Annotated in this window: 89 protein-coding genes, 1 other RNA gene and 1 riboswitch; of the genes, 12 read left to right on the forward strand and 78 right to left on the reverse strand. The window is 30.9% G+C overall.

Features of this window, described 5'->3' with window-relative positions; translation table 11 throughout:
• Nucleotides 1-177: 177 nt before the first annotated feature.
• On the forward strand, nt 178-687 hold the full coding sequence (locus tag ACO6OL_RS04610; protein WP_485502289.1) for a GNAT family N-acetyltransferase: 510 nt from the start codon (nt 178-180) through the stop codon (nt 685-687).
• 176 nt (nt 688-863) lie between these two features.
• Here the strand turns inward: ACO6OL_RS04610 and ACO6OL_RS04615 are convergent, their stop codons facing one another.
• From ACO6OL_RS04615 to mnmG, 8 genes are all read right to left on the reverse strand, one after another.
• Nucleotides 864-3,203, reverse strand: coding sequence for an endonuclease MutS2 (locus ACO6OL_RS04615; RefSeq protein ID WP_485502290.1), 2,340 nt, complete (start codon nt 3,201-3,203; stop codon nt 864-866).
• A 157-nt stretch (nt 3,204-3,360) separates the two neighbouring features.
• A complete protein-coding gene (locus ACO6OL_RS04620; protein WP_485502291.1) occupies nt 3,361-3,894 on the reverse strand; it encodes a CvpA family protein in 534 nt (177 codons plus the stop codon).
• 136 nt (nt 3,895-4,030) lie between these two features.
• Entirely contained in the window at nt 4,031-5,680 is a 1,650-nt protein-coding gene (locus tag ACO6OL_RS04625; RefSeq protein ID WP_485502292.1) for a DAK2 domain-containing protein, read from the reverse strand.
• 11 nt (nt 5,681-5,691) lie between these two features.
• Nucleotides 5,692-6,051, reverse strand: a complete 360-nt coding sequence (locus ACO6OL_RS04630) for an Asp23/Gls24 family envelope stress response protein (protein WP_003144659.1) — start codon at nt 6,049-6,051, stop codon at nt 5,692-5,694.
• 130 nt (nt 6,052-6,181) lie between these two features.
• Nucleotides 6,182-7,114, reverse strand: a complete 933-nt coding sequence (locus ACO6OL_RS04635) for a ketopantoate reductase family protein (protein WP_485502293.1) — start codon at nt 7,112-7,114, stop codon at nt 6,182-6,184.
• Nucleotides 7,115-7,390: 276 nt separating this feature from the next.
• Nucleotides 7,391-8,437, reverse strand: coding sequence for a PTS sugar transporter subunit IIC (locus ACO6OL_RS04640; RefSeq protein ID WP_485502294.1), 1,047 nt, complete (start codon nt 8,435-8,437; stop codon nt 7,391-7,393).
• 313 nt (nt 8,438-8,750) lie between these two features.
• Nucleotides 8,751-9,464, reverse strand: coding sequence for a 16S rRNA (guanine(527)-N(7))-methyltransferase RsmG (rsmG, locus tag ACO6OL_RS04645; RefSeq protein WP_314160796.1), 714 nt, complete (start codon nt 9,462-9,464; stop codon nt 8,751-8,753).
• Nucleotides 9,457-11,340, reverse strand: coding sequence for a tRNA uridine-5-carboxymethylaminomethyl(34) synthesis enzyme MnmG (mnmG, locus tag ACO6OL_RS04650; protein WP_485502295.1), 1,884 nt, complete (start codon nt 11,338-11,340; stop codon nt 9,457-9,459). The genes rsmG and mnmG overlap by 8 nt, the downstream gene beginning before the upstream one ends.
• A gap of 580 nt (nt 11,341-11,920) precedes the next feature.
• On the opposite strand from mnmG, the gene ACO6OL_RS04655 reads away from it, so the two are divergent.
• Nucleotides 11,921-12,367, forward strand: coding sequence for a flavodoxin (locus tag ACO6OL_RS04655; protein WP_485502296.1), 447 nt, complete (start codon nt 11,921-11,923; stop codon nt 12,365-12,367).
• 38 nt (nt 12,368-12,405) lie between these two features.
• Here ACO6OL_RS04655 and ACO6OL_RS04660 read toward each other — a convergent pair whose 3' ends face one another.
• The 20 genes from ACO6OL_RS04660 to ACO6OL_RS04755 form a co-directional block, all read right to left on the reverse strand.
• Nucleotides 12,406-12,909, reverse strand: a complete 504-nt coding sequence (locus ACO6OL_RS04660; protein ID WP_485502297.1) for an RrF2 family transcriptional regulator — start codon at nt 12,907-12,909, stop codon at nt 12,406-12,408.
• 78 nt (nt 12,910-12,987) lie between these two features.
• Nucleotides 12,988-14,115, reverse strand: a complete 1,128-nt coding sequence (locus ACO6OL_RS04665) for a THUMP domain-containing class I SAM-dependent RNA methyltransferase (protein WP_485502298.1) — start codon at nt 14,113-14,115, stop codon at nt 12,988-12,990.
• Nucleotides 14,116-14,170: 55 nt separating this feature from the next.
• Nucleotides 14,171-14,548: RNase P RNA component class B (rnpB, locus tag ACO6OL_RS04670), an RNA gene on the reverse strand.
• A gap of 54 nt (nt 14,549-14,602) precedes the next feature.
• Nucleotides 14,603-14,800 (reverse strand): DNA-directed RNA polymerase subunit omega, encoded by a 198-nt coding sequence (rpoZ, locus tag ACO6OL_RS04675; RefSeq protein ID WP_314160783.1) that lies wholly within the window; start codon nt 14,798-14,800, stop codon nt 14,603-14,605.
• Nucleotides 14,801-14,809: 9 nt separating this feature from the next.
• Complete coding sequence (gene gmk / locus ACO6OL_RS04680; RefSeq protein WP_060913708.1) at nt 14,810-15,430, reverse strand: guanylate kinase; 621 nt, start codon at nt 15,428-15,430, stop codon at nt 14,810-14,812.
• 134 nt (nt 15,431-15,564) lie between these two features.
• A complete protein-coding gene (locus ACO6OL_RS04685; RefSeq protein ID WP_485502299.1) occupies nt 15,565-15,891 on the reverse strand; it encodes an AzlD domain-containing protein in 327 nt (108 codons plus the stop codon).
• Nucleotides 15,878-16,585, reverse strand: coding sequence for an AzlC family ABC transporter permease (locus ACO6OL_RS04690; RefSeq protein WP_314160781.1), 708 nt, complete (start codon nt 16,583-16,585; stop codon nt 15,878-15,880). Before ACO6OL_RS04690 ends, ACO6OL_RS04685 begins: the two co-directional genes overlap by 14 nt.
• Nucleotides 16,586-16,615: 30 nt before the next feature.
• Nucleotides 16,616-18,274, reverse strand: coding sequence for an Rqc2 family fibronectin-binding protein (locus tag ACO6OL_RS04695; RefSeq protein ID WP_485502300.1), 1,659 nt, complete (start codon nt 18,272-18,274; stop codon nt 16,616-16,618).
• A 278-nt stretch (nt 18,275-18,552) separates the two neighbouring features.
• Nucleotides 18,553-19,317: a TerC family protein gene (locus ACO6OL_RS04700; RefSeq protein ID WP_314160779.1), complete on the reverse strand. Its 765-nt coding sequence runs from the start codon at nt 19,315-19,317 to the stop codon at nt 18,553-18,555.
• 12 nt (nt 19,318-19,329) lie between these two features.
• Complete coding sequence (locus ACO6OL_RS04705; RefSeq protein ID WP_314160778.1) at nt 19,330-20,091, reverse strand: iron ABC transporter permease; 762 nt, start codon at nt 20,089-20,091, stop codon at nt 19,330-19,332.
• Nucleotides 20,091-20,933: a P-loop NTPase family protein gene (locus ACO6OL_RS04710; RefSeq protein ID WP_314160777.1), complete on the reverse strand. Its 843-nt coding sequence runs from the start codon at nt 20,931-20,933 to the stop codon at nt 20,091-20,093. The genes ACO6OL_RS04705 and ACO6OL_RS04710 overlap by 1 nt, the downstream gene beginning before the upstream one ends.
• 177 nt (nt 20,934-21,110) lie before the next feature.
• Nucleotides 21,111-22,445, reverse strand: coding sequence for a branched-chain amino acid transport system II carrier protein (gene brnQ / locus ACO6OL_RS04715; protein ID WP_485502301.1), 1,335 nt, complete (start codon nt 22,443-22,445; stop codon nt 21,111-21,113).
• A gap of 292 nt (nt 22,446-22,737) precedes the next feature.
• Entirely contained in the window at nt 22,738-24,789 is a 2,052-nt protein-coding gene (topA, locus tag ACO6OL_RS04720) for a type I DNA topoisomerase (RefSeq protein WP_485502302.1), read from the reverse strand.
• Between the two features lie 77 nt (nt 24,790-24,866).
• On the reverse strand, nt 24,867-25,628 hold the full coding sequence (gene map / locus ACO6OL_RS04725) for a type I methionyl aminopeptidase (protein ID WP_485502303.1): 762 nt from the start codon (nt 25,626-25,628) through the stop codon (nt 24,867-24,869).
• An 11-nt stretch (nt 25,629-25,639) separates the two neighbouring features.
• Entirely contained in the window at nt 25,640-26,407 is a 768-nt protein-coding gene (locus ACO6OL_RS04730; protein ID WP_314160794.1) for a TIGR01457 family HAD-type hydrolase, read from the reverse strand.
• Between the two features lie 144 nt (nt 26,408-26,551).
• Nucleotides 26,552-27,328, reverse strand: coding sequence for a phosphotransferase family protein (locus ACO6OL_RS04735; RefSeq protein WP_314160793.1), 777 nt, complete (start codon nt 27,326-27,328; stop codon nt 26,552-26,554).
• A gap of 226 nt (nt 27,329-27,554) precedes the next feature.
• Entirely contained in the window at nt 27,555-28,955 is a 1,401-nt protein-coding gene (gene pepV / locus ACO6OL_RS04740) for a dipeptidase PepV (protein ID WP_485502304.1), read from the reverse strand.
• Nucleotides 28,956-28,969: 14 nt separating this feature from the next.
• On the reverse strand, nt 28,970-29,677 hold the full coding sequence (locus ACO6OL_RS04745; RefSeq protein ID WP_314160791.1) for a pseudouridine synthase: 708 nt from the start codon (nt 29,675-29,677) through the stop codon (nt 28,970-28,972).
• Nucleotides 29,677-31,308, reverse strand: a complete 1,632-nt coding sequence (locus ACO6OL_RS04750) for a putative polysaccharide biosynthesis protein (protein ID WP_314160790.1) — start codon at nt 31,306-31,308, stop codon at nt 29,677-29,679. Before ACO6OL_RS04750 ends, ACO6OL_RS04745 begins: the two co-directional genes overlap by 1 nt.
• A 31-nt stretch (nt 31,309-31,339) precedes the next feature.
• On the reverse strand, nt 31,340-31,522 hold the full coding sequence (locus ACO6OL_RS04755) for a hypothetical protein (RefSeq protein ID WP_314160789.1): 183 nt from the start codon (nt 31,520-31,522) through the stop codon (nt 31,340-31,342).
• A gap of 236 nt (nt 31,523-31,758) precedes the next feature.
• Between ACO6OL_RS04755 and ACO6OL_RS04760 the strand changes: the two genes are divergently transcribed.
• On the forward strand, nt 31,759-32,142 hold the full coding sequence (locus tag ACO6OL_RS04760; protein ID WP_314160788.1) for a MerR family transcriptional regulator: 384 nt from the start codon (nt 31,759-31,761) through the stop codon (nt 32,140-32,142).
• Between the two features lie 32 nt (nt 32,143-32,174).
• Entirely contained in the window at nt 32,175-33,512 is a 1,338-nt protein-coding gene (glnA, locus tag ACO6OL_RS04765; RefSeq protein ID WP_485502305.1) for a type I glutamate--ammonia ligase, read from the forward strand.
• A gap of 247 nt (nt 33,513-33,759) precedes the next feature.
• Here the strand turns inward: glnA and trxA are convergent, their stop codons facing one another.
• The 3 genes from trxA to ACO6OL_RS04780 all read right to left on the reverse strand — a co-directional run bounded on the left by trxA (nt 33,760) and on the right by ACO6OL_RS04780 (nt 36,064).
• A complete protein-coding gene (gene trxA / locus ACO6OL_RS04770) occupies nt 33,760-34,065 on the reverse strand; it encodes a thioredoxin (protein ID WP_485502306.1) in 306 nt (101 codons plus the stop codon).
• Between the two features lie 70 nt (nt 34,066-34,135).
• Complete coding sequence (gene groL / locus ACO6OL_RS04775; RefSeq protein WP_314160786.1) at nt 34,136-35,740, reverse strand: chaperonin GroEL; 1,605 nt, start codon at nt 35,738-35,740, stop codon at nt 34,136-34,138.
• A gap of 48 nt (nt 35,741-35,788) precedes the next feature.
• Nucleotides 35,789-36,064 (reverse strand): co-chaperone GroES, encoded by a 276-nt coding sequence (locus ACO6OL_RS04780; protein WP_485502307.1) that lies wholly within the window; start codon nt 36,062-36,064, stop codon nt 35,789-35,791.
• Nucleotides 36,065-36,398: 334 nt separating this feature from the next.
• Between ACO6OL_RS04780 and ACO6OL_RS04785 the strand changes: the two genes are divergently transcribed.
• Nucleotides 36,399-37,760 (forward strand): FAD-dependent oxidoreductase, encoded by a 1,362-nt coding sequence (locus tag ACO6OL_RS04785; RefSeq protein WP_485502308.1) that lies wholly within the window; start codon nt 36,399-36,401, stop codon nt 37,758-37,760.
• 55 nt (nt 37,761-37,815) lie between these two features.
• Here ACO6OL_RS04785 and fic read toward each other — a convergent pair whose 3' ends face one another.
• The 5 genes from fic to ACO6OL_RS04810 form a co-directional block, all read right to left on the reverse strand.
• Complete coding sequence (gene fic, locus ACO6OL_RS04790) at nt 37,816-38,424, reverse strand: protein adenylyltransferase Fic (protein ID WP_485502309.1); 609 nt, start codon at nt 38,422-38,424, stop codon at nt 37,816-37,818.
• A gap of 135 nt (nt 38,425-38,559) precedes the next feature.
• Entirely contained in the window at nt 38,560-38,763 is a 204-nt protein-coding gene (mtrB, locus tag ACO6OL_RS04795) for a trp RNA-binding attenuation protein MtrB (protein WP_003146887.1), read from the reverse strand.
• An 18-nt stretch (nt 38,764-38,781) separates the two neighbouring features.
• Nucleotides 38,782-39,342 carry a GTP cyclohydrolase I FolE gene (gene folE, locus ACO6OL_RS04800; RefSeq protein ID WP_060914163.1) on the reverse strand — a complete coding sequence of 187 codons (561 nt, stop codon included), beginning with the start codon at nt 39,340-39,342 and terminating at the stop codon, nt 38,782-38,784.
• A 70-nt stretch (nt 39,343-39,412) separates the two neighbouring features.
• Nucleotides 39,413-39,685, reverse strand: coding sequence for an HU family DNA-binding protein (locus ACO6OL_RS04805; protein ID WP_003144688.1), 273 nt, complete (start codon nt 39,683-39,685; stop codon nt 39,413-39,415).
• 179 nt (nt 39,686-39,864) lie between these two features.
• Complete coding sequence (locus ACO6OL_RS04810; RefSeq protein WP_485502310.1) at nt 39,865-40,878, reverse strand: NAD(P)H-dependent glycerol-3-phosphate dehydrogenase; 1,014 nt, start codon at nt 40,876-40,878, stop codon at nt 39,865-39,867.
• A gap of 190 nt (nt 40,879-41,068) precedes the next feature.
• Between ACO6OL_RS04810 and ACO6OL_RS04815 the strand changes: the two genes are divergently transcribed.
• The 3 genes from ACO6OL_RS04815 to ACO6OL_RS04825 are packed head-to-tail and all read left to right on the forward strand — an operon-like array spanning nt 41,069 to nt 42,117.
• Entirely contained in the window at nt 41,069-41,272 is a 204-nt protein-coding gene (locus ACO6OL_RS04815) for a hypothetical protein (protein ID WP_314083913.1), read from the forward strand.
• Nucleotide 41,273: 1 nt separating this feature from the next.
• On the forward strand, nt 41,274-41,480 hold the full coding sequence (locus tag ACO6OL_RS04820) for a hypothetical protein (RefSeq protein WP_485502311.1): 207 nt from the start codon (nt 41,274-41,276) through the stop codon (nt 41,478-41,480).
• Nucleotides 41,481-41,499: 19 nt separating this feature from the next.
• A complete protein-coding gene (locus ACO6OL_RS04825) occupies nt 41,500-42,117 on the forward strand; it encodes a hypothetical protein (RefSeq protein WP_485502312.1) in 618 nt (205 codons plus the stop codon).
• Between the two features lie 229 nt (nt 42,118-42,346).
• Here the strand turns inward: ACO6OL_RS04825 and typA are convergent, their stop codons facing one another.
• From typA to rpsL, 19 genes are all read right to left on the reverse strand, one after another.
• Nucleotides 42,347-44,191, reverse strand: a complete 1,845-nt coding sequence (gene typA / locus ACO6OL_RS04830; protein WP_485502313.1) for a translational GTPase TypA — start codon at nt 44,189-44,191, stop codon at nt 42,347-42,349.
• 284 nt (nt 44,192-44,475) lie between these two features.
• Nucleotides 44,476-46,131, reverse strand: coding sequence for an L-lactate permease (locus ACO6OL_RS04835; protein ID WP_314160891.1), 1,656 nt, complete (start codon nt 46,129-46,131; stop codon nt 44,476-44,478).
• Between the two features lie 526 nt (nt 46,132-46,657).
• Nucleotides 46,658-47,122 carry an SsrA-binding protein SmpB gene (smpB, locus tag ACO6OL_RS04840; protein WP_485502314.1) on the reverse strand — a complete coding sequence of 155 codons (465 nt, stop codon included), beginning with the start codon at nt 47,120-47,122 and terminating at the stop codon, nt 46,658-46,660.
• A gap of 11 nt (nt 47,123-47,133) precedes the next feature.
• A complete protein-coding gene (gene rnr / locus ACO6OL_RS04845; RefSeq protein WP_485502315.1) occupies nt 47,134-49,260 on the reverse strand; it encodes a ribonuclease R in 2,127 nt (708 codons plus the stop codon).
• Between the two features lie 92 nt (nt 49,261-49,352).
• Nucleotides 49,353-49,583, reverse strand: a complete 231-nt coding sequence (gene secG / locus ACO6OL_RS04850) for a preprotein translocase subunit SecG (protein ID WP_003144724.1) — start codon at nt 49,581-49,583, stop codon at nt 49,353-49,355.
• A gap of 76 nt (nt 49,584-49,659) precedes the next feature.
• Entirely contained in the window at nt 49,660-50,739 is a 1,080-nt protein-coding gene (locus ACO6OL_RS04855; RefSeq protein WP_314160888.1) for a PIN/TRAM domain-containing protein, read from the reverse strand.
• A 243-nt stretch (nt 50,740-50,982) separates the two neighbouring features.
• Complete coding sequence (radA, locus tag ACO6OL_RS04860) at nt 50,983-52,365, reverse strand: DNA repair protein RadA (protein ID WP_485502316.1); 1,383 nt, start codon at nt 52,363-52,365, stop codon at nt 50,983-50,985.
• Nucleotides 52,366-52,367: 2 nt separating this feature from the next.
• Nucleotides 52,368-54,842: an ATP-dependent Clp protease ATP-binding subunit gene (locus ACO6OL_RS04865; protein WP_314160751.1), complete on the reverse strand. Its 2,475-nt coding sequence runs from the start codon at nt 54,840-54,842 to the stop codon at nt 52,368-52,370.
• Between the two features lie 4 nt (nt 54,843-54,846).
• Nucleotides 54,847-55,365 carry a CtsR family transcriptional regulator gene (locus ACO6OL_RS04870; protein ID WP_485502317.1) on the reverse strand — a complete coding sequence of 173 codons (519 nt, stop codon included), beginning with the start codon at nt 55,363-55,365 and terminating at the stop codon, nt 54,847-54,849.
• Between the two features lie 369 nt (nt 55,366-55,734).
• The gene (locus ACO6OL_RS04875; RefSeq protein ID WP_485502318.1) at nt 55,735-57,012 is read right to left on the reverse strand and encodes a nucleobase:cation symporter-2 family protein; all 1,278 of its coding nucleotides are present in this window, start codon (nt 57,010-57,012) and stop codon (nt 55,735-55,737) included.
• Nucleotides 57,013-57,301: 289 nt separating this feature from the next.
• Nucleotides 57,302-57,403: riboswitch (purine riboswitch) on the reverse strand.
• A 99-nt stretch (nt 57,404-57,502) separates the two neighbouring features.
• Complete coding sequence (locus ACO6OL_RS04880) at nt 57,503-58,435, reverse strand: dihydroorotate oxidase (protein ID WP_485502319.1); 933 nt, start codon at nt 58,433-58,435, stop codon at nt 57,503-57,505.
• Between the two features lie 159 nt (nt 58,436-58,594).
• Entirely contained in the window at nt 58,595-58,972 is a 378-nt protein-coding gene (locus ACO6OL_RS04885) for a DUF302 domain-containing protein (RefSeq protein ID WP_485502320.1), read from the reverse strand.
• A 136-nt stretch (nt 58,973-59,108) separates the two neighbouring features.
• Nucleotides 59,109-60,155 (reverse strand): LLM class flavin-dependent oxidoreductase, encoded by a 1,047-nt coding sequence (locus tag ACO6OL_RS04890; RefSeq protein ID WP_485502321.1) that lies wholly within the window; start codon nt 60,153-60,155, stop codon nt 59,109-59,111.
• Between the two features lie 138 nt (nt 60,156-60,293).
• Nucleotides 60,294-60,455 (reverse strand): hypothetical protein, encoded by a 162-nt coding sequence (locus ACO6OL_RS04895; protein ID WP_314161233.1) that lies wholly within the window; start codon nt 60,453-60,455, stop codon nt 60,294-60,296.
• A 191-nt stretch (nt 60,456-60,646) separates the two neighbouring features.
• A complete protein-coding gene (locus ACO6OL_RS04900) occupies nt 60,647-61,387 on the reverse strand; it encodes a TraX family protein (RefSeq protein WP_485502322.1) in 741 nt (246 codons plus the stop codon).
• Nucleotides 61,388-61,942: 555 nt separating this feature from the next.
• On the reverse strand, nt 61,943-63,130 hold the full coding sequence (gene tuf, locus ACO6OL_RS04905) for an elongation factor Tu (protein ID WP_003144664.1): 1,188 nt from the start codon (nt 63,128-63,130) through the stop codon (nt 61,943-61,945).
• Between the two features lie 123 nt (nt 63,131-63,253).
• Entirely contained in the window at nt 63,254-65,329 is a 2,076-nt protein-coding gene (gene fusA / locus ACO6OL_RS04910) for an elongation factor G (RefSeq protein WP_448913569.1), read from the reverse strand.
• A 101-nt stretch (nt 65,330-65,430) separates the two neighbouring features.
• Entirely contained in the window at nt 65,431-65,901 is a 471-nt protein-coding gene (gene rpsG / locus ACO6OL_RS04915; RefSeq protein WP_003144697.1) for a 30S ribosomal protein S7, read from the reverse strand.
• Nucleotides 65,902-65,950: 49 nt separating this feature from the next.
• Nucleotides 65,951-66,370 carry a 30S ribosomal protein S12 gene (gene rpsL, locus ACO6OL_RS04920; RefSeq protein ID WP_003146927.1) on the reverse strand — a complete coding sequence of 140 codons (420 nt, stop codon included), beginning with the start codon at nt 66,368-66,370 and terminating at the stop codon, nt 65,951-65,953.
• A 428-nt stretch (nt 66,371-66,798) separates the two neighbouring features.
• Between rpsL and ACO6OL_RS04925 the strand changes: the two genes are divergently transcribed.
• Together ACO6OL_RS04925 and ACO6OL_RS04930 are read left to right on the forward strand one after the other, a co-directional pair.
• On the forward strand, nt 66,799-67,542 hold the full coding sequence (locus ACO6OL_RS04925) for an ABC transporter ATP-binding protein (RefSeq protein WP_485481977.1): 744 nt from the start codon (nt 66,799-66,801) through the stop codon (nt 67,540-67,542).
• 2 nt (nt 67,543-67,544) lie between these two features.
• Entirely contained in the window at nt 67,545-69,146 is a 1,602-nt protein-coding gene (locus tag ACO6OL_RS04930) for a hypothetical protein (protein WP_485502323.1), read from the forward strand.
• 124 nt (nt 69,147-69,270) lie between these two features.
• On the opposite strand, the gene ACO6OL_RS04935 is transcribed toward ACO6OL_RS04930, so the two are convergent.
• The 23 genes from ACO6OL_RS04935 to ACO6OL_RS05045 form a co-directional block, all read right to left on the reverse strand.
• Nucleotides 69,271-69,480: a PD-(D/E)XK nuclease family protein gene (locus ACO6OL_RS04935; RefSeq protein WP_485502324.1), complete on the reverse strand. Its 210-nt coding sequence runs from the start codon at nt 69,478-69,480 to the stop codon at nt 69,271-69,273.
• Nucleotides 69,458-69,727 (reverse strand): UvrD-helicase domain-containing protein, encoded by a 270-nt coding sequence (locus tag ACO6OL_RS04940; protein ID WP_485502325.1) that lies wholly within the window; start codon nt 69,725-69,727, stop codon nt 69,458-69,460. The genes ACO6OL_RS04935 and ACO6OL_RS04940 overlap by 23 nt, the downstream gene beginning before the upstream one ends.
• A 129-nt stretch (nt 69,728-69,856) precedes the next feature.
• Nucleotides 69,857-70,387, reverse strand: a complete 531-nt coding sequence (locus tag ACO6OL_RS04945; protein ID WP_485502326.1) for a hypothetical protein — start codon at nt 70,385-70,387, stop codon at nt 69,857-69,859.
• Nucleotides 70,388-70,399: 12 nt separating this feature from the next.
• A complete protein-coding gene (locus tag ACO6OL_RS04950) occupies nt 70,400-73,012 on the reverse strand; it encodes an AAA family ATPase (RefSeq protein WP_485502327.1) in 2,613 nt (870 codons plus the stop codon).
• Between the two features lie 11 nt (nt 73,013-73,023).
• Entirely contained in the window at nt 73,024-73,257 is a 234-nt protein-coding gene (locus ACO6OL_RS04955; protein ID WP_004264414.1) for a hypothetical protein, read from the reverse strand.
• 71 nt (nt 73,258-73,328) lie between these two features.
• Nucleotides 73,329-74,279, reverse strand: coding sequence for a helix-turn-helix transcriptional regulator (locus tag ACO6OL_RS04960; RefSeq protein ID WP_004264278.1), 951 nt, complete (start codon nt 74,277-74,279; stop codon nt 73,329-73,331).
• A 2-nt stretch (nt 74,280-74,281) separates the two neighbouring features.
• Nucleotides 74,282-75,688: a hypothetical protein gene (locus tag ACO6OL_RS04965; RefSeq protein ID WP_485502328.1), complete on the reverse strand. Its 1,407-nt coding sequence runs from the start codon at nt 75,686-75,688 to the stop codon at nt 74,282-74,284.
• Between the two features lie 546 nt (nt 75,689-76,234).
• Nucleotides 76,235-77,572 (reverse strand): DUF438 domain-containing protein, encoded by a 1,338-nt coding sequence (locus ACO6OL_RS04970; protein ID WP_485502329.1) that lies wholly within the window; start codon nt 77,570-77,572, stop codon nt 76,235-76,237.
• The gene (locus ACO6OL_RS04975) at nt 77,572-77,805 is read right to left on the reverse strand and encodes a DUF1858 domain-containing protein (protein ID WP_003144696.1); all 234 of its coding nucleotides are present in this window, start codon (nt 77,803-77,805) and stop codon (nt 77,572-77,574) included. The genes ACO6OL_RS04970 and ACO6OL_RS04975 overlap by 1 nt, the downstream gene beginning before the upstream one ends.
• Before the next feature lie 304 nt (nt 77,806-78,109).
• Entirely contained in the window at nt 78,110-78,724 is a 615-nt protein-coding gene (gene pyrE / locus ACO6OL_RS04980; RefSeq protein ID WP_271986697.1) for an orotate phosphoribosyltransferase, read from the reverse strand.
• 34 nt (nt 78,725-78,758) lie between these two features.
• Nucleotides 78,759-79,457 (reverse strand): orotidine-5'-phosphate decarboxylase, encoded by a 699-nt coding sequence (gene pyrF / locus ACO6OL_RS04985; RefSeq protein ID WP_485502330.1) that lies wholly within the window; start codon nt 79,455-79,457, stop codon nt 78,759-78,761.
• Nucleotides 79,458-79,471: 14 nt separating this feature from the next.
• Entirely contained in the window at nt 79,472-80,386 is a 915-nt protein-coding gene (locus ACO6OL_RS04990) for a dihydroorotate dehydrogenase (RefSeq protein ID WP_485502331.1), read from the reverse strand.
• Nucleotides 80,387-80,395: 9 nt separating this feature from the next.
• The gene (locus ACO6OL_RS04995) at nt 80,396-81,160 is read right to left on the reverse strand and encodes a dihydroorotate dehydrogenase electron transfer subunit (RefSeq protein ID WP_060914134.1); all 765 of its coding nucleotides are present in this window, start codon (nt 81,158-81,160) and stop codon (nt 80,396-80,398) included.
• Nucleotides 81,161-81,221: 61 nt separating this feature from the next.
• The gene (gene carB / locus ACO6OL_RS05000; protein ID WP_485502332.1) at nt 81,222-84,398 is read right to left on the reverse strand and encodes a carbamoyl-phosphate synthase large subunit; all 3,177 of its coding nucleotides are present in this window, start codon (nt 84,396-84,398) and stop codon (nt 81,222-81,224) included.
• Between the two features lie 52 nt (nt 84,399-84,450).
• Nucleotides 84,451-85,539, reverse strand: a complete 1,089-nt coding sequence (gene carA, locus ACO6OL_RS05005) for a glutamine-hydrolyzing carbamoyl-phosphate synthase small subunit (protein ID WP_485502333.1) — start codon at nt 85,537-85,539, stop codon at nt 84,451-84,453.
• Nucleotides 85,540-85,570: 31 nt separating this feature from the next.
• Entirely contained in the window at nt 85,571-86,851 is a 1,281-nt protein-coding gene (locus tag ACO6OL_RS05010) for a dihydroorotase (protein ID WP_485502334.1), read from the reverse strand.
• Nucleotides 86,852-86,864: 13 nt separating this feature from the next.
• Complete coding sequence (locus ACO6OL_RS05015; protein ID WP_485502335.1) at nt 86,865-87,746, reverse strand: aspartate carbamoyltransferase catalytic subunit; 882 nt, start codon at nt 87,744-87,746, stop codon at nt 86,865-86,867.
• Nucleotides 87,747-87,940: 194 nt separating this feature from the next.
• Nucleotides 87,941-88,465 carry a bifunctional pyr operon transcriptional regulator/uracil phosphoribosyltransferase PyrR gene (gene pyrR, locus ACO6OL_RS05020; protein ID WP_204641508.1) on the reverse strand — a complete coding sequence of 175 codons (525 nt, stop codon included), beginning with the start codon at nt 88,463-88,465 and terminating at the stop codon, nt 87,941-87,943.
• Nucleotides 88,466-89,790: 1,325 nt separating this feature from the next.
• Nucleotides 89,791-90,012, reverse strand: coding sequence for a DUF1648 domain-containing protein (locus ACO6OL_RS05025; protein WP_485502336.1), 222 nt, complete (start codon nt 90,010-90,012; stop codon nt 89,791-89,793).
• A 19-nt stretch (nt 90,013-90,031) separates the two neighbouring features.
• On the reverse strand, nt 90,032-91,591 hold the full coding sequence (locus ACO6OL_RS05030; protein WP_485502337.1) for a putative ABC transporter permease subunit: 1,560 nt from the start codon (nt 91,589-91,591) through the stop codon (nt 90,032-90,034).
• Entirely contained in the window at nt 91,566-92,294 is a 729-nt protein-coding gene (locus tag ACO6OL_RS05035) for an ABC transporter ATP-binding protein (RefSeq protein ID WP_485502338.1), read from the reverse strand. Before ACO6OL_RS05035 ends, ACO6OL_RS05030 begins: the two co-directional genes overlap by 26 nt.
• Before the next feature lie 121 nt (nt 92,295-92,415).
• A complete protein-coding gene (locus ACO6OL_RS05040; protein ID WP_485502339.1) occupies nt 92,416-93,033 on the reverse strand; it encodes a TetR/AcrR family transcriptional regulator in 618 nt (205 codons plus the stop codon).
• A gap of 547 nt (nt 93,034-93,580) precedes the next feature.
• Nucleotides 93,581-94,936 carry an ATP-binding cassette domain-containing protein gene (locus ACO6OL_RS05045; RefSeq protein WP_485502340.1) on the reverse strand — a complete coding sequence of 452 codons (1,356 nt, stop codon included), beginning with the start codon at nt 94,934-94,936 and terminating at the stop codon, nt 93,581-93,583.
• Between the two features lie 207 nt (nt 94,937-95,143).
• On the opposite strand from ACO6OL_RS05045, the gene ACO6OL_RS05050 reads away from it, so the two are divergent.
• Nucleotides 95,144-96,301, forward strand: coding sequence for a M20 metallopeptidase family protein (locus tag ACO6OL_RS05050; RefSeq protein ID WP_485502341.1), 1,158 nt, complete (start codon nt 95,144-95,146; stop codon nt 96,299-96,301).
• A gap of 2 nt (nt 96,302-96,303) precedes the next feature.
• Complete coding sequence (locus tag ACO6OL_RS05055) at nt 96,304-96,585, forward strand: peptidase dimerization domain-containing protein (RefSeq protein WP_485502342.1); 282 nt, start codon at nt 96,304-96,306, stop codon at nt 96,583-96,585.
• The last annotated feature ends 96 nt before the right edge of the window (nt 96,586-96,681 follow it).

Genomic DNA, 96,681 nt, shown 5'->3' on the forward strand with positions numbered 1-96,681 from the left:
GTTTGATTGTTCGTCTTCTTCTTGAGAAGACTTTTACTATTCTATCATCAACTTTATTTCTTGTCAATAATATTTTCATACTTTTTCATTTTTATTTCAATTTTTCTTTCTTTTTACTATTTACAATCAAATTCTATTGAGATATTATATAAGTATACAGTACAAGGAGGATTTATTATGATTACTTTTAAAGAACCTATCGATGTTTCATTTCAACAAATTGAAGACTATAAGAATGAGTTTATTTTAAACAACGAAACTATCCACGGTGCAGCAAATATGACTGCTTTATCTATCCCTGAATGGGTACAATTTACAGAAAATACTAAGTATAAAGAAACAGTCACTCCAAGATTTGTTACTGCACATACTTTCTTTGCACTAGATAATGACAAAATTGTAGGTATTATTAACGGTAGACATGAACTTAATGATTATCTTTTAAACTTTGGTGGTCATATAGGTTACAGTGTTAGAAAATCAGAACGTAGAAAAGGATATGCAAAGAAAATGTTAACCTACACTTCTGAATTTTTGTTTTCACTTGGTCTTGATAAAATTTTAGTTACCTGTGATAAAAATAATATTGCTTCAAAACGCACTATTGAATCATGTGGTGGTATTTTAGAAAACGAGGTAATAGAAGAATCTAGAATTACACTAAGATATTGGATATATAAAAAATAAGGGAGTGACTCAAAAATCGTGATTTCGGAGAAATCGATTTTGTCGAGTCACCCCCGCAAAGTTTATTAGATATCTAAAAAGCTTTTATAAAGCGAATTTAGATATCAATAAACCACTGCGTCTATGAGTTATCATATACACTTTGTTAAAATTTAGGACTTTTAGATCATCCCCTTTTATTTCATCTCAACCACAGTAGCTCCCATTCCACCTTCGTTTTGCCCTCCGGTTCTATAGCTAGCTACATATCTGTTATTTTTAAGGTATTCTCCGATATTTTTTCGTAGTATACCAGATCCCAAACCATGAATAATAGTAAACGTGTCATAACCTTGCAGTATTACTTTATCCATATAGTTTTCAATTTCTCTTATGGCTTCTTCTGTATTTAATCCTATTACATTAATATCAATACCCACTTTTTTACTACTTACACTACTTGTGCTTACATAACGTTTAGCAACTTCTGGTTCACTATCAATTTTTCTAACTTCTTTTTTCTTAATATTTAGTTTCATAGCCCCCATTTTAATTTGTAGGGTATTTCCTGAGATTTCTAATACAGTTGCTCTTTGATTATAACTTAAAACAAGAACATCATCACCAACCTGTATTTCACTATTATTAAACTTAGGTTGACTTTCTAATTTTCTTTGTAATTTTACTTTATTCTTACTCTTATCCATAGAATGAAGTAAGTCATTAAGCTCATGTTGTTTTAAAGAAGTATTGTCTTTAAATTCTCTATAAATTTCAAGGATCTCTTCTTTTTTCTCTTCTATTTCTTTATTTAATTCTATACTTAAATCATTATACAGACTTTCTTTATATTCTTCATATTTCTGTAGATTAGATTCAAGAGTTTCTTTAACATCATCAATTTCATCTAAACTTTTATTTATATATTCTAATTTATAATCATATTCTCTAATGCTTTCCGATAGTTTATCTATAAAAAGATTATTCTCTTTTATATTAACTTCTAATAACGAACTTGCTTCTTCTATAATAGATTGCTCCAAACCTAATTTTGCTGAAATGTTAATTGCATTAGATTTCCCTGGTAACCCTATAATAAATCTATAGGTTGGTTTTAATTTCTCAAAATCAAATTCCATAGATGAGTTTTTATAATACTCTGATTCGAAGCAATAGTTTTTAATTTCTGGGTAGTGCGTTGTACATAACATCGTTGCATTTAGATTTTTGAATTTTTCTAATAATGCAATTGATAGCACAGCACCTTCACTTGGATCAGTTCCTGAACATAATTCATCTAATAAAATAATACTCTTATTATTTGTTTTATTTAATATATCAATTATATTAGTCATATGTGAAGAAAAAGTAGATAAGTTATTCTCGATTGATTGCTCATCTCCCACATCTACAAATACATCTTCAAAAAATCCGACTGTTGATTCCTCTAGAGCTGGTATGTAAAATCCTAAATGTGATAAGTACACACATAATCCAACTGTTTTTAAGATTACAGTCTTACCACCAGTATTAGGACCAGTTATTATTAGTGAATTTCCTTTATTGTCTAGAATAACATCATTTTTTACAACTACATCTTTATCAATTAATGGATTATATGCTTTCTTTAGATTAAGTTCTTGTGAATTTACTATGTTTTGTTTATTAAAGCCATTTCTAGCACAAAAGTTCATTTTTGAAAAAATAAACTCTATTTGTGAGAAATTCCAAAGTGAATTTATAAGTTCATCAGCTTTTTCTTTAATAACTTCTGAAGCTTCTTTTAAAATTCTAAGTATTTCTTCTCTTTCTTTACGTTTTAGTATTCCGATTTCATTATTAATCTCTACATTTTCTTTTGGTTCAACATAAAAAGTATTACCTGAAGCACTCTCATCATGGATAATTCCACCAAAATCATTTTTATATTCTGGTTTTACTAAAATAACATCACGGTCATTTCTCTTTGTAACAATTGCTTCAGTTAATTTTTTAACATTAGATCTAAGTATATTTTTTAAAATTTGATCACTTTTATTTTTCAACTTAGAAATATTTACTTTGATATTTTTCAGTTCCAATGAAGCGTCTGGTCTTATATAACCGTCCTCATCTATTATTCTATCTAGATATCTTTCAAGATTACTAAAATCATCTAGCTTAATAACATACTTTGTTAAACTAGAATAGTTAGCATGTTCTTGTAATTTAATATTCTCAAATCTTCTAGAAAATCTATCATAAGTTATAATATTTCTTAATATATGGAAAAGTTCCTTTTCTGAAAGGACACTATCAATTTTAGCTTTCTTAACACTAGCATTATAATCAAATATTTTTAATTTAAATTCATTTGGATATTTTCTTAGTAGGTCATATCCTTCTTCGTTTTCTTTATGAACTTCTACTAACTTATCATAATTTGTTATATATTCTAAATTTTTTATTTTTTCATAAGATAACTCTGAGAAACAATATTTCTCTATATCTTTTAAAACTAAGTCTAAATTAAGTTTCTTTTGAGTAATTTTATTCAATCTAATCTCACTCCTTCTATCTATATTTACATGCTTTATCTTTTTATAACACAAACTATTATACACTAAATACAAGCATTAAACAATTTCTTTCGATTAAAAGCTTACTTTCCAGACACAAAAATTCGAAGTACCTTACGTACTCCGAATTTCTCAATTATTTATTAAAGAATAAACTAATAAACTGTTTTGATAACACTGGTGTGTTTTGTATTATATAGTCTGGCAGCACTGAATCTTTAAATATTGCTATCTTCCAGTCTGGTGTAGGCAATACCGTTACTAGATATAATACAACGAAAACTATTAAATAGATTTCCACAAATCCTAAAATAGCACCTAAATATCTATCCGTTATTTTTATTAACGGTAATTTTCTAACAACTCCTAATGTTTGAGCTAGAATTTGTATTATTAATCGAATTACAATAAATAATACAATAAATGAAACTATTCGGTAATATGCAGTTGGAATATTTAATCCTTTATATATTCCTTCTAAACCATCTGTAACATCAGTTGGAATTGGTATCATACTTGTAAATAAATATGCTAATCTTGAACTGAATAACATTGATATTACATAGCCTATTACAATAGTTCCTAGATAAAAAATTTGCATAATTAACCCACGTTTGTATCCTAGGTACGCACCTGCAGCTAATAATAATGCAATAATTATATCAACCATGTTTTCTCCTTTCCAATCACAATCTATTTTACTTTAATGTCTTATGATTAGTATATTGATATTTTACTCTATCAACTTTAAAGTAGCATTAATCCGTTTTAGACTAATGCTACTTTTTTAACATTACAATTAATTATTATTCAACCCCAATAATATATGGGTATACTGGTTGCCCTGATTCAATAAGTTCAACTTCTACATCAGGATATTTCTCTTCGATTAATTGTTCTAAGAAATCAGTATATTCTTCTGTACTTTCTTCACCAAGGTAAAGTGTAACAATTTCAGAATCTTCATCAAGTGATTTTTCTAATAATTCTTCTAATACTGCATTAAGTGATAGATTAGAAACTACAATCTTACCATCTCTAATTCCCATAAATTCATCTTTCTTAATTTCAACACCCTCAATATTAGTATCACGAACAGCATGAGTAACTTCTAAAGTACTTACTGTAGATAAAACTTCTTGCATATTTGCAAAGTTTTCTTCAGCAGCTGCTTGTGGATTATATACCATTACCGCTGCAAGCCCCTGAGGTGCTGTTTTACTCTCAACAACAAAAACATTTTCTTCTGCTAACTCAGCAGCTTGTTTTGCTGCAAGTTGGATGTTTTTGTTATTAGGGAAAATAAAGATATTTTTAGCGTTAACTTCTTTTATAGCTTTCATAATATCTTCAGTAGATGGATTCATCGTTTGTCCACCTTCAACGATATAATCAACTCCCATTGAAGTTAGAACTTTACTTAATCCAGCTCCCATAGAAATAGAAATCATCGCTTGTTCTTTAAGTTCTTTTGGAGCAGTTGCTTGTTTAGCTTCTTGTTTTCTAAGAACTTCACGGTGTTGTTCTCTCATATTATCAGATTTAATTTTGATAAGTTCTCCGTACTGTTGTCCATAGTTGAACACATCTCCTGGAGTTTCTGTATGAACGTGAATTTTTACATACTCACTATCAGAAATAACTAATAATGAATCCCCAAATTTACTCATATCTTCACGGAATTTATCTTCATTAAATTCTTTTTTCTCTTTATTAAGACGCACTGTAAATTCTGTACAGAATCCGTACACTATATCTTCTGGGCTCATGAAATCCATATCATGATCATCTTCGAATTGCATGTCAACAACATTAGTTTCTACCGCTTCTAGACCCTCGATTTTTTCACCTTTTAGTGCAGCAACAAATCCTTGATATACACAAACAAGACCTTGACCACCTGAGTCTACTACACCAACTTCTTTTAATATTGGTAATAATTCAGGTGTTCTTTTTAGTGACGCTTGCGCTTCAAAATAAATAGCTTCCATAACTTCAACTACTGATGAAGTATTTTCCGCTGCTTTAAGTCCAGCTTCTGCTGCTTCACGTGCAACTGTTAGGATTGTTCCTTCTACTGGTTTAATTATCGCTTTATATGCAATACTTACACCGTTTTGAATAGCTTCAGCAAATTCTTTTGCATTAACTTCCTTTTTATCAGCTATGTGTTGAGACATCCCTCTAAATAGTTGAGAAAGGATAACACCAGAGTTTCCACGTGCCCCCATTAATAAACCTTTAGAAAAAGATTTACCTAATTCACCGATATTTTCAACAACATTTGCAGCTGTTTCTTTTGCACCTGATGACATCGAAAGATTCATATTTGTTCCTGTATCACCATCTGGTACAGGGAAAACGTTCAATGCGTTTATTTTTTCTGCATTTTTAGCTAAATTTTTTGATCCTAAGTCGATCATTTCAGCTAAAACAAGTCCGTTAATTTTCTCCACTATCTTTCCTCCTATTTATTTACCTTGATGCCTTGAATGTAAATGTTAATTTCATCTACTTTAACACCTAGTGTTTTTTCTATTTGATATTTAACTGAAGATTGAACATTGTTAGCTATTTCTGAAATTTTTGTTCCATACATAACAATGATATATAAATCAATAACAAGTTTATCTTCGTCTTTTTTTACTTTAATTCCTTTTGCGTAATTTTCTTTACGTAAAATTTCTGTAATTCCATCTTTAACTTGATTTTTACTAGCCATTCCTATAATTCCGTAGCAACTTACCGCTGCTCCACCTGCTACTGATGCAATAACATCATCACTTATAGAAACATGACCAAATTCATTATTAATTTCTAATGACATATCTTTTCCTCCTATTCAATAATAGACAAATTGAACATACGAACTATTATACCTTTTTTAACAGAAAAATACAAGTAAAACATTGATATTTCTCTACTCAGAGCCTTTTAGCATCCCTTTTATAATACTATTATTTATTATTATTGATGAACTCCTTAGAGTGAATCATTAATGTAATAACATCACAGACCGGAGTTGGAATATTATGAATTTTTCCTAATCTTGATACTTCTCCATTTAGATAATCAATCTCAGTAAGGCGACCATTTTTCATATCTTGATAAAGTGAAGGATAGTGTGCTCCTCCAGTTTCTAATGAGAATAGATTTTCTATATTTTTTTCAATAACCTCTTGTTTTACGTCAATACCTTCTGCTCTCCCTACAGCTGTTACCTCATTCAAAACTGCTCTTGTCAATTCTAAATTCTTATCATAATTACCATACTGATTAATATTACAATCAATTAAAGTACAATATGAATTTAGGACACAATTTAATCCAGCTTTATGCCAGATTGATTGATAAGTGTCAGCTGAATACTTAATATTTAGTCCAGCATCGTTAAATCTTTCTACTAAAGATAACGTCCTTTCTAAATTAACTTCTTTAACCTGTTTAAATTCTATTTTTCCTGTTCCATGGGCTTCCAATATTCCTGGTCCTCCAAGACCACTAGTCCATACTGTAACACCAATTAATATATTTTCTTCTTTTACATAATCTTTTAACGTTTCCACATGCCCAAGACCATTTAATATACAAATAATTTTAGTATTCTCATGAAAAAGATGTTTTACACTTTCTAACATTGGTCTTAACTGCATTGATTTAGTAGCTATGAATATAACATCATACTTCCCTGTTATCTGCTCTGGTTTATATATTGGAATATAGAAGTTTCCTAAATCAACCTCATCAATTATTACTTTTAATCCTTTATTTCTTATATTTTCAACATGTTCTTCCCAAGTATCGACAAAAGTCACATCCTCATTATTTTTAAATAACATATACCCAAATCTTGAACCTAGTGCCCCAGCTCCTGCAAATAAAATTTTCATAATCATTCTCCTTAATATATTTTCTACTATAATTTTATAATTACAAAATTACTTTGTCAATGTTATCTCTGTGATTTTCACATAAAAAAAGGGAGTGACTCGACAAAATCGAGATTTCGAAGAAATCGATTTTGTCGAGTCACCCCCACACAGTTTATTAGATATCTAAAAAGCTTTTATAAAGCGAATTTAAATATTAATAAACCACTGCGTTTATGAGTTTTCATATAAACCTTGTTAAAATTTAGGGCTTTTGAGTCAGCACCTTTTAATTTATTATAAGTTTTCTGGTTTATATGCTTCAGGTTTATATAGTTTTAATACATCTGAATAAAGTCTATCAGCTAAGAATGCAACTACAAACGGAATTACAAAGAATGCTAACAGAATTGGAAGTAAGTTTCCACCATTCATAGAGTATGATTTTGTAGGTCCGATTAATCCAATGATTCCGAACCCTGCACTCTCATGAGTTCCAAGAATTTTTAGGAAGTACCCAGATAGACCTGTAACTGCTGCTGTTGTTAAAATAGTCAAGAATAACTGTGGCTTACGTGCACAGTTAGGCATCATAAGTTTAATTGCTCCTAGTATGATAGCAACACTAGCTCCTTTACTATTCGCTCTATATGTACCAATTGCTAGTACAGCAGCTGCTGAAACTAACCCTAATGTAGCTGCCCCAGCTCCTACATAGTTTTCATTCGTGAATAAAATTATTCCCATCGCTACTGTTGATACAGGTGTTACGATTAAGAATGAAAATGCCATAGTTATTAATATACACATTAAAACTGGTTGTAATGTTGTAAATTCAAAAATTATTGATGCTAAAAGTTTCGTTAGGCTCTTAGTATATGGTAACGTTGCTAATCCTAATGCTGCTACTAATCCCCCAGTTATTGGTAAGAAAATAATAGTAACAGATCCAAATTTATCCTTAACATAAGCTAATACCAATGCTCCAATTGCCGCTATTAACATTACATTAAATAAATCTCCCATTGGAACTCCAGTCCACGCTTTTGTTTGAGCATTAAAAGTTAATGATCCACTAGCTGCTAAGACTGTAGCACCTAATACTGATGACTCTAAAGGTTTGAATTTTAAACTTTGCCCTACAATTACACCAACTAAAACTGGTACAGAAAATTGTAATAAATACATCGCTTGTGAAAGTGTAGTGAATACATTTGGTGCAAATAAGGTTCCCAAGTACTTAAATAATGTACTTAAAACAGCATTTGGAATTAATGCAGCAACCACTCCTAAGGCAGTTCCATTTAAAATTATATTAAGAAAATCCTTTACTCTTTTTGACATATATATCCTCCTTTTTTGGTTGTTTTTAATATAATAAATATAATAATATAAAATCAAAAAAAAGTAAAGAATTTTTTGAAAATTTCTTCCTTTTTTCTTTTTTTTATCTCATTAAAGTATATACAAAAGGGAGTGACTCAAAAATCGTGATTTCGTAGAAATCGATTTTTCAGAGTCACCCCCGCACAGTTTATTAGATATCTAAAAAGCTTTTATAAAGCGAATTTAGATATCAATAAACTACTGCGTCTATGAATTCTCATATACACTTTGTTAAAATTTAGGTCTTTTAGGTCAGCCCCTTTAATATATTCTATAATAATGGTTTTTTATTCGGTGTCCCAGCTTTCCTTGGATATTTATTTGGTGTTTCTTTGGCTTTGCGAATTTCTAGTATATGCCTTTCTTCACCTTCAATATCAAATTCAAGATCTTGCTCTAGTTTTCCACCTAAAAGTTTTATTGCATTTATTGCTTCTTTAGTCTCTTCTTCAGCTTTTTGAGCTTTTAAACTTAAGAAGTAACCATCTTTCTTAACTAATGGTAAACAAAGCTCAGCTAATACATTTAATCTTGCTACCGCTCTAGCAGTTACTATTTCAAAACTTTCTCTGTATTCTTTATTTTGACCAAATTCTTCCGCTCTAGCATGAACAAAATTACAATTACTAAGTCCAAGTTCATCTTTAACTAGATTTAAAAACTTAATACGTTTATTTAAAGAATCAACAATAGTAACTTTTAAATTTGGGTATAATATTTTCAGTGGAATAGATGGAAATCCTGCCCCGCTTCCCACATCACAAATACTTTCAATATTTGAATAATCTTTATAAAATGCTAATGAAATTGAATCAAAGAAATGTTTTGTATAGAACTCATCTTCTTCAGTAATAGCAGTAAGATTAATTTTTTGATTCCATTCTACAACTAAATCATAGTATTTACTATACTGCTCTTTCTGAAGTTCTGATAATTCTATACCTACCTTTTCTTTCACAGCATTATAGAACTGCTCTTTATTCATTATTCATACCTCTTCTTTGTTCTAAGTATACTAATAGAATAGAAATATCCGCTGGGTTAACTCCTGATATGCGAGATGCTTGTCCAATGGTTAATGGTAAAACTTTTTTTAGTTTTTCCCTTGCTTCTAAAGCTAAACTTGGTACATCATCATAATTTAAATCTGTAGGTATTTTCATCTCATTCATTTTTTTAAGTTTTTCAACTTGTTGAATAGATTTTTTAATATAACCTTCATATTTAACCTCGATTTCAACTTGTTCTACTACGTCTTTAGGTAAAACTGTTTCGTCATTTGCCAAATAAAGTACATTTGCATGAGATAATTCTGGACGTCTTAGCATATCAATGGCTAAAATTCCATCACGAATTTCCGCACTATTTAACTCCGCTAATTTTTCTAAAGTCACAGCTGTTGGAGTTATTCTAAAAGTCTTAAGTCTTTCTATTTCATCAGCTACCATACTACGTTTTTCACAGAATTTATTATATCTTTCTTCAGTTACTAAGCCATAGTTAAAAGCTTTTTCCGTTAAACGCATATCTGCATTATCATGACGTAAAAGTAATCTATGTTCCGCTCTTGAAGTTAGAAGTCTATATGGTTCGTTTGTTCCTTTTGTTACCAAGTCATCAATAAGAACGCCAATATATGCTTCATCACGACCAAGAATCATAGGTTCTTCTCCTAGTACTTTACATGCAGCATTTATACCTGCCATAATTCCTTGACCTGCGGCTTCTTCGTAACCACTTGTACCATTAATTTGACCTGCTGTGAATAATCCATCGATTAATTTTGTTTCTAATGTTGGCCAAAGTGTTGTTGGATTTACAGCATCATACTCAATAGCATAACCATTACGCATAATAACTGCATTTTCTAGTCCTGCAATACTTCGAACCATGTCTCTTTGTACATCATCTGGTAAAGAAGTTGATAAACCTTGTACATAAATTTCTTTCGTATTTCTTCCCTCTGGCTCTAAGAAAAGTTGGTGTCTTTCCTTATCATTAAAACGAACATATTTATCTTCAATACTCGGACAATATCTTGGTCCTGTTCCTTTAATTACTCCAGAGTACATTGCAGAACGCCCTAAGTTTTTATCAATAATTTCATGCGTGTTTGTATTAGTATAAGTTAACCAACAAGGAACCTGATCTTTTACAAATTCTGTAGTTTCATAACTAAATGCATGCTCCTCATCATCTCCCGGCTGAATTGCTGTTTTTGAAAAATCTACACTATCAGCATTAACCCTTGGTGGTGTTCCAGTTTTAAATCTAACTAAATCAAAACCTAATTCTTCTAATTGTTTTGCAAGGTCAATTGATGGCATTTGGTGATTCGGCCCAGAAGAATATTTAATATCTCCAATTACGATTTCACCACGTAAATAAGTACCAGTTGTTATGATTATTGTCTTAGCTTTATATGCTGTACCTAGCATAGTTCTTAGACCAACCACTTTATTATCATCAATAATTAGCTCACGTACCATTGCTTGCTCAATATCTAAGTTTGGAGTATCTTCTAAGATTCTCTTCATCTCAAGTTGATATTCTACCTTGTCAGATTGCATTCTTAATGCACGAACTGCTGGACCTTTTGCAGTATTTAACATCTTACTTTGAATATTAGTTTTATCGGCTACGCGTCCCATAAGTCCACCAAGTGCATCCACTTCACGAACAACAATACCCTTTGCAGGACCTCCTACACTCGGATTACATGGCATAAAACCAATAGTATCTAAATTAATTGTAATCATTAAAGTTTTTACACCTTTTCTACTAGCGGCGTGTGCTGCCTCAATTCCGGCATGTCCTCCTCCAATTACAATAACATCATATTCTTTTAAAAATTCAGTCATAGTACCTCCATATATTTTAACGTAATTGCAAAATAATGCTTTGACCAAAATTTTGATATATTACTAAATTTTTACCTTTATTATATTATCATATTGCGAACAAAAAAACTAATAATATACATATTATAGTTTTCTTAACTCATATTTTAAATAACTTTCTACATTTTAATAATGTAATTAGATAGTTTTTATATTCTTACTATACTTAACTATAATATTTGAATACAAAAAAGAGAGTGACTCGACAAAACCTTGATTTCTTAAGAAACAAGACTTTGTCAAGTCACCCTCGCACAGTTTTTTAGATATCTAAAAAGCTTTTATAAAGCAAATTTAGATATCAATAAACCACTGCGTCTATGAATTATCATATGAACTTTGTTAAATTTTAAGACTTTTGAGTCAGCTCATATTATACCTCCGAAATGTAAATGATAATTAAACTACAATTTTCATTTATTTTCAATATTTTTTTCTCGAAAAAACTTTTTTCTAAAATATTTTTGTTTACTTAGCTTTTCTAATACGTTATAATAAGGAATAGTTATCATTTATATACAAATAGAACGGAGGGATTTTTTTGAATATTAAATTAGTTTATGCAAGCTTAACTGGTAATACTGAAATGTTATCTGATTTAATGATTGAAAAATTTGAAGAAGAAAAAGGCTTAGAACTAGAAAAACTATTTATCGAAGATATGGAAGATTTTGATTTTCTTGATGATGCAGACGCATTTATCGTAGCTACTTACACATATGGTGAAGGTGAGTTACCTGAGGAAATGGAAGAATTTTTCGAAGCTCTTGCTGACAAAAACTATGAAGGAAAAATCTACGGAGTTATCGGAACTGGTGACACAATTTATGATGAATATTGTGTTTCTGTAGATCAATTCGACGAGCAAATCGCTAAAACTGGTGCTACTAATCCTACAGAAAATCTTAAAATTGAAATAGAAGCTGATACAGACGAAGATTTTGAAAATATTGATAAGTTTATCGAAGCATTCGCTGCTGCTTTATAATAAAAAATACGGTTATGAAATTTCATAACCGTATTTTTTTATCCTTTAAAGAAGACATTTACCCTTTCAAATTCATCTTCCCAATTATTCCAGTCTAGTCTTATTTTAGAATTTTCTTCTAGAATATCCTCAACTAAGCTTTCTATTGTAATATCCTCTAAAGAAGACTTTATAGCTTTATTGACTGTATTTACTTTTTTCAGATATTTGCTATAACGTTTATCTACTGCTAGGGCTCCTTCGAAAATTTTTGAAACATAATCTGTTTTTAATGCAAAAATTTCTACTTCATCATTAAGTGCTACATATATATCGTATAAAGTAACTTTCTTATTTGATTTATATTTATATCCCCCGCCAATACCCGTATTAGCTTTTACTAAATCATTGACAACCAATTTTCTCATAATTTTTTTCAGATATGTTGGAGAAATATTTAAACGCTGACTAATTTCCTTAGAATTCAAGAAAACATGCCTATCTTGAAGGTATAACATCACCATTATACAGATTGCTTGTTCCGTACTTTTTGTTAAATGCATAAACTCAACCTCTTTTCTTTTTGTATATAACTCTACTTACATCCTTATTTTATGATATATTTTTATAATTGTCAAATGTTATCTTAATTTTTCTCCCCAGTATTGATAATAGGTACATTCAATGGAACCGTTAAATAACTTTCTTCTTTTCGTTGCCTTTTTCCCGTATAAATGTTCAAACATTTTATGAGATGTTAATAAATAAAGTGACCAATGTTTCTTATTTTTAAGTTCCGTTCCTAAAAATTTATACATAGCTTCTACTTCTTTTTTCTCACCTAAACGTTCGCCATATGGTGGATTCGCAATTACACAACCAGTTTCCTTCTTCGCTACAAAATCAAAAACTGACATCTGTTTAAACTTAATAACTCCCGCTAATCCGATTTCTTCAGCATTATTTTCAGCAGTCGCTATCATTTTAGGATCAATATCAGAACCATATAATTCTAATTCTTTATCATAATCAATAAGATCTTCTGCCTTATTTCTTTCTTCATCAACAAGACTTTTCGGCATCCATGGCCATTTTTCAAAGTCAAAGTTTCTATTAATTCCAGGTGCCATGTTTTGTGCTGCCATAGCTGCTTCTATTAATAATGTTCCTGATCCACAGAATAAGTCATATAATGGTGTTTCACCTTTCCAGTTTGTAAGTTTAACCATTGCTGCTGCTAATGTTTCTTTTAATGGTGCTGTCCCTTGTTTAGCACGGTATCCACGCTTATGCAGTCCATCTCCAGAAGTATCTAATAGAATAGTTGCAATATCATTTAACATAATAATTTCTAATCTATATCTAGCTCCTGTCTCTGTTAACCAACCTGTTATCCCATAACTTTTCTTCATTTTCTCAACAATTGCTTTTTTAACAATTGACTGACAGTCAGAAACACTGAATAATGTAGATTTATGACTTCGTCCATCTACAGGGAATTTGGCATCTACTGGAAGATATTTATCCCATTCTATTTCTTTAGTTTTTTCAAAAAGTTCTTCAAAAGTATACGCAGGAAATTGTGCAACTACGATTTTAACCCTATCTGCACATCTTAACCATAGATTCGAACGTACTATTGCTCTCTTATCTCCTGAATAATATACTCTCCCATTTTCTACTTTTATTTCATAACCTAACTCTTGTACTTCTTTAGCCACTATCGCTTCAATTCCCATAGGGGTTGTTGCTACTAAATTAAAATTCATTTCTTCCTCCTTAAAAAAAGGGGCTCCTAAGAGCCCCTAGAACTAGTTGTTTTCTTATCATAAGCCATATTCTGTATCTATCTTACTCAAACGAGACTAGTCTACTCTCGTAAAAATAGCTGTGATCATCTGTCTAAATATATACATATTTCCTATTCCTACATTCATTTCTGCGGAATAAGTGCTTCTACCAAAATTTGAATTGCTCACTCAAGGGGTTTACCGCGTTCCACTTCTTATATTTCTATAAGAACTCCGTCACTGTGGCACTTTCAAGATATATAACCATATAGAAAACTACTTAGGTCATATTTTCTGCCGTCACCATAAGGTGCCTAAACTTATTTTTTCGTTTAGCGTTGAACACTACAGGCATCTCAGCCTGTGTGAGTATGGACTTTCCTCAGCATTTCTGCCGCGATCACTCAAAGAAAAACACTTATATTACTTTACACTAAAAATACTATTTTGTAAACAATAATTTAAACTATTTTCCTAATACAGAAATTTTACCTTCAGCAATTTCCTCTAGCGCTTTACCTACTTCTTTATGAGAAGTGTATTTGTCTAGTTTGCTTGTTTCTGGATTTGCAAATAGTTCTCTTGCTCTTTTACTTGCTAATGATACTAGCATATATTTTGAATTTACTTTTGATTTTAATACGTCTAATTTTGGATATAACATTTTTTTCTCCTACATTTCTTCCAATTCTAACAATGCTCTTCTATACTTCATCTCAATACGTTCACGTTTTAAATGCTCACTAAGTATGATTGCTCTAATTCTTTCTACAGCTTTATCCACTTCGTCATTCTCAACTACATAATCGTATAAATGCATCATATTAATTTCTTTTTTAGCTTTTGCTATACGTGACTCTATTACTTCATCACTCTCAGTTCCACGACCTTTTAATCTTTCTTTAAGGTCACCAATACTAGGTGGCGCTAAAAATATAAATAAAGCATCCGGAATTTTACTTTTTACTTGTCCTGCACCTTGTACTTCAATTTCTAAAAATATGTCTTTTCCTTTTTCCATCGTCTCCCTTACATATTTAACGGGAGTTCCGTAATAATTATCGACATATTGAGCATATTCTAATAACTCACCCTGTTGAATTAAAGATTCAAATTCTTCTTTTGTCTTAAAGAAATAATCAACCCCGTCCACTTCACCAGGCCTCATACCTCTTGACGTCATTGAAATTGAATATTCGAAGTCAACATCATTACTTTCAAAAATTCTTTTTCTAACAGTACCTTTACCTACTCCTGAAGGTCCTGAAAGAACTATTAATAATCCTTTCTCCATTTTTCGTATCCTTCTGTTATGTTTTATTATCTTTTTATGATACCATAAATCGGAAAAAATTTAAACTATAAACATGTATATTTAAGTTGTAAATTAATTTGATAATATTTTCTTAAAATTCTCAATTTTTATTTTTAAAGTACAAGTCTAACAATTGCTAGTGAAACTATTCCTACTACAACTATCACCAAGAGGCTCTTTGAAATGATTGCACTTAATAGCGTAGGTAGAGAAGCAAGTAGATTTTCATAATTAATTTGAGGGAACTCCCCAATCTTTTGAATAAATAGACTATTGAACCATAAAGCCGACATTATTACAATCGGTACAAAACTAAGATACTCTATAACCGGTTTAGGTAAATCGAATTTCTTCAATAATACGAATGGAAGTACCCTAGATAACCAAGTAACAATTGAACATCCTAATATTGTTAATATTATATAGTTAGTAGATAACATTTTTTAATACCACTCCTATCGCACATCCTATTAAAGTAACTGCTATAATTAATAAATTACTTGGAATAAAAATCATTCCAAAATATACTAAGAAGAATACAACAATAATTACTAAAAATTGTACTTTTTTCTTGATAGTAAAATCTGAAATAACTTGTAAGTATAACAATCCTATAAACATCGCTACTAGCGCAAAATCTAAACCTAAAGCCTTAGGATCCTTAACTATTCCACCTAGTAATGCACCTAGTACCGATGACGCAACCCATGTAAAATAAGATACTAGGTTTGCAGTATTGAACCATTCATAAGTCAACCTTCCATTAGTATAGTTTTGTTTATTCATTCCTAAAGCGAAACTCTCATCAGTTAAAAAAGTACCAATTATAATATTTTTAAATACACTGTATCGCTTGAAAAATGGAGCTGTTGCCATGCTCATCAATATCATTCTTGAGTTGATTAAAAATGTTGCTAAGACAATTGAGAGTATAGGAAAACTACTAGAAAGCATGCTTACAGTTATGAATTGAGCACCACCTGCATATATAAATAACGACATCGCTCCAACAAAGAAAGGATTAAGCCCAACCGAACTTGCAATAATTCCAAAGGCTAATCCTATGCCTATATATCCAAAAACTGTCGGTAATGTGTCTTTTACACCAGCCTTTACGTCTAATTTATCATTCATATGTTCACCTTCCTTGACTAGTTAATTGTTTTATTTCATTAAAAGCTCTCCTATAAGATTTTTATCAATTTTTTGCTTAACAGTTTTTTGTCCGGTATAAGTTACTAAGCCCGGTTTAGCACCAGATATTTTTTTTACATTTTTAATTAACGTTCTATCAACATTAACATACTCTTCATTTTTAAACTTCGAATAATAAGCAGCTAACATTGATGCAACTTCTATTGTTTCTTCACTAGGATTATTATCAAAGATTACCACATGACTACCAGGAATGTCTTTCGCATGAAACCATAGATAGTCTCGTCTTGCTAATTTATTAGTAATCGCATCATTTTGAAGATTATTTTTTCCAACATATATAGCTACACCATTATGATTAACAATAAAATAATTACTCTTATTCTTTTTTTTATTAACTCTAATCTTTTCTTTTAATATTCCATTAGCAATCAATTCTTCTTTGATTTCCGCTATGTCCGTTTTATCTGCATTTTCGATTTGGAATTTAATAGTCTCAAAATATCCTAAATCCTGTTTTGCAATCTGTATTTGTTCGATTAAATTCTCAATCGTCCTTTTATTCTTTTTATATAAATTAAAGTATTTCTCTGAATTTTTCTCAATAGTTAGATTTGGATCCAACTCAATCTCAATATCCGATAAATCTTCACTATAAAAATTTTGTAACGTCACAGTTTCAGGAATTTCTTTTTTAAATAAATAAATATTTGAAATTAGAAGTTGCCCTTTTAATTTATAATCGTCTCTACTATTAGCTTGTTCAAGTTCTTCTTCTAGTATACTTATTTTTTTAGTTAATCTATTTATTTTAGAATTAACAAAATTAAAAAGCTTTCTGTCAGTATTTTTATTAATAGACTCTCTAGCTATATCCATGTAGTAATAATCTAGTAATTGTGACAATGATTCGAACTCTTTGCTATATTCCTTTGCATCAAAGAAATAAAAATCTTTTTTTGCATTTTCTTCAAGCAAGACAGGTTTATTATAATTATCAAAATTTCTACAAAAATTAGTAAAAGTCTCTTTCAAATCTTCTTCCGATTTTTTTTCAAAATAATTATTCAGTAATGCTGAAACACCGTAGAAATTTTTCATTAAGAATTTCTTATCATCAATAGAAAAATCAGTATCACTATATCGACTAAAGTCAAATGGATTAATTTTTTCAACAGTCGGAGGAAGGGTATATTCCATATTGGATATAGTCGATCTCTTATATTCAAGGCTGTAGCTATTTTTTAAGGACTCTAAGATTATATTATCTTCATTAGTTAATATTATATTTGAGTGTTTACCCATTAATTCTGAAATTAGATAATAATACTTTTCATATCCTAAATCATCAAAGTTTTTAATTTTAAAAATTACTATTCGGTCATTATTAACTTGATTAATCTCTAATATTATTCCACCTGTTAAATACTTTCTCAGTACTGAACAAAAGTTCGAAGGTGTTGAAGGATTTTCAAAACTATTATTTGTTAACTGTATTCTAGATGCACTTGAATTCGCAGATAAAAACAATTTTAAATTCTTTCCTTTTCTAATAGAAAATACAAATTCGTCTGTTGATAAATTATTTATTTTATTTATACGACCATTTAATATATTTTCTTCCAATTCTTTCACCATTTTTCTTATGAAAAAACCATCAAATGCCATTTTTATCCTCCTTGTATTTTAATATATAATTCAAAATTATATCATAGATATCAATTTGTGTATATGAAAATAAAAAATATACAAATACTAAAAAAGGGAGGACTCTACAAAATCGTGATTTCGAAGAAATAAGATTTTGTAGAGTCCTCCCCGCAAAGTTTATTGATATCTAAAAAGCTTCTATAAAGCGAATTTAAATATCAATAAGTCACTACATCTATGAGTTATTATATAGACTTTTTAAGGTTTAGGCTTTCAGGTCAGCCTTTTCTAAAATATTATTTATTTTCAAATCTTTTTGAAACTAATACTCCCCACACTAATAATCCAAGTAGTACGACCCAGAAAATAACAGTCCAAAGTGTAGAATGTGGAAACTCATGCGGAATAAGTGCTAATTTTTCATGAGCAGCTGCAATTACAAATAGCTTAATACCGACCCAACCAACAATAAGGAATGCAGCGATTTCCAAACCAGGTTTAGTTTCCAAAACTTTGATAAATATATTAGCTGCATAACGCATAATTACTACACCTATAAATCCACCTATTACCATTACTGAGAATTGACCAAGGTTAATACCTCCAATTGAGGTTTCAGAAATATGTGGTAGTGTTATGGCAATCGCTACTGCAGCTAAAATTGAATCAATCGCAAAAGCTACATCAGTAAGCTCAACTTTAATTACAGTCGCCCAAAAACCACTTTGTTTTTTAGGTTCAGCAATTTCTTCAGTTTCATTACCTTGTTTTCTCTTATCGAAAAATTCTTTAATATGCGCACCTGCCATATATAGCAAGTATAACCCACCTAAAACTTGAATTTCCCAATACTGTGCTAATACCGTAATTAAAAAAATCGCTATGATTCTAAATATTAAAGCTCCAGCCAGACCATACATTAATGCATGTTTTTGCTCTTTTGGAGGCAAGTGTCTAACCATGACAGCTAGAACAATAGCATTATCAGCTGATAGTAAGCCTTCTAATAACACTAAACTTAATAATACTATTACATATTGAATTAGTATCTGTGAATCCATTATTATCTCCTTCTATCCTATTATTTTTTTCATAAATCTAACAATAACTATAACAATCATCAATCCTATCATATTTAACACTAGCGGTAAAAAACTACCTAGGTTAAATGTAATATTTTGATTTAATAGATTAAATGATTTCGTAAAGATAGTTAATACACTATTATCTACTCTAATCGCCGGAACAGACAAACGTGCTTTAATCATATTCGCTATCACTTCACCACCTATAAAATATAAAAGTGAAAATGAAATCGCTAGATTTGTATTATTAAACAATGTTAAAGCTAATAAGAAAATAAGATTAGCAAACACGAATAATAAAACTAACATCGTAGCATATGCTCCTAATGTACCAACATTAATCATTATTGTTTTTAATTCTTCAAAGATATTTCTCTTACGTAAGAAAATAATACCTAAAAGACATGAGATTACTATAACGTAGTAACCTAAAAAATAAATTAAATTAGCTAAAATAGCAGAGATATCTCGAATACTTTTCTTTTTTCTCATAATTAAAAGTACGCTGACTTTTGAAATATAATCTTCTCTATACGAATATATATAATTTAATCCCATAATGAAAATTACTAAAACTAAATTTATCTTTACCACAATAGAAAACATAATATTTACGATTGACATATCATAAAATGTCGCCAATGTATCCACTTTATATACAAATGCAAAGTTAATTAATGCTAAAATAATTAAAAATAAATAATTAAATTTTCGTCTAAACAACTTTCCAAATTCTACTGAAAACAACATTATAAATCAGCCTCGCCCTCATATAATTTTATTTTTTCACCCAAGTTACGAATTTGAAATACTTCTATATCATTTTTTAATAAAGCATAAACGACTTCTTCAAGAACATCTTCTCTCACAACTATTTCATTATTATGATAAATAGTAAATTGATATCCAGTTAGTACTTCATCTAATCTATCTTGACTAGATACATTAATAGCCATAAGTTGTTTTAAGATTAATAAATCCTCTAAACTTCCAAAATATGATTTAATACTATCTGTAATAACTAAAACTTTATCAGCAATACTATTATGTCTATTAAGCATTGTATCTAGAATAATAACGTTAGCATTATTTGATTTGTCAAGAATCAATTCACTTATCGTCTCTTTATCCTCAAGCGTTAAGTCCTCTTCTGTATTGTCAACAATCAATACATTTTGATCCACTAAAATTGAAAACAGAATATGAAACTTTGTTATTTCATTCGCTTTTAATTCTTTATATTTTTTTGAAGATTCTAAGCCTAAAAACTCCAAGTCATTAATTAACTCTTCTTCCAAGATTTTTATATTGAATAAAGCCAATGCTTTCTTTATATTTTTTAATAATGATAAATCATTATAAAAACCAAAATCTTTAGCAAATAAAAGTTTCTGATTATTTATATTCTCACCATCGAAAAGAATCTCTCCTTTAAACTTTGTTCTTTGTCTAAATGATTCTTTTAGCATACCTAAACTTGCACAACTATTATTAACAATTGTTAAGATTTCCCCAGTATCAACTGCAAAATCAAGTTCTAATATTGTATCTTTTTTTATTTTTTTTCTATATCCTTTAAATTCTAAAACCATTATTTCTCCTATAAAAAATAACATTAATGTAACATTCTGTTATTATATTAATTTTTATCTCTATTAAATATTAGATTACATCTTATAATAATACCATTGCTTTAACTTAATGTCAAAAACAATAGTCAAAAAAATAGAAGATGATAGAAGAAATATCTTCTACCATCTTAGATGTAATTATTTATTTTCTTTTACAAAGAATGAAAGTACAATTCCTAGTACAAATCCGATTAACGCATAGTTTAACCATGCAAAATCAGCTGGTACTGGAAGGAAGTTTACTTTAGCTAGTACATTATCAACTGCAGGAACTGCAAGTTTAAATGTTGAAACTACAGTAGAATATAAACTAAACAATCCTGTAAATACAACTGTACAAACATAAACTACTTTTTTCCCACCGAAGAAGTTATTTAAAAATCCTAATAAGATTAATACCATAGTCAATGGGTATAGTAAAACAAGAACCGGAACAGCTCCTTGGATGATTGCTGCTAATCCGTAGTTACCCACTGCAAATGAGAATAATGTTAATGCAACAGCATAAGTTTTATAGCTAACTTTATCGTATAATCTTACGAAGAATGAAGCACAAGCTGTTACTAAACCAACACTTGTAGTTAAACAAGCTAAGAATACAATAACGAATAGTAATAATTTTCCAACATTACCAAAGTAATATGTTGTTGCTCCTGTTAATACTCCAGCTCCAGTCTTTTGTAATCCTAAAACAGAAACTGATGTTGCTCCGATATTAGAGATAAATACATATACTAAAGCTAATAACACAGCAGCGATAATTGCTGATTTAGCTGTATTATTAAATACTTCTTTTTTAGTTTTTGCTCCGTAAAGTTTAACAGAGTTAATTACGATAATACCAAATACTAATGATGCTAAAGCATCCATTGTATTATATCCTTCCATAAGACCATTCGTAAATGCTAATGAAGTCGTTTGGTATGTTTTTGTAGGTTCTTGAGCAACGCCCATTGGTTTAACTAATGATGCTACGATTAAGACAACCATTGATAGTAATAAAACTGGTGTGATTACAGTTCCGATTCTATCTACTAATTTATTAGGACTTATAGCTAACCATAATGTAAGCCCCATAAAGAATGCTAAGAAAATCGCTTGAGCAATTGTAGTATTTTCTGGTGCTACAAGGCTTGATAATCCTAATTCATAAGTAGTTGTCCCTGTTCTAGGGATTGCAAAGAAAGGTCCAATTGTTAAGTATAATAAAGTCGTAAAAGCAACACCAAATACTTTCCCTGCTCTACTTGATAAGTCTAATAGGTCTTCAGCTCCTGAATACCCCATTACAATAACTCCTAATAGTGGTAATCCCACTCCCATAATAATAAAGCCAATCATCGCTGTAGATAAGTTTGTTCCAGCGTTTTGTCCTAAGAATGCTGGGAAAATTAAATTACCAGCTCCAAAGAATAATGCAAATAACATAAGTCCGATTGATACGTATGGATTTTTCTTTAAAAATTTCAACATGTCATCTCCTCCAAATTTTTTATTTTTTTTAGTATGTTATATACAATAATATATTTATTAACTTTTGTCAATATATTTTTTGAAATTATTTCTTTTTTTGTTGGATAAATGTTTTAAATTTTCTGACAATTGAATGGAATTATAAGTGAAGTTCTCCGTTTCCAATCCAAATAATTCAATAATGTAATCAGTTTCATATAATTAGTATAATACTAAAAAATAAAATTTAAAAAATTTTCAAAAAAAGATTTAATAATCGAAAACAATTATTAAATCTTTTTTTGAAATTTTTCTATTTTTTTTGTTCTTCTTTATAATCACAGTGTACACAATGAACACCTTTTTTTCCTTCATATAAGATATTCTCACATTTTGGACAATTTCTATTTATAGGTTTATCCCATGACACAAAATCACATTCTGGGAATCCTTCACAACCGTAGAATAACTTTCCTTTTTTAGATTTCTTCTCTAAAATCTCATGTTTCTTACATTTTGGACAGACTACCCCTACCTTCTTTTGAATAGTATTTGTATATCTACAATCAGGGAAGTTAGAACAAGCAATAAACTTACCAAATTTGCCTAGCTTAAATACAAGTGGTGAAGAACATTCTGGACAGCTTTCTCCTGTAAATTCTTGTTTAATTTCTACTTTTTCCATTTCAGTTTCTGCTTTTTCAACATCTTTTCTAAAATTACTATAGAAATTATATATAGTTTTTTCCCAGCCTACTTTACCTTCTGCTATATCGTCTAATTGACTCTCAAGATTAGCTGTAAACTTAGTGTTTATTATATCAGGAAAATATTGTTCTGTTATCTTACTAACTAATGTTCCTAATTCAGTTGGTGTAAATACTTTGTTTTGTAATTTTGCATAATATCTTTTTTGTAAAGTATCAACAATTGTTGCATATGTTGAAGGGCGTCCTACTCCTAATTCTTCAAGCTCAGCTATCAGTTTAGCTTCAGAATAGCGTGCAGGTGGTTGAGTAAAATGCTGTTCTTCTTTAATTTCTTTAACTTTTGCATCTTCTCCAACTTCAAATTCTGGGGCAAGTTTTACTTTTTCTTTTTCCTTCAATACAGCTAAGAATCCATTAAACAGTAGCCTAGAATGTGCTCCACGATATATAACCTTATTATTTTCAAATGTAGTTGTACTCGTTTCATAAACAGCTGCACTCATTCTACTTGCAATAAATCTTTCCCATATAAGTTTATACAATTTATATTGATCATTAGATAAGTATTCTTTAATGCTGTCAGGTGTGAAATTAATATTCGTAGGTCTAATTCCTTCGTGAGCATCTTGAATATTCTTACTTGATTTTCTAGCTTTTACTGCTGATGCTAGATATTCTTTACCAAAATTGTTTAGTATATAATCACTAGCCATCTTAACCGCTTCATCAGAAACTCTTGTAGAGTCCGTTCTCATGTATGTAATTAAACCTGTAACTCCACCTAACTTTTTAAGATTTATACCTTCATATAACTCTTGAGCTACACTCATTGTCTTACGAGTTTTAAAATTAATCTTTCTTGAAGCATCTTGTTGCATTGTAGAAGTGATATAAACATTCGGTGCATTTCTATTCTTATTAGTTTTTGCTACATCAATAACTTTAAATGTATCACCTACTATTGCTTTTCTTATATTATCTACATCTTTTTTACTTTCAAGTTTAAGTTTTTCACCTTTATAAGAATAGAAATTAGCCGTTAAGACTTTTCTATTTTTTATAAAATCGATTGGCATAGACCAATATTCTTGTGGAACGAATTTTTGAATTTCTTCTTCTCTATCAACAATTAGCTTTAGAGCTGCATTTTGTACTCTTCCAGCAGATAGCTTTGGTTTTACTTTTTTCCAAAGTACAGGAGAAATATTATATCCAACTAAACGATCTAATATTCTTCTAGCTTGTTGTGACTGAACTAAATCAGTATTTATCTTACGTGGATGCTTTATTGCATCTTTTACCGCGTCTTTTGTTATTTCATTAAAAACAATTCTATTATCAGAATTATTATCTAATCCTAAAATATGTGCAATATGCCAAGCTATTGCCTCTCCTTCTCTATCGGGGTCGGATGCTAGGAATACTTTCTTTCCTTTGGCTTCTTTTTTTAAAGACTTAATTACATCACCCTTCCCTCTTATAGAAATATAATCAACATCTACATTTCCATTATCTAGTACTTCTACTCCCATTCTACTTTTAGGAAGATCTCTTACATGACCTTTTGAAGATATTACTCTATATTTTTTCCCTAGATATTTTTCAATAGTTTTTGCCTTAGAAGGAGATTCGACTATTACTAAATTTTCTGCCATTTTCTTCTCTCCATAATTTTATAATAAGTAGTATCTTAAAACATTTTTATTAACTTGTCAACTTTTTCCATTAAAAATTAATCAATTTTAGTCAATATTAATGGTTCAGCATTTTCTCTAACAACAATAGTATGTTCATATTGAGCAATATAAGAACCATCATTTGCAACTAATTCCCACTCATCTCTATCTGAATTTCCTACAGTTTTCGCTTTAGTAGATACGAAAGGTTCTACCGCTAAACACATACCATCTTTTAAAATTAAATTATCCCATGGATCAAAATAATTGAACACATGTTGTGGTTCTTGGTGTAATGAAGTTCCAATTCCATGCCCAGTTAAGTTTTCGATTACTTCTAATTTATGTTCTTTTATTTTTTTATGTACATGTTTACCAATTTGGTTTATTTTTCTTCCTGCTACAGCATGTTTTATTCCTTCATAAAACGCTTCTTTAGCAACTTCACATACTTTTTCTTTCATTGGATCATCTACCTTACCAATAACAAAAGAAATACCTGTATCAGCATAATAGCCATCTTTACAGCCTGATACATCTATATTTAGTAAATCACCATCTTTTAATATTTTTGTACTAGATGGAATCCCATGTGCTGCTTGGTAATTTAATGAAATACATGTATATCCTGGAAAATCATACTCTGTAATAGGAGCTGATTTTGCATCATACTTTTCAAATAATTCTTTAGCAATATTATCTAGTTCTTTAGTTGAGACACCAGGTACTGCTTTTTTTACCATTTCATCTCTAATTGTAGCACAGATGAAACCTATTTCTTTCATTTTTTGTAATTGTTCTTCTGTTTTAATAATCATGATTTCTCCTTTTATTTAACTAGTTCGAATAAATTTTTAATAGAATAAGTCGGTTTATGCTCTTTAGTTTCTAAATCTTCTACACTTGTGACACCGGTTTGAACGTGAATTGTATCTATTCCACCATTAATACCAGACATAATATCAGTATCATAGTTGTCTCCAACCATAACAATCTCTTCCTTGCTATAGTCAAATAAATCCATAGCACATTCCATAATAATTTTGCTAGGCTTACCTATAACGGTAGCTGGTGTAGAAGTTGCATACTCTAGATACTTAACTTGTCCCCCGTTACTCGGAACAAAGCCGTTTGCTGTTGGTAACAATGTGTCTGGATTAGTACCAATCAGTTCCGCACCATTTAATACAGCTCTGGCCGCAGTTGCAAGTTTATCATAAGTAAGTTGTCTATCAAGACCAACTACAACTGCATCAACACCTTCCTCATTTTCTCTTTGATTGAATGAACTTAAAGTATTCTTAAGCCCAGCTTCACCAATTACATATAAATTTTTATATCCTTTACTTTCAAGATAAATTTTAGTAGCATCACTAGATGTAAATACATGTTCTTCTGACGTCTCAATATCAAATTTCTTTAAATGCTCTGCTACATCTTTAGGTTGTCTTGTTGAATTATTAGTTAAAAACAGGTAATCTATGTTGTTTTTATTTAAATAATCAACAAACTCCTTTGCATATTTTATCTTTTTTTCTCCATTATAAATAGTACCATCTAGGTCTATTAGATATAATTTATATTGTTTTATACTCATTCCATCTCTCCATTAATTTCATTTAGCATAACATATTCAAATATCAATTTCTTCTATAAATTAGAATAAATTAAACAACTATTTCTATTTTACACCGATTATAAAAAAAATAAAAGCATTAATTAGGATTTTCCTACTTAATGCTTATATAAAATCGTTAAAAACACTATTTAAAAAGACTAGCCACGAGTTCATCTCTGATAATTGTTTCTTCTCATGATACCAAACTATCATTATAACAGATTGTAAAGTTATGTACCATTTTAGTCTATTTCTATATTTTATAGTCGGTTCTTGTCCATAAATTTTTAGCCACTCACTCCACTCACTTTGAGGTATATATCGATATAATACAAAGGAAATATCGATGGCTGGATCACACAATATAGAATGTTCCCAATCTACTAAAAACAGTTTACCTTGATCTGAAAGTAACCAGTTATCTTTGTGTAAATCCGTATGACAAGGTGTATATTCCACATCATCATTAGGTAAACAATTCTCTAAATAATTAAGTGCATCGACGATATTGCGATTTTTTCTAAGTTCGTCAGCAATAATCGATTTCAAATTAGAAAGTGATCTGCCAGCTGTTTCTTCAACATAGCCTTGAGCTTTCATAATTTTTTTTAGTTTTGATGATCCGTGTACTTTTTTCAAAATTTCAGGTATACGTCTATCCGTCATATCTTCCGTATTTAATGTTCTACCATTTTCAAAATCTTGTGCGATTAATACATCTCCATTACTAATACGCTTAGTCCATCTTAATCTAGGAACAATGCCTTCTGCAGAAAGAGTTGCTATCATCGGAGTAGTATTTTTCTTAATAAAGTAACGTTGATTATCTCTTGAACAAAAATAATCTTCGTTGTATGTATCATCTAAAGTCCAGCCCATCTGATAATATTCTTTAGACATATTTTATACTGCTCCTTTCTTCAATCTCTTTTTAAAAATTATAATGCACTATATATTTTACATTCTTTAATCATATTTTTCAAGATGGTATTTAAGCACTAAAATTAAAAATCTCAAAGATATTATAATTTATATATACAAAAATTAGAATTAATATCCTTGAGATTGCTTATTATCTTATTTATTACAAGATAAACATTATATCAAATAAATATTTTTATAAAATTTATTGTTCGCAACAAAGTTTATAAATTCCTTCTGCGTATATTGCAGTTGCTAATAATAAATCCTCTACTTCTAAATATTCATTTGCTTGGTGCATTGTATCTTCCTTACCTGGGAAAAGCAATCCAAATGCAACACCTTTTTTAAGGCAACGAGCATAAGTTCCTCCTCCTAATACAAATGCATCATTTTTCGTATCACCAGTATATTTTCTATATACATCCATTAATGTAGTTACTAATTCGTCATCTTTTGGTACATAGTGGGCTTCTTTAGTGCTTGTAACTTCAATATCAATATTGTCTACCTTAACTTCATTCAATCTAGCAACTAAATCAAATTTTTTAGGATGACGACAATCTGTAGAAACTATTCCTACTTTGTTTTCTAAATCATAATCTAAAATACCGTAGTTATACGTAGCTTCTCCCATTTCATTATCAGAATAATCAATTCCTAATTTTTCACCAAATGGATCATTAGCAAGTTTTTCTACTATATAATCTACAAAGTTTTTACCATTGTTATCTAATCCTAATGTACTTAAAAATTCTGCTAATTTTGTTGCACCGTTAATACCATATTGCGGCGTTGAACCATGTGCTGCTTTCCCTTTAAGTGTAAGTTTAATTGTATTTTCTACACTAACTTTTCCTTCAAGTTTCTCTTGAACTAAGAATTTTTCAAATTTTTCTTTAATATCTGATACTTCTCCTACTAATACAGCCTCTGCACTTGCAATAACCATATTAAGAACTTGTCCACCGTTAAATTTAACAAGTTTATAATTATACTCTCCATCTTCTACTACAAATTTTAATTTGTGATCAAAAGTTGCTCTAGCTTTTTCAGCATATACTAACGGGAACATTGCGTCTGGAGTGAACCCTGATGCTGGTTGCTCTTCGTGTTTAAAGTACGCTTCAACACATCTAAAACCTGTTTCTTCATCACTACCTACAATTACCCTTACTCGTTTATTCCATTTCACACCAAGTTTATCCAAAAGTTTTACAGCATAGTAAGCTGCCATTGTAGGCCCTTTGTCATCTAATGAACCACGAGCAAATATTTTACCATCTCTCACTTCAGGTTTGAAAGGATGACTAATCCAATCTGCTTCTACTACCGGTACTACATCAACGTGCCCAAGAATACCAAATAATTCTTCTCCTTGTCCCACTTCAATATGCCCTGCTTTATTTTCTACTAATTTAGTTTTGTAACCATCACGTTCACCAAAAGATAAAATTAAATCCAATGCTTCTCTTGGTCCACTTCCAAATGGTGTTTCCTCAGTTATATCAGTTCCTAAAATTGAACGTACACTTAATAACTCAAATAAATCTTTAAGTAGGTCCTCCTTATGATTTAGAACTTCTTGTTTAAAATCGATATTCATTTTATATCCCTCCATTATTTATTTAATTTATCTAGTTCTTCATTTGTTAAGTATCTATATTCACCTAATTCTAAATTTCCATCTAGTATTAATTCTCCTATAGATATTCTTTTTAAATATGTTACTGTTGTTTCTAGTGATTTCATCATTCTTTTTACTTGATGAAATTTTCCCTCTGTTATGTATATATTTGCTCTACTTTTGTTCTCGCTACTTTCTAATATTTCTAGACGCGCGGGCTTACATTTATATCCATCTTCTAGGATAACACCAGCTTCAACAATTGATAGATGCTCTTCTTTAAGTTCTCCACTTACCTCAACATAATATTTTTTTACTACATCTTTCTTAGGGGTGATCAATCTATGAGCTAACTCTCCATCATTTGTCAGTAACATAAGTCCTTCAGTATCCTTATCAAGTCTACCTACTGGAAATACCTTATGAATGCGATCTTCTTCTTTTAAAATATCCACAACTGTTTTTTCAATCGCATCTTCTGTTGCAGATACAGTATCCTTAGGCTTATTCATCATAATATAAACATATTTTTGATAAACTAACCTATTCCCATTCACCATTACCTGATCATTGATTTCATCAACCTTATAATCAGGACTCTTTATTAAAATATCATTAATTAATATTCCCTTTTTAATAATTTTTTTCGCTTCTGCTCTACTTAGTGTTGTAGTTGAGCTAATAAATTTATCTAGCCTCACTATACTCTTCTCCTTAGATTTCTTAATGATGATAGTGTAATCTTTTTACCGAATAAATATTCATCAAATTTCATCATAGTTATACTGATGAAATAAATAATACCACCAAAAATCGCACATATCATAATTAAAATCATACTTGAAATTTTCGATTCAATAACAAAATTAGACAAAATTGATTCATATATCGCAGCTACTGTAATAAACATAATGAAACAACTGCATAAAATTATAAATAACCTTGAAATGAACTCAAAAATTCTAAGTCTAACCACAGTATTGATAATAACTAAGTTTATACTAATCATCACAAGATAAGTTGTGATTGAAGATAAAATCACACCATTTGTCTCAAATTTCATTACAAATGGAGTAATAGTTACATACTTAACTACCAACCCCACTATAATCGCTACAAAGTTTAATAGTTGCTTATTAACAGCCTGCATAATTATACTAGTTAAACTATATATTGAATATAATACCGCTAGCGGCAGATAAAACCTTAATAAAGCAGCATTTTCTAAACTTCTACTATAAAAAGTCGAGTAAATAGGATCAGCAAGGACATACATTCCTACAAGTGCTGGCAGTACAATCATCAAAAGAGCTAAAACTACTCTATTTATTTGACTACTAACACTTACTTTATCCCCTTGTGCAAACAATCTAGTTATAGAAGGTAAAAAAGTACTAGAGAAAGCCGGAGCTATAGCTACAGCAATCATTACTACTTTATTAACAAGTTGCAGTGCTGAAAATCTCCCATCTACTATATCAGCCTTTCCTATTTGAGTCATCCCATGAATAAAATTATGTTGATCTATAATATTTAGAATTGGAAATAACCCAACTATAAATATAAATGGTATAGATACCGAGAAAAATTCCTTCACTAATGATACTGTAGGAATATCAAGTTGTACTTCATCTTCATCTATATTAAAATCTAAATTTCTTCTATATTTAGTATAAAAAAAGAAAAGTGTAATTAAAGAAAAAACAGCCCCGACTGCCGCTGCAAATGTGGCACTAACATTTCCTTCAACTACTCCATAACCTAAAACTCTCATAATAAAATAAGTAGCACCTAGCATAAATGCAATACGAGCTACTTGCTCAATAAATTGGCTCAACGCTGAAGGTAACATTATCTCATGCCCCTGGAATAAACCTCTAATACCTGCTGATATTAAAACCAACGGTACTCCGAAACTTAAACTTTTAAGAACTAATGCTCCTTCTTGTGGGGTAAATTTTTGTTGGTTACTTATAAGAATTTGATCCGATATAAATCCTGAACCAAAAAATAAGATACAAAAACCAACTATTCCCATAACTACTAGTAGCCAAGAACCTAGCCTATATATCCTTCTACTAACACTATAAGCTCCCACTGCATTATATTTTGCAACCAATTTTGCTATTGCAAGTGGGGTTCCTGCGCCTGAAATCTCTAGTATAGTTGCATAGTAACTATATCCATAGTTGAATAAAGCCATTTGTTCCTCTCCACCAATTATCTGATAAAAAGGAATTAGATACACTGCACCTAAAATCTTTGTTAAAATTAAACTTAAACTAAGTATAGCAGTCCCTTTAAATAAGGAATCTTTTTTCAAAATTTTCACATCCAAACTTAATATTTAATTATAATATTTATTATAAGTATAAATACTGATAGCAATATACTAACGCAGTAACTAGACTATACGCTGCTACCAATTTCAATACTTTATCCATACGTCTTCTTTTTATTTTATTATTAGCAACTAGAACTATATATGAACCTAGTAACAACACAAATGTTATAATAAAAACCATAACAGATAAAACTATTGCCATACTATCATCCTTTCTTTTTAATATAACTTTATTTTATCATGATTTTCAAAATTTTTAAACATACTTTCAGATTTATTTATAAAAAAATTACTTACATCATTCCAAAGTAAATTCATAGAAAATTTATATGTTAGATTTTATAACATACACTTTATTTTCTTACTTTTATTTGTTATTATACTATATAGATATAAAATATTTTTATTTCACAAAAATCTAATTAGAGAGGTGCTAGTATGGGGTTCAAAGAATTACAAAAAAATCTTCCGGTTTTTTCTATAAGTGTAGTAACAAAGATTACACAGCTTACTGCAAGACAAATAAGATACTATGAAGAAAAAAAACTCTTTACTCCAAAACGTACTGAAGGTAACACTAGGCTTTTTTCTTTTAATGATATCGATAAACTATTAACAATAAAAGATCTACTTACAAAAGGCTTCAATCTGAAAGCTATCGATGAAATTATTAACCAAAAAGAAGTATCTGCTGAAACTATACAAATTAGACAAATTATCCATAACGATATTTTTGCAGGACCGAACGGATTACCTCGCGAACGCTCTATAGGACGTGGTGATTTATCTAGATTTTATAATAATAAAAAAAATAAATTTTAATGCTATATTTTTTACATAAACAAGGAGACAACATGACTAAAACTATTACTAGAGAAGAAATAATAAAAAGAATTGAAGATGAAAACGTTAAGTATATCAGATTACAATTTACTGACATCACAGGAACAATAAAAAACGTGGAAGTTCCAGTTAGTCAAATTGAAAAAGTATTAGATAATAAAATGATGTTTGATGGTTCATCAATTGAAGGTTTTGTACGAATTGAAGAAAGTGACATGTATCTTTATCCTGATTTAAATACATTCTTAGTTTTTTCATGGGATAGTGAGTACGGTAAAGTAGCTCGTTTTATCTGTGATGTTTATACTGTAGATGGAAAACCATTTGCTGGTGATCCTCGTGGTAATTTAAAAAGAACACTTGAAAGAATGAAAAAATTAGGTTTTGATACTTTAAACCTTGGACCAGAACCAGAATTTTTCTTATTTAGATTAAAAGAAAATGGTGAACCAAGTTTAGAATTAAATGATAATGGTGGTTATTTCGATCTTGCTCCTGTTGATTTAGGAGAAAACGTACGCCGTGACATCGTTCTTGAACTTGAACGTCTAGGGTTTGATATTGAAGCAAGTCACCACGAAGTTGCTCCAGGTCAACACGAAATCGACTTCAAATATGATGATGTGATTTCAGCTTGTGATAATATTCAAACATTTAAATTAATTGTAAAAACTATTGCTAGAAAACACGGTTTACACGCAACATTCATGCCAAAACCAATTTTTGGTATTAATGGATCTGGAATGCACTGTAACGTCTCTATGTTCAGTAACGGTGAAAACAGCTTTTATGATGAAAACAGCGAAAATGGATTAAGTGAAGTAGCATCACACTTTATCGCTGGGATTCTTAAACATGCTCGTAGTTTCACAGCAGTATGTAATCCAACTGTAAACTCATACAAACGTCTAGTTCCTGGTTATGAAGCACCATGTTATGTTGCATGGTCAACTTCAAATCGTTCACCTCTAGTTCGTATTCCTGCTGCACGTGGTAAATCTACACGTGTAGAAGTTAGATCAGTAGACCCAGCTGCAAACCCATACTTAGCAATGACAACAATCTTAGCAGCAGGTTTAGACGGAATTGAAAATAAATTAGTTCCAGCTGCTGAAGTTAGAAGTAATATCTATGTAATGACTCATGAAGAAAGAATAGCAAACAGTATTGATGAATTACCTTCAACACTATATACAGCACTAAAAGAATTATCAACTTCACCTATTATGAAAGATGCATTAGGAGATCACATCTTCTATAACTTTATAGAAGCAAAATCAATCGAATGGGATTCATTCAGAACTCAAGTTACCGATTGGGAAATTGATCAATATTTAAAAAATTATTAATTAATTAAAAAACAAGGAATAGCTTAACTTCACGCTATTCCTTGTTTTCTCTTTATAAAAAAAGGGAGTGACTCAAAAATTGTGATTTCAGAGAAATCGATTTTTTTAGAGTCACCCCCGCACAGTTTATTAGATATCTAAAAAGCTTTTATAAAGCGAATTTAGATATCAATAAACCACTGCGTCTATGAGTTTTCATATGAACTTTGTTAAATTTTAGGACTTTTGGGTCAGCCCCTTTTTTCTATTAGAATTTAGATAGTAATTCTACTAATGCTTCTTTTGGTTGGTATCCAGTTTTTTCTTCTAGTACTTCACCATTTTTCATGATTAATAGTGTAGGAATTGACATAATTCCAAATTCACCAGCAGCTTCTTGATTTTCATCTACATTGATTTTATAGAATTCAATGTTAGTAAATTCGTTTGAAACTTCTTCTAATACTGGTGCTAACATTTTACATGGACCACACCAAGGTGCCCAAAAGTCAAATACTTTTACACTATCAGTTTTTGATAATTCAAAAAATTCTTTATCTGTGATTTCTCTCATTGTTTCTGTCTCCTTTAATACTTATGAATTTATTTTATAATATCATAGCCAATTATTCAAATTATTTGTTTTACATCATTGGCATTTGAGGTTGCATTGGTTCATCTTTTGAAACATCGGCTACAACAGCTTCTGTTGATAAAAATAAACTTGATACACTCGCAGCATTTTGTAATGCCGAACGCGTAACTTTCGTTGGATCAACTATTCCAGCTTTTATCATATCAACCCACTCTTCAGTCGCAGCATTAAATCCATATCCAACTTCGACTTCTTTAAGCTTAGCTACAATAACACTACTTTCTAATCCAGCATTTTCTGCAATTTGACGAACTGGTGCTTCAAGAGCTTTTTTAATAATATTTATTCCTGTTTGCTCATCACCAGTTGCTTCTAATTTTTCAACCTCAGAAATTACTTGAACAAGAGCAGTTCCTCCACCAGGAACAATACCTTCTTCTACTGCAGCTCTAGTTGAATTTAAAGCATCTTCTATTCTTAATTTTCTCTCTTTTAATTCAGTCTCAGTGGCAGCTCCAACTTTAATTACAGCTACTCCTCCTGATAGTTTTGCCAATCTTTCTTGTAATTTTTCACGATCGAATTCAGAACTTGATTCTGCATAAAGTACTTTAATCTGTTGTGTTCTACTTTCGATTTTTTCTTTATCACCTTTACCACCAACAATAACAGTGTTATCTTTAGTAACATTTACTTTAGCAGCTTTCCCAAGCATTGTTATGTTAGCATCTTTTAATTCTAAACCTAAATCATCAGTTATCAAGGTACCACCTGTTAGAATAGCGATATCTTCTAAGATTGCTTTTCTTCTTTCTCCAAATCCTGGAGCTTTTACTGCAACAACATTAAATGTACCACGAAGTTTATTGACAACAAGTGTTGCTACAGCTTCCTGTTCAACATCATCTGCAATAATCAACAATGGTTTCGCTGCTGCAACTACTTCTTCTAATACTGGTAAGATTTCTTGAACAGCACTGATTTTTTTATCAGTAACAAGAACATAAGGGTTATCTAAATCAGCAATCATTTTTTCTGTATCACTTACCATATACGGTGATAAATATCCTCTATCAAACTGCATCCCTTCTACAACTTCTAAAGTAGTATCTAACGCTTGAGATTCTTCAATAGTAATAACACCATCATTACCAACTTTATCCATAGCTTCTGAAATGAATTTTCCTATTTCTTCATCAGCAGCTGAAATAGCTCCTACTTGAGCAATTTTATCTTTAGAATCAACCGTTACGCTAATTTCACGAAGACGTTCAACAGCTACTTTCACCGCTCTTTCCATACCTTTTCTTATACCGATAGGATTAGCACCACTAGTAACGTTTTTTAGTCCTTCAGTTATCATAGCCTGCGCAAGAATTGTTGCAGTCGTAGTTCCATCACCTGCGATTTCATTTGTTTTATTAGCAACTTCAGCAACTAATTTTGCACCCATATTTTCATATGGATCTTCTAATTCTATTTCCTTGGCAATTGATACTCCATCATTTGTGATTAATGGAGAACCAAATTTTCTATCTAATACAACATTTCGTCCTTTTGGTCCTAATGTAATTTTGACAGCATTTGCTAATTTATCCACACCAACTTTCATCGATTGGCGAGCATCTTCTGAAAATTTTAATTCTTTAACCATGTTTCCTCCTAATTTTCATTAATATCAGTTTTCAAAAAAGTAACAGTACTAATCTTCAATAACAGCTAGAACTTCTTCCTCATTTACTAAATAGTACTCTTCATTTTTAAAATTAACTTTTTTATAATTATCTGAAAATACTACTCTACTTCCAGCAGTTAGTTCTCCATCATTATCTTTTGATAATAAACAACTTTCTCCTAAAGCAACTACAATCGCAATATTTGAAGTTTCTTCTTTTGAAGCTAAAACTATTCCACTAGTTGTTGCTTTTTCTTCCTCTACTTTTTTTAATAATACATTATCAAATAATGGTTTAATCATATTAATAACCTCTTATAAAAATTTTATTTGTATTTTATATTTCTACTGAAATCTATAATAAAACAAAAGTCAAAAAAAGTCAAATCATAAAATTTATATAGTTTAAATATACTCATTATCCTCTATCATTTGAAATAAATATTTAACAAAATTTTTTATAATCAGAAACATATCTTAAAATATAATAAAACGATAACAACACTATTTTAAAGGTTTTTTCCAATGCTTATTATTTTTATATTATAGCATTATATGTTATAATGCTACTTGTATAATATTATAATTATACGGGAAAAATTTAAATATTAAAAAATATTAATCAGGAGGAAAATATATGAAATATGTAGTTGTTGGAACATCTCACTTCGGTTACGAAGCTGTTCAAACTATTTTAAAAAACGAGCCTAACGCTGAAATTCACTTATACGAAAGAGGCGCTGGAGCATCATTTATGGGTTGAGGTAGCCAATCTTATTTAGATGGGACATCTAAAGCGTTATCTGAACTACACTTTGCAACAGAGGAGTCTTACCGTTCACAAGGTATCAACATCCACTGTAACAGCGATGTTGTAGGATTAAACTCAAAAGAAAAATATGTTGTTGTTAAAACACCAGCTGGTGAAGAAAAACAATCTTATGATAAATTATTATTAAGTCCTGGTGGGGTTGCAGTTAAACCACCATTCGAAGGAATTGAATTAGAAAATATCCACACTTTCCGTGGTCCTGAAGACACTCAAGCAGTATACGATTGTATGCAAAACAGTAAAAAAGCTGTTGTAGTTGGTGGTGGATACATCGGTCTTGAAGTTGCAGAATCTTATGCAAAACACGGTATCGATGTAACAATCGTTGACTTTGCACCAAGAATCTTAAATACATACTTAGACCAAGAACTTACTGATATTCTTACTGAAGAAGGTGCTAAACACAACCTTAAAGTTCGTGGTGGAGAAAAAGTTCTTTCATTCAAAGGTGAAAATGGAAAAGTTACTGCTGTAGTAACAGATAAAGGTGAATACGAAGCAGATACAGTTATCGTTTCTGTTGGTGTTCGTCCAGATGCATCTTGGTTAAATGAAGAATTAGAAATGACAGAACGTGGTTTTGTTGTTACTAACGAATACTTAGAAACATCTGCTAAAGATGTATACGCTGGAGGAGACTCTACTCTTCTTCCATACGCTCCAACACGTGGAGAATTACCAATAGCTCTTGCTACTTTAGCTCGCCGTCAAGGTGTTGTAGCTGCATTAAATGCTATGGGTACTAAAACTAAAATGCCTGCAGTAAATGGTACTTCTGCATTATCATTCTTTGATTACAAATTTGTAAGTACTGGATTATCTCAAAACGGTGTTTGCCTACACGATGGTAAAGTAGCTTCTAAATATGTAGAAGAAAGAATTTACCCAGATTTCATGAGAAAAGAAAACAATCTAGTTCACATGAAAATTTACTTCGATGAAGATACACACAGAGTTCTAGGAGCTCAATTAATGTCTAAATATGACGTTTCTAGTGCTATCGCAGCTTTATCTATAGCTATCTCATCAGAATGGACATTAGAACAATTAGCTCTTGCTGATATATTCTTCCAACCAGAATTTGACCGTCCATGGCACTTCATTAACGTACTTGCTATGGCAGCTCTAGACTACAAACTAGGTGGAGCAGATAAATTACTATTCTAGTAAAACGATAAAAAGTTCGCAGGAAAATTTCTGCGAACTTTTTTTTATTTATCTTCTAATATAAATCTTTTGAATTATAAACTATATATCCTTCATAATAATAACTTGCATCAAGCCCCTTCATGTAAATCTCCCTATCATTAATTTCACTTATAAGTGCAGCTCTTAATACATGTTTAATTTCTATATCTCTAATTGGACTGCGTTGCATTGCTAATAAATAGTCCTCTTTATCAATCTTATTCCAATCAATTACCTTTTGAATTTGATTCTTTAGTATATGATCTAACCACAAGCGTGTAGCTCGACCATTACCTTCACGAAATGGATGGGCTATATTCATTTCAACATATTTTTCTACTATCTCTTCAAAAGTACCTTGCGGCATTTCATCAATATGTTTTAAAGAAGAATCTAAAAACATAACAGGCGCAAAACGAAAATCCCCTTTTGCTATATTAACATTTCTTACTTTTCCTGCAAAATCATAGATTTCTTCAAATAAACATTTATGTATAAAGGATAAAGTAGAGAATTTACCTACTTCTTTATTTTTCAGTAACTCATCTGTAAATAATTTGACCGCTTTTTTCTTACTAAGACGTTCTTCTTCACGTGCTAAAACTGAGCTTTCTGTTATACCAAGTTTATTTTCAAGTACCATAGTTCTCCTTTCTAATATGTATTTCAGTATTATCATAATCTATTATATATAACATTACTTCTCTTTACAATAGTTTCACTATATTTTCATATAAAACCTACACAAGCTACTGTTAGCCTGTGTAGGTTAATCTCTTTATTCCGAAATTACTTGATCTAAATTTGATACTATTCTTGCTCTTCCCTGTACTTTAAAGTTTACGATATTATCAAAAATATTTAGAATAATAACTTCTCCCTTATTTAGTATCTCTAGAGCTTCTTCATTATTCGTCTTTTTCGTAATTACTTTTACATTATCGACTTCAGCTCTAATAATAATATAGCTACTTTCTTTCATAATCTACCCCTATTAATACTATAACTTAATTTTATATTGAATGTCCTTAACTAATTCTGTATCTTCTAAGAAAATGCCAGTTTTCTTACTAGTCACTGTTTTTGATCCAATTTTCTTAATTCCACGCATAGCCATACACATGTGTTCAGCTTCTATAATTACATACACACCTTTTGGCTGTAATTGTTCTTCTATTGCATTTACAAGCATCAGTGTCATATCTTCTTGAATTTGAAGTCTTCGACTAGCACTCTCTACAAGGCGAGCTAATTTACTAAGCCCTGTAATTTTCTTATTATTTGGCACATAAGCTATGTGACATACTCCATAGAACGGTAACATATGGTGTTCACATAGAGAGTAGAACTGAATGTCTTTTACTAAAATAGGCTCGTCATTATCTGATTCAAAAAATGTATTTATTTCTTCTTTCGGATCTACATTTGTTTTAGATAATAACTCTTCATACATTTTTACACATCTTTTTGGTGTATCTAGTAATCCAGCTCTAGATGTATCTTCTCCAATATTTTCTAATAATGTTTTTATAAGTTCTTGTGATTGTTCTTTATTTTTCAAAACTATCCTCCATTTTTATAAAAAAAAGAGCTACTAAGTAGTAACTCCTCTTTTTTGAATTAAATTGTTATTATTTAACTGCGTCTTTAAGAGCTTTACCAGCTTTGAAAGCAGGAACTTTGCTTGCAGCGATTTCAATAACTTCGTTAGTTTGAGGGTTGCGTCCTTTACGAGCAGCTCTTTCTCTAACTTCAAAGTTACCAAATCCGATAATTTGGATTTTTTCACCTTTAGCTAAAGTTTCTTCAACTGTTTCTACGAATGCTTCGATAGCAGCAGTTGCTTGTTTTTTTTGTAGTCCTGATTTCTCAGCAACTTTTGAAATTAATTCTGATTTGTTCATTAATTCTTTACCTCCATTATTGAGTAACGGTTCTCCCGTTTCACTTATTAAATATTACCATATAAATCGCTAATAATCAAGGTTTTATTAACGAATTTTAGTGTTTTTTAGCATTTTTACTAAATTTTCGACAGTTTTTTTACTTTTTTGGATTTTATTTGATAATATGTAACCTTATTTTACTCAAATTTGTTTAATTCTTCTGCTGCCATTTTATTCATAAGATTATTAACGCAGTCTTTAATACTTAGTCCTTCATACAATACTTTATAAATATTTTCTGTTATTGGCATATAAACATCAAATTTTTTAGAAAGGAAATAACAAACTTTCGTAGTTCTTACACCTTCGGCAACCATATCTAATTTCTCTATAGCTTCTTCTAATGTATAACTTTGTCCGATTAAATAGCCACAATTATAGTTTCTTGAGTGTTTAGAGGTACACGTTACTACTAAATCACCTATTCCTCCAAGCCCTAAGAAAGTCATTTCATCAGCTCCTAGCTTCTTCCCTAATCGTGTTATTTCGATTAACCCACGTGTTAATAACGCCGCTTTTGCATTATCACCATAGGACATTCCATCAATGATTCCACACCCTAATGCAATTATATTTTTGAGTGCCCCACCAACTTCAACACCTATTATATCTTTATTAACATAAATTCTAAAATATTTATTATGAAAAATATCCTGAGCTATTTTATTTAATTCATCATTTTTAGATGCAATGGCAACGACTGTAGGATTTCTTAATATTAATTCTTCAGCATGAGATGGACCACTAAGTACTCCAACCCCTTTTAATTTATCACTATCAATCTCATCAGCTATTACCTCTGACATCCTCTTATTTGTTTCCATCTCTAAACCTTTAGATACATGGATAATAAACTTGGGACGCTCTAAATAATTATTAATATCCCTTGCTACTTCTCTCATAACTTTAGTAGGAACTGCTATAACTATTACCTCTGCAAATTCGACAGCTTCTTTTAAATTACTCGTTGCCACAACCCCTTCTGGTAAAACAGCATTTTTTAAATACCTACTATTTGTATGATTTCCATTTATTTCATCTCTTGTTTTTTCACTTCGCGAATATAAGCGTAATTCATGACCATTATCTACCACTGCCTGAGATAAGGCAGTTCCCCAACTTCCCGAACCTATAACAGATATTTTCATCATCCTGTCCTCACTATAAATTATTCTTAACTCAATTATATCAAATTTTCTAAAAATATACATTAATTTTACTTATAAGAGTCATAGGTTATTTACTAAAAATTTATCAAAAATACAGCACTGTGCCTACTTTACTATTTTTTTCTTAAAAACTATGATATAATTTAATCATAATAATAAAGGAGGTAATTTTATGAATTGGTTTGAAATTACTCTAATCGATGGAAATCGTGGATTAATTAACTTAAATAACATCGTGGATATTTGGAAAGAACTAAACGCTGAATACGCGACTATTACTCAAGTAAATGGTGATGAACTTGAAGTACCAGCTTCTGAATACGATAGACTAAAACGTGCATTAGATATGAAAGGTTACGTATTAGGAGGATTCTAGTATGGCTAGATTTTTAAAAACATTTATTACTTTACTAACAATTACAATTATTGGTTTTGGTCTATATTATTACTTTAATAATAATTCTAAAGATGACAATAAAATAGATGATAAAACTAACATAGAAAATACTGTAAAAAGCGAGTCAGGTTCTCAAGAAAATATTGAAGGAACTGTCGTCGCTAAACGTACAACAGAAAACAATTAATTTTTGAAAGGATAATACTATGAAAAATAATACGATAAAAAAAATAACAAGTGTATTCCTTACTTCTGCATTAATTTTTTCTACAATCAGTGCATCAAGTGTCAATCTAATTGAAGCTAAAGGAACATCAGCAAGACCAAGTGCTCCAAGACCTAGTTCAAAACCTAGTTCTTCTAAACCATCAAGTAGTAACTCTAGTTCGAAACCTACTGCTTCTACATCAAGCAGTAAACCAACTACAAACACTACAAAAAACTTTACAAAAAACTCAGGTGGTTCATATAACAAAGATTACAATAGCTACAATAATCAAGGCTATAAAAAACAATATACAGATTATATAAATAATAATTATAGAAGTAGTGGATTCTTCTCAGGTAGCAACATAACTAATATGTTACTATGGTATACATTATTTAATTCAGCGACTTCACATAATCACATCCATGCTAGCGATCAACAAAAAGAGTTAGTTGATAATGTAAAAGATTCAAAAGTTCCTGTATATATGCTAGAAATTAAGACTAAAGATGGAGATACAAAATATGTTTCTGTTACCAAAGAACAATATGAAAAAGTTAAAGAAGGAGATAATATCTCTTTAAAAGATGGTAACCTAGAAATTAAAAATCAGTAATACATAAAAACGAGGCTAATCCACAAGACCTAAATTCAAAAAAAGTTTATTGAGAGAATCCAGCGGCTTATGGATATCTAAATTCGCCTTATAAAAATCTAATAAACCATTGCGGGATGATTTTACAAAATCGATTTCTCAGAAATCACGATTTCGAGTCACTCCCGTTTTCTATATACATACTAAAAAAACTTTCGAAATAGTTATCTACTTCGAAAGTTTTTTTATTTTATTCTTCTGAATATTTAGCTTTACGAGCTGCTTTTTCACGAGCTGCTTTATCTAATTCTTTTTTACGTAGACGAATTGACTCTGGAGTTACCTCTAGGTATTCATCATCACTTAAGTACTCAAGACTTTCTTCTAAAGTCATAATACGAGCTTTTTTAAGTGTTACTGTTTGATCTTTTGTAGAAGAACGTACGTTTGTTTGAGCTTTAGCTTTTGTGATGTTAACTGTTAAGTCATTTTCACGGCTATTTTCTCCAACAATCATACCACCATATACATCAGTACCTGGTTCGATAAATACTGTACCACGATCTTCTAAACTTGAGATAGAGTATGCTGTAGCTTGACCATTTTCAAGAGCTACTAATACACCATTACGACGTCCACCAACACGTCCTTTTTGCATTGGTTGGTAAGAATCGAATGTGTGGTTAATGATACCATATCCTTTAGTCATAGACATGAATTCTGTAGAATATCCAATAAGTCCACGCGCTGGAACGTTAAAGATAAGACGAGTTTGCCCATTTCCATCCGCTTGCATATCTACCATATCACCTTTACGTTGACCTAATGACTCAATAACAGCACCAACACTTTCATCTGGTACATCAACTTGAACACGTTCAACTGGTTCACAATCAACACCATCAATGTTACGGATAATTACTTCTGGTTTAGATACTTGAAGCTCGTAACCTTCACGGCGTAAGTTTTCGATAAGAATCGATAAATGAAGTTCTCCACGTCCACTAACAACCCAAGAATCACTTGTATTAGGTTCTACACGTAATGAAACGTCAGTTTCTAATTGTTGCATTAATCTATCTTCTAATTTACGAGCCGTAACAAACTTACCTTCTTTACCTGCAAATGGTGAGTTATTAACTAAGAAAGTCATTTGAAGTGTTGGTTCATCAATGTGAAGTACTGGTAGTGCTTCTTGATGATCTGTTAGACAAACTGTTTCCCCAACGTTAATATCATCCATACCACTTACTGCAACGATATCCCCTGCATGCGCTTCTTGGATTTCTTCACGTTTTAATCCAAAGTAACCAAAAATCTTAGTCACACGGAAGTTTTTCACTGTTCCGTCAAGTTTCATAAGAGATACAGATTCCCCTACTTTCATACTTCCACGGAATACACGTCCAATACCAATACGTCCAACATAGTCATTGTAGTCTAATAGAGCTACTTGGAATTGAAGTGGTTCATCTCTATTATCTTTTGGTGCTGGAACATAATCAATTACTGTTTCATATAAACATTGCATGTTTTCTTCTTGAGCACTTGGATCACTTTCTAAAGAAGCTGTTCCATTAATAGCTGATGCATAAACAACTGGGAATTCAAGTTGCTCATCATTTGCACCTAACTCTATGAATAAATCAATAACTTCATCTACTACTTCTTCTGGACGAGCTGAAGGTTTATCGATTTTATTTACAACGACGATTGGTTTTAAGTTTTGTTCTAAAGCCTTTTTAAGAACGAAACGTGTTTGAGGCATTGTTCCTTCATAAGCATCTACTACTAAAAGAACACCGTCTACCATTTTCATAATACGTTCTACTTCTCCACCGAAGTCGGCGTGTCCTGGTGTATCAAGAATATTAATTCTCTTACCTTTATAATCGATAGCTGTATTTTTTGCTAAGATGGTAATACCACGTTCTCTTTCTAAATCATTAGAGTCCATAGCTCTTTCTTCTACGTGCTCGTTTGAGCGGAAAATTCCTGATTGTTTTAATAATTCATCAACCAGTGTAGTTTTACCATGGTCAACGTGAGCTATAATAGCAATATTTCTTACATCATCTCTTAATTGTACTGACATTTTTTTCTCCTTGTTCTTACTTTATAAAATATATCGAATGTTTAATTCATATAATATTTAATCTAACTTATCAATAATACCACTATTTTCCTTTATTGTAAACAAATATACTAGTGAAAACACCTTATTTTGAAATATTTTTATTTTTGTTAATTTACAAAGCACTTTCAATATTTTAAGAGAACATGAAATTAAACCTTGGAAAGTCGGTATTTTCTCTATCTCATCTTAAACAAAGAAAAGGAGACCGAGTATAACTCGATCTTCCTTAATATTTTTCTTTATTATGGGTGTACTGGAATCATCCATCCAAGTACTCCTGTTGATTGAAGTGCGATGATAGCACACACAATTATTAACAGGATGAAACTGTGTTTAACTGTGAATTTCAGTAAGTCTGATTCTCTACCTACTAGCCCAACCGCTGCAGCTGCTACTGCGATAGATTGTGGAGAAATCATTTTACCTACTACTCCTCCAGATGCGTTAGCTGCTACCGCTAATAATGGATCCATTCCTACTTGGCTAGCTGTAACTTGTTGTAATTTAGCAAATAGTAAGTTAGCTGATGTATCAGAACCAGTAATGAACACTCCAATCCATCCAAGAGCTGGTGATAGGAATTTAAATGCTCCACCTGTTGCTGCTAGCGCGTATCCTAGAGTATTAGACATACCTGATGCATTCATGATGTATGCAAATCCTACTACGAAACAGATTGTTAACAATGCAATTTTAACTTCATTAAATGTTTGAATAAAAGTTGCACCTGCATCTTTCCAACTAATTTTAATAATAAACTTAGAGATTAGCGCTGCTACTAAAATTGCTGTACCGATTGATCCTACTAGGTCAAGTTTGAATACTGCTGCAATTTCTTTTCCTGATACAGAACTAATAATATTATTGTGGATAAATGGTACCTTCGGATTTAAAGCAAGTGTTTTGAAGAATGCTTTAGAAGATTTCATTGTCCAGATGAAAATGATAAGTGTTAATACAACAAATGGTGACCATGCAACTAGTACTTCTTTTAAACTGTGTTTTGGAGTAACTTCTGCATCTTTATCAACTTCTTTTTCATCAGCAAATCTCCAAGTAGTTTTTGGTTTCCAGAATTGAAGTAAGATAACTATTGACACTAATGAAACTAATGATGAAAGAATGTCAGGTAATTGTTCTCCCATGAAGTTAGAACTTACGAACTGTGCAATTGCAAATGATCCACCTGATACTAATAATGCAGGCCATACTTCTAATGTTTTCTTGAATCCAGCCATGATTAATACTAAGTAGAAAGGAATGAAGATAGACACTAGAGGTAATTGACGTCCGATCATCGCTGCGATTTCCGCTGCTGCGATTGGTGATCCGTTAGCATAAGTTGCTAATCCGTCCATCGCTGTAACCGGTGCTCCTACAGCCCCGAATGCTACCGGTGCAGTATTAGCTATCATACAAACACCTGCTGCATAAAGTGGTTTAAATCCTAAACCTACTAATAATGAAGCTGTGATTGCTACTGGCGCTCCAAAACCTGCTGCTCCTTCTAAGAAAGCCCCGAATGAGAAAGCAATGATTAATGCTTGAAGACGACGGTCATCAGTTAATGATGTAATACTGTCTCTGATGATACCGAAATGACCTGTTTTAACAGTCATTTTGTATAAGAACACTGATGTTAAAATAATCCAACCGATAGGCATTGCACCATAAACCATTCCTTGGAATGTTGAGAATGCTGCGAAGTGGAACGGCATTTTAAAGAATATACATGCAATTACAATCGCTAATATTAAAGTTAGTAAGCCTGTTAGCCAACCTTTTACTTTTAATCCTGCAAGTGTTACTAGATAAAACACAATTGGAATTAGTGCAACAAGTGCAGAAACATATAGATTATCAGCCACTGGCTGTAATAACTGAGTGAATTTTTCCATAAATACACTTCTCCTTTGTATAAATATATTTTGTTAGGTTTGTGAAAATCTATTATTATAAATAACAAAGTTATATATTAACTAAAAATCAAATATTGTAATAATTCATCTTTATTTTATTTTAGAATAAAACCTTCCTGTTTGTCTAATCAGATATATAACAGATTTTTATCTGTTATATTTTTTACTGCTTACACGATATATTTGATAGTATTTATTTAATGATTTTCTTGATTACATTTAATATTGTAGCACGCTTTCATTCAAAAGTAAAGCGTTTTTTTAGTTATTTTTACAACATTCTTAAAAAATCCTTTTATACCAATGTAAAAAGTCTATATTTTTTTGAAAATTTTTCCTAACTTTTTTTATAACAGTTATACAAATCTACATCAAAAAAATATTCCCTGAAAATCCTCCTTCACTTCTCCTACACTTTTATACAGATTATAGAAAAAAAGCATATCGTAATTAATATTAATACGATATACTTTTAAAACATCAAATAAAATAATATTTAGTTCACTTAATATTTCTGCTTGTCTTTCAACACTCTATTAATCTCTTTATTAGCTTCTTTTTGTTTCAATACATGACGTTTGTCATAGTTTTTCTTACCTTTTGCAACACCGATTAATAGCTTCGCATAGCCATTCTTGATATAAAGTTTCAAAGGAACTATACTCATCCCTATTTCATTTTGTACATTAGTTAATGAAGCAATTTGTTTTTTCTTTAATAATAATTTTCTTACTCTTAATGGTTCATGATTAAATCTATTTCCCTCTTCAAAATGAGAAATATGCATATTATAAACAAACATTTCCCCTAATCTCGTTTGACAATATGAATCTTTTAAATTTATTCTCCCTCTTCTAATAGATTTAATTTCTGTACCTGTTAAAACTAATCCTGCTTCAAAAGTTTCTTCTATAAAATAATCATGATTAGCTTTTTTATTTTGAGCTATTACTTTAATTTCTTTATCCATATTCTTATCCTCTATTTTTTACTAATTAATGATTTGTGTTTAAGTATTTTAAAATCTATCTCTTGATTTTCCAAATCAACATTTGCTACTTTTACAATTACTTCGTCTCCAAGTCTATAAACTTTTTTCTTTCTACGACCAACTAATATCATATTCTTTTGATCATATGTGTAATAATCATCATTCATCGCTTTAATGTGAACTAATCCTTCAATATTACTTCTTTCAAGAGTTATAAATACCCCAAAATTAGTTACACTTGAGACAATTCCTCTAAATGTCTGTTCTTGATATTTTAACATATACTCACATTTTTTCATTCTATCAACTTCACGTTCGCAATCAACCGCTCGTTTTTCATATTCAGATGAACTTTCAGCCAAATCAGGTAATCTAGTAATGAAATTATCTATAGCTTGATCAGATACATCTCCATTAAATAAATACGTTCTAATCATTCTATGCACTAATAAATCTGGATAACGTCTGATTGGTGATGTAAAATGCGTATAATACTTCGTAGCAAGTGCAAAGTGTCCTATATTATTTATTGAATATCTAGCTTGATTCATTGTTCTTAAAAGTATTGTTGAAAGCATAGTTTCTACAACTTCACCTTTAAATTTTCTAAGCATATTTGCTAACATATAAGGTTCAATCTCTTCAATTTTACCTTTTGTTCTATAACCAAGACTTGCAGCAATATCAAAGAACTGTCTTAATTTTTCCATTTTAGGCTCTTCGTGAATACGATAAATAAAAGGAACTTGCATCCAGTAGAAATGCTCTCCTATTACTTCATTAGCACTTAACATAAAATCCTCAATTAGTCTTTCTGATATACCTCTTTCACGTAGAACTATATCTAAAACTTCTCCATTTTCATCAACCACTACTTTTGATTCCGGTTTATCAAAATCAATAGCACCTCTTGTTTCTCTATTAGCACGAATTTTTGTTGACAATTCTAAAGATGTCTTCAGCATAGGCACGTATTCTCTATATTCTTCTAATGTTTCTTGGTTTTCTGCATAGACTTCATTAACTTTTTTATAAGTCAATCTTCCTTTAGATTTTATTACAGCTGGATAAATATCATAACTTTCAGGGTCCCCCTTACTATTAAAATCGATATCACAACAAATTGTATAACGTAATACATGAGGATTTAACGAACAAATATTATTAGATAATTTTCTAGGTAACATCGGTACTACTCTATCAGCTAAATAAACACTACATCCTCTATTGGCTGCCTCTTTATCTAATGGACTATCTTCGGTTACATACCTACTAACATCAGCTATAAATACTTTTAATCTATAACCTTTTTTAGTTTTGACTACTGAAATAGCATCATCTAAATCTTTAGCATCATCACCATCAATAGTAACCACCATTTCATTAGTACAGTCTCTATATTTATCTTCAAGTTTTATTTCATCACTTATTTTTTCAGTTTGCTCCAAAACTTCTTGAGGGAACTCATTTGGAATATTATGTTTATAAATTACTGAAAGAATATCTACGCCAGGGTCATCCTTATGACCTATTGATTTTATGATAATCCCTTTATGATCTTCAAAGCTAACCTTTGAATAATCTGTAATTTCAACTAGTACCTTACTACCATCAACTAAATTAAAGTTTTTAGCATTTGTTATTTTTATATATTTTACGATATTTTTATCATCACTTTTAACAAAAGAGAAAAACTTAGCATTAGTTAACGTACCAACTGTATACTTAGTATTTCTTTCTAATACTTTTTGGACTATTCCTTCAAGATTACGGTCATCCTTATATACACTATCTACTTTCACTAATACGACATCACCTGTCATGGCACTTTGTGTGAAACCTTTAGGAATGTATACCTCTATTCCTAAATCTGCAGAATATACAAAAGCAAATCCTTTTTGATGTAATCTAATGACCCCTTCAATTTCTAATGCTTCCTTAACATAAAGAAATTTCTCATTTGGTAGTTGAGTAACAACTAATTTTCTCTCTAGCTTTCCAACATTTTTTACTAATTCAACAAACTCTTTCGCTGATTCAATATTTAATTTTTCTTTTAAATCTTCTATACTTAATACTTTTTCTTCTCTAAATATTTTTTCAATTCTTTCTAACATATAATCCTCCTTAATTTAGATTATACAACACATAATTATTTCTATAAAAATAAACCTAAAATGAATTTACATTTTAGGTTTTTATGTCTAGTTTATAATTTTAACCAAGTAAGACACACTAGTGATATAAAAAATATTAGTCCTAGTACTACTGTAATTCTTTGTAAAACTAATTCAGCACCTCTTACTTTTTGTTTTCCAAACAGTTCTTCTGCTCCACCAGTTAATCCAGATAATCCTCCAGATTTACTTTCTTGTAATAAAACTACTACAATTAACAGAATACTGCTCACTATTGCCATTGTCATTAAAAAAGTGTGCATACTCTCCTCCTAAAATAATCATTCGTTAATACAATACACTTTATATTAACACATTTTTTCAAAAAAAGCAAATTTATTAAACAATCTTAGTGAAGATAATTCTACCCGAAGATGTTTGTAAGACACTTTGAACCTCAACTTCAACAGTTTTACCAACTGAACGTTTACCATTTTCAACGACAATCATTGTTCCGTCTTCTGTATAAGCAACACCTTGATTATTTTCCTTACCTTCTCTTAATACTTGTACTTTAAGTCTTTCACCTGTTGTTAACATCGGCTTAACAGCGTTGCTTAAATCATTCACATTAAGTACTTTAATAGCTTGCAAAGTCGCAAGTTTGTTAAGATTATAATCGGTTGTTATAATAGCACATTTATATTTCAGAGCATAGTCTATTAATAAGTTATCTACACCTTTGTGCTCGTTATATTTAAACTTATTATCAATTTCAAGATCAATCTCTTTCATTTTTTGAAGATGTTCAACACAATCTAAACCAAGACGACCTTTTGCTCGTTTTAATGGATCTTCAGAATCAGAAATCAGCTGTAATTCTTTTAAAACAAACTCTGGTACAATAATTTTACCTTCTAAAAATCCAGTTTTAGCAACATCTTGAATACGTGAATCAATTAATGCACTCGTATCAACGACCTTCGCTAAAACTTTCTTTGTAGTAACTTTTTGCTCTTTTTCTTTAGGTTTGTTTCCAAATTTAAACGCCGTAAAGATATTTAGAAATTCTCCTTCACGTCTATATCCTAATACCAATCCCAAATATCCAAAAACGATGTATATTACAGCTGAAATAATTCTTCCCATTATTCCTGCACCTGCTATTACATCAACCCCTGATGATAGTAAACTAGCTAAAAGCAGACCAAGAATTAGTCCAATTGTAGTAAATACAATTTTTTGTATTGGTGTATTTGTAAGACGATCTTCGATTCTTTTTAACATTGCTACAAATTTATCTGAAAATAATAAAGACACTAATACAAAAACTACTGTAGTTCCAATTGTAACAATAAGTCTTAACATCGTCTCACTCAATGATGCAAAAATATTATAATATATCAATGCACTAGTTGAAAGTGTTCCTACTGTTATTCCTAGAAAAAAGGAAATAATAATTAAAACTTTTTTCAACATAAAAATCACTCCTTTTATTATTTAATTTAAAATATAAAATTATTAATAACGCTTTAATAATAATACATTCATATATCAAGAGACATAAAACATCTCTTCTATATATTCTACTACATTCTACTTAAAATTAACATAACAAAACTCAAAAAATTTAAAATTTTTTAAAATATTATTATAAATTTTAATACAAAGAGATAAATAGGAAAATCATATCGATTCTCAACTATTCATCTCTAATTTTTATTAAAATACATTACCAAATGCTATATCTAAGCACTCTCGTATATCTTTTACCGGTATTATTTCAATTCCTTCTGGGAAATCAGAATTTTTCATATTTCCAACTGGAACTATTACGCGTTTAAATCCATGTTTTTTCGCCTCATTAATCCTTTGTTCAATTCTGCTAACTCTTCTAACTTCACCAGTTAGTCCAACTTCACCAATGAAACAATCATTCATATCAACTGCTATATCTTTAAAGCTTGAAGCCACCGCCATAATTACACCTAGGTCTACCGCTGGATCATCAATCTTAACTCCTCCAGACACTTTCACATAGACGTCTTGTTGTTGAAGTAAATAACCAGCCTTCTTCTCTAAGACAGCCATTAATAATATTAACTTATTATATTCTAATCCAGTCGAAATTCTTCGCGGATTATTAAAAGCTGTTGGTGTTGTTAATGATTGTATTTCTACAAGAAGTGGTCTACTACCTTCCATAGTACTTATTATAGTTGCTCCAGCAAGGTTTTTACTACGTTCTTCTAAGAACATCTGCGAAGGATTAGCTAAATCTTCTAGCCCACTATGTTTCATCTCAAAAATTCCAATTTCATTCGTAGAACCAAAACGATTTTTCACCGCCCTAAGAATTCTATAACTGTGCTGACCTTCCCCTTCAAAATACAGCACAGTATCAACCATATGCTCAAGCATACGTGGTCCTGCAATAGTTCCTTCCTTAGTAACATGACCAACAATAAAAATTGCAATATTTAAACTTTTTGCAATCTTCATAAGTTGCTGTGTACATTCTCTAACCTGTGTAATACTCCCTGGCGAATTTTCCATATTAGGATTATAAATTGTTTGAATTGAGTCGATGACTAAAAACTGTGGTTTTATTTTTTTTACTACTTGATAAATTAAATTTAAATCAGTTTGCGCATAAACAAACAGTTCATCAGTGTCATTTTTTAATCTATCAGCTCTTATTTTTACCTGTCTGACAGATTCCTCACCAGTAACATATAGGACATCATGTTCTTTTGCCAAATATGCTGATATTTGAAGAAGTAATGTAGATTTCCCAATTCCGGGATCTCCTCCTAGAAGAACTAATGAACCACCTACAACTCCTCCTCCTAGAACTCTATTAAGTTCTCCGCTATCGGTAAGAGTTCGAGGTACATCCTGTGTAGAAACTGATTTTAATTTCCCAGCTTCTACACGTTCTGTATCATTTGTTTTTACTTCAAATTCTGTGTGCTTCGTAGCTTTTTTTGCCTCAACTACTTCCTCCATAGACGCCCACTTTTTACAGTTTGGACATCTACCCATATATTTCAAACTTTGATAACCACAGGCATTGCATTCATACTTAACATTTACCTTTACCATAGCTACCTCTTAGTTTTCTTTACAACAAACTCATCATTTTTATAGTCAATATTAATAGTTCCAGATAATTCAGGATTTCTTAATAATTCTTCACTTAGTAAATCTTCGATATTTTTTTGAATACTACGTTTTAATGGACGTGCACCGTACTCTTTTATACTACCATCCTCAACGATTTTGGCCATAGCTTTTTTCGTAAGTTTAATAGTAATGTTTCTATCTTCTAATCTCTTAGATAAACCATCTATTAATAACTCAGAGATTTTTTCTAATTCTTCTTTTTCAAGAGTCTTGAAGACAATAATATCATCTATTCTATTTAAAAACTCAGGACGATATTGTTTTTTCAATGCTTCCATCATAGTATTTTGAACATTTTTGTAATCATTTTTTATTGATTCACTTCCACCAAATCCTACGAATTTTTGATCATTTAATTCACTTACCCCAACATTTGAAGTCATGATGATAATAGTATTTTTGAAATCTACCACACGACCTGAAGCATCAGTTAAACGTCCATCATCTAGAACTTGTAATAGTATATTAAAGATTGACGGATGAGCTTTTTCAATTTCATCAAATAGTACTACAGAATACGGTTTTTGACGAACTTGTTCTGATAGTTGTCCCGCTTCTTCATGACCAACATAACCTGGAGGCGCACCAACTAATCTACTAATTGAATGTGGCTCCATATACTCACTCATATCTATACGAATCATATTATCTTCCGAGCTAAATAAGGCTTCTGATAAACTTTTCGCAAGTTCTGTCTTACCTACCCCTGTAGGTCCCAAGAAAATAAAGCTTCCAATTGGTCTATTCGGCGCTTTAAATCCGCTTCTTGCTCTTCTAACTGCCTTAGCTAAACTTACTACAGCTTCATTTTGACCGATAACTCGTTTGTGTAATATCTCTTCTAATTTCAGAAGTCGTTCACTTTCTGTTTCCGTTAATTTGGTTACTGGAACTCCAGTCCAAGCTGCAAGTACTTCTGCTACGTTATCAGCACTAATCTTAATTTTATCTTTTGATAAGCTATCTTGCCAAGAAATCTTAAATTCTTCAATTTTATTAATTACTTTATTAGCTTCATCACGTTTTTTAGCGGCTATTTCAAACTCTTGATTAATTACCGCTCTATCTTTTTCTTTATTTAAACGGTTTAGTTCTTCTTCGTATTCTTTTAATTTTTCTGGTGATTTATAAAATCTTAATTTAACTTTAGAACAAGCTTCATCAATAAGATCAATCGCCTTATCAGGTAGACATCTATCCGTAATATATGCTGTACTTAGTTTTACAGCTGACTCAATAGCTTCATCTAAAATTTCTACATCATGGTGTTCTTCATATTTATGACGTAGTCCATCAAGAATCTTAATAGAATCTTCAGTGCTCGGTTCTTCTACTTTGATTGGTTGGAATCGGCGTTCTAAAGCAGCATCCTTTTCAAAATATTTCCTATATTCTTCTGTTGTTGTAGCACCAATACATTGAATCAAACCACGTGATAAGGCTGGCTTTAGAATATTTGATGCATCTGCACTTCCTTCTGTTCCACCTGCACCGATAATTGTATGAATTTCATCTATAAATAATATTATATCCCCTGCATCTTCAATTTCAGCGATAATATTTTTTAGTCTTTCTTCAAATTCACCACGATACTTAGTTCCGGCAACTAATGTTCCCATATCTAGTACCATTACTCTCTTACCTAATAAGTTACTAGGTACATTTTGAGAGACTATCCTCTCTGCTAAACCTTCTACAATTGCCGTTTTCCCAACCCCAGGTTCTCCAATTAGCACCGGGTTATTCTTAGTACGTCTATTTAATATTTCAATCATACGTGTGATTTCTTTATCACGGGCTATAACTGGATCTAATTTATTATTAAATGCATCTTTTGTAAGATCTTTTGCTAATGAATTCAATGTCGTAGTTTTAGCTGAACTGTCTTCAGCTGCTTCCATTTTTTTGAAACCTTCATATAATTTAGAAATCAGACTTTGACTTTTTTTCAATAAGTCAGATAATTCATCAATTATCTGATCAACATTTGCACCTAATTTATCAGTTAATAAACGAACTGCTGTTCCAGTTTCTTCTTCTAATAAAGATAATAATAAATGTTCACTCGTAACGACAAAGCTAGACGTGCCATCAGCAACCCTTTGACTATTTTCTATAGTTCTAACCGCTCCATTAGTATAATCTATCTTCATTAAAACATTACGATAAAAATCAGTACCTTCTAATTCTGTTTCATAAAAATCTACTACACTTTTTCTAAAATCATCATAATATACACCATTTTTATTTAGTATTTTGCATCCCAATGTATTATTCATACTTAACATAGCTAATAATAAATGTTCTGTTCCTACAGCTTTAACTCCAAAATCATTTGCTTCTTCCTTCGCTGTAGTTAGCACCATAAGCGCCGTCTCATTAAATCTTATGTACATAACCTTATCCTCTCTTATTATATTTTATATTTGTTAAAAATCTTACAGTTAAATCCTTTAAATTCGATTTTGTTTGACGAATCATTTCTTCAACACTATCCTCATCAATATGTTTTAAAAATTGATTATGAACAGATGTAATCACTTCAACACTATCTATAAAATGATTGTAGTCAAATTTATCTATATAATCTTTTTCAAGTAGTATTTTAGCTAGTCTTACAGCCTCATCTACCTCTATTGTTTCATTATCTACAGTCTCAATTAAATAATCTATATAGTCTTTATTTGCGTGAAGGGTTATTTTTGTAATTCTGATAAATCCTCCACCACCACGTTTACTTTCAATAATAAAGCCATGTTCCGGTGTGAATCTAGTTTTTATAACATAATTTAATTGAGATGGTACACAGTCAAATTTTTGTGCGACATTACTTCTTTTTATAATTATATGATCTTCTGTAGCTTCATTAAATAAGCTCTTAATATATTGTTCAAGTATATCTGTCATATTATTATTCATAATAAGGGCACCTCCTTTATTGACTAAAATTGACCTTTACTAAATTATACTACATATGGAATATTTTGTATATAAAAAACATTGATTTTTCGGCATATACAGATAAAAAAGAACGACTACAATATTATGATTTTATAAAAATCTATATTATTAAGTCGTCCTTTATAATTCTATTTTCTAATAAAAATACCTTGATTAAAAATACTTATTTCTATGGGAGTGACTCAAAAATCGCGATTTCTTAAGAAACAAGATTTTGTCGAGTCACCCCTGCACAGTTTATTAGATATCTAAAAAGCTTTTATAAAGCGAATTTAGATATCAATAAACCACTGCGTCTATGAGTTATCATATGAACTTTGTTAAATTTTAGGCCTTTTGGGTTAGAGCCCTTTTTAATTTTGATTTCCTATTAAAGATTAAATTCATTACGATTGCTACAACTGTTCCTAAAACAATTCCACTATCAGTAAACATACGAACAAAACTTGGTAGTTGAGAAAATGCAGTAGGAACCGTTGTCACACCTAATCCTAAACCAACAGAACAAGCAATAATCATAAGATTTTCTTGTTTAGCAAAATCAGTATTTCCTAACATTTTCACACCATACGCAAGTACCATACCAAACATACTAATCATTGCCCCACCTAGTACTGGTTGAGGTACAATTGTTGCTAAAGCTCCTATTTTAGGTATAGATCCAAATACCAATAATAATAGAACCATGACATACATTACTTTTTTACTTTTTACTCCTGATATTTGTACAAGTCCTACGTTTTGAGAATAAGTAGTATATGGGAAGGCATTTACTAATGATCCAATCATAACCGCTAATCCTTCTGCTAAATAACCTCTTCTTAAGTCAGGCTCTTTTACTTCTTGATTACAAATATTTCCTAGGGCATAATATACTCCTGTTGACTCTATCATACTTACAATACCAACGATTGTAAATGTTAAAATTGCACTAATATTAAATTCAAAACCTGTAAATTTAAATGGTGTTGGATGTTGATACCACCCAGCTTGAGATACTTCTGTTAAACTTACCATTCCCATAAAACTAGCAATAACAGTTCCTGATACTAAACCTAATAAAATTGCTATAGAGTGTATAAAACCAGTTGTAAATTTATAAATTACTAAAATAATTGCAAGCGTAATACACGCCAATACGATATTTTTAGGGTTACCAAAATCTTTCGATCCTTGTCCTCCTGCAATATAATTCATCGCAACTGGTACTAATGTAATACCTATAATTGTTACAACACTACCAGTAACAACTGGCGGGAATAATTTTGCAACTTTAGCAAAAAATGGTGCTATAAGAACTACAACTAATCCAGAAACAAAAATTGCTCCATACATAGTTGCTAATCCTGCACTATTACCAATTGCTATCATCGGTGCAACTGCTGTAAAAGTACATCCAAGAACAACAGGTAACCCAATTCCTGTAAATTTCCCTTTATACACTTGTAAAAATGTAGCAATCCCACACATAAAAATATCAACTGACACTAAATAAGTTGTTTGTTCTGCTGAAAGACCTAGACCTCCAGCAACAATTATCGGTACAATTACCGCTCCTGCGTACATTGCTAGTACGTGCTGTAAACTTAAAATAAAAGTTTTCAAGATTCTTTTCTCCTTAGTTATATATTATTTTTGACAAATATATACTATATAAATACAAAAAATCACCTATAATTACTTATAGGCGATTTAAAATTCTACTACAAATAGTTGGGAGTGACTCAAAAATCGTGATTTCGGGGAAATCGATTCTGTCGAGTCACCCCCGCACAGTTTATTAGATATCTAAAAAGCTTTTATAAAGCGATTTTAGATATCAATAAACCACTGCGTCTATGAGTTTTCTTGTAAACTTTTTTAAAATCTAGGATTTTTGGGCCAACTCCAATAACATTATAATAAGAATGCCCATAGTCATCAAATTTACGGTCTGATGGTAGAAACTTGCAAGCCATATTCTTGCCTTTATATGTGCTATATTTTGTCTGTACAATATATAATAACAATTTTCAAAATAATTTTCAAGTGTTATCTGTTTTTCTTTTATAGTTTTATCGTTAATTTAAAATTATACTATATGAATAATAATTATTTATTCTATTACCTTCAATTTACCTCTAAAGTCATCTAAACTTGAGTATCCTTTTTCTTTCATCACTTCTTCTAGTTCTTTAGTAAGTCTAGCGAAAACTGAAACTCCTTCCTTATGAAGAGTTGTTCCCACTTGCACTAAATCAGCACCACATAAAATATGTTCAAATACATCTTTACCGCTTATAACTCCACCAGTTCCAATAATTTTTATACTAGGATTCAAGCGTTCTCTAAATGCACGAACATTAGCTAGTGCTGTTGGTTTAATATATTCTCCACCTAGTCCGCCAAATCCACCTTTTGGCTTAATAACTACTTGTTCTTTATCTAAATCAATATATAAACCATTCCCTACACTATTTACACTATTCACATATGTAAGAGGATATTTATTAAGAATTTTAGCCATTTCATCAAAATGAGCAATATCGAAATACGGAGGTAGTTTTACCCCAATAGGTTTTGTAAAGAATGTGAATACCTCAGCTAATAATTTGTCTGTAAGTTCAAAATCATAAGCAATCTGAGGTTTTCCTGGTACATTTGGGCATGATAGATTAAATTCAGTCACACCTTCATATTCACTCTCTTGAATTTTCTTTAATAGACCAATATTTTCATCATAACTCATACCAGTTACCGATAAAAACTGCAATTTTGCACCTGATTTTTGACGTTCAATAACATACTCTAAATAATAATCTAAACCATTATTTGGCAATCCCATTGAATTTATACTTCCTAAAGCAGTATCATAATATCTAGGCTCAGGATTACCTTCTCTATAATCACGAGTTGCAGTCTTTGTAACAAAAGCTCCCGCTTCACTATTCGCTAATTCATCTAGTTCCACGATCGTCATACAGTGTACCCCTGATGCATTCATTAATGGGTTAGATAATTCTACATCTAAAAAATTTGTTTTTAACATTCTTTATACCTCCTATGTATACTAATAACAGTTTATCATAAAATACTCTCAATAACCATTGATAAAACTAGTTTTAGATTTATATTCACATAAAAAAGAAGAATTATAGAAATTCAATTTTATCTATAATTCTCCTTATTTAAAATTAACAATTCTTAATTATGCTTCTAAATACTTAATAATATCTAAATACAAATTATCCATTTTTGGTAAAATGTCTTTTACTCTATCAGAATGCTGTTCTTTTAACCAAGAAGTAGGTTTTTCATATAATACTTCTGTCTTATCTTCTCTCTTAATAAGTAATAATTTAAGTGGTAGGTTAAAACTTAGATATAAATCATCTTGCATTAGTAATGTTCCTACTTTTGGATTACCAAATACTACATATTGAATATCCTCTAACTCTAAACCAACATTTTTAGCATATTCACCTTGGTTTATATTTAAAAATTGATGGATGTTATTTTTTTCTAAATATTCATCTACTCTTGATTTTACATTGACAAATTCTTCATTAATTAGATATTTTTCCATAATTTACCTCTTTTTTACTATTATTAAGTTTATTTAATTTCATAATACACTAATTATCTACTTTTGTCATCAATTTAGTTTTCAAGAAAATTATAAGGTCTATAAGAAGTTTATAGTTCTACAATTCATCACTAAGCTAGTCGTTAATTTCATCTACAACCTCTTTTAATAATTCATATGAATGATGTTGAGCCTCTTCATCGTAAATATATGAATTTATCATTAATTCATCGAACTCTACCCTACGTTTTAAATCGATAATCTGGTTTTTCACAGTTTCCTTACTACCAATAAATGAAATTTTTGTCATCTGATCAACGACAGCTTTCTCATGATTAACTATCTCATCATGTTCAAATGCAATTGGTCCAAAATGTGGAACTTTAGTTGTAGCGATATAATTTTTCCATACCGCTTCTTCCGATTGTACTGGAGGAACCATGCCTTGAGGATTACTTGTAATAATATTTAAAAACGATTGAATCTGAGTTGTTGATAATCTTTTTGCTTCTTCATCGGTATCTGCAACAACTGCATTAGCACCTAAAATTACATACGGCTCACTTAAAACTTCTGATGGTTTAAAGTAATGTCTATAAATTGCTACTGCATTTTCCATCATAGCTGGAGCAAAATGCGATGCAAATGAATAAGGTAAGCCTAGCTCAGCAGCTACATATGCACTATCAGTACTTGAACCTAATATGTATAGTGGAACATCAAGTCCGGCAGCTGGATATGCATGAACAGGTCTTGTATCTTTAAAATACCCAGATAGCTCCACAACTTCTTTTTTAAAATCCATCTCTCTATTTGTATTTCTTCTAATAGCTCGTGCAGTGTTATAATCAGTACCCGGTGCACGCCCTAAACCTAAATCAACTCTACCAGGATAAAGAGTCTCCAAAGTTCCATATTGCTCAGCAACTATATATGGACTATGATTAGGTAACATCACACCACCCGAACCTACTCTAATATTACTAGTGTTATCTAGTGTACGTTGGATTAATAACTGCGTTGCACTACTAGCTACACTTTTTGTATTATGATGTTCTGCAATCCAATATCTTTCATATCCTAATTCATCAGCCTTTTTAGCTAATCTAATAATTGCATCTATTGCATCTTTAAAATTTTCTCCTTGTCTTAATGGAGCTAAATTTAAAATTGAAATTTTCATAGTTGTCTCCTTACTTATTTTCTATCAATATTTTAATATGAATATATAGCTATATAAAAATATCCTTCTGAGCTAAATTCTCAATACACTCATCATGATGAAGAGAATTCGTTACTTGTCCTTTATCTTCAGGTAAACTTACAGCATTTTTATAAGCTCACTCACTTTATTTTGGGATACTTCTTCTTGCTTTAAATACGTTCTAATTTCTAAATATATTTTACTTGAATGACTTAAAACAAAATATTTATTTTTTGCCCATAATTTTTGACATTGAACTCTTTCTTCTTTATTATCCATTTTATCCTTTCGAAAACAGTTTATTTTTAATATCCATATTATATTATATCTCATACTTTTTTACTACATATTGATATCGAACTGTATAAAAAGTTCCTTATTAAGTTTTATCTTAATAAGGAACTTCTACATTAGTTTTCGTTGTATTAAATTTAACCATGTTTTTTTGATTTGCTACGTCCATACTAATTCTAAAAAACCAATGGTATATTTCCATATAATATAATTCTAAAAATACCTATAATTGCCAAGTGTATTGGATAATAATAGTAGAAGAACCATTTAGAACCAGTATGTTTTCCTCTAGTACCATCATATCTCATTAATAATGGTAACGAAAGTAAAGTTGCAAACTGTAATACTCCATAAAATACATCTATAAATATAATATAAATAGCTGCATAAACACTTATCCATATAACATAGTCTAATATTTGTTGTTTTTTATTATTTCTATGATTATATAAAAAGAATGGCATCATTAACGCTATAGAAGACCAATCCGCTACAAATGTTAATAAACAGAATACAATAATTACTAAAATCTTTAATGTATTATTTATCTTCTCATTTCTAAAGATTGCGATTAATGCAACCGACATCGCCAGTGGGAATAAGACACTTGTTTTATTAAATATACTTCCTGTAGTTATATCAAATGGTATTCCTAAACCGAAGCAAAAAGCAAAGTGACTGATAACAGCAAAGCTCATAATTCTAAAGAAATATTTTTTAATATCTTTTGTATAATAACATCCTTCTGCGATAAAATACCACATAATCGGTGCTGTTAAACGTCCTACTATGTGCATAAGTACTGGTATTGTTTCTTTAACTAAACCTGGATATAATAGCCATGCTAAATGATCAATTGTCATAGCAATTATAGCTATATATTTTAACTGAGTTCCATCAAGCTTTAAATTCTTCATTTTCTTCCTTTCTATACTATTTTGACCTTATTTAAAAATATTAGTTAATATATTACTCATAAATGGTATAATGAGAATACTATAGCCTATCCTAACATAGGATATCACATTAATGTGCTTTATACAATTATTTTTCTAAACAACTACTTAAAACTTACCACCATTAAACAATTATATTTTTTATTAATAAAAAATCGAAGTTAATTTCTTAACCTCGATTCCAAAATATTACTCAATATCCCTAGAGTAACTTTGATTATATCTAATAATATACATAAATATTTGAATTTACAATATTATTTTCCCCTATACTACCTTTAAACATATTATACACCTCTTACTGTTTTTCTGCAAGGATTTATTAAAAATAGTACGTATTTTCTAATAAAATTACAAAAAATAATGATTTTACATTAAAAATATAATATTAATACATATAATGTACTAAAACTATCAAATATCTCTAATTAAATATGAACATTATGTAAATTAATATTAAGTATATAAAAAAAGCAAGGTGAAATTCACCTTGCTTAATGTGTTTCAATTCAATTATTATTTAACGATTGAAGTTACAACACCTGAACCTACAGTACGTCCACCTTCACGAATTGAGAAACGAGTTCCTTCTTCGATCGCGATTGGAGAAATAAGTTCAACGTTGATTGATACGTTATCCCCAGGCATTACCATTTCAGTACCTTCTGGTAAAGTAACTACACCAGTTACGTCAGTAGTACGGAAGTAGAATTGAGGACGGTAGTTTGTGAAGAATGGAGTGTGACGTCCACCTTCTTCTTTAGATAATACATACACGTCAGCTACGAATTGAGTGTGTGGAGTAATTGTTTTAGGAGCTGCTAAAACTTGTCCACGTTCGATATCTTCACGAGCAACACCACGTAATAATGCACCGATGTTATCTCCTGCTTCAGCGTAATCTAATAATTTACGGAACATTTCAACACCTGTTACAGTAGTTGAAGCTGGTTCTTCAGTTAATCCAACGATTTCTACTACGTCTCCAACTTTAACTTGTCCACGTTCAACACGTCCAGTAGCAACTGTACCACGACCTGTGATTGAGAATACGTCCTCAACTGGCATCATGAATGGTTTAGCGTTATCACGTTCTGGAGTTGGGATGTACTCGTCAACTGTTTCCATTAATTCGATGATAGCTTTTTCTGCATCAGCGTCTCCTTCAAGAGCTTTAAGAGCAGAACCTTTGATTACTGGTAGTTCATCTCCGTCGAATCCGTATTCAGATAATAGTTCACGAACTTCCATTTCAACTAATTCTAATAACTCTTCGTCATCAACCATATCACATTTGTTTAAGAATACAACGATTTTTGGTACTCCAACGTTACGAGATAATAGGATGTGCTCACGAGTTTGAGCCATTGGTCCATCTGTAGCAGCGATTACTAAGATAGCTCCGTCCATTTGAGCAGCACCAGTGATCATGTTTTTAACATAGTCAGCGTGTCCTGGGCAGTCTACGTGTGCGTAGTGACGGTTTGGAGTTTCGTACTCGATGTGAGAAGTGTTGATTGTGATACCACGTTCTCTTTCTTCTGGTGCGTTATCGATTGAAGCGTAGTCTTTAGCTTCTCCACCATAAGTTTTTGCTAATACAGTAGCGATAGCTGCTGTTAAAGTAGTTTTACCGTGGTCAACGTGACCAATTGTTCCAATGTTAGCATGTGTTTTACTACGGTCAAATTTTTCTTTTGCCATTTTAAAAATGTCTCCTTCAAGTTAATAAAATTTTATTTTTTAATAATTAGTCACATAGCATTCTATGATAACTATATTTTATAATGTTACAACGAAAATTGCAACTATAAAGAATAATTTTTATTATCCTTTATTTTTTTTGATAATTTCTTCAGAAATTGATTTAGGTACTTCTTCGTAGTGATCGAATACCATTGAGTAAGTACCACGTCCTTGAGTTGCAGAACGTAGAGAAGTTGCATATCCGAACATTTCAGATAATGGTACTGAAGCACTTACTACTTGAGCGTTACCACGAGCTTCCATACCTTCAACACGTCCACGACGTGAAGTGATATCACCCATGATATCTCCTAAGTATTCCTCAGGCATAACAACTTCAACTTTCATAATTGGTTCTAAGATTACTGGGTTACATTTTTTAGCAGCTTCTTTAAGAGCTAATGATGCAGCAACTTTGAACGCCATTTCAGATGAATCGACATCGTGGTATGATCCATCGAATAATTTAGCTTTAACGTCGATTAATTCGTATCCAGCTAATACCCCATTTGCCATAGAGTCTTTTAATCCTGCTTCTACTGCTGGGATGTATTCACGTGGAACTACCCCACCAACGATAGCATTTTCGAATTCAAATCCTGCACCTGGCTCATTTGGAGTGAACTCAATCCATACGTCCCCGTATTGTCCACGTCCACCAGATTGACGAGTGAATTTACCTTGTACTTGTGCAGCTTGTTTGAATGTTTCACGGTAAGATACCATTGGAGCACCTACTGTACATTCAACTTTGAATTCACGACGCATACGGTCAACGATGATGTCTAAGTGAAGCTCACCCATACCTGCGATGATAACTTGTCCAGTTTCTTCGTCAGTTCCAGCACGGAATGTTGGGTCTTCTTCTTGTAATTTTTGTAAAGCTGTAGACATTTTATCTTGGTCAGCTTTTGATTTTGGTTCAACTGAAAGTTGGATAACTGGTTCTGGGAATTCCATTGATTCAAGAATAACTTCGTTTTTCTCGTCACAAAGTGTGTCCCCTGTAGTAGTATCTTTAAGACCAACAGCAGCAGCGATATCACCAGCATATACTTCAGCGATTTCGTTACGAGTGTTAGCGTGCATTTGTAAGATACGTCCTACACGTTCACGTTTACCTTTAGTTGAGTTTTTAACGTATGAACCAGATGATAGGATACCTGAGTACACACGGAAGAAAGTAAGTTTCCCTACGAATGGGTCAGTCATAACTTTGAAAGCTAGGGCTGCGAATGGCTCTTCGTCAGAAGAGTGTCTTTCTACTTCTTCATCAGTATCTGGATTAATACCTTTAATAGCAGGTACGTCTAATGGAGATGGTAAGTATTCTACTACTGCATCTAGCATTGGTTGTACACCTTTATATTTGAAGGCTGATCCACATACTACTGGGAAGAATTCTACAGATAATGTAGCTTTACGAATTGCAGCTTTAAGCTCGTCAATTGTAATTTCTTCTCCACCTAAGTATTTTTCCATGAAGTCTTCATCGAATTCTGCAACAGCTTCGATAAGTTTTTCACGGTATTCTTCAGCTTGATCTTGGTATTCAGCTGGGATTTCTTTTTCGACAAGATTTTCCCCAACGCTACCTTCGTTGTAGATAGCTTTCATCTCAACAAGGTCGATTACACCTTCGAATAAATCTTCAGCTCCGATTGGAAGTTGAATTGGGTGTGCGTTAGCTTGTAATCTGTCGTGGATTGTTCCTACAGAGTATAGGAAGTCAGCTCCTGTTTTATCCATTTTGTTTACGAATACGATACGAGGAACTCCATAAGTTGTAGCTTGACGCCAAACTGTTTCTGTTTGTGGTTCAACACCTGATTGCGCATCTAATACTGCTACTGATCCATCAAGTACACGAAGTGAACGTTCAACCTCAACTGTGAAGTCTACGTGTCCCGGTGTATCGATGATGTTGATACGGTGGTTTTTCCATTGAGCAGTTGTTGCAGCAGATGTAATAGTGATACCACGTTCTTGTTCTTGTTCCATCCAGTCCATTTGTGAGTTACCATCGTGAGTATCTCCGATTTTGTGGATTTTCCCAGTGTAGAACAGAATACGCTCTGTAGCAGTTGTTTTACCTGCGTCGATGTGAGCCATGATACCGATATTACGAGTATCTTTTAAAGAAAATGCTCTAGTCATGAGTCAATTTTCTCCTTTCATAAATTTTTAAATGTTTTGAGTAATTTGTCTTTTATAGTGAAAAACTCAAGCTATAAAATAGCTTGATATTCACCCTATAATTACCAACGATAGTGAGCAAATGCTTTGTTTGCTTCAGCCATTTTGTGAGTATCTTCACGTTTCTTAACAGCTGAACCAGTGTTATTTGCTGCGTCTAAAATTTCATTAGCTAAACGTTGTTCCATAGTTTTTTCTCCTCTTAAACGAGAATAGTTAACTAACCAACGTAGACCTAATGTAGTTCTTCTTTCAGCACGTACTTCTACTGGTACTTGGTAGTTAGAACCACCAACACGACGAGCACGAACTTCAAGAACTGGCATAATGTTGTTTAATGCTTCTTCGAAAACTTCCATAGCATCACGTCCTGATTTTTCTTTAATTAAATCAAACGCAGAATATAAAATTCTTTGTGCTGTACCGCGTTTCCCATCTAGCATTAATTTGTTAATCAATTTTGTAACCAATTTTGAGTTATAAATTGGATCTGGCAAAACGTCACGTTTTGCAACTGGACCTTTACGTGGCATAGTGTCTGCCTCCTTTCACGAATTCTTTTTATCAAATTTTTATCTTATATTATTTTTTCTCTTTTGGTTTTTTAGCACCGTATAGTGAACGTCCTTGTTTACGGTCGTTAACTCCTGCAGTATCTAAAGCTCCACGGATGATGTGGTAACGTACCCCTGGTAAGTCTTTTACACGTCCTCCACGAATAAGTACAACACTGTGTTCTTGTAGGTTGTGTCCGATACCTGGGATATATGCTGTTACTTCGATTTGGTTTGATAAACGAACACGTGCATATTTACGTAAAGCTGAGTTTGGTTTTTTAGGTGTCATAGTCCCAACACGAGTACAAACTCCACGTTTTTGTGGTGAAGAAATGTTAGTTTCTTTCTTTCTTTGAGAGTTGTAACCTTTGTTAAGTGCTGGTGAATCTGATTTCGATACTTTTGATTTACGAGGTTTACGAACTAATTGGTTAATAGTTGGCATTTCCCTGATTTCCTCCTTCCCTGTTTATTTGTGAATCACCTAGCCAGGTGTATCACATTTTTAAATTTTTTATAAGCCATAGTGGCTTTACACAGAGTGCCGTAACACTCACGTACTAAATAATACCACTTTTATTTTTTCTTGTCAACACTTTTTTAAAATTTTTTTATATCTTTTTTTACTTGCTATTATCATATTCTATTTTTACACTTAACCAGGTGTATCATTTTTTATTTATAAATAAACACTTCCAGGTGTTCCATCATTAGTTTTATTATACACTATACCAGGTGTTCCTTGCTACTATTCATATCATATATTATTTAAACCACAATAAATAAAACTTTGAAATTAGCATGATTTTTATATTGCTAAATACTTTTGTTAGCAGTATAATTAAATTAACTACATACATTGGAGGGATAGTTATGATAGAAATTAAAAATCTTACCGTGAAATTCGATACAAAGTGCGCTGTTGATAATTTGAGTTTCACCATTAATGATGGAGAGATATTCGGACTTATCGGACATAACGGTGCAGGTAAGTCTACTACAATTAAATCTTTAGTTAGTATATTAGAGCCTATTTCAGGAGAAATTTATTTCAATAACCTACTTTTAAAAAATAATAGATTAGAATGTAAAAAACAAATTGGCTATGTTCCTGATACTCCTGATATGTTTCTTACATTATCCGCCTTTGAATATTGGTCATTAGTCGCTAGCATATACGAAATAGAAAATAAAACAAGAGATGAAATTCTTAACAGGTACTGCAAATTATTTAATTTGATAGGCGTTGAGCATCAAGAGATTAGTTCCTTCTCTCATGGTATGCGACAAAAAGTATTCGTAATTGGAGCATTATTATCAGAACCTAAGTTTTGGATTATGGATGAACCTATGACAGGATTAGATCCACAAGCTGCATTTGACTTAAAAAACTTAATGAAAGAACATGCCACAAAAGGAAACAGTGTTCTATTCTCTACTCATGTCTTGGAGGTCGCTGAACATCTATGCGATAGAATAGGTATCCTTAGTAAGGGAAAACTGGTTTTTATCGGTACACTTAACGAACTTAAAGAACAATTTGAGGGAGATAGTCTAGAAGAAATTTATCTTAATATAGTAAAAAATTCAAATTCAAATATTTTAGGTGGTGATTAGATATGAGATTTAGTGTAATAAAAGAGTTATTCTTAACGAATCTTCTTTATAGTTTTTCACCTCAAAGAATAAAATACAGAAAAAAATTCAGTGGAAAGAGCGATATAAGACATAATCTTTTTAGAAATGTTTTAATGCTTAATTTTTTCAATTTCTTACATATTTTATTTTTATTTTCAATATTTTCTCGTGGTTTTAACTTTTCTGGACCGGGATATCGAAATATACTTTTCTTTATTTTATTATTAGTGTTTATTCAGATTTTAAATAATTTTATCAATATGTTTTACGAAAGTGATGATACATTAGCAATTATTCACTTACCTGTTACAGGATCTGAAATATTTTTTAGTAAATTGTTTACTCTACTTTCACAAGTTATTAGTAATTTTACTCCTTTAATAGTTATAAACTTGATTATTGGATTAAATGCAGAGTTTTCAATTCAAAAATTTTTCTTCGTATTAGTATATAGTTTTGCATTTATCATTACTTTAATATGTTCTATTATGACACTACTTTCATTTATTACTTATATCCCAAATTTTAAGAAGAATAAAGGGAAAGTTAATGCAGCTACAATATTAATTGCGTTGATATTCTTCACAGGATACATATTTAATTTTGCTCATACTTTTAAAAGTTTTGATTCTGATTATTCAGGAGATTTATTTTTAAATATACTCGTATTAGATATTTCTAAGACTTATACTTATTTAATAATAGCTATTATCTTAGCACTTATTTCTTTCTCTACTACATATATATTTGTAATAAGAAAATATATGAAAGACTTATATAGAATATCTGGTAATACATACACATCTAGTTCTAAAACTGTAAAAATCAAAGAAAATACTAATAGTACATCAACTACGCTATCTTCTAAACTAGTTAAGAGAAATGTAAAATTATTGTTAAACAGTACAATTTCCACAACTGTATTTACTAATCTTATAATTACACTTGGTATATTTGTAATTCCGATTATAGAAATTAGAAAGCACGGAGGTATTACACTACCACTTATATTCTATCCAGTAGCTATGACTATAGGATTTACATTAGCATTGTACATTAATTCTAATCCTATGAATTTTACAAGTATAGCAATATCACTAGAAAAACAAGATTACTATTTTTTAAAATCTCTTCCATTAGATTTTAAAAAATACCTAAAAATCAAATTAGCAATCGCCACTTGTTTACAACTTGGTTTTGGATTACTTGCTCTGATTATGATGTTAATTATAACTAAAACACCAATCTTATTAGCAATTGTAACAATAATATCTTATATTATTTCAAGTATTGTCTTTTCATTCTATAGTTATACAAGCGACTATAAAAAATTGTATCTAAACTGGAACACTATCACAGATTTAGCTAATCGTAGTTCGATAAATCAAGTCCTATTAACTATTTTAGCTTTCGGAGCTATTTTATTATTAGTACTACTTAATGTCGTGACATTCTTCTTAGTTGCCATGTTGCCATCATCAGCAAATATAGTAGGAATACTATATTCTTTAATATTAGTAATACTGTTAGTTTTTGCAACAATAAAATTAAGAAAAAATGTATTTGACAAAATATATTCGTAAACTAAAGAGCACTACTCTACAATTAGAAAAGTGCTCTTTAGTTTAATTTTAGTACATATACTAATTTTATTTATAACAATCTAAAATTGAATATATAGAAATTATCTATAGTATAAAATACGACTTAACGCCAATAACTACGACCTAACACAAGTTCTTCTAATCCTTGTTCTGCTGAACCTGTCTTATAATCTACTACTCTGATTATATCATTATCATATTCTAATTTATCTATAATACCATTAATTAAGTAATTTCCTTCTAACCTAACATTAATCTCTTTCTCTAAATTAACATTTTCACCTTTTAAACTATATAGGGATATAGTTCTCAAAAAGATTCTTAAGTAGTTGTTGACCATATTCTCTTAATTCGTTTACAGACACTACACCACTAATTTCTTCTGGATTTGTGTGGTAATTAGTTAAGATATTCGCAACACGACGAGAAAGAATTTGGGTTTTCCCTGTACCAGGACCAGCAATAACCATCACTGGACCTTCTACTGAATCGACTGCTTGTTTCTGTTGTTTATTAAGTTTTTCATATTCTTCTTGATAAATACTTTTAAAATCCTTCATTAATTTTTTTCTCCTTAAAAAAATTACATCCATTTTATTTTTTATAATTATAACATATTAGCAAACTAATGTATATTTCTTTTCAAATACTAGATTTAAAATAGCTATTAGAAAACTCAAATGTATAAATTAAATTTTAAAATCACCACGTTTAGTTTCTATAATTCTCATTGCAGACTTAATTACATGAAACTCATCAATTAAGTTAGTAATAAGATTATAGTTATACTTTGTCAATCTTCCTGAGATTAATTTTTGAGAAATTTCCTGAAACTTATGTAGATGTTCCTCTACACTACATAACATTTCCTTAGCATCTTTTAAGCAATATTTTCTTGCTAAATTTTCTACTTCATCCCTAAATAAATCTACATTATAATCATGAATTGTTACCTTCTTCCCTTCAAAAATTATGTCTTTCGCTTCATAACAAGTGATAAATTTTTGTTCAACTGTATTACATACAAAAATAACTCCATAGTCAGAAACATATTTTCTTTCTTCTGGTCGTTGCTCTACATTAGAATCATAAACTGTTAGACTACCGATTTGCCTACCAATCCACTTTGGCAGTCGTTCCTCATTTACTCCAAAACGTTCCTGAGCTCTTTTTTCAAAGTGATTTGTCCACGTATACTGTGGTCCATAAGAAAGTCCCATAATTCCCCTCCTTTACTTAACAACTTCAAATAACAATTTAAATCCATCTGAATCCACAACTACCTCATCTCCTTTATTAATACAATTATTGATAATCAACTCTGATAAAGGTGTCTCTATTAGCTTAGTGATTCCTCGCCGAATTGCTCGGGCTCCTTTTTCTGAATCATAAGTTGTTTTAACAAAAAATCTAACTGCCCCCTTCGTAAACTTCAATTCATAGCCACTTTCCTTAACGATTTCTACTTCTTTTTCAAGTAATAAGCTAGTAATTTTAAATATTGACTCTTCTGTGAAGGATTTAAAGGTTACGATTTCATCTATACGATTTAATAATTCTGGACGGAAAAAATTATTAATTGCTCTCATGGTTTTTTCTTGAATTATCTGTTCCATTCCATATTTTGCAAAGCCAACTTTCTTCTCCTCTCTAATTAAATTTGAACCTAAATTTGAAGTTAATATAATAATTGTATTTGAAAAATCTACTCTCTCACCCATACCATCCGTTAAAATTCCATCATCAAAAACTTGTAACATTAAATCATAAATTCTAGGGTGTGCTTTTTCAATCTCATCTAACAACACAACAGATTTTGGATTATTTTTTACAGCCCTTGTCAAAATACCTCCACTTCTAAAACCTACATAGCCAGGAGGAGCACCTATTAATTTTGCTACTTCATGCTCTTGTTGATATTCTGACATATCTAAACGAATAAGATCATCAACTGAGCCTGTTAATTCTTCCGATAATACTTTCGCTGTTTCTGTTTTTCCGACTCCACTAGTACCTAAAAACAAGAAAACTCCAATAGGACGTTTAGGATTTCTGAAGCCTGTTTTTGAACGAATAACAGCCTCTGCTATGGTATTTGTAGCCTCCATTTGTCCAATAACTTTCGTTGCTAAGATACTCTTCAAATTAGAAAGTCTACTTAATTCTTCCTCATCTGCATCTTTACCAACTTTCAAATCTTGCTCTCTAATTTTAACACCGGCTTTTTGCTCTACTGCTTTTTTTATATCTTCCTTTGTAATTTTAAATTCATAATTATTAAAAGTTAAATTATTGCGTTCTTTTTGAAAATCTCTAACTTTAAGTTCAAGTCTTTTTCTTATATCATCAACAGCAGCTTCATTATATTCTATAGATTCCGCTTCTTTCAGTTGTTTCTTTAATTTGTTTACTTCATTTCTGTAATTCCTAATCATAACAATATCCTGATTCGCTTCAATTCGAGCCAAAGCCGCTGCATTATCGATTACTGTAAAGGCGGAATCTGGCAGTTTCTCTCCCTTTAGATATTTCTTAGCTAATCTTACCGCTAACTCAATAGTATCCTCCTCAAAATTTACGCGATGAAAATTTTCATATACTGACGATACATTTTTAACAATATTGATAGTTTCTTCAATACTTGGTTCATCTACTATTACTTTTTCAAAACGTCTGACTAGTGCAGTATCACTTGAGATATATAATTTCCATTCCATCGGTGTTGTAGCACCAATAATTCGAAAATCTCCACGTGCCATTAAAGGTTTAAATGCATCCATTATATGTTTAACCCTTCCTAACATATGAATCTCATCAATAAATAAAATTACATCTTTTTCTCGTTTCATCTCTTCAATGAATTTAATAATTCCTTCACTACTAACTCCTCCAATTTTAGCTTTTAAATCGTTTAGACTAAATTGCAAAATTTTCTTCCCTTTAAGTGATGCAATCTCATTTCTAGCAATACGCATTGCTATTCCATCAACTATTGCCGACTTACCTACACCACCATCTCCTAATAAAACAACGTTGTTTTTATCTCTACGTGTGAGAACCATCTCTACTTTACGAATTTCTTCATCTCGTCCAATAACATCCATCAATTCACCGTTTTTAGCTTTTAAAGTTATATCGGTAGCAATATCATTTAATAATGAATAATCTGGGTTAGATAATTTAACAGAAATTTGAGATTCTTTTTTTATTTTTGAAGCTTTTTCCCTCTCAAATTTGCCATCAAAAAAATCCTTATACAAAAACTTAGAATTTTTAAATACACCCAGTAAAAATTCTTCTGTACGAATATTTCCTGTTAATAGATATTGTTTATAAATAAGTTGATTTGCGTTTGTTTCCCTTTCTTGAGAAATTCCATTTAGTATCCAATATGAATCAATAACACCATCAGGCGAATTTTGTAACCGCATCTCCTCTGCAAAATCAAAAATAGATTTCATATATTCAGATATTGGAAAAGTATTACATTCTGCAAGATAATATGAAGAAGACGGTTCTTTAATAATTTCTACTGGTGAAGAAATAATATCATTAATTGTCCTTCTTCTAGAAAATATATTTAATTCATCAAATTCTATAGAAGATCGATTCCTTCCATCAATAACTTTACCGTTAGAAAACTCCTTTAACAATTTACTTTTTGTTAAAGAATAATATCCTAAAGCATAACCCATACCTGTATCACAAACATCTAGTATGCTGAATAAAATATCTTGGCTTTCAATAACTTTATACTCTTTTTCAAGAATACGATTATTTAGTACTTCTAATGCAAGTTTTAGTTGACGACTAACTTTGTAATCTATAATATTTTTTTTCGACATGAAAATTCTCCTTATACTATTTTCTTAATTACTTCCTTCGCTTCTTCATCTAAATATAATACTTCCGAATATTCCCCTTGCCCTGTTGACCAAGCAAAAAATTTTCCTTCAACCAATTCTTTTATATCTGATAGAGATAATACAATCATCTGTCCTCCATAATGTCTATTATGAAATTCTATTACTTCATTCATATTAGTTAGTAATTCAATTTCAAAAGTTTTTTCTATTTCCACTTTTCTCATTTTATCTTCCTTCTTTCACTATTTATATCTCTATTATAAAAAACGAGGTAGACTTATTTTGTCTACCTCGTTTATTTTTTATAATTTTTTAATGTTTTTTCAAGTATTTCTTGCAACTCTTCAACTAACTTTTGAGGAGTTAATACAGTCACCTCTCCACCTTGCCCTAAAATCCATCTTTTAAGTCCTGGAGTATATTGTGTATCGATTTGAATCTTCATCTCATCTTTTTCTTCCGAAAGAATTGTATGATTTGGAAATTTGTCTAAAATAATTTCTGAATTCCCTTTATATATCAAAGTAATTCTAACACTACTACCTTCAAAAGCATCAACTTTTTTATTACGAACATCCCCATCTCTATACATTTTCCCATAGGATATGTTTGGTTTCTTTTCATTAGATTTACTATAACTACTTATTCTATCAATTCGAAAAGTTGTATAATTTTCATATTTTAGATGATAAGCAACTAAATAAAAATAATGAGCATCATAGTATAAAGAAACTGGAAAAATGATATGAGTTTTCTTTTCTTTTAGAGGAGCAGCGTAGTCTATTTCTAACATTTGTTTGCTTCGAATTGCCTCAGATATAAACCATACAGTTTCAATTCTATCTTTTTCATTTGTCAATGATTTATAATTAAAATGTTCATTTTCTATAATAGATTTAACCTCTTTCATTTCTTCACTCGAAAGTAATGCTAAAAGGCTTTCTAGCAACGAATTCATCTCTGATTTATTCAATGCTCTATTTTCTAAAAGTATCTTTGAAATAATCAAAATATATTTTTTATTAAAAGTAGTTTTTCCTAAAAAACGATAGGTATTATCTGAATTATCATATACTATTTTACAGTTTGAAAGATGCTGTTCTTCTATTATTCTCCTTAGTGTACTTATATCACGTTGAATAGTTTTTGGATTTACAGAAAACTCCCTAATTAATTGAGCTTTAGATAATCGTTTCCCAGATTGTAGGCGAAGAAAAATTGTTATTAGTCTTTCTTGAGAATTCATAGTTAATCACCGGTACCTCTTTTAGTAACTTTACTAATATCAATTCTAGGTAATAATTTTGAAATTTCTTTAAAAGCTTCCTCTTTCCATTTTTTATACTTTTTATCTAATTCTTCTAATTCATTTTTTAATGGATCTAACTTCGATTCTAAATATTTCTTATAATTGGGAACAGAAATTACATTCCCGGATGTAATACCTCCACCTACAGTTCGTAACTGACAATAAAAAAATATTTCTTCTAGTATCTTCAAGACTTTTTCAGTTTTGTAATCATCGGCAGTTATTTCAGAGAATATACTTCTAAATAATTTCTCCCATGCCATATTATATTTACGGAAAACAAAAATTGGCTTTTCATTGTGTTCCTCTATACTTAAATACATATAAATTCTTCTCAATACAATGTAAGCTCCCAAACGAGATAAATCTGAATGAAGAAGAATCTTCTCTCCAACACCCTCCTCACCTAATTCTGGCTGAGCACATGAAAAAGGATAAATTTCTAAATTACAAATTCTATTAGCAATAGCTGTAACTTTACCTTTCATATCCTTTAATTTTTTAAAATCTAATTCTTGATTCGTCTGAATAAGATGAGAATAATATTCTTTTAAGTAGTAGTAGTCTTTTAATAACATTTTTTTACTTTTTTGCCCTTCATTTACAAAGTCAAAATTACAAAATTCTTCATTTTCATTTTTTCTATACATATGCTTAATTTCACGACCTAAGGCACTCTCTGTATCACTATAGATAATATTTTTAATGTACTCTGATAAAATGTCTTGTTTTACATCTCCCTTTAATTGATATCTCTCATATATAATTTCTTTAATATCTTTATCTTCTGTATAAGTTTTTAAAATATTTTTTATTTTTTTAATTGTTTTTCTTTTACTTTTATCTTCATTTAACAATTTATAAGATTTTCCATAATATCCCTTTAAATTTGTTTCCCCAAATCCACTATCAATTTGATTATCTCCATAGCCTCCTAGATATCCTCTTGGATTTTCCATGCAATGAAAAATAATAGCTCCATTAATATCTCCATGAAAATGTGTTGGAATCTGGTATCTCATATTCAAATTCTTATTTTTATCTTCTAATTTTGTCCACTCCGGTTTTTCTTTTTTAAATTGCTTCCATCTTTCATCATCATCTAAAATATCTAACCAAGAAAAATCATTAGTAGAATTATCATCTTTGACATTATTTACAAAACCTTGAATTAGCTCTTCACCTTTATCCTGGTGCCAAGGACTAAATATCTCTAAAAAAATATTTTTATCATTTATTACTTCATCAAATCTATCTTTAGACATTCCTTTTTCTAGTAACTCATGTTCAAATACTTCTTTTATAGCATCTTTTAAAAGTTTTGATTCTTTATTATTTTCTAACATAACTTTAACCTCACTCTATTTTTATTTGTTAATCTTTTCAACAATTATATTTTACCATATTTAATGGACAAATAGTGTCTATCTATAATTTTTTTAAAATAATTTGATATTGACATTTACCTTTGATATTTATCTAATATATTAGATAAATCAATTACATTGAACTACTTATCTTAGTTTCTTTAGGATTTATTCTTATTTTAAATACCATAAGTATATATTTAGTTTCCATAGAATAATTGTTTGTCTTTTCAGTTATTCTATTATAAGATTTTTCATTATAATATAACTCAAATCTCGCTAAAAAGAAAACAATAAAATTAAAACGAAAAAATAGGGAAAAATCTAGGTCACTTAATATAGTGTAGTTTCCTCCCTATTTTTCTAAATCAACCGTACTTGACAAAGAGCCAAAATTTTATCCACTCTGCAGGTTTAACTTCTAATTTATTTTGAAAAGTATCCAAAATATTTTATATTATTTTAGGTCTGTATATAACGTTATAAATACTTTAAAAATAAGGTTTCTCTATTTAAATTACTTTATTATTCTATTCCTCTATAATAATCACTATCTATTTCTCTATAAGAAGCTATATCCTGAACGTATTCTAATACTCCTTGAAATTCACCATTTTCATCATAAACACCTGCATAAGTGACATGAACAAACTTCCCTCTTGATTCTGATTTAAACCACATTTCGTACTTATCTTTTTTTCTTTCTCGCAAGTTTTTCATTATAGTTTTAACTTTCTCTAGGTACTTAGGTGGATGACACAGCTCGACATTTCTACCTATTTGCCCTGGCGTGCGTTTAAAAATCATCTCTTCTTCTGAACAATGATCATTATAATATTGAAAAACTTCGTCTTTATTAACAAAGGTAATTTCCATAGGCAGATGATTTAATATTAAATCAATTTGATTTAATGATAGATAACCATTTCCTATTTTCTGATGTGTTTCTCTATTGAAAGTTTCTTCTTTAACTTCTTTCGGTTTATAGGTAATAGTAAACTCTCCTTCAGGAGTTTGTATTACTTTCGTTAATTCCCCTTCTGTAGCTTCTATTACTTCACTATCAACGCTAGTAATTTGCGTTTCAAAATCTTCTCTATGAGGAATCCACTCTTCTTGAGGTCGAATTATTGCATAACCATAAGCATCACTGTCCTTAGCTATACTCAACCAATCGTCTTGAGTAAATGTTTCTAATAATATCATCAGAAGAATCGACTCTTCCTTAAAGATCATTTCCTCAAATTCTTTAACAAAAACTTCAAACTTTTCTTTGACGACAGTTATCTCTGCATTAGGTAGTTTTTCCGCTTCTTCTTTAGCAAGTTTGAACAAATCTCTTATTTCATCATCAACACCCCACATAACCTTAGGTGGTGCATCATGTCCATATTTTTCCATTATAGGAAACATTAATTCTTCTTTACGTTTGTAATGAATATCAAATTGTCCTAGTAATTGTAACTGACGAAGCAATCCTTTTAGTACGGCTTCTTTAGTTTCACCTTCATCTAATTTAGCATAATTATCTAAAATTCGTCGAACTCTTATTATTGCAGCTCTTAAAGCTAAATTCTCTTGTTTAAACACTTGAACTGGATGTCCTGGATGCTCACTATCTTCAACTTCTACAGTTTTTATCGCACCTTTAAACAAATTAGCATGTACATTACATAACTTCATAACATCTTCAAAAGTTACGCCAGAATCTGAATTCATAAGCTCATGCTCCATTAAAGATATCTCAATAGCAGATACTCCAGAAAAATGCTCATTGAATTCATCTTGAACAGATTCTGCAGATTCACCTTTATGAAGTCGTAATAGTATGTCGCGTAAAACTTCAATTCTCTTTGTAGCCATTAGTCTAATCCTACTACTTCATACCCGTTAGCTTCTAATGTAGCAATTATTGTTTCAAGTTTAATTCCTGCCAACTTCGAACCCATTCTAAGTGAAGTCTTTCTTCCTACAGTATTTCTCATAATCGGATTAGCCAAAGGCTTAAACCCTAAATCTACTAAAATATCCAACACTTCTGGGTGTTTATCAACAACTTGTGCAACTGGTATACTTACATCTATAATATTATCCATTTCTCATTACCTCACTACCTTATATTATTAATACAATTATACCACAAGCCATTGATAATCGCTATCAAATTAAAATGATAAATATCTTGAAAAATTCAACAAAAAATGCTAGAATGTAAATAAGGTATAGCACTAGAATGTACTGCGGACTTCTAGTAGCGTAAGCACGGTTTACATTTATTTGTAAGCCGTGTTTTATTTTATATAAAAGAAGTGGAAAAACAATAAATTAGCAAATAAAAATAATGTTATGAAAAGGTGCAACTTAGATATCTCTATGTTACACCTTTAATTTAATAATTTCTTACAAATTATTTCTCCACTCAAGAAGTTTTTCTACATCTTCTTGTTTGATATAATCACTCGCTACAGCTTCTTCGATTAAGTAGTTGTAGTTAGTTAAAGTGTGGTACTCTACTTTATCTGCTGCAAAGGCATCTTGTGCTTTCTTAAGTTCATAACTAAATATTGCTACTACTCCTAAGACTACTGCTCCTGCTTCCTCTAATGCTTTAGCTACTTTTAATGAAGATAATCCAGTTGAGATTAAGTCTTCAATAATAACAACTTTTTGTCCTTCTAGTAATCTACCTTCGATTTGATTTGTTTTCCCGTGTTTTTTAGCTGAGTCCCTAACGTAGATCATAGGTAAATCTAATACTTCACTTACCCATGCAGCATGAGGAATACCTGCTGTTGCAGTACCAGCTACTACTTCTACTTCTGGAAATTTAGCTTTAATTACTTCACTCATACCAGCTGCTATCTCACGACGAATCGCAGGATATGACATTGTAATTCTGTTATCACAGTAAATCGGTGATTTAATTCCAGATGTCCAAGTGAAATAATCATTTGGTCTTAATGCCACTGCTTCAATATCTAATAAGTGTTTTGCTATTTTTCTTTCTAATGCCATGTTCTTCTCCTTTATGTTAGCTGTATATCTAATATTATTTTACGAATTGACTTTTAATAAGTTTATAAACTTCAAGTGGATTTTGCAATTTAGTTATAGAACGACCAACCACGATATGTGTACTTCCTTCTTCATTAGCAACAGCTGGAGTTGCTACACGTTTTTGATCTCCAACTTCATCTGTTTCTAATCTTATTCCTGGAGTTACTTTTAAGAAGTCATCTCCGCAGTTTTCTCTTATTAATCTTGCTTCCCAAACTGATGAAACTACTCCATCAAGTCCTGCTTTTTTAGCTAGTTTAGCATAATTAATTACGCTCTCTTCTAAAGATACAGCAATAAGTTGCTCGTCTTTCATCGCTTCTTCTGATGTCGAAGTTAATTGTGTTATCGCTATTACATTAGTATCTACACTACCGCCTTCAACCATTCCTCGTTTTGCTGCTTTAAGCATTTCATAACCTCCTGCAGCATGTACTGTAAGAATATCAACTTTGAATTTTGCTAAACCTTTTGTCGCACCATAAACTGTATTAGGAATATCATGTAGTTTAAGATCTAAGAATATCTTATGTCCTAATTCTTTAATTTTTTCAATAACAACAGGTCCATTTTGTAGGTATAATTCCATCCCTACTTTTACAAATAATTTTTCTTCACCAAATTTTTCTAAAAAATTTAAAGTATCTTCCAAAGTAGGAAAGTCTAAAGCTATTATTACATCTTTATTCATAATATTTCTCCTTTTTATTTATATGCACGACCACGAAGTTCTAATATATGTTCTACACCTAGTTCATCAAGGGCCGCTTCTAACTTATCGATAATTTTTGGACAAGCATATGGATCTGCAAAGTTCGCTGTACCTACTGCTACCGCACTCGCTCCAGCAGAGATAAAGTCGATTACATCCCACTCATCCATAATTCCTCCCATACCTATAATAGGAATGTTTACAGCTTGACTCACCTGATAAACCATTCTTATAGCCACAGGTTTCACCGCTGGTCCTGATAATCCACCAGTTACATTCGCAATAATTGGTTTCCCAGTCTTTTTATCTAACCTTACACCTACTAAGGTATTTATCATTGTAATACCATCAGCTCCTCCTTCTTCGACAGCTTTTGCCATCGCTACGATATCGGTAACGTTAGGTGAAAGTTTCACATAAACAGGTACACTAGATACCTCTTTTACTTTTTTAGTTAAGTTTTTTGCTGTTTCAGGATCTGTTCCGAACTGAATTCCTCCATGCTTAACATTAGGACAAGATATATTTAACTCTAATGCATGAACATTCGGTGCTTTGCTTATGTGCTCCGCTACATAGACATAATCATCTATTTCACTTCCCGCTACGTTAGCGATAATAGGGACATCATATTTCTCTAGTTCTTTTAGTTTAGTTTCTAATATTTCATGAACTCCTGGATTTTGTAATCCTATGGCATTTAGCATCCCACTAGAAGTTTCAGCAACACGTGGTGTAGGATTTCCAAAACGTGGTTCTTTAGTCGCTGCCTTAATCATGATTGCGCCAAGTTTACTTAGATCATAAAAGTTAGCATATTCTAAACCAAATGCAAAGCACCCTGATGCAGGCATTACAGGATTCTTTAAATCTAATCCTGGTAATTTTACTCGTAATCTTTCGCTCATAAATTCCTCCTATAATGCTATTTCTTTCGAATCGTATACAGGTCCATCGTAACATACACGTGAGATCGAACCATCGATTTTTTCACAAACACATGCATAACATGCTCCAACTCCACAAGCCATTCTCTCTTCTAAAGAAATATATCCCATCTTTTCTTCATCCATCTTAGTTAATGCTTTTAACATAGCAAATGGACCACAACTATAATACTTATCATAGTCAACTTCATAATTTTTTATAACATCAGTAACAAAACCTTTTTCTCCATAACTTCCATCAGCTGTAGCAACATAAGTTGTACCAAGCTCTGCAAATTTTTCTTCATAAAACACATCTTTCACATTATTAAAACCTAAAATATGTACAGTGTTTACCCCTTGTTTTCTAAATTGCTTTGCCAGTTCATATAACGGTGGAACTCCAATTCCTCCACCTACTAACAATGCAGTTTGCCCTTCTTCTAGCGTATAAACATCATATCCTTTTCCTAATGGTCCTAATACGTCTACTAAATTACCTGCTTCTAATTCTGAGATCTTTTTAGTACCTGCTCCATCTGCTCTGTAGACCATCACAAATGTATTTTTTTCTTTATTAATTTCACAAATTGAAATTGGTCTTCTTAATAAAAACTCATAGCTATTACTTACTTTAATATTTACGAATTGTCCTGGTGTATTCATTTCTTTAACTACATCTCCTTGTAGTTCAATTCTAAATATTTTATCTGCTACTTGTTCATTACTGATTACTGTTGCTAAATAAGTATCCATCCAAATGCTCCTTTTTTTAAGAAGAAGGGAAAAAATTTCCCCTTCTTCATCATTTTTTATTTTATAGTGGTAATATATCAAATGATATTGATTCTAGTACTTTTAGTAGCGCATCTGCTGTATCTAATGATGTTAAACATACAACCTCTTGTTCACTCGCTACACGGCGAATCTTGAATCCGTCTTTTGTTACATCTTTATCTTTTGAAGTAGTATTTACTACTACATCCACATCTCCATTATATATAGCATCAAGTACACTGTAATCACTTTGATTAATTTTTCCTACTGGAGTAACTCTTAATCCGTGTTCGTCTAAGTATTTAGCTGTTCCTTCTGTAGCTAATAGGTTGTATCCTAAGCCGAAGAATCGTTTTGCTATATTTAATGCTTCTTCTTTATCATCATCACTAATAGTGAATAAGATATTTCCTTGATCACTTACTTTGATTCCCGCTGCAAGAAGTCCTTTGTAAAGTGATTTTTCTAGAGTTCTATCACTTCCCATTACTTCTCCAGTTGATTTCATCTCAGGTCCAAGAGTAGTATCAACATCTTTTAGTTTTTGGAAACTAAATACCGGTACTTTAGTGTACACATTCTGTGCTTCTGGTAATAATCCAGTTTCATATCCTTTAGATTTAAGTGTTTCTCCAATAATTGCTCCAGCAGCAAGTTTCGCCATCGGAACTCCTGTGATTTTACTTAAGAATGGTACAGTTCTTGAGCTTCGCGGGTTAACTTCTAGTACGAATACTTCACCTTTACTTATTACATATTGAATATTTAATAATCCAACGATATTTAATCCTTTTGCTAATTTAATTGTATATTCTATTAACTTAGCTTTTTCACCTTCTGTCAGTGTTTGAGGTGGATATACTGCTATAGAGTCCCCTGAGTGAACCCCTGCTCTTTCGATGTGCTCCATAATACCTGGAATAATTACTGTTTCTCCATCACTAATAGCATCTACTTCTATCTCACGACCTACTAAATATCTGTCAGTTAGTACTGGGTGTTCTGGTGTAAGTTTTACAGCTGTCTTCATATAACGACGTAATTCAGCTTCTTCATAAACTATTTCCATAGCTCGTCCACCTAGTACGTATGATGGTCTTACTAATACAGGGTATCCAATTTCTTCTGCATTTTTAACTGCTGTTTCTACATCGAATGCAGTTTTTCCAAGTGGTTGTGGAATGTCTAGTTTATGTAATAATTCTTCAAATTTATCTCTATCTTCTGCATTATCGATTTCTTCTAAAGCAGTACCTAAAATTTTCACACCGTGTTTTTCTAATTTAGCTGCAAGGTTAATCGCTGTCTGTCCACCAAATTGAACTACAACTCCTAGTGGATTTTCATGATTAATTATCGCCATCACATCTTCTTCAGTTAATGGCTCGAAGTACAGTTTATCAGAGATTGTAAAGTCCGTAGAAACTGTTTCTGGGTTGTTATTAACAATGATTGCTTCATAACCTGCATCTTTAATCGCCATTACCGCATGAACTGTAGCATAGTCGAACTCTACCCCTTGTCCAATTCTAATAGGACCTGATCCTAACACAACAATTTTTTTCTTATCGCTAACTATTGATTCTTGTTCTTGTTCATAACTTGAGTAGAAATATGGAGTTTCTGAAACAAACTCAGCTGCACATGTATCAACCATTTTGAATACAGGAGTTATTTTATTTTCTTGACGAAGGTTGTAGATATCATCTTCTGTCACTCCCCATCTGTGGGCAATTACCTTATCAGAGAATCCGTATTTTTTAGCATATTCTAGTAAATCTACATTTCCAACATTGTCTTTTAACTCATGTTCGATATCAATGATATTTTGCATTTTCTCTAGGAAGAACATGTCAATTTTTGTAATATCGTGAATATCTTTTGTACTTTGTCCACGTCTTAAAGCTTCTCCGATAAAGAATAATCTTTCATCTCCGGCTTGTTTAATCTTGTCAATAATTTCTTCTAATGTGAAATCATCTCCATTAGGTAGTCCAAGGTGGTGCACACCATATTCTAATGAACGGATAGCTTTTAGTAAACTTTCTTCATAAGTTCTACCCATCGCCATTACTTCACCAGTAGCTTTCATTTGTGTTCCTAATTTTCTATCCGCATTCTCAAATTTATCAAATGGGAAACGTGGAATTTTACTTACTACGTAGTCAAGTGTTGGCTCGAAACAAGCATATGAGTTTTGTGTAACTGGGTTTATAATTTCATCAAGAGTTAATCCTACAGCAATTTTCGCTGCAATTTTCGCAATCGGATATCCTGTAGCTTTTGATGCTAAAGCTGATGAACGTGATACCCTTGGGTTAACTTCGATAATATAGTATTTGAATGAATTTGGATCAAGTGCAAGTTGTACGTTACATCCACCTTCAATTTTTAAAGCTCTAATAATTTTTAATGATACATTACGTAGCATGTGGTACTCTCTGTCTGTTAATGTTTGAGAAGGTGCTACTACTACTGAATCCCCAGTGTGTATTCCAACAGGATCAATGTTTTCCATGTTACATACAACAATCGCTGTATCGTTAGAGTCACGCATTACTTCGTATTCAATTTCTTTAAATCCTGCGATAGATTTTTCTAATAAACATTGAGTAACTGGTGAATAGTGTAATCCACTACTTACGATTTCTTCTAAATCTTTCTCATCGTAACAGATACCACCACCTGTTCCTCCCATAGTGAAGGCAGGACGAACAATTACTGGATATCCTATTTCAGCAACAAATTCTCTCGCTTCATCTAAAGTTGTAATAATCGCTGATTCTGGAACTGGTTCATTAAGTTCATTCATAAGATCACGGAATAATTCTCTATCCTCTGCTTGTTCGATTGAACTTAATTTCGTTCCTAGTAATTCAACTCCATATTTATCTAAGATTCCACTTTTGTGCAGCTCTACCGCAAGGTTAAGCCCCACTTGTCCCCCTAATGTTGGAAGTAATGCATCAGGTCTTTCTTTTCTGATAATTTTACTTACAAACTCAAGAGTTAAAGGTTCCATATAAACTTTATCTGCAATTTCTTTATCTGTCATTATTGTCGCTGGGTTAGAGTTAACTAAGATAACTTCATACCCTTCTTCTCTTAAAGACAGACACGCTTGAGTCCCAGCATAGTCAAACTCTGCTGCTTGACCTATTGTAATTGGTCCAGATCCTATCACTAGTATTGTTTTTATATCATTACGTTTTGGCATTTTTATTCTCCTTAATTTTGCATCGATACTCTATAATTTCTCAGGTTACTTCCTATTTATTTTCTTTAAATTCTCTCATATTATCTATAAACTGATCGAATAAGTAGTTAGGATCGTGTGGTCCTGGTGATGCTTCTGGGTGATATTGTACTGAAAATACTGGGTATTTTTTATGACGTACTCCTTCACATGTTTTATCATTTACTGATAGGTGTGTAAGCTCTAAATCTGTATCTTTTAATGATTCGATATCAACACTGAAACCATGGTTTTGTGAAGTAATATCAACTTTTCCAGTTATTAAGTTTTTAACTGGATGGTTAGCTCCACGGTGTCCAAATTTAAGTTTATATGTTTTCGCTCCACATGCTAATGAAATAAGTTGGTGCCCCATACAAATTCCAAAAATAGGAATTTTCGACATAACTTCTTTAAGCATCTCGATTGTTTCTGGTACATCTTCTGGATCTCCAGGTCCATTACTTAACATAATTCCATCTGGATTAAGTCTGAAGATTTCCGCAGCAGTTACATTGTGAGGTACAACAACGATATCACAATTACGTTCATTTAATTCTCTAAGTATTCCTGATTTCATACCGAAGTCTACTAGTACCACTCTATATCCATTTCCTGAAGATAAGAAAGCTTTTTGCGTTGAAACTTGTTCAATTTGGTTCGTTGGTAAGTCAGTTTTTCTAAGATTTTCTAATTGTTCTTCTGGATCCATACAAAGGTCAGTAATTATTCCTTTGATTGTACCGTGTTCTCTTATTTTTCTTGTTAAACTACGTGTATCAATTCCTGATATACCTGGGATATTAAGTTCTTTTAATACCTCATCTAAACTGTATTCTGTTCTAAAGTTAGATGGTTTTTTACAAACTTCTCTAACAATAAGTCCTTTAATACTAGGATTAATTGTCTCGAAGTCATCTCTGTTGATTCCGTAGTTTCCGATTAATGGATAAGTGAATGTTACTATTTGTCCATTGTATGATGGATCTGATAGTGTTTCTTGATAACCCGTCATACCTGTGTTAAATACTACCTCTCCTGCTAGTGCTTTGTTAGCACCGAATCCATATCCTTTATATACTGTTCCATCTTCTAAAATTAGTTGTCTATCGTAACTGTACATCTTTGTTCTCTCTTTCTAAGTTTTTTATTTTTTAAACTTCAAATACTTCGCTATCTTTGTATGCAACTTGACCTTCACATAGTGTTAATACTGGTATTCCGTATATTTCTTCTCCAACATAAGGTGTGTTTCTACCTTTTGATAAGAATTTTTCTGGATCAATTTTCAATGATTTTTCTAAGTCGATTACTACTAAGTCTGCAAAACAACCTTCTTCTAAACGTCCATATGGTAAATCGAAAGTATCTGCGACTTTTTCAGTCATTAGCTTAACTAGTAAGTCTAGTGAGAATACTCCTGTTTTTACAAACTTCGTATAAAGTTGGCTGAATGCTGTTTCACTTCCAACAATTCCAAATGCAGCTTTTCTCATCGATAAGTCTTTCTCATGAGTAGCATGTGGTGCGTGGTCTGTTGCTATTACATCAATTGTTCCATCTAATAGACCTGCGATAAGAGCATTTCTATCTTCACGTGCTCTTAGTGGTGGGTTCATCTTCCACATTCCGTTATCTTCTGGAATATCCATTTCATCACTTATTAGGTGGTGAGGACATACTTCACAAGTTACTTTGATTCCTGCTGCCTTTGCTTCTCTTACTACCCTAACTGATTCTTTAGTAGATACGTGACAAACATGGTAGTGACATCCTGCTGCTTCAGCTAAAAGAACATCACGTGCAATCTGAACACTCTCACATACTGAAGGAATTCCTGGTAAGTCTAATTCACGACTTCTACGTCCACAGTGCATACATCCACCGCGGATTAATGAGTTATCTTCACAGTGAGCTACAATTGCTTTATTTAATTTAGCAGCAACCATCATTGATTCATACATCATATTAGCATCTTGTACCCCTCTACCATCATCACTGAAGGCGAACACATGCTCGGCTAATTCTTCAAAATCAGCATATTCTTTTCCTTCTTCACCTTTTGTTATAGCTCCAAAAGGAATCGCTCTGATTACCGAATCACGTTCAATAATGTCTAATTGTAATTTTAAATTTTCATAACAATCTGGTACCGGATTTAAGTTCGGCATTGGCATTGCTGTAGTAAAACCACCACGTGCTGCCGCTCTTGAAGCATGATAAATGTTTTCTTTATATTCAAATCCTGGCTCTCTCCAGTGTACGTGAACATCTATAAATCCTGGTGAAACGAATTTCCCTTCTAAGTCTAATACCTTAGCTCCACTCTCTTCGATGTTCTCAGAGATTTTTACGATTTTTTTATCATCAACTAAAATATCTCTTTCTACTAATACACCATTTTCTAAAATTTTACCGTTTTTTAAAAGTAACATATGCTTCTCCTCTTTATAAGTTATTATCTTTAATTATTTTTTCTATCATTGCCTGTCTCATGAACATTCCATTTTTCATCTGTTCAAAGATTACTGATTTAGATGCTTCCACTAGTTCCGAAGCTATTTCCATATCTCTATTAACAGGTGCTGGATGCATCACTATTGCAGATTCTTTTAATCTTTCATAGCGCTCTTTAGTTAATCCAAAGTTATTATGGTATTCATCTTTACTTAGTCCCATCTTAGAGTCATGCCTTTCATGTTGAACTCTTAACAACATACAAACATCAACTTCTCCAACTACTTTATCAAAGTCTACTACTTCTCCAAGTGTCTCGTCTTTGAAAATATCAGGACAAACAAATCTTACTCTTGCTCCTAATCTCGTAAGCATGTTGTAATTACTTCTTGCTACTCGAGAATTTTTAATATCTCCTGCAATGATTACATTAAGATTTTCGAATGTTCCGAATTTCTCATACATTGTCATTAAATCAAGTAAACATTGACTTGGATGTTCGCCACTACCATCTCCTCCGCTTAAAATCGGAATATTTAAATTAGTCAGTTCATTGTAGTAAGCATCTTGACCATGTCTGATAACCAACATGTTGCAACCTAACATTTCTAGTGTTTTACAAGTATCGTATAAAGTTTCACCTTTATTTACTGACGAAGTTGAAGCCTCGAAGTTTATAACATTTAATCTATGTTTATGTTCAGCTACCTCAAAACTATGTTTCGTTCTAGTTGAGTTTTCAAAAAATAGGTTCGCTACATATAGGTCTTCTCTTGGTTCTACCTGCTTACCATTTTTCAACTCTAAAGCTCTTTCTATCAGCTGATAAACTTCTTCATTTGTTAAGTCTGACATTTTTACTATATTTCTCATAGTGCTTCCTCCATTTTGTATAAAAAAATACCTTGTATCCGTTTGGCTACAAGGTATGACTGTTCATCAACTATTAAATTCAAGTTATTATCTGGGCATAGTTATACTTAAATATAGCTATCCTCAAATAAAGTATAAACTTTAAATTCAATCCCTTGTTAGCCTCTCTGGACTACCTTAAAAAGATTTTATATTTAAATTAATAATATTTCTTCAACATCATCTACTTCATTTAAATGAACTTGTACATTTTCTTTTCTTGAAGTAGGAATATTTTTTCCAATATGATCTGCTCTAATTGGCAGTTCTCTATGTCCCCTATCTACAAGAATTGCAAGTCGAATTGCTTTTGGACGACTTGCATCCATAATAGCATCTATCGCTGCTCTTACCGTTCTTCCTGTATAAAGAACATCATCTACAATAATTACAACTTTGTTTGTCAAATCAAGTTTAAAACGTGGAACTTTTATTTCAGGTTCTTCACTTATTTTTTCTAAATCATCACGATAAAATTTTATATCAAGTGTTTCTACTGGAATATTAGTATTTTCAATTTCTTTGATTTTTTGTTTTAATCTTTTGGCGATATGAATTCCTCTAGTTTGAATACCTACTAAAACTATATCATCTAATTTATTTTGTTCGATAATTTCATTAGCAATTCTAGTAATCATTCTAGAAATCATTGTTTCGTCGAAAAGAATTCGTTTTTTCATACTTCACCTCAAAAAAATAGCCTACTCTATTGAGCAGGACAGCATAAATAAACTTGGTTTTCCAATAAATAAATCTTTGCTGACCTCTCTGGATCACATTAAAGATGTGTTATTCAAATTATCAATATTATATACCATAATAAGAGATTTGTCAAATGTATGATAGATTATTAGAGCTGTGTGAATGATGTGTTAATTCCCAAAGTAAATTCCAGTTCAAATAAAAAACTGGAATTTAACCTAAAACTATTTTTTAAACTGGAACTTAAGTTGAGACTAAGTAATCATGAAAAGATATTTGTCTAACTTTATTACGTTATTTTAAATTCTCTTTATAATGTTAAACGAGCTCCAGTTTTTAAAAATCTTAATTCTATCTTTATACTTCATAAAATTAGTTTTATACTGAGAGATGGTGTGATTTCCTGTGATATAGCATTTCTGACGGTTTCAATCATCATCTATGTTTCCACAATCTTTTCGACATCAACACTTTCATCAATGATATTATCTACAAAATGCCCATCCTGATCCAAGGACGAAAAAAAGAGCAAGTGGTTTTTCCTGTCCACCTGCTCTAAATACTTTCATGTTCTCTTTCCCACCAGTAGGCTTTGTATATATCCTCACTGACTTTGACTTTTTGTCCGCCTACATATAGATAAGATTCTTTTTTCATTTTGAAGTCCTCCGTTTCTTTTGATCGACTGTTTTTCAGGAAAAAAAGAAGGACTTCTACACTTAGGCATACGAAGTCCTCTAAAACGGAAGAATAAGAATACTTCTTTATCTACACTTGCGTATTTCAGCTTGCATCTGAAACAATAACCTACTATAGAGACTATATAAAAGAGGAATATTTTGTTTCTTTGGTATTTCTAACATTAGATATTTAGATTCTTCCATATTCTTTTCCTCCATTTTATCAATAATCTAAATAGTCAGTATCTTTATCTTCTTCACACATAATTGATTTTTATTCATTTTTTAAGTTTCTATTCTATCAAATAGTTTGATAATCTCAGAATCCGAAAATCCTAAGGCATATAGTTTTTCAAACAATATTTTTGTTAGCCTGTTAAAATTCTGATTTCTTAACTCAATTATTTTCTTCCCACTTTCAATAACAAAAAATTCTTTACTTCCAAGACTAACAATCAACCCCTGTTTCTCAAGAATTTTTAATGCTTTTTGGACGGTTGCAGGATTACATTCTTCCCTCTATGCTAAAGTCCTTATGGGATGCATCTGTTGCCCCGGTACATACTTACCTCTTAAAACAGTTGCTCTTATCACAGATGCTATTTGTAAATATGGATACATATTCACTTAACCTTTTTATTTTTCCTTCCTCGTATAAATTTCCAATAAGCAGAATACGGAATAACCGTAGCAAACAGAAGATAATATTTATTAGCAAACATATCAGGGGTTCCTTTTGCATTGAAATGAACAGGAATTTCCTCCGGGAGAAATATGCAAATAATAAATATTACAACAATCATTAATATCAACACCAAGATATCTTTTAACAGTCCATCTTTCATACCATTTTCCCTCCTTGAACTAAATAAAATTTAACTTGCTAACTTTTATATAAACTTCGCTTGAAATAACAAGTAAAGTAACTGATATTATCTGCAAAACTGGTGTTATCGAAAGATTTAAAAACCAATTAAGAAGAATTGGTGTAATGAGTGCAATTATCCCAATAAGTCCAGACACAATAACAGGCATGCTCTGCTTTACAACCATCATCTCGCTTTCCCATTCATAATTTGGATACTTTTTATTTAGGGAAATTCCTATGACTGTTATAAAGATCGAATAGCATATAGGAACAATTATTAGGTTAATAACTTGAATAAAGTTCATATCAAGTTTTAACGTAAATGCAAATATGGAAATCATATACCCAATCAAATGAAGTGTAAGGTTTACAGCTATCTTGGAATTTAAGATCATTTTTACCTTAACAGGAGAGCTTTGCAAAATCCAAATGTTTTTTCCTTCTAAAGATATCGCTGAAGCTGCCGGGCAACTGAGCGAGAGCATAGATGCAATAAATAATGGAGCAAAATTTGAGAGATATTCATTTATATTTTCTATTCCTGAAGACTCTCCTATTTGTTCTATAGAATTAAAAAGCAAAAATATACTAAAAACACATAAAAGTATTACACCGAGTCCTGCATTCAAGACCGCCATATACGAGCTTAAAAAGCGTCCCATTTCTTTTTTATACAAGGCAAGAAATATCGATTTTCTATTATAAGATTTTTTGTTATCAGAATATCTTGATGTTGTTTTAGCAAGAGTATTAAGCAATCCATACTTCATCGCAACAATTTTTACAAATATATAAAAAACTGATGTTGAAAACGCAATAAATAATCCCATTCCAATATACATTGTAAAATTTGTGTGTTGCACGAATAACCCGGATATTGGATACAGTCCTGTAATTTGCTTAGAAAGCATGATTCCAATGCTGTCTTCATTACCTGATTTCATAGCTGACACTGCAATATATCCAATTATGCCTATCATTGCAAATGAAAAGATTAGAGCAATAACATTTTTCCTCTTAAAATAAGATGAAACAGCAACAACAATCATTCCCATACATGCTGCTATGCACATAGGTATCAATGGAACAAAAATCATGGAGATAAAATACAATATAATCTGTAATACATTTAAGCTTCCGTTTAATACCCAAACAATGCCCCCCGGAAGCATAAATATGAATCCTATTAAAAAGTTCAATAAATACATAAATATAAACTTGCTACTTATAATGTCTGAGCTTTTTAAGGGTAGCGATAAAAGCGTTTCTATATCACGACTACCAAATAAAATTCCATTAGAATAAAATATTGTCAAAAATAATATTGAAAAACTTGATACCGCAACCATATAAGCCGGTATCAATTCCTGCTGTCCAACTTGTACCAGTGTTTTGGCTGTCATAAAATTATAGACACAGAAAAATATAGCAAGAGTTATTATTCCAAAACTTGCAATAACAACAGAGCTTTTCTTTTTATTTCTCGGCTCTCTAATTTCGTTGATTGGAAAAAAATTTATCAATTGGGCTCTAATTAGTATCCAAATTTTGCTCATTATCTTGTACCTCCATGAAAAAAGTTTCCAAAGTTTTATTACCTTTGACTTCTTCTATATTTCCGCTTGCGATTAACTTTCCATTTTTTATAATTGCAATTTTATTACATAATTTTTCTGCAACATCCAAAACATGTGTTGAGAAGAAAATAGCTCCTCCATCTGACACGCATTCGTGCATTACTTTCTTTAGTAGAAAAGCTGCTTTTGGATCAAGTCCTACAAAAGGTTCATCTAAAATTAGTAACTTTGGAGAATGAACCAGTGCAGAAATAATCGCTGTTCGTTGCTTCATACCATGTGAATACGAAGATATCATCCCCGAAAGATGATTAGTCATTTCAAATAAATCACTATATTTTTGAATTCTTTCTCTGCGTATTTCAGTAGAAATTTCAAATAAATCTGCAATAAAATTGATGTACTGAAATCCCGTCATATGTTCATATAAGTCTGGATTATCCGGAATGTATGCCATCATTTTTTTACAAATAACAGGCTCCTCTTTAATGGAATGCCCATCAATCGTTATACTTCCATTCTCAAAATCATGAATCCCAACTACTGCTTTTATTGTTGTAGTCTTTCCGGCTCCATTTGCACCAATGAATCCATAAATATCTCCAGACTGTGCTGAAATGGATAGGTTATCAACAATTTTTTTGTCTCCATAAAATTTACTAAAATTATTTATCTCTAACATACTTTTACCTCCATTGACAATTTGATTGACAATTTGTCAGTTATTCTTTGAAATAATACCGATAGCTTTTTTAGCATTAGCTATCGGAACATTATTATTTTTACAAACATTCTATTCTTTTTCAATTGTTAAAGAGTTTTTTTGCATTTAAGCTTTGTTCAAGCATTATCTTAAATGCGTTTAAATACTCATTGACAGACTCTTTTTTTGAATATCTTATACTTATGTTATTTGAAACAAAAACATAAGCTGTCATAAGAAATTCCGCTGTTTCAGACGGATATTTTACAAAAAGTGTTTTTTCTGATATTCCTTGGTTTATTATTCTTTCAAAATATATTGTCAGTTTTTCAATAATCTTATGGGATAACTTATCTATCATATATCGATTTTCTTCAAGATCAACTGTTTTTTGTAACGCTGATCCCTCTGCCGAAATATTTTCCGAAGATATAATTGTGGCATCTATAAAAGCTCTAATTTTTTCAATGGCGGTTTTATCTTCATCATAGACAATAACATGAATATCTTTCAATAATTTATCTGAATATTGTTCCACAAGACAATATAAGATATCTTCTTTATTCTTAAAGTGATAGTACAGCAAGCCTCTTGATATATTTACTTTGTCAACAATATCCTGAGTTGTTGTATTAGTATACCCTTGCTCTATAAATAGTAGCATTGCAGCATCCATAATTTCGGCACGTCGTATTTCCGGTTCTTTTACATCTCGCATTTTATACCTCCTATTTAAAGGATAACACTCAACTGACATTTTGTCAATTGCATTTTCTCATTTCTCTTGAATTTTATGTAGTTTTTAATTCCCAAAGTAAATTCCAGTTCAAATAAAAAAGGAGTGACCCAAAAATCGTTATTTTGAAGAAATCGATTTTATTGAGTCACCCTCGCAAAGTTTATTAGGAATCTTAGAAGCTTTTATAAAACATAGTTGATATCAATAAACCACTACGTCTATGAATTCTCATAAAAATTTTGAGTCAAACCCTTTGTTTTTCACCTAAATATACCATAGTTTTAGGCGATTGTTAAGAATTTAGGCGATTATTTATATTCTTTACTTTGTACTTCTGAATTAGTCCCATCAGTGAAATTTCTCCTTAATAACTAATCAATGCCTTTTTACTATATTTATTCATTCTCATCCTTTTCTTTCCATCTTGCACTAGCAACCGCAGCTGAAATAAAACCTAATATTAAGAATACAGCTATAATAATTTTTATCATAATTATCCTCCTAAATATTCTTATTAACTTCTAATTTATTCGAATTTCAGTACTTCTTTATTCGTAATATTTATAACCTTAGTTGCAACATTATCGATAAATTCCATATCGTGACTGACCATAATTAGTATACCAGGATATTTATTTAATATCTTCTCTACCGCTTCTATCGCAACAACATCTAAGAAGTTAGTTATCTCATCTAATAACAGTACATCTGTTTTTCTAAAAAGTAAACTTACAAAATAAAGTTTAACTTTCTCCCCTTTGCTTAAAACTGATATCTTCTTATTGATATCATCTCCTCTAAAATTTAGTAAAGCTAGTATATTTCTAAGTTCTATATCATCTAGTATAGTAGATTCTTTCACAAATTCAAACAATGTTTTTTCTTCTTTAAAAATATCGAAGTTATTTTGTTCAAAATATGCTACTTGCAAAGAACAAGGAATAGATTCTTTCACATATTTTAGAAAAGTAGTTTTCCCTGAACCATTTTTTCCTTTAATTAAAATGTTATCACCACTAGAAAAAGTAAAACCAGGTGATGACCAGAGAAACTTCCCATCTATTTCACAGCTTTTCGCGTCAATACAAAAACTCTTGTTATGAGTTTCCTTAAATATCTCTAAAAATTCAATATCATACTTATCTTTTAACGGCTTAGGTTTAATATTAGCCTGCAACTTATCTTCTTGTCTTGATATTTTTTTCTGTAATCTCTTTTCATTTTTTGAAATTTTATTTTTTACACTTATAATTCTATAATCTGATCCACTCATGTTCTTTGGCTTTCCAGATTTTTTCCCCTGTTCCTCTTTCATCTCTTGGATGCTTTTCTTTATCTTCTTAACCTCTTTATTGTACTTTTGCAGTTCAGCTTCATACTCAGCAGTTTCAATTTCTTCTTGAAATTTGTACTCATGATAATTCCCATTAAATTCTCTCACAGTATTATTTTCGATTATCCATAACTTAGTACAAACATTATTTAGAAAATTTCTATCGTGACTTGCTATACAAAAAGTTGCTGGAGTTCTTTTTATAAGATTAGCTATTTTGCTAGCATTATTATAATCTAAGTATGTTGATGGTTCATCTAGTAAATATAGTTCAACATTTGATAATAAACTACCTCTAATCTTGTTTACAACAACTTCCCCTCCACTCTTTTTAAGAAGAGAATTTTCTCCAAATTCTAAAAACTCTGATGAAATGTTATTTTCATCTTTAAGAGAGTCATCTATATATTTTAACAGAGTTGTCTTCCCTGAACCATTTTTCCCTATTAAACCAATAATATCACCAGTATTTATACTCAATTTTTCAATTTTGAATAATATCTTCCCTTGTTTTTCAAACTCTATGTTTTTAATATTTAATATTTGCATACACTAACTCCTTTTTAATAAAATCTCTCTATTAATCTAATGTATCCATGTTCCCACCCCCGAATTGAGTTTTACTAGTGTCTATTTTACTCATATTATATCAAAAATAAAAAACAATTGAAAACATTTTCTTGAACTATTCTCTATTTATTAAAATATTTATGCTATAATTGTATTTATAATTAAAAAAGTAATCTGGAGGTTTTTATGATTGAACAAATTATACAAAATGAACTTGATAAATTTTATCCAGAAATGATTGAACTTCGCCGCTATATGCATATGCATCCTGAAGTTTCATTTAACGAAAAAAATACAGCGAGATTCATTAAAGAATATTTAGAAAAAATTGGAATTACTAATATTAAAACAAACGTCGGATTAAATGGTGTAGTTGCAAGAATAAAAGGACAAGATTCTTCAAAAACAATCGCTTTTCGAGCAGACTTTGATGCTCTACCTATAAATGATGCAAAGGATACTCCTTACAATTCTACAATCCCCAATGCAATGCATGCTTGTGGACATGATGGTCATACTACTGCTTTACTTGCAACGTGTAAAGTATTAATGGATAATCAAAAAGAACTACCACATGATGTTGTTGCAGTTTTCCAATACGGAGAAGAACAAGCTCCAGGTGGAGCAAAACCTATGATAGATGCTGGTTGCTTACAAGGAGTCGATGCAATATTCGGTGCCCATCTTTGGACACCACTTCCACTTGGAACATTAGGCTATAGTTACAGTGAACTGTGTGCAGCTGCAGATAGATTCGAAGTGAAAATCAACACTAAGGAAAATGCAAATACTATTGCTGCAGAGTTTGTTAGTATGACTCAACAAATAGTTTCACGATTTGCTAAACCAAGAGAAACACTTGTTATCACCTTAGGAAAATTAGAAAGTTCTATTGAAGAAGCTAGTATTACTGGAACTATTAGACATTTCAATAAAGAACTTCATAAAATGGTATTAAATAAACTTCAAAACCTATGTGAAGCTTTAGAAAATGAATATCCTGGTACTAATATAGAATTTATTTATTACGGAGGTTATCCACCACTTATAAATCACAAAGAAGGAACAATAGAAATACAAAAAGCAACTTCTAAGATTCTTCCAGAAATTAAACAAATGGAAATTGAACCGTTAATGATCGGTGAAGATTTTGCATATTATGTTGAAGAAGTTCCTGGTGCTTTTTTCCTAATTGGTGCAGGGAATTCAACATTCGCTAAATATCCACACCACCACCCAAATTTTGATTTCGAAGAAGAAGTTATGAAACAAACAGCTTCAATATTCTTAACACTAGCCTTTGATTCCGCTAATGTAATTAAAAATCTTAAGGAGGAACAATAGATATGCATACATATTTAGTTAATATTTTTGGTAAAGGTGGACACGGAGCTGAACCTCATGAAGCCATCGATACAACAGTTATCGCTGGGGAATTTGTAAGAAAAACTACAAAATATAAAAATATAGAGATAATCTCTGTAAAAAGCGGTGATGCTTTTAATGTAATCTCTGGTAAGGCAGAAATTAACTTAAAAACAGATAATTTAGAACAATTGAAATCAATACTATCTTCACTGCTTATATATTACGGTGAGAAGACTAGGTTTGAAATAATAGGAAAATAAAAAGACTGAGTGTAACTTGATATCATGATTCCTTAAAAATCTGGGTCTATAATAAATACGGTTGATAATAAATATCAGCCGTATTTAAATTTATAA

The sequence above is a fragment of the Gemella sp. genome, assembly GCF_057272915.1.

Coding starts and splice junctions, on each gene's coding strand:
- ACO6OL_RS04610 (WP_485502289.1), top strand. CDS start 178: ATGATTACTTTTAAAGAACCTATCGATGTTTCATTTCAACAAATTGAA.
- ACO6OL_RS04620 (WP_485502291.1), bottom strand. CDS start 3,894: ATGGTTGATATAATTATTGCATTATTATTAGCTGCAGGTGCGTACCTA.
- ACO6OL_RS04630 (WP_003144659.1), bottom strand. CDS start 6,051: ATGTCATTAGAAATTAATAATGAATTTGGTCATGTTTCTATAAGTGAT.
- ACO6OL_RS04635 (WP_485502293.1), bottom strand. CDS start 7,114: ATGAAAATTTTATTTGCAGGAGCTGGGGCACTAGGTTCAAGATTTGGG.
- ACO6OL_RS04640 (WP_485502294.1), bottom strand. CDS start 8,437: ATGTCAAAAAGAGTAAAGGATTTTCTTAATATAATTTTAAATGGAACT.
- rsmG (WP_314160796.1), bottom strand. CDS start 9,464: ATGAATAAAGAGCAGTTCTATAATGCTGTGAAAGAAAAGGTAGGTATA.
- mnmG (WP_485502295.1), bottom strand. CDS start 11,340: ATGACTGAATTTTTAAAAGAATATGATGTTATTGTAATTGGAGGAGGA.
- ACO6OL_RS04660 (WP_485502297.1), bottom strand. CDS start 12,909: ATGCATTTAACAAAAAGTACGGAACAAGCAATCTGTATAATGGTGATG.
- ACO6OL_RS04665 (WP_485502298.1), bottom strand. CDS start 14,115: ATGAATTTTAATTTAGTAGCAACAACCCCTATGGGAATTGAAGCGATA.
- rpoZ (WP_314160783.1), bottom strand. CDS start 14,800: ATGTTATATCCAAAATTAGACGTATTAAAATCAAAAGTAAATTCAAAA.
- gmk (WP_060913708.1), bottom strand. CDS start 15,430: ATGGAGAAAGGATTATTAATAGTTCTTTCAGGACCTTCAGGAGTAGGT.
- ACO6OL_RS04685 (WP_485502299.1), bottom strand. CDS start 15,891: ATGTTATCTACTAACTATATAATATTAACAATATTAGGATGTTCAATT.
- ACO6OL_RS04690 (WP_314160781.1), bottom strand. CDS start 16,585: ATGAATGATAAATTAGACGTAAAGGCTGGTGTAAAAGACACATTACCG.
- ACO6OL_RS04695 (WP_485502300.1), bottom strand. CDS start 18,274: ATGGCATTTGATGGTTTTTTCATAAGAAAAATGGTGAAAGAATTGGAA.
- ACO6OL_RS04700 (WP_314160779.1), bottom strand. CDS start 19,317: ATGGATTCACAGATACTAATTCAATATGTAATAGTATTATTAAGTTTA.
- ACO6OL_RS04705 (WP_314160778.1), bottom strand. CDS start 20,091: ATGTTGTTTTCAGTAGAATTTGGAAAGTTGTTTAGACGAAAATTTAAT.
- ACO6OL_RS04710 (WP_314160777.1), bottom strand. CDS start 20,933: ATGGTTTTAGAATTTAAAGGATATAGAAAAAAAATAAAAAAAGATACA.
- brnQ (WP_485502301.1), bottom strand. CDS start 22,445: ATGTTGAAATTTTTAAAGAAAAATCCATACGTATCAATCGGACTTATG.
- topA (WP_485502302.1), bottom strand. CDS start 24,789: ATGGCAGAAAATTTAGTAATAGTCGAATCTCCTTCTAAGGCAAAAACT.
- map (WP_485502303.1), bottom strand. CDS start 25,628: ATGATTATTAAAACAGAAGAACAATTACAAAAAATGAAAGAAATAGGT.
- ACO6OL_RS04730 (WP_314160794.1), bottom strand. CDS start 26,407: ATGAGTATAAAACAATATAAATTATATCTAATAGACCTAGATGGTACT.
- ACO6OL_RS04735 (WP_314160793.1), bottom strand. CDS start 27,328: ATGTCTAAAGAATATTATCAGATGGGCTGGACTTTAGATGATACATAC.
- pepV (WP_485502304.1), bottom strand. CDS start 28,955: ATGAATATCGATTTTAAACAAGAAGTTCTAAATCATAAGGAGGACCTA.
- ACO6OL_RS04755 (WP_314160789.1), bottom strand. CDS start 31,522: ATGGCAATAGTTTTATCTGTTATGGTTTTTATTATAACATTTGTGTTG.
- ACO6OL_RS04760 (WP_314160788.1), top strand. CDS start 31,759: ATGGGGTTCAAAGAATTACAAAAAAATCTTCCGGTTTTTTCTATAAGT.
- glnA (WP_485502305.1), top strand. CDS start 32,175: ATGACTAAAACTATTACTAGAGAAGAAATAATAAAAAGAATTGAAGAT.
- trxA (WP_485502306.1), bottom strand. CDS start 34,065: ATGAGAGAAATCACAGATAAAGAATTTTTTGAATTATCAAAAACTGAT.
- groL (WP_314160786.1), bottom strand. CDS start 35,740: ATGGTTAAAGAATTAAAATTTTCAGAAGATGCTCGCCAATCGATGAAA.
- ACO6OL_RS04780 (WP_485502307.1), bottom strand. CDS start 36,064: ATGATTAAACCATTATTTGATAATGTATTATTAAAAAAAGTAGAGGAA.
- fic (WP_485502309.1), bottom strand. CDS start 38,424: ATGGTACTTGAAAATAAACTTGGTATAACAGAAAGCTCAGTTTTAGCA.
- mtrB (WP_003146887.1), bottom strand. CDS start 38,763: ATGAAAGAAAGTAGCTATATTATTATTAGAGCTGAAGTCGATAATGTA.
- ACO6OL_RS04805 (WP_003144688.1), bottom strand. CDS start 39,685: ATGAACAAATCAGAATTAATTTCAAAAGTTGCTGAGAAATCAGGACTA.
- ACO6OL_RS04810 (WP_485502310.1), bottom strand. CDS start 40,878: ATGATGAAAATATCTGTTATAGGTTCGGGAAGTTGGGGAACTGCCTTA.
- ACO6OL_RS04815 (WP_314083913.1), top strand. CDS start 41,069: ATGAATTGGTTTGAAATTACTCTAATCGATGGAAATCGTGGATTAATT.
- ACO6OL_RS04820 (WP_485502311.1), top strand. CDS start 41,274: ATGGCTAGATTTTTAAAAACATTTATTACTTTACTAACAATTACAATT.
- ACO6OL_RS04825 (WP_485502312.1), top strand. CDS start 41,500: ATGAAAAATAATACGATAAAAAAAATAACAAGTGTATTCCTTACTTCT.
- typA (WP_485502313.1), bottom strand. CDS start 44,191: ATGTCAGTACAATTAAGAGATGATGTAAGAAATATTGCTATTATAGCT.
- ACO6OL_RS04835 (WP_314160891.1), bottom strand. CDS start 46,131: ATGGAAAAATTCACTCAGTTATTACAGCCAGTGGCTGATAATCTATAT.
- smpB (WP_485502314.1), bottom strand. CDS start 47,122: ATGGATAAAGAAATTAAAGTAATAGCTCAAAATAAAAAAGCTAATCAT.
- rnr (WP_485502315.1), bottom strand. CDS start 49,260: ATGTTAGAAAGAATTGAAAAAATATTTAGAGAAGAAAAAGTATTAAGT.
- secG (WP_003144724.1), bottom strand. CDS start 49,583: ATGCACACTTTTTTAATGACAATGGCAATAGTGAGCAGTATTCTGTTA.
- ACO6OL_RS04855 (WP_314160888.1), bottom strand. CDS start 50,739: ATGTTGAAAAAAGTTTTAATTATTATTTCCTTTTTTCTAGGAATAACA.
- radA (WP_485502316.1), bottom strand. CDS start 52,365: ATGGTAAAGGTAAATGTTAAGTATGAATGCAATGCCTGTGGTTATCAA.
- ACO6OL_RS04865 (WP_314160751.1), bottom strand. CDS start 54,842: ATGTACATAAGATTTAATGAGACGGCGCTTATGGTGCTAACTACAGCG.
- ACO6OL_RS04870 (WP_485502317.1), bottom strand. CDS start 55,365: ATGAATAATAATATGACAGATATACTTGAACAATATATTAAGAGCTTA.
- ACO6OL_RS04880 (WP_485502319.1), bottom strand. CDS start 58,435: ATGTTAAAAACAAATTTTTTAGATGTAGAATTATCTAACCCATTAATG.
- ACO6OL_RS04885 (WP_485502320.1), bottom strand. CDS start 58,972: ATGGAAAAATATCTAATTAATGAAGAATTTGTCAATGTAAAATCAAGA.
- ACO6OL_RS04890 (WP_485502321.1), bottom strand. CDS start 60,155: ATGAAAATTTCAATTTTAAATTTAGCTCCATTAAGACAAGGAGAAAAT.
- ACO6OL_RS04895 (WP_314161233.1), bottom strand. CDS start 60,455: ATGGATAATAAAGAAGAAAGAGTTCAATGTCAAAAATTATGGGCAAAA.
- ACO6OL_RS04900 (WP_485502322.1), bottom strand. CDS start 61,387: ATGAAGAATTTAAAGCTTGATGGAACTCAGTTAAAATATATAGCTATA.
- tuf (WP_003144664.1), bottom strand. CDS start 63,130: ATGGCAAAAGAAAAATTTGACCGTAGTAAAACACATGCTAACATTGGA.
- fusA (WP_448913569.1), bottom strand. CDS start 65,329: ATGACTAGAGCATTTTCTTTAAAAGATACTCGTAATATCGGTATCATG.
- rpsG (WP_003144697.1), bottom strand. CDS start 65,901: ATGCCACGTAAAGGTCCAGTTGCAAAACGTGACGTTTTGCCAGATCCA.
- rpsL (WP_003146927.1), bottom strand. CDS start 66,370: ATGCCAACTATTAACCAATTAGTTCGTAAACCTCGTAAATCAAAAGTA.
- ACO6OL_RS04925 (WP_485481977.1), top strand. CDS start 66,799: ATGATAGAAATTAAAAATCTTACCGTGAAATTCGATACAAAGTGCGCT.
- ACO6OL_RS04930 (WP_485502323.1), top strand. CDS start 67,545: ATGAGATTTAGTGTAATAAAAGAGTTATTCTTAACGAATCTTCTTTAT.
- ACO6OL_RS04940 (WP_485502325.1), bottom strand. CDS start 69,727: ATGAAGGATTTTAAAAGTATTTATCAAGAAGAATATGAAAAACTTAAT.
- ACO6OL_RS04945 (WP_485502326.1), bottom strand. CDS start 70,387: ATGGGACTTTCTTATGGACCACAGTATACGTGGACAAATCACTTTGAA.
- ACO6OL_RS04950 (WP_485502327.1), bottom strand. CDS start 73,012: ATGTCGAAAAAAAATATTATAGATTACAAAGTTAGTCGTCAACTAAAA.
- ACO6OL_RS04955 (WP_004264414.1), bottom strand. CDS start 73,257: ATGAGAAAAGTGGAAATAGAAAAAACTTTTGAAATTGAATTACTAACT.
- ACO6OL_RS04960 (WP_004264278.1), bottom strand. CDS start 74,279: ATGAATTCTCAAGAAAGACTAATAACAATTTTTCTTCGCCTACAATCT.
- ACO6OL_RS04965 (WP_485502328.1), bottom strand. CDS start 75,688: ATGTTAGAAAATAATAAAGAATCAAAACTTTTAAAAGATGCTATAAAA.
- ACO6OL_RS04970 (WP_485502329.1), bottom strand. CDS start 77,572: ATGGCTACAAAGAGAATTGAAGTTTTACGCGACATACTATTACGACTT.
- ACO6OL_RS04975 (WP_003144696.1), bottom strand. CDS start 77,805: ATGGATAATATTATAGATGTAAGTATACCAGTTGCACAAGTTGTTGAT.
- pyrE (WP_271986697.1), bottom strand. CDS start 78,724: ATGGCATTAGAAAGAAAAATAGCAAAACACTTATTAGATATTGAAGCA.
- pyrF (WP_485502330.1), bottom strand. CDS start 79,457: ATGAATAAAGATGTAATAATAGCTTTAGACTTTCCTACTTTGGAAGAT.
- ACO6OL_RS04990 (WP_485502331.1), bottom strand. CDS start 80,386: ATGAGCGAAAGATTACGAGTAAAATTACCAGGATTAGATTTAAAGAAT.
- ACO6OL_RS04995 (WP_060914134.1), bottom strand. CDS start 81,160: ATGGATACTTATTTAGCAACAGTAATCAGTAATGAACAAGTAGCAGAT.
- carB (WP_485502332.1), bottom strand. CDS start 84,398: ATGCCAAAACGTAATGATATAAAAACAATACTAGTGATAGGATCTGGA.
- carA (WP_485502333.1), bottom strand. CDS start 85,539: ATGTACAGTTACGATAGACAACTAATTTTAGAAGATGGAACAGTATAT.
- ACO6OL_RS05010 (WP_485502334.1), bottom strand. CDS start 86,851: ATGTTACTTTTAAAAAACGGTAAAATTTTAGAAAATGGTGTATTAGTA.
- ACO6OL_RS05015 (WP_485502335.1), bottom strand. CDS start 87,746: ATGAGAAATATAGTAAAAATGTCAGACTTAACAAATGAAGAAGTTTAT.
- pyrR (WP_204641508.1), bottom strand. CDS start 88,465: ATGAAAAAACGAATTCTTTTCGACGAAACAATGATTTCTAGAATGATT.
- ACO6OL_RS05025 (WP_485502336.1), bottom strand. CDS start 90,012: ATGAAAGATGGACTGTTAAAAGATATCTTGGTGTTGATATTAATGATT.
- ACO6OL_RS05030 (WP_485502337.1), bottom strand. CDS start 91,591: ATGAGCAAAATTTGGATACTAATTAGAGCCCAATTGATAAATTTTTTT.
- ACO6OL_RS05035 (WP_485502338.1), bottom strand. CDS start 92,294: ATGTTAGAGATAAATAATTTTAGTAAATTTTATGGAGACAAAAAAATT.
- ACO6OL_RS05040 (WP_485502339.1), bottom strand. CDS start 93,033: ATGCGAGATGTAAAAGAACCGGAAATACGACGTGCCGAAATTATGGAT.
- ACO6OL_RS05045 (WP_485502340.1), bottom strand. CDS start 94,936: ATGCAAATATTAAATATTAAAAACATAGAGTTTGAAAAACAAGGGAAG.
- ACO6OL_RS05050 (WP_485502341.1), top strand. CDS start 95,144: ATGATTGAACAAATTATACAAAATGAACTTGATAAATTTTATCCAGAA.
- ACO6OL_RS05055 (WP_485502342.1), top strand. CDS start 96,304: ATGCATACATATTTAGTTAATATTTTTGGTAAAGGTGGACACGGAGCT.